The 115,343-nt window shown below is 57.5% G+C and carries 101 protein-coding genes, 1 rRNA gene, 1 pseudogene and 1 riboswitch (1 of these 104 running past the window's edge); of the genes and pseudogenes, 54 read left to right on the forward strand and 49 right to left on the reverse strand.

Annotation, left to right across the window (positions count from 1 at the left end):
* Positions 1-139: 139 nt before the first annotated feature.
* A 5S ribosomal RNA gene (gene rrf / locus CWM61_RS10085) occupies positions 140-255 on the forward strand.
* Positions 256-475: 220 nt separating this feature from the next.
* On the opposite strand, the gene CWM61_RS10090 is transcribed toward rrf, so the two are convergent.
* A complete protein-coding gene (locus CWM61_RS10090; RefSeq protein ID WP_061156145.1) occupies positions 476-937 on the reverse strand; it encodes an acetyltransferase in 462 nt (153 codons plus the stop codon).
* 156 nt (positions 938-1,093) lie between these two features.
* Here CWM61_RS10090 and metA point away from each other — a divergent pair, with 156 nt between their 5' ends.
* The 4 genes from metA to aceK all read left to right on the forward strand — a co-directional run bounded on the left by metA (position 1,094) and on the right by aceK (position 7,096).
* A complete protein-coding gene (metA, locus tag CWM61_RS10095; protein WP_074387372.1) occupies positions 1,094-2,023 on the forward strand; it encodes a homoserine O-acetyltransferase MetA in 930 nt (309 codons plus the stop codon).
* 260 nt (positions 2,024-2,283) lie between these two features.
* Entirely contained in the window at positions 2,284-3,885 is a 1,602-nt protein-coding gene (aceB, locus tag CWM61_RS10100) for a malate synthase A (protein ID WP_074387371.1), read from the forward strand.
* Between the two features lie 79 nt (positions 3,886-3,964).
* A complete protein-coding gene (gene aceA / locus CWM61_RS10105; RefSeq protein WP_032701149.1) occupies positions 3,965-5,269 on the forward strand; it encodes an isocitrate lyase in 1,305 nt (434 codons plus the stop codon).
* A gap of 102 nt (positions 5,270-5,371) precedes the next feature.
* Entirely contained in the window at positions 5,372-7,096 is a 1,725-nt protein-coding gene (gene aceK / locus CWM61_RS10110) for a bifunctional isocitrate dehydrogenase kinase/phosphatase (RefSeq protein ID WP_074387370.1), read from the forward strand.
* An 87-nt stretch (positions 7,097-7,183) separates the two neighbouring features.
* Here aceK and iclR read toward each other — a convergent pair whose 3' ends face one another.
* The gene (iclR, locus tag CWM61_RS10115) at positions 7,184-8,014 is read right to left on the reverse strand and encodes a glyoxylate bypass operon transcriptional repressor IclR (protein ID WP_061156434.1); all 831 of its coding nucleotides are present in this window, start codon (positions 8,012-8,014) and stop codon (positions 7,184-7,186) included.
* A gap of 194 nt (positions 8,015-8,208) precedes the next feature.
* On the opposite strand from iclR, the gene metH reads away from it, so the two are divergent.
* Both metH and CWM61_RS10125 read left to right on the forward strand, forming a co-directional pair.
* Entirely contained in the window at positions 8,209-11,892 is a 3,684-nt protein-coding gene (gene metH, locus CWM61_RS10120; protein ID WP_074387369.1) for a methionine synthase, read from the forward strand.
* A 130-nt stretch (positions 11,893-12,022) separates the two neighbouring features.
* Positions 12,023-13,654 carry a Na/Pi cotransporter family protein gene (locus tag CWM61_RS10125; RefSeq protein WP_061156140.1) on the forward strand — a complete coding sequence of 544 codons (1,632 nt, stop codon included), beginning with the start codon at positions 12,023-12,025 and terminating at the stop codon, positions 13,652-13,654.
* An 87-nt stretch (positions 13,655-13,741) separates the two neighbouring features.
* Here the strand turns inward: CWM61_RS10125 and CWM61_RS10130 are convergent, their stop codons facing one another.
* The 8 genes from CWM61_RS10130 to CWM61_RS10165 all read right to left on the reverse strand — a co-directional run bounded on the left by CWM61_RS10130 (position 13,742) and on the right by CWM61_RS10165 (position 20,283).
* Positions 13,742-14,551, reverse strand: coding sequence for a shikimate 5-dehydrogenase (locus CWM61_RS10130; RefSeq protein WP_074387368.1), 810 nt, complete (start codon positions 14,549-14,551; stop codon positions 13,742-13,744).
* Positions 14,544-15,776, reverse strand: a complete 1,233-nt coding sequence (gene sorE, locus CWM61_RS10135) for an L-sorbose 1-phosphate reductase (RefSeq protein WP_008807323.1) — start codon at positions 15,774-15,776, stop codon at positions 14,544-14,546. Before sorE ends, CWM61_RS10130 begins: the two co-directional genes overlap by 8 nt.
* 72 nt (positions 15,777-15,848) lie before the next feature.
* Complete coding sequence (locus tag CWM61_RS10140; RefSeq protein WP_002884590.1) at positions 15,849-16,673, reverse strand: PTS system mannose/fructose/sorbose family transporter subunit IID; 825 nt, start codon at positions 16,671-16,673, stop codon at positions 15,849-15,851.
* 11 nt (positions 16,674-16,684) lie between these two features.
* Positions 16,685-17,485, reverse strand: a complete 801-nt coding sequence (locus CWM61_RS10145; protein ID WP_002884608.1) for a PTS mannose/fructose/sorbose transporter subunit IIC — start codon at positions 17,483-17,485, stop codon at positions 16,685-16,687.
* Positions 17,486-17,550: 65 nt separating this feature from the next.
* Positions 17,551-18,045 carry a mannose/fructose/sorbose PTS transporter subunit IIB gene (locus CWM61_RS10150; protein ID WP_004151751.1) on the reverse strand — a complete coding sequence of 165 codons (495 nt, stop codon included), beginning with the start codon at positions 18,043-18,045 and terminating at the stop codon, positions 17,551-17,553.
* A complete protein-coding gene (locus CWM61_RS10155) occupies positions 18,045-18,452 on the reverse strand; it encodes a mannose/fructose/sorbose PTS transporter subunit IIA (protein ID WP_016530854.1) in 408 nt (135 codons plus the stop codon). The genes CWM61_RS10150 and CWM61_RS10155 overlap by 1 nt, the downstream gene beginning before the upstream one ends.
* Positions 18,453-18,461: 9 nt before the next feature.
* On the reverse strand, positions 18,462-19,265 hold the full coding sequence (locus tag CWM61_RS10160) for an SDR family oxidoreductase (protein WP_025713358.1): 804 nt from the start codon (positions 19,263-19,265) through the stop codon (positions 18,462-18,464).
* A gap of 70 nt (positions 19,266-19,335) precedes the next feature.
* A complete protein-coding gene (locus tag CWM61_RS10165) occupies positions 19,336-20,283 on the reverse strand; it encodes a sugar-binding transcriptional regulator (protein ID WP_002884616.1) in 948 nt (315 codons plus the stop codon).
* A gap of 349 nt (positions 20,284-20,632) precedes the next feature.
* On the opposite strand from CWM61_RS10165, the gene rluF reads away from it, so the two are divergent.
* Positions 20,633-21,508: a 23S rRNA pseudouridine(2604) synthase RluF gene (rluF, locus tag CWM61_RS10170; RefSeq protein ID WP_074387367.1), complete on the forward strand. Its 876-nt coding sequence runs from the start codon at positions 20,633-20,635 to the stop codon at positions 21,506-21,508.
* Here rluF and CWM61_RS10175 read toward each other — a convergent pair.
* The 3 genes from CWM61_RS10175 to lysC all read right to left on the reverse strand — a co-directional run bounded on the left by CWM61_RS10175 (position 21,505) and on the right by lysC (position 24,312).
* Complete coding sequence (locus CWM61_RS10175) at positions 21,505-21,777, reverse strand: DUF3811 domain-containing protein (protein WP_012969166.1); 273 nt, start codon at positions 21,775-21,777, stop codon at positions 21,505-21,507. The genes rluF and CWM61_RS10175 overlap by 4 nt on opposite strands.
* A 116-nt stretch (positions 21,778-21,893) precedes the next feature.
* On the reverse strand, positions 21,894-22,823 hold the full coding sequence (gene panS, locus CWM61_RS10180) for a ketopantoate/pantoate/pantothenate transporter PanS (protein WP_064152738.1): 930 nt from the start codon (positions 22,821-22,823) through the stop codon (positions 21,894-21,896).
* Positions 22,824-22,962: 139 nt separating this feature from the next.
* Entirely contained in the window at positions 22,963-24,312 is a 1,350-nt protein-coding gene (gene lysC, locus CWM61_RS10185; RefSeq protein ID WP_074387365.1) for a lysine-sensitive aspartokinase 3, read from the reverse strand.
* 179 nt (positions 24,313-24,491) lie between these two features.
* A riboswitch (Lysine riboswitch) is annotated at positions 24,492-24,727 on the reverse strand.
* Between the two features lie 349 nt (positions 24,728-25,076).
* Here lysC and pgi point away from each other — a divergent pair.
* Positions 25,077-26,726 (forward strand): glucose-6-phosphate isomerase, encoded by a 1,650-nt coding sequence (gene pgi / locus CWM61_RS10200; protein WP_064142939.1) that lies wholly within the window; start codon positions 25,077-25,079, stop codon positions 26,724-26,726.
* 47 nt (positions 26,727-26,773) lie between these two features.
* Here pgi and CWM61_RS10205 read toward each other — a convergent pair whose 3' ends face one another.
* Entirely contained in the window at positions 26,774-27,229 is a 456-nt protein-coding gene (locus CWM61_RS10205; RefSeq protein ID WP_032701144.1) for an acyltransferase, read from the reverse strand.
* An 8-nt stretch (positions 27,230-27,237) separates the two neighbouring features.
* Entirely contained in the window at positions 27,238-27,747 is a 510-nt protein-coding gene (locus tag CWM61_RS10210) for a GNAT family N-acetyltransferase (protein ID WP_100631197.1), read from the reverse strand.
* 144 nt (positions 27,748-27,891) lie between these two features.
* Here CWM61_RS10210 and psiE point away from each other — a divergent pair, with 144 nt between their 5' ends.
* Complete coding sequence (psiE, locus tag CWM61_RS10215; RefSeq protein ID WP_004206282.1) at positions 27,892-28,302, forward strand: phosphate-starvation-inducible protein PsiE; 411 nt, start codon at positions 27,892-27,894, stop codon at positions 28,300-28,302.
* Positions 28,303-28,495: 193 nt separating this feature from the next.
* Here psiE and malG read toward each other — a convergent pair whose 3' ends face one another.
* From malG to malE, 3 genes are all read right to left on the reverse strand, one after another.
* On the reverse strand, positions 28,496-29,386 hold the full coding sequence (gene malG, locus CWM61_RS10220; RefSeq protein ID WP_002884725.1) for a maltose ABC transporter permease MalG: 891 nt from the start codon (positions 29,384-29,386) through the stop codon (positions 28,496-28,498).
* A 14-nt stretch (positions 29,387-29,400) separates the two neighbouring features.
* The gene (gene malF, locus CWM61_RS10225; RefSeq protein WP_100631198.1) at positions 29,401-30,945 is read right to left on the reverse strand and encodes a maltose ABC transporter permease MalF; all 1,545 of its coding nucleotides are present in this window, start codon (positions 30,943-30,945) and stop codon (positions 29,401-29,403) included.
* Positions 30,946-31,062: 117 nt separating this feature from the next.
* Positions 31,063-32,253 carry a maltose/maltodextrin ABC transporter substrate-binding protein MalE gene (malE, locus tag CWM61_RS10230; protein WP_061156128.1) on the reverse strand — a complete coding sequence of 397 codons (1,191 nt, stop codon included), beginning with the start codon at positions 32,251-32,253 and terminating at the stop codon, positions 31,063-31,065.
* Positions 32,254-32,623: 370 nt separating this feature from the next.
* Between malE and malK the strand changes: the two genes are divergently transcribed.
* The 5 genes from malK to ubiA all read left to right on the forward strand — a co-directional run bounded on the left by malK (position 32,624) and on the right by ubiA (position 37,716).
* A complete protein-coding gene (gene malK, locus CWM61_RS10240) occupies positions 32,624-33,733 on the forward strand; it encodes a maltose/maltodextrin ABC transporter ATP-binding protein MalK (protein WP_100631199.1) in 1,110 nt (369 codons plus the stop codon).
* 85 nt (positions 33,734-33,818) lie between these two features.
* A complete protein-coding gene (locus CWM61_RS10245; RefSeq protein ID WP_074387359.1) occupies positions 33,819-35,108 on the forward strand; it encodes a maltoporin in 1,290 nt (429 codons plus the stop codon).
* A 114-nt stretch (positions 35,109-35,222) separates the two neighbouring features.
* Positions 35,223-36,152, forward strand: coding sequence for a maltose operon protein MalM (gene malM / locus CWM61_RS10250; protein ID WP_008807310.1), 930 nt, complete (start codon positions 35,223-35,225; stop codon positions 36,150-36,152).
* Positions 36,153-36,339: 187 nt separating this feature from the next.
* The gene (ubiC, locus tag CWM61_RS10255) at positions 36,340-36,837 is read left to right on the forward strand and encodes a chorismate lyase (protein WP_008807309.1); all 498 of its coding nucleotides are present in this window, start codon (positions 36,340-36,342) and stop codon (positions 36,835-36,837) included.
* Between the two features lie 12 nt (positions 36,838-36,849).
* A complete protein-coding gene (ubiA, locus tag CWM61_RS10260) occupies positions 36,850-37,716 on the forward strand; it encodes a 4-hydroxybenzoate octaprenyltransferase (RefSeq protein WP_023287012.1) in 867 nt (288 codons plus the stop codon).
* A gap of 56 nt (positions 37,717-37,772) precedes the next feature.
* Here ubiA and plsB read toward each other — a convergent pair whose 3' ends face one another.
* Entirely contained in the window at positions 37,773-40,196 is a 2,424-nt protein-coding gene (plsB, locus tag CWM61_RS10265; RefSeq protein ID WP_074387358.1) for a glycerol-3-phosphate 1-O-acyltransferase PlsB, read from the reverse strand.
* A gap of 128 nt (positions 40,197-40,324) precedes the next feature.
* Between plsB and CWM61_RS10270 the strand changes: the two genes are divergently transcribed.
* From CWM61_RS10270 to CWM61_RS10285, 4 genes are all read left to right on the forward strand, one after another.
* Positions 40,325-40,693: a diacylglycerol kinase gene (locus tag CWM61_RS10270; protein WP_004206290.1), complete on the forward strand. Its 369-nt coding sequence runs from the start codon at positions 40,325-40,327 to the stop codon at positions 40,691-40,693.
* Positions 40,694-40,815: 122 nt separating this feature from the next.
* Entirely contained in the window at positions 40,816-41,424 is a 609-nt protein-coding gene (lexA, locus tag CWM61_RS10275) for a transcriptional repressor LexA (protein WP_016160103.1), read from the forward strand.
* Between the two features lie 69 nt (positions 41,425-41,493).
* Positions 41,494-42,810 (forward strand): MATE family efflux transporter DinF, encoded by a 1,317-nt coding sequence (gene dinF, locus CWM61_RS10280; RefSeq protein WP_100631200.1) that lies wholly within the window; start codon positions 41,494-41,496, stop codon positions 42,808-42,810.
* A 235-nt stretch (positions 42,811-43,045) separates the two neighbouring features.
* Entirely contained in the window at positions 43,046-43,255 is a 210-nt protein-coding gene (locus CWM61_RS10285) for a CsbD family protein (RefSeq protein ID WP_004206293.1), read from the forward strand.
* Between the two features lie 95 nt (positions 43,256-43,350).
* Here the strand turns inward: CWM61_RS10285 and zur are convergent, their stop codons facing one another.
* Positions 43,351-43,866: a zinc uptake transcriptional repressor Zur gene (gene zur / locus CWM61_RS10290; protein WP_061156124.1), complete on the reverse strand. Its 516-nt coding sequence runs from the start codon at positions 43,864-43,866 to the stop codon at positions 43,351-43,353.
* Positions 43,867-44,115: 249 nt separating this feature from the next.
* On the opposite strand from zur, the gene CWM61_RS10295 reads away from it, so the two are divergent.
* The 3 genes from CWM61_RS10295 (at position 44,116) to pspG (ending at position 46,084) form a co-directional block, all read left to right on the forward strand.
* On the forward strand, positions 44,116-44,604 hold the full coding sequence (locus CWM61_RS10295; protein ID WP_061156123.1) for a cupin domain-containing protein: 489 nt from the start codon (positions 44,116-44,118) through the stop codon (positions 44,602-44,604).
* A gap of 99 nt (positions 44,605-44,703) precedes the next feature.
* Positions 44,704-45,702, forward strand: coding sequence for a tRNA dihydrouridine(20/20a) synthase DusA (gene dusA, locus CWM61_RS10300; RefSeq protein ID WP_074387356.1), 999 nt, complete (start codon positions 44,704-44,706; stop codon positions 45,700-45,702).
* A 139-nt stretch (positions 45,703-45,841) separates the two neighbouring features.
* The gene (gene pspG, locus CWM61_RS10305; protein ID WP_074387355.1) at positions 45,842-46,084 is read left to right on the forward strand and encodes an envelope stress response protein PspG; all 243 of its coding nucleotides are present in this window, start codon (positions 45,842-45,844) and stop codon (positions 46,082-46,084) included.
* 181 nt (positions 46,085-46,265) lie between these two features.
* Here pspG and CWM61_RS10310 read toward each other — a convergent pair whose 3' ends face one another.
* Entirely contained in the window at positions 46,266-47,249 is a 984-nt protein-coding gene (locus CWM61_RS10310; RefSeq protein WP_074387354.1) for a quinone oxidoreductase, read from the reverse strand.
* Between the two features lie 169 nt (positions 47,250-47,418).
* Here CWM61_RS10310 and dnaB point away from each other — a divergent pair, with 169 nt between their 5' ends.
* The 6 genes from dnaB (at position 47,419) to CWM61_RS10340 (ending at position 53,130) form a co-directional block, all read left to right on the forward strand.
* A complete protein-coding gene (gene dnaB, locus CWM61_RS10315; protein ID WP_008807299.1) occupies positions 47,419-48,834 on the forward strand; it encodes a replicative DNA helicase in 1,416 nt (471 codons plus the stop codon).
* 31 nt (positions 48,835-48,865) lie between these two features.
* Positions 48,866-49,945 (forward strand): alanine racemase, encoded by a 1,080-nt coding sequence (alr, locus tag CWM61_RS10320; RefSeq protein WP_074387353.1) that lies wholly within the window; start codon positions 48,866-48,868, stop codon positions 49,943-49,945.
* Between the two features lie 177 nt (positions 49,946-50,122).
* Positions 50,123-51,316, forward strand: a complete 1,194-nt coding sequence (tyrB, locus tag CWM61_RS10325; RefSeq protein ID WP_061156120.1) for an aromatic amino acid transaminase — start codon at positions 50,123-50,125, stop codon at positions 51,314-51,316.
* A gap of 193 nt (positions 51,317-51,509) precedes the next feature.
* Complete coding sequence (gene aphA, locus CWM61_RS10330; protein WP_008807296.1) at positions 51,510-52,223, forward strand: acid phosphatase AphA; 714 nt, start codon at positions 51,510-51,512, stop codon at positions 52,221-52,223.
* A gap of 130 nt (positions 52,224-52,353) precedes the next feature.
* Positions 52,354-52,770 carry a secondary thiamine-phosphate synthase enzyme YjbQ gene (locus CWM61_RS10335; RefSeq protein ID WP_008807295.1) on the forward strand — a complete coding sequence of 139 codons (417 nt, stop codon included), beginning with the start codon at positions 52,354-52,356 and terminating at the stop codon, positions 52,768-52,770.
* 3 nt (positions 52,771-52,773) lie between these two features.
* On the forward strand, positions 52,774-53,130 hold the full coding sequence (locus CWM61_RS10340) for an MmcQ/YjbR family DNA-binding protein (protein ID WP_061156119.1): 357 nt from the start codon (positions 52,774-52,776) through the stop codon (positions 53,128-53,130).
* Here the strand turns inward: CWM61_RS10340 and uvrA are convergent, their stop codons facing one another.
* Entirely contained in the window at positions 53,131-55,956 is a 2,826-nt protein-coding gene (gene uvrA, locus CWM61_RS10345; RefSeq protein ID WP_061156118.1) for an excinuclease ABC subunit UvrA, read from the reverse strand.
* Positions 55,957-56,207: 251 nt separating this feature from the next.
* On the opposite strand from uvrA, the gene ssb1 reads away from it, so the two are divergent.
* Positions 56,208-56,735 carry a single-stranded DNA-binding protein SSB1 gene (gene ssb1, locus CWM61_RS10355; RefSeq protein ID WP_008807292.1) on the forward strand — a complete coding sequence of 176 codons (528 nt, stop codon included), beginning with the start codon at positions 56,208-56,210 and terminating at the stop codon, positions 56,733-56,735.
* 151 nt (positions 56,736-56,886) lie between these two features.
* On the opposite strand, the gene CWM61_RS10360 is transcribed toward ssb1, so the two are convergent.
* Positions 56,887-58,467, reverse strand: coding sequence for a lytic transglycosylase F (locus CWM61_RS10360; protein ID WP_074387352.1), 1,581 nt, complete (start codon positions 58,465-58,467; stop codon positions 56,887-56,889).
* Between the two features lie 588 nt (positions 58,468-59,055).
* Here CWM61_RS10360 and CWM61_RS10365 point away from each other — a divergent pair.
* Entirely contained in the window at positions 59,056-61,314 is a 2,259-nt protein-coding gene (locus CWM61_RS10365; RefSeq protein ID WP_100631201.1) for a TonB-dependent siderophore receptor, read from the forward strand.
* Between the two features lie 263 nt (positions 61,315-61,577).
* Here CWM61_RS10365 and CWM61_RS10370 read toward each other — a convergent pair whose 3' ends face one another.
* The 3 genes from CWM61_RS10370 to CWM61_RS10380 all read right to left on the reverse strand — a co-directional run bounded on the left by CWM61_RS10370 (position 61,578) and on the right by CWM61_RS10380 (position 64,343).
* Complete coding sequence (locus CWM61_RS10370) at positions 61,578-61,946, reverse strand: helix-turn-helix transcriptional regulator (RefSeq protein WP_025713528.1); 369 nt, start codon at positions 61,944-61,946, stop codon at positions 61,578-61,580.
* Between the two features lie 33 nt (positions 61,947-61,979).
* Positions 61,980-63,740: a tannase/feruloyl esterase family alpha/beta hydrolase gene (locus tag CWM61_RS10375; RefSeq protein ID WP_074387350.1), complete on the reverse strand. Its 1,761-nt coding sequence runs from the start codon at positions 63,738-63,740 to the stop codon at positions 61,980-61,982.
* 372 nt (positions 63,741-64,112) lie between these two features.
* Positions 64,113-64,343, reverse strand: a complete 231-nt coding sequence (locus tag CWM61_RS10380) for a potassium:proton antiporter (RefSeq protein WP_100631202.1) — start codon at positions 64,341-64,343, stop codon at positions 64,113-64,115.
* A gap of 21 nt (positions 64,344-64,364) precedes the next feature.
* On the opposite strand from CWM61_RS10380, the gene bamA reads away from it, so the two are divergent.
* Positions 64,365-66,788, forward strand: a complete 2,424-nt coding sequence (gene bamA, locus CWM61_RS10385) for an outer membrane protein assembly factor BamA (RefSeq protein ID WP_074387348.1) — start codon at positions 64,365-64,367, stop codon at positions 66,786-66,788.
* A 39-nt stretch (positions 66,789-66,827) separates the two neighbouring features.
* Here the strand turns inward: bamA and CWM61_RS10390 are convergent, their stop codons facing one another.
* A complete protein-coding gene (locus tag CWM61_RS10390) occupies positions 66,828-67,994 on the reverse strand; it encodes an SMP-30/gluconolactonase/LRE family protein (RefSeq protein WP_100631203.1) in 1,167 nt (388 codons plus the stop codon).
* Positions 67,995-68,120: 126 nt separating this feature from the next.
* Between CWM61_RS10390 and CWM61_RS10395 the strand changes: the two genes are divergently transcribed.
* The gene (locus CWM61_RS10395) at positions 68,121-69,068 is read left to right on the forward strand and encodes a LysR family transcriptional regulator (protein ID WP_100631204.1); all 948 of its coding nucleotides are present in this window, start codon (positions 68,121-68,123) and stop codon (positions 69,066-69,068) included.
* 270 nt (positions 69,069-69,338) lie between these two features.
* On the forward strand, positions 69,339-69,692 hold the full coding sequence (locus CWM61_RS10400) for an anti-adapter protein IraM (protein ID WP_008807283.1): 354 nt from the start codon (positions 69,339-69,341) through the stop codon (positions 69,690-69,692).
* 38 nt (positions 69,693-69,730) lie between these two features.
* Here the strand turns inward: CWM61_RS10400 and CWM61_RS10405 are convergent, their stop codons facing one another.
* The 3 genes from CWM61_RS10405 to CWM61_RS10415 are packed head-to-tail and all read right to left on the reverse strand — an operon-like array spanning position 69,731 to position 72,283.
* Positions 69,731-70,492, reverse strand: coding sequence for an inositol monophosphatase family protein (locus CWM61_RS10405; RefSeq protein WP_023296898.1), 762 nt, complete (start codon positions 70,490-70,492; stop codon positions 69,731-69,733).
* 10 nt (positions 70,493-70,502) lie between these two features.
* Positions 70,503-71,516 carry a LacI family DNA-binding transcriptional regulator gene (locus CWM61_RS10410; RefSeq protein ID WP_100631205.1) on the reverse strand — a complete coding sequence of 338 codons (1,014 nt, stop codon included), beginning with the start codon at positions 71,514-71,516 and terminating at the stop codon, positions 70,503-70,505.
* Complete coding sequence (locus CWM61_RS10415; protein WP_074387343.1) at positions 71,513-72,283, reverse strand: MBL fold metallo-hydrolase; 771 nt, start codon at positions 72,281-72,283, stop codon at positions 71,513-71,515. Before CWM61_RS10415 ends, CWM61_RS10410 begins: the two co-directional genes overlap by 4 nt.
* A 163-nt stretch (positions 72,284-72,446) precedes the next feature.
* On the opposite strand from CWM61_RS10415, the gene CWM61_RS10420 reads away from it, so the two are divergent.
* Genes CWM61_RS10420 through CWM61_RS10435 form a run of 4 tightly spaced genes read left to right on the forward strand, consistent with a single transcriptional unit; the run spans position 72,447 to position 76,395 of the window.
* Positions 72,447-73,478, forward strand: coding sequence for an ABC transporter ATP-binding protein (locus CWM61_RS10420; RefSeq protein WP_100631268.1), 1,032 nt, complete (start codon positions 72,447-72,449; stop codon positions 73,476-73,478).
* Positions 73,479-73,507: 29 nt separating this feature from the next.
* Positions 73,508-74,647 (forward strand): extracellular solute-binding protein, encoded by a 1,140-nt coding sequence (locus CWM61_RS10425; protein WP_100631206.1) that lies wholly within the window; start codon positions 73,508-73,510, stop codon positions 74,645-74,647.
* Between the two features lie 60 nt (positions 74,648-74,707).
* A complete protein-coding gene (locus CWM61_RS10430) occupies positions 74,708-75,541 on the forward strand; it encodes an ABC transporter permease (protein ID WP_008807277.1) in 834 nt (277 codons plus the stop codon).
* A complete protein-coding gene (locus CWM61_RS10435; protein ID WP_100631207.1) occupies positions 75,538-76,395 on the forward strand; it encodes an ABC transporter permease in 858 nt (285 codons plus the stop codon). The genes CWM61_RS10430 and CWM61_RS10435 overlap by 4 nt, the downstream gene beginning before the upstream one ends.
* Positions 76,396-76,441: 46 nt before the next feature.
* Here the strand turns inward: CWM61_RS10435 and CWM61_RS10440 are convergent, their stop codons facing one another.
* Positions 76,442-76,720 (reverse strand): YjcB family protein, encoded by a 279-nt coding sequence (locus CWM61_RS10440; protein WP_061156107.1) that lies wholly within the window; start codon positions 76,718-76,720, stop codon positions 76,442-76,444.
* A 507-nt stretch (positions 76,721-77,227) separates the two neighbouring features.
* On the opposite strand from CWM61_RS10440, the gene CWM61_RS10445 reads away from it, so the two are divergent.
* Positions 77,228-78,832, forward strand: coding sequence for an EAL domain-containing protein (locus tag CWM61_RS10445; RefSeq protein WP_074387339.1), 1,605 nt, complete (start codon positions 77,228-77,230; stop codon positions 78,830-78,832).
* Here the strand turns inward: CWM61_RS10445 and soxS are convergent.
* Positions 78,817-79,146, reverse strand: a complete 330-nt coding sequence (gene soxS, locus CWM61_RS10450; protein ID WP_004151738.1) for a superoxide response transcriptional regulator SoxS — start codon at positions 79,144-79,146, stop codon at positions 78,817-78,819. The genes CWM61_RS10445 and soxS overlap by 16 nt on opposite strands.
* 84 nt (positions 79,147-79,230) lie before the next feature.
* On the opposite strand from soxS, the gene soxR reads away from it, so the two are divergent.
* From soxR to CWM61_RS10475, 4 genes are all read left to right on the forward strand, one after another.
* Positions 79,231-79,689, forward strand: a complete 459-nt coding sequence (gene soxR, locus CWM61_RS10455; RefSeq protein ID WP_004206331.1) for a redox-sensitive transcriptional activator SoxR — start codon at positions 79,231-79,233, stop codon at positions 79,687-79,689.
* A gap of 259 nt (positions 79,690-79,948) precedes the next feature.
* Positions 79,949-80,617, forward strand: a complete 669-nt coding sequence (locus CWM61_RS10465; protein ID WP_074387338.1) for a glutathione S-transferase family protein — start codon at positions 79,949-79,951, stop codon at positions 80,615-80,617.
* A gap of 390 nt (positions 80,618-81,007) precedes the next feature.
* Positions 81,008-82,357, forward strand: a complete 1,350-nt coding sequence (locus CWM61_RS10470; RefSeq protein ID WP_100631208.1) for an NCS2 family permease — start codon at positions 81,008-81,010, stop codon at positions 82,355-82,357.
* 147 nt (positions 82,358-82,504) lie between these two features.
* Positions 82,505-84,151 (forward strand): Na+/H+ antiporter, encoded by a 1,647-nt coding sequence (locus CWM61_RS10475; RefSeq protein WP_012543172.1) that lies wholly within the window; start codon positions 82,505-82,507, stop codon positions 84,149-84,151.
* A 162-nt stretch (positions 84,152-84,313) separates the two neighbouring features.
* Here CWM61_RS10475 and CWM61_RS10480 read toward each other — a convergent pair whose 3' ends face one another.
* Complete coding sequence (locus CWM61_RS10480; protein WP_100631209.1) at positions 84,314-85,195, reverse strand: LysR family transcriptional regulator; 882 nt, start codon at positions 85,193-85,195, stop codon at positions 84,314-84,316.
* A 104-nt stretch (positions 85,196-85,299) separates the two neighbouring features.
* Between CWM61_RS10480 and CWM61_RS10485 the strand changes: the two genes are divergently transcribed.
* The 7 genes from CWM61_RS10485 (at position 85,300) to CWM61_RS10515 (ending at position 92,449) form a co-directional block, all read left to right on the forward strand.
* A complete protein-coding gene (locus CWM61_RS10485) occupies positions 85,300-85,707 on the forward strand; it encodes a CidA/LrgA family protein (protein WP_074387336.1) in 408 nt (135 codons plus the stop codon).
* A complete protein-coding gene (locus tag CWM61_RS10490) occupies positions 85,704-86,393 on the forward strand; it encodes an LrgB family protein (protein WP_061156101.1) in 690 nt (229 codons plus the stop codon). The genes CWM61_RS10485 and CWM61_RS10490 overlap by 4 nt, the downstream gene beginning before the upstream one ends.
* Positions 86,394-86,903: 510 nt before the next feature.
* Positions 86,904-87,461, forward strand: coding sequence for a fimbrial protein (locus tag CWM61_RS10495; protein WP_165785140.1), 558 nt, complete (start codon positions 86,904-86,906; stop codon positions 87,459-87,461).
* A 60-nt stretch (positions 87,462-87,521) separates the two neighbouring features.
* Positions 87,522-88,211, forward strand: a complete 690-nt coding sequence (locus tag CWM61_RS10500; RefSeq protein WP_074387334.1) for a fimbrial assembly chaperone — start codon at positions 87,522-87,524, stop codon at positions 88,209-88,211.
* On the forward strand, positions 88,165-90,744 hold the full coding sequence (locus CWM61_RS10505) for a fimbria/pilus outer membrane usher protein (protein WP_100631211.1): 2,580 nt from the start codon (positions 88,165-88,167) through the stop codon (positions 90,742-90,744). Before CWM61_RS10500 ends, CWM61_RS10505 begins: the two co-directional genes overlap by 47 nt.
* A gap of 36 nt (positions 90,745-90,780) precedes the next feature.
* Positions 90,781-91,332, forward strand: a complete 552-nt coding sequence (locus tag CWM61_RS10510; protein WP_100631212.1) for a fimbrial protein — start codon at positions 90,781-90,783, stop codon at positions 91,330-91,332.
* 19 nt (positions 91,333-91,351) lie between these two features.
* Positions 91,352-92,449 (forward strand): type 1 fimbrial protein, encoded by a 1,098-nt coding sequence (locus tag CWM61_RS10515; RefSeq protein WP_100631213.1) that lies wholly within the window; start codon positions 91,352-91,354, stop codon positions 92,447-92,449.
* 55 nt (positions 92,450-92,504) lie between these two features.
* On the opposite strand, the gene actP is transcribed toward CWM61_RS10515, so the two are convergent.
* The 3 genes from actP to acs form a co-directional block, all read right to left on the reverse strand.
* Positions 92,505-94,160, reverse strand: a complete 1,656-nt coding sequence (actP, locus tag CWM61_RS10520; RefSeq protein ID WP_100631214.1) for a cation/acetate symporter ActP — start codon at positions 94,158-94,160, stop codon at positions 92,505-92,507.
* Positions 94,157-94,468 (reverse strand): DUF485 domain-containing protein, encoded by a 312-nt coding sequence (locus CWM61_RS10525; RefSeq protein ID WP_061156094.1) that lies wholly within the window; start codon positions 94,466-94,468, stop codon positions 94,157-94,159. Before CWM61_RS10525 ends, actP begins: the two co-directional genes overlap by 4 nt.
* A gap of 183 nt (positions 94,469-94,651) precedes the next feature.
* Positions 94,652-96,610 (reverse strand): acetate--CoA ligase, encoded by a 1,959-nt coding sequence (gene acs / locus CWM61_RS10535; protein WP_100631215.1) that lies wholly within the window; start codon positions 96,608-96,610, stop codon positions 94,652-94,654.
* Positions 96,611-96,710: 100 nt separating this feature from the next.
* On the opposite strand from acs, the pseudogene CWM61_RS10540 reads away from it, so the two are divergent.
* Both CWM61_RS10540 and gltP read left to right on the forward strand, forming a co-directional pair.
* Positions 96,711-96,911: pseudogene (locus tag CWM61_RS10540) on the forward strand (hypothetical protein).
* A gap of 111 nt (positions 96,912-97,022) precedes the next feature.
* Positions 97,023-98,336 (forward strand): glutamate/aspartate:proton symporter GltP, encoded by a 1,314-nt coding sequence (gltP, locus tag CWM61_RS10545; RefSeq protein WP_061156091.1) that lies wholly within the window; start codon positions 97,023-97,025, stop codon positions 98,334-98,336.
* A 34-nt stretch (positions 98,337-98,370) separates the two neighbouring features.
* On the opposite strand, the gene CWM61_RS10550 is transcribed toward gltP, so the two are convergent.
* On the reverse strand, positions 98,371-99,057 hold the full coding sequence (locus CWM61_RS10550; RefSeq protein WP_100631216.1) for a tetratricopeptide repeat protein: 687 nt from the start codon (positions 99,055-99,057) through the stop codon (positions 98,371-98,373).
* A gap of 265 nt (positions 99,058-99,322) precedes the next feature.
* Positions 99,323-101,470, reverse strand: a complete 2,148-nt coding sequence (gene fdhF, locus CWM61_RS10555) for a formate dehydrogenase subunit alpha (protein ID WP_077625462.1) — start codon at positions 101,468-101,470, stop codon at positions 99,323-99,325.
* Positions 101,471-101,742: 272 nt separating this feature from the next.
* On the opposite strand from fdhF, the gene CWM61_RS10560 reads away from it, so the two are divergent.
* Entirely contained in the window at positions 101,743-102,471 is a 729-nt protein-coding gene (locus tag CWM61_RS10560; protein WP_074387328.1) for a response regulator transcription factor, read from the forward strand.
* A 42-nt stretch (positions 102,472-102,513) separates the two neighbouring features.
* Here CWM61_RS10560 and CWM61_RS10565 read toward each other — a convergent pair whose 3' ends face one another.
* The 4 genes from CWM61_RS10565 to CWM61_RS10580 form a co-directional block, all read right to left on the reverse strand.
* Positions 102,514-103,521, reverse strand: coding sequence for a carbohydrate kinase family protein (locus CWM61_RS10565; RefSeq protein ID WP_074387327.1), 1,008 nt, complete (start codon positions 103,519-103,521; stop codon positions 102,514-102,516).
* Positions 103,522-103,595: 74 nt separating this feature from the next.
* Entirely contained in the window at positions 103,596-104,537 is a 942-nt protein-coding gene (locus tag CWM61_RS10570; RefSeq protein ID WP_074387326.1) for an ABC transporter substrate-binding protein, read from the reverse strand.
* A gap of 30 nt (positions 104,538-104,567) precedes the next feature.
* Complete coding sequence (locus CWM61_RS10575) at positions 104,568-105,566, reverse strand: ABC transporter permease subunit (RefSeq protein ID WP_074387325.1); 999 nt, start codon at positions 105,564-105,566, stop codon at positions 104,568-104,570.
* Positions 105,563-107,083: a sugar ABC transporter ATP-binding protein gene (locus CWM61_RS10580; protein WP_061156085.1), complete on the reverse strand. Its 1,521-nt coding sequence runs from the start codon at positions 107,081-107,083 to the stop codon at positions 105,563-105,565. Before CWM61_RS10580 ends, CWM61_RS10575 begins: the two co-directional genes overlap by 4 nt.
* 179 nt (positions 107,084-107,262) lie before the next feature.
* Between CWM61_RS10580 and CWM61_RS10585 the strand changes: the two genes are divergently transcribed.
* Together CWM61_RS10585 and yjdP are read left to right on the forward strand one after the other, a co-directional pair.
* Positions 107,263-109,548 carry an ATP-binding protein gene (locus CWM61_RS10585; protein WP_074387324.1) on the forward strand — a complete coding sequence of 762 codons (2,286 nt, stop codon included), beginning with the start codon at positions 107,263-107,265 and terminating at the stop codon, positions 109,546-109,548.
* Between the two features lie 70 nt (positions 109,549-109,618).
* Complete coding sequence (gene yjdP, locus CWM61_RS10590; RefSeq protein ID WP_061156083.1) at positions 109,619-109,957, forward strand: DDRRRQL repeat protein YjdP; 339 nt, start codon at positions 109,619-109,621, stop codon at positions 109,955-109,957.
* A 22-nt stretch (positions 109,958-109,979) separates the two neighbouring features.
* Here the strand turns inward: yjdP and phnP are convergent, their stop codons facing one another.
* From phnP to CWM61_RS10625, 7 genes are all read right to left on the reverse strand, one after another.
* Entirely contained in the window at positions 109,980-110,738 is a 759-nt protein-coding gene (gene phnP, locus CWM61_RS10595; protein WP_100631217.1) for a phosphonate metabolism protein PhnP, read from the reverse strand.
* A gap of 15 nt (positions 110,739-110,753) precedes the next feature.
* Positions 110,754-111,317, reverse strand: coding sequence for a ribose 1,5-bisphosphokinase (phnN, locus tag CWM61_RS10600; protein WP_100631218.1), 564 nt, complete (start codon positions 111,315-111,317; stop codon positions 110,754-110,756).
* Complete coding sequence (gene phnM, locus CWM61_RS10605; protein WP_074387321.1) at positions 111,317-112,453, reverse strand: alpha-D-ribose 1-methylphosphonate 5-triphosphate diphosphatase; 1,137 nt, start codon at positions 112,451-112,453, stop codon at positions 111,317-111,319. Before phnM ends, phnN begins: the two co-directional genes overlap by 1 nt.
* Positions 112,450-113,130: a phosphonate C-P lyase system protein PhnL gene (gene phnL / locus CWM61_RS10610; protein WP_074387320.1), complete on the reverse strand. Its 681-nt coding sequence runs from the start codon at positions 113,128-113,130 to the stop codon at positions 112,450-112,452. The genes phnM and phnL overlap by 4 nt, the downstream gene beginning before the upstream one ends.
* A 107-nt stretch (positions 113,131-113,237) precedes the next feature.
* Positions 113,238-113,996, reverse strand: coding sequence for a phosphonate C-P lyase system protein PhnK (gene phnK / locus CWM61_RS10615; RefSeq protein ID WP_100631219.1), 759 nt, complete (start codon positions 113,994-113,996; stop codon positions 113,238-113,240).
* Complete coding sequence (locus CWM61_RS10620) at positions 113,993-114,841, reverse strand: alpha-D-ribose 1-methylphosphonate 5-phosphate C-P-lyase PhnJ (protein ID WP_002885202.1); 849 nt, start codon at positions 114,839-114,841, stop codon at positions 113,993-113,995. The genes phnK and CWM61_RS10620 overlap by 4 nt, the downstream gene beginning before the upstream one ends.
* Positions 114,834-115,343, reverse strand: partial view of a carbon-phosphorus lyase complex subunit PhnI gene (locus CWM61_RS10625; RefSeq protein WP_100631220.1) — the 3' portion only. The gene runs 555 nt beyond the window's last position; 510 of the gene's 1,065 nt are visible here — the last part of the coding sequence; the start codon falls outside the window, past its right edge — the gene reads right to left on this strand; it ends in the stop codon at positions 114,834-114,836. The genes CWM61_RS10620 and CWM61_RS10625 overlap by 8 nt, the downstream gene beginning before the upstream one ends.

The following is a 115,343-nucleotide window of genomic DNA, read 5'->3' on the forward strand; positions in this document are numbered from 1 at the left end:
GCGTTGAGCTAACCGGTACTAATGAACCGTGAGGCTTAACCTTACAACGCCGAAGATGTTTTGGCGATTTGAGAGAATTTTCAGCTCTGATACAGATTAATCGATGCGTCCGGGTGACGTGTTGATAAAACAGAATTTGCCTGGCGGCACTAGCGCGGTGGTCCCACCTGACCCCATGCCGAACTCAGAAGTGAAACGCCGTAGCGCCGATGGTAGTGTGGGGTCTCCCCATGTGAGAGTAGGGAACTGCCAGGCATCAAATAAAGCAGAAAGCTCAGTCGAAAGACTGAGCTTTCTGTTTTGCGTTAAAAAAGAACCCCGTGCCGAAAGGTGCGGGGTTTTTTGCTGTGTGGGTATATCTCTCCGGTGGCGCTGCGCTGACCGGGGCTACAAACCGGGGCCGACTGGTAGCCCGGATAAGGTGCGCAGCACCGCCTCCGGGGAAGCCCCTGTCTAAGAGTCAGCAGTTGCGACGTCAATCTTCGTCTGCTTCAGCCTGCGGCTCATGTATCAAATTCAATAATGGATACGGTTGCCCCAGATCGTCCGTCTCAGAACGTCCTGTCACGTTAAAACCCATCCTCTGATAAAACCCGACCGCTTGTTCATTCTGCTCATTCACATTCGTCGTCAACTTCGGCGTTAACGACAGCGCATGCTCAATCAGCAATTTCCCCACGCCACAGCCGCGGACATCCGGATCGACGAACAGCGCGTCCATATGCTCTCCGGTAAGCAGCATAAAGGCGATCGGCTCGTCCTGGGCGTTAACCGCTACCCACAGCGGAGCCTCCGGTAAAAATGCGCGTACCATCTCCTCCAGCTCCTTTCGATACGCTTTTGACAGAAAATCGTGCGTGGCGTCGACCGACCGACACCATATCGCAATCAGTTTATCCCCTTCATCAGGCCGGGAACGGCGGATGCTAATAACCATATTTTCTCCTTTTCTTCATTCTTATATTCTAACTCAACGCGCGCCGTGAAATTTTCTCACCGTGAACATGCAGACTCGACATTCACCCGATTCCTGGTTATCTTCAGCTATCTGGATGTCTAAACGTTTATACGTATGCTATGAGGTAATACAGTTATGCCAATTCGGGTGCAGGACGAGCTACCAGCCGTCAATTTCTTGCGCAATGAAAACGTCTTTGTGATGACGGCAACGCGTGCAACGACTCAGGAAATTCGCCCCCTGAAGGTGTTAATCCTCAACCTGATGCCGAAGAAAATCGAGACGGAAAATCAGTTCCTGCGTCTGCTGTCGAACTCTCCGCTGCAGGTGGACATCCAGTTGTTGCGTATTGATGCGCGTGAGTCGCGTAATACGCCGACGGAGCATCTGAATAACTTTTACTGCAATTTCGATGAGATCTGCGATCAGAACTTTGATGGCCTGATTGTCACCGGAGCCCCCTTAGGCCTGGTTGAGTTTAACGATGTTGCTTACTGGCCACAGATCAAACAGGTGCTGGAGTGGGCGAAGGATCACGTCACCTCCACGCTGTTCGTCTGTTGGGCGGTTCAGGCCGCGCTGAATATTCTGTACGGCATTCCCAAGCAGACCCGCGCCGAAAAGATTTCCGGCGTCTATGAACACCATATTCTGCATCCACACGCCTTACTGACCCGCGGCTTCGACGACTCTTTCCTGGCCCCGCACTCACGCTATGCTGATTTTCCGGCGGGGCTTATCCGCGACTACACCGATCTCGAGATCCTCGCGGAGACGGAAGAGGGCGATGCGTATTTGTTTGCCAGCAAAGATAAGCGTATAGCCTTTGTCACCGGCCATCCGGAGTACGATGCCAATACCCTGGCAAGCGAATATTTCCGCGACGTGGAAGCCGGTTTGGATCCAGAGGTGCCTTACAACTATTTTCCGCAAAACGACCCGCAGAACAAACCGCGCGCCACCTGGCGGAGCCACGGCAATCTGCTGTTCGCTAACTGGCTTAACTATTATGTCTACCAGATTACACCATACGATCTGCGACATATGAATCCTACGTTAGAGTAATACTCTACACGAAACGATCCTAAAGCGTTTCAGCACTTTGCCTCTGGCACCTTCGGGTGCCTTTTTTATTTCCGAAATTCACTTCACGGCTAATGATAACTTTAATTCTATTGTTATCAACATGTTAATTGTATTTTAAAATTAAAATGGAAATTGTTTTTGATTTTGAAAATTAATTGAGTAGTCTTAATTGTGCTGAGCGAAAACTACACAACGATCTTTCGCTCGCTTCCAGCGGATCAACCAAGAGGAACAGCACAATGACGCAGCAGGCGACAATCACCGATGAACTGGCCTTTAGTCAGCCCTATGGCGAGCAGGAGAAGCAGATCTTAACGCCTGAGGCGGTAGAATTTCTGACGGAACTGGTGAGCCGCTTTGCGCCGGCGCGTAATAAGCTGCTGGCCGCGCGTCAGCAGCAGCAGCAGGCCATTGATGAAGGTGTACTTCCGGATTTCATTTCGGAAACCGCTTCCATTAGAAATGGAAGCTGGACTATTCGCGGTATCCCTGCGGATTTGCAGGATCGCCGCGTTGAAATCACCGGCCCCGTCGAACGCAAAATGGTCATTAACGCGATGAATGCCAACGTCAAAGTCTTTATGGCGGACTTTGAGGATTCGCTGGCGCCTGACTGGCGTAAAGTCATTGATGGCCAAATTAACCTGCGTGATGCCGTGAACGGGACCATCAGCTACACCAACGAGGCCGGCAAAATCTACCAGCTGCAGCCCAATCCCGCCGTGCTGGTATGCCGTGTGCGCGGCCTGCACCTGCCGGAAAAACACGTCACCTGGCGTAATGAGGCTATCCCCGGCAGTCTGTTCGATTTTGCGCTCTATTTCTTTCATAACTACCAGGCGCTGCTGGCGAAGGGGAGCGGTCCCTACTTCTATCTGCCAAAAACCCAGGCCTGGCAGGAGGCGGCATGGTGGAACGATGTCTTCAGCTTTACGGAAGATCGCTTTGACCTGCCGCGCGGCACCATCAAGGCCACGCTGCTGATTGAGACGCTGCCAGCGGTGTTCCAGATGGATGAGATCCTGCATGCGCTGCGTGACCATATTGTTGGCCTGAACTGCGGCCGTTGGGACTACATCTTCAGCTATATCAAAACGCTGAAAAACCATCCGGACCGCGTGTTGCCTGACCGTCAGGTGGTGACGATGGATAAACCCTTCCTCAGCGCCTACTCACGTTTGTTGATTAAGACTTGCCACAAACGTGGTGCGTTTGCGATGGGCGGCATGGCGGCGTTTATCCCAAGCAAAGATGCCGAACGTAACCGCCAGGTGCTGAATAAAGTCACCGCCGATAAAGAGCTGGAGGCGAACAACGGTCACGATGGGACCTGGATCGCTCATCCGGGGCTGGCGGATACCGCCATGGCGGTGTTTAACCGCGTGCTGGGCGATAAGCCGAATCAGCTCTCGGTGACCCGTAATGAGGATGCGCCAATTACCGCCGAACAGCTGCTGGCCCCCTGCGAGGGCGAGCGTACGGAAGCCGGGATGCGCGCCAACATTCGCGTGGCGGTGCAGTACATCGAAGCCTGGATCTCTGGCAACGGTTGCGTCCCGATTTATGGCCTGATGGAAGACGCCGCGACGGCCGAGATCTCGCGCACCTCTATCTGGCAGTGGATCCATCATCAGAAAACCCTGAACGATGGTACCCCGGTTACTAAGGCGCTGTTCCGCCAGTGGCTGGCGGAAGAGCTGATGGTGATTCAGGAGGAGCTGGGAGAGCACCGCTTCAGCCACGGCCGCTTTGACGATGCGGCGCGACTGATGGAGCAGATCACCACCTCCGACGAGCTAATTGATTTTCTGACATTACCGGGCTACCGCCTGTTGGCCTAACCGCCAGAAGGTGTTGTTCGCCATTTAGTCCTTCACCAATGAGCCTGGGGAGCCAGGAAATTATATGGAGCATCTGCACATGAAAACCCGTACCCAACAAATCGAAGAATTAAACAAAGAGTGGACGAACCCGCGCTGGGAAGGTATTACCCGCCCGTACAGCGCGGAAGAGGTGGTGAAGTTACGCGGCTCGGTGAATCCGGAATGCACGCTGGCGCAGCTTGGCGCGGCGAAAATGTGGCGTCTGCTGCACGGTGAGGCGAAAAAAGGGTACGTCAACAGTCTCGGCGCGCTGACCGGCGGCCAGGCCTTGCAGCAGGCAAAGGCCGGCATCGAAGCCATTTATCTCTCAGGTTGGCAGGTGGCGGCGGATGCTAACCTGGCGTCCAGCATGTACCCGGATCAATCTCTGTATCCGGCCAACTCGGTACCGGCGGTGGTGGATCGGATCAACAACACTTTCCGCCGCGCCGATCAGATCCAGTGGTCGGTCGGGATTGAACCGAACGATCCGCGTTATATCGACTACTTCCTGCCGATCGTGGCGGATGCGGAGGCCGGTTTTGGCGGCGTCCTTAACGCCTTTGAGCTGATGAAATCGATGATTGAAGCCGGTGCAGCGGCTGTTCACTTCGAAGATCAGCTGGCATCAGTGAAGAAGTGCGGTCATATGGGCGGTAAAGTGCTGGTCCCGACTCAGGAGGCGATTCAGAAGCTGGTTGCGGCACGTCTGGCAGCCGACGTGATGGGGGTCCCGACGCTGGTGATTGCCCGTACCGATGCCGACGCTGCGGATTTAATTACCTCAGACTGCGATCCGTACGATCGTGAGTTTATTACCGGGGATCGCACCAGCGAAGGGTTCTTCCGCACCCACGCCGGGATCGAGCAGGCGATCAGTCGCGGGCTGGCTTATGCGCCGTATGCGGATCTGGTGTGGTGCGAAACGTCGAAACCGGATCTTGAGCAGGCGCGCCGCTTTGCCGAGGCTATTCATGCACGTTTCCCAGGCAAACTGCTGGCCTATAACTGCTCGCCGTCATTTAACTGGAAGAAAAATCTCGACGATAAAACCATCGCCAGCTTCCAGCAGCAGCTGTCGGACATGGGATACAAATACCAGTTTATTACCCTCGCCGGGATCCACAGCATGTGGTTCAACATGTTCGACCTCGCCCATGCCTACGCTCAGGGTGAGGGGATGCGCCACTATGTTGAGAAAGTGCAGCAGCCGGAATTCGCTGCCGCGCCGGAAGGCTATAGCTTCGTCTCGCACCAGCAGGAGGTGGGCACTGGCTACTTCGACAAAGTCACCACCATTATCCAGGGCGGCGCCTCATCGGTGACGGCGCTGACCGGCTCGACCGAAGAAGATCAGTTTTGAGCCATGCCCGGCGGCGCGACGCTGACCGGGCCTGGGAAGGGATGCAGGCCGGATAAGCGAGCGCGCCATCCGGCCTGACGTGGTGCCGGATGGGAGAAAGCGATGACGCGTGGCCTGGAACTACTGATTGCCCAAACCATTTTACAGGGATTCGACGCCCAGTACGGGCGTTTCCTGGAGGTGACCTCCGGCGCGCAGCAGCGCTTTGAACAGGCTGACTGGCACGCCGTGCAGCAGGCGATGAAGCAGCGTATCCATCTCTACGATCACCACGTTGGCCTGGTGGTAGAGCAGCTGCGCTGCATTACCGAAGGGAAAAGTACCGACGTCGATTTTCTTTTGCGGGTGAAACAGCAGTACACCCAACTTTTGCCGGATTACCCTCGCTTTGAAATTGCCGAGAGCTTTTTCAATTCGGTCTACTGCCGACTGTTTGACCACCGCTCGCTGACCCCCGAGCGGCTCTTTATTTTCAGTTCGCAGCCCGAGCGCCCCTTTCGCACCCTCCCGCGACCGCTGGCGAAAGATTTTTTTCCGGAACGCGGCTGGTCGCACCTGCTGGGCAAAGTACTGTCCGATTTGCCGCTGCGGTTGCCGTGGCAGAACAAAGCGCGGGATATCGGCTATATCATTGCCAGTCTGCAGGAGGCGCTGGGGGAGGAACTGCTCGCCACCTGTCATCTGCAGGTCGCCAACGAGCTGTTCTATCGAAATAAAGCCGCCTGGCTGGTGGGCAAACTGGTGATGCCGATGGCGACGCTGCCTTTTTTGCTACCGATCCACCGCAGCGATGAGGGCGAGCTGTTTGTCGATACCTGCCTGACCACCCATGCCGAAGCGAGCATCGTTTTTGGCTTTGCGCGTTCCTATTTCATGGTTTATGCGCCGTTGCCCGGCGCTCTGGTGGAATGGCTGCGTGAGATCCTGCCAGGTAAAACGACGGCCGAGCTGTACATGGCGATTGGCTGTCAGAAGCACGCCAAAACCGAAAGCTATCGCGAATATCTGCACTACATTACTCGCTGCGATGAGCAGTTTATTGAAGCGCCGGGCATTCGCGGGATGGTGATGCTGGTGTTTACCTTGCCGGGGTTTGACCGGGTGTTTAAGGTGATCAAAGACCGCTTCGCGCCGCAGAAAGAGATGACCGCCGCCCACGTGCGCGCCTGCTATCAGTTGGTAAAGGAGCATGACCGCGTCGGGCGGATGGCGGATACCCAGGAGTTTGAAAATTTCGTGCTGGATAAACGGCAAATCGCGCCGGCGCTGCTGGCGCTGTTGCAGACGGAAGCGGGGAACAAACTCACCGATCTCGGTGACCGCATCGTCATCAGCCATCTCTATATTGAGCGGCGAATGGTGCCGCTCAACCTGTGGCTGGAGCAGGTTAATGGCCAGGCATTGCGTGATGCGGTAGAAGAGTATGGCAATGCTATCCGCCAGCTGGCTGCCGCCAACATCTTTCCCGGCGATATGCTGTTTAAAAACTTCGGCGTCACCCGCCACGGCCGGGTGGTATTCTACGACTATGATGAAATCTGCTATATGACGGAGGTGAATTTCCGCCAGATCCCGCCGCCGCGCTATCCGGAGGATGAGCTGGCCAGCGAGCCGTGGTATAGCGTCTCGCCGGGGGATGTGTTTCCGGAGGAGTTCCGCCACTGGCTGTGCGCCGACCCGCGCATTGGGCCGCTGTTTGAGGAGATGCATGCCGACCTGCTGCGCGCGGACTACTGGCGCGAACTGCAGACGCGGATTAAAAACGGCCATGTGGAAGATGTCTACGCCTACCGGCGTAAGCAGCGTTTTAGCGTGCGCTATGGCTGATGTAGCCCGGCCGAGCGAAGCGACGCCGGGGTTTTGTGCCGTGCTTCCCCGGCGTCGCTTCGCTCGGCCGGGCTACTTAATCTTTCTTTATTTAACCCCGCCGTATGCCAGCGTGACCTCTTTCGCGGCCTTAATGACCAGCGCGCCAAGCTCGGTCACCCGATCATCGGTCATACGCGAGATGGGTCCGGAGATGGAGATCGCCGCGAACGGTTCGCGATGTTCATCGTAAATGCAGGCGGCGACGCAGCGCAGACCGAGCGCATGCTCCTCGTCATCGAAAGAGTAACCCCGCTTGCGGATCTGGGCTAAATCTTCCTTCAGATGTAGCGGGGAGACCAGCGTGGCATGCGTATAGGCATGCAGCCCTTTACGGTGCAGCAGGCTGGTGACCTGCTCTTCGCTCAATTGCGAGAGAAACGCCTTCCCGGCGCCAGAGGCGTGCATCGGCAACTTACCGCCGATCGGCGCCGACATACGCATCAGCTGGGTGCACTGCACCTGATCGATAATGATCGCCTGGTGGTCGCTCTGATCGAGCACCGCCAGGTTCACCGTTTCACCGGAATCTTCCATCAGCTGGCGCAGGATCGGGTGGACAATGGCCAGCAGATTGCGGCTTTGCAGAAAGCTGCTGCCGACCACGAAGGCATGCGCCCCGACCGCCCAGTGTCCCAGCTCACCGACCTGGCGGACGAAGCCCAGCTGCTGCATGGTGGTCAGCAGACGGTGTGTGGTGGAGTTGGGTAGACCCGCCTGTTGCGCCAGCTCGGTCAGCGCGACGCTGCTGTGGGACTCAGCAATCCATTCGAGTAATTTCAGGCCGCGGGTCAGCGACTGAACCTGACCGCCAGCCTGCTGGGCGGTGGCAGCCGCGGGTTTTCTGCCGCGTTTCGCGGGAACGGGGGTAGTGGCCATCGCGGACTCCTTTTTCTGTATCGTGGAAATGATTTTCGTTTTATTTGGCGATAATGCAATCACAACCGGACTCATCGGAGGAGTGAAGCTGAACATGTCTCATATTGCCTGTTGTTGTCTTTTCCGCTCCGGTGGTTTATGCCAGTATGGTTTGTTGGCTATTTGGCCTGAGTTGAGCGTTGTCGGGAGCAAGTGTGAGCAGCAAAGTTGAGCAACTGCATCAGCAGTTAAAAGAACGTATTCTGGTTCTGGATGGGGGCATGGGCACCATGATCCAGGGCTATCGTCTGAGTGAGCAGGACTTTCGCGGTGAGCGCTTTGCTGACTGGCCGTGCGACCTGAAAGGCAACAACGACCTGCTGGTGCTCAGCAAGCCCGAGGTGATCCGCGAGATCCACGACGCCTACTTCGAGGCTGGCGCGGATATCATTGAGACCAACACCTTTAACTCGACGACCATCGCGATGGCGGATTACCAGATGGAATCCCTGTCGGCAGAGATCAACTTTGCCGCGGCGAAGCTGGCTCGCGCCAGCGCCGACGCCTGGACGGCCCGTACGCCGGAAAAACCGCGCTACGTCGCGGGCGTGCTTGGCCCGACCAACCGTACCGCCTCTATTTCGCCTGATGTGAACGATCCGGCGTTCCGTAATATTACCTTTGACCAGCTGGTGGCCGCTTATCGCGAATCCACCCGGGCGCTGGTGGAAGGTGGTGTGGATCTGATCCTGATTGAAACGGTATTTGATACTCTGAACGCCAAAGCGGCCATCTATGCGGTGAAAGAGGAGCTGGAGGCGTTGGGTGTTGACCTGCCGCTGATGATTTCCGGCACCATCACCGATGCTTCCGGCCGCACGCTTTCCGGGCAGACCACCGAAGCCTTTTATAACTCGCTGCGCCACGCCGAAGCCTTATCGTTTGGTCTGAACTGCGCCCTCGGGCCGGACGAACTGCGGCAGTATGTCCAGGAGTTGTCGCGCATCGCCGAATGCTACGTCACGGCGCACCCGAACGCCGGTCTGCCCAACGCCTTCGGTGAATACGATCTGGATGCCGACACCATGGCGACGCAGATTCGCGAATGGGCGGAAGCCGGTTTCCTCAATATCGTCGGCGGTTGCTGTGGTACGACTCCGGAGCATATTGCCGCCATGAGCCGGGCGGTGGCCGGTTTACCGCCGCGCCAGTTGCCGGAACTGCCGGTGGCCTGCCGCCTCGCCGGTCTGGAGCCGCTGAACATCGGCGATGACAGCCTGTTTGTTAACGTCGGCGAACGTACCAACGTCACCGGCTCGGCGAAGTTTAAGCGCTTGATCAAAGAAGAGAAGTACAGCGAAGCGCTGGACGTTGCCCGTCAGCAGGTGGAAAGCGGCGCGCAGATTATCGATATCAACATGGATGAGGGGATGCTCGACGCGGAAGCGGCGATGGTGCGCTTCCTCAACCTGATTGCCGGCGAGCCGGACATTGCCCGCGTGCCGATCATGATCGACTCCTCCAAGTGGGAAGTCATTGAAAAGGGTCTGAAATGCATTCAGGGCAAAGGCATTGTTAACTCGATTTCGATGAAAGAGGGTGTCGAACCCTTTATCCACCATGCGAAGCTGGTTCGCCGCTATGGCGCCGCGGTAGTGGTGATGGCCTTTGACGAAGTCGGCCAGGCCGACACTCGCGAGCGAAAAATTGAGATTTGTCGTCGCGCTTACAAAATCCTCACCGAAGAGGTCGGCTTCCCACCAGAAGATATCATTTTTGACCCCAATATCTTCGCCGTTGCGACCGGTATCGAAGAGCACAACAACTATGCGCAGGACTTTATCGGCGCCTGTGAAGACATTAAGCGCGAGCTGCCGCATGCGCTGATCTCCGGCGGCGTCTCCAACGTGTCGTTCTCCTTCCGCGGTAATGACCCGGTACGTGAGGCGATCCACGCCGTATTCCTCTACTACGCGATCCGTAACGGTATGGATATGGGGATCGTTAACGCCGGCCAGCTGGCGATTTACGACGATCTGCCGGGCGAGCTGCGCGACGCGGTCGAAGACGTGATCCTCAACCGCCGCGATGACAGCACCGAAAGACTGCTTGAACTGGCGGAAAAATATCGCGGCAGCAAAGCGGACGATGGCGCGAATGCCCAGCAGGCGGAATGGCGCAGCTGGGACGTGAAAAAGCGTCTCGAATACTCGCTGGTAAAAGGGATCACCGAGTTTATCGAGCAGGATACTGAAGAGGCGCGCCAGCTGGCCGCCCGCCCAATCGAGGTGATTGAAGGGCCGCTGATGGACGGCATGAACGTGGTCGGCGACCTGTTCGGCGAAGGTAAAATGTTCCTGCCGCAGGTGGTGAAATCCGCACGCGTGATGAAACAAGCTGTGGCCTACCTCGAACCTTATATCGAAGCCAGCAAAGAAAAAGGCTCCAGCAACGGTAAGATGGTGATCGCCACCGTGAAGGGCGATGTGCACGACATCGGCAAAAACATCGTCGGCGTGGTGCTGCAGTGCAACAACTATGAAATTATCGATCTGGGCGTGATGGTACCAGCGGACAAAATCCTTAAAACCGCCAAAGAGGTGAATGCGGATCTGATCGGCCTTTCCGGGCTGATTACCCCATCGCTGGACGAGATGGTTAACGTGGCGAAAGAGATGGAGCGCCAGGGCTTCACCATCCCGCTGCTGATCGGGGGGGCGACCACCTCGAAAGCGCACACGGCGGTGAAAATCGAGCAGAACTACAGCGGCCCGACGGTCTACGTGCAGAACGCTTCGCGCACCGTCGGCGTGGTGGCCTCGCTACTCTCCGATACGCAGCGCGATGATTTTGTCGCCCGCACGCGCAAAGAGTATGAAACCGTGCGTATCCAGCACGGGCGTAAAAAACCGCGTACGCCGCCAGTGACCCTGGCCGCCGCGCGGGAGAACGATCTGGCCTTTGACTGGGAGAGCTATAGCCCGCCGGTGGCCCATCGGCTGGGCGTCCACGAGGTCGAAGCGAGCATCGAGACGCTGCGCAACTACATCGACTGGACGCCGTTCTTCATGACCTGGTCGCTGGCAGGCAAATACCCGCGGATTCTGGAAGATGAAGTGGTGGGGGAAGAGGCGCAGCGCCTGTTCAAAGACGCCAACGAGCTACTGGATAAACTCAGCGCGGAGAAAACCCTGAACCCGCGCGGCGTGGTGGGGCTGTTCCCGGCCAACCGCGTCGGCGACGACGTGGAAATCTATCGCGATGAAACTCGCACCCACGTGCTGACGGTGAGTCATCATCTGCGTCAGCAGACGGAAAAAGTCGGTTTCGCCAACTACTGTCTCGCCGACTTTGTTGCGCCGAAGCTGAGCGGCAAGGCGGACTACATCGGCGCCTTTGCCGTGACCGGCGGCCTGGAAGAGGATGCGCTGGCGGATGCCTATGAAGCGCAGCATGACGACTACAACAAGATCATGATCAAGGCCATCGCCGATCGTCTGGCGGAAGCCTTCGCCGAGTATCTGCACGAGAAAGTGCGCAAGGTGTACTGGGGGTATGCAGCCAATGAGAACCTCAGCAATGAGGAACTTATTCGCGAGAATTACCAGGGGATCCGTCCGGCGCCGGGGTATCCGGCCTGTCCGGAGCATACCGAAAAAGGCACCATCTGGCAGCTGCTGGACGTGGAAGCCCATACCGGCATGAAGCTGACCGAATCGTTCGCCATGTGGCCGGGCGCCTCGGTTTCCGGCTGGTATTTCAGCCATCCGGACAGCAAGTACTTCGCCGTGGCGCAGATCCAGCGCGACCAGGTCGAAGACTACGCGCTGCGTAAAGGGATGACGCCGGCGGAAGTCGAACGCTGGTTAGCGCCTAATCTGGGCTATGATGCCGACTAAGCCGTCACCTTTCCTTACAACAAACAAGGCGCTCTGTGAGCGCCTTGTCTCTTTATTGAGGTTAACCCCTTATACTGAGAGAGGTTCCAGAACGTCGGAAAACCTATAACGATAAGGAGAAGCTGATTCCGTGTTAACTCTGCTACACCTGTTGTCCGCGGTTGCTCTGCTGGTGTGGGGCACGCATATTGTGCGTACCGGGGTGATGCGCGTCTATGGCGCTCGCCTGCGTACCGTTCTCAGTAGCAGCGTAGAGAAAAAGCCGCTCGCCTTCTGCGCGGGTCTTGGCGTCACTGCGCTGGTACAAAGCAGCAATGCCACCACCATGCTGGTGACCTCGTTTGTCGCCCAGGATTTGGTGGGCCTGACGCCAGCGCTGGTGATGGTGCTGGGGGCCGATGTCGGGACGGCGCTGATGGCGAGGGTGCTGACCTTCGACCTGTCGTGGCTGTCGCCGCTACTCATTTTTATCGGGGTGATCTTCTTCCTTGGCCGCAAGCAAACCCGCGCCGGGCAGCTGGGGCGGGTGGGGATTGGTCTGGGGCTGATCCTGCTGGCCCTGGAGCTGATTGTGCAGGCCGTGAACCCCATCACCCAGGCCAACGGCGTGCAGGTGATTTTCGCCTCGCTGACCGGCGATATCATGCTGGATGCCTTAATTGGCGCGGTATTCGCGATCATCAGCTACTCCAGTCTGGCGGCGGTGCTGCTGACGGCGACGCTGACCGCGGCGGGAGCGATCTCCTTCCCGGTGGCGCTGTGCCTGGTGATTGGCGCCAACCTGGGCTCCGGGCTGTTGGCGATGCTTAACAACAGCGCGGCAAACGCGGCGGCGCGCCGGGTGGCGCTGGGTAGCCTGCTGTTTAAGCTGGTGGGTAGCCTGATTATTCTGCCCTTCGTCCATCCGCTGGCTGCGGCGATGCACAAGCTGCCATTGGCGGAGTCCGAGCTGGTTATCTACTTTCACGTCTTTTACAACCTGCTGCGCTGCATCGCGATGGTCCCCTTTGCCGGACCGATGGCAAAGCTGTGCCAGCGTATGATCCGCGATGAGCCCGAGCTGGATAACCAGCTGAAACCCAAGCATCTCGACCCGTCGGCGCTGGATACGCCGGCGCTGGCGCTGGCCAATGCTGCGCGCGAGACCCTGCGCATTGGTGATGCGATGGAGCAGATGCTGGAGAGCCTGCGCAAGGTAATGCATGGCGAACCGCGTCAGGAAAAAGAGCTACGTCGTATGGCGGACGATATCAACGTGCTGTACACCGCCATTAAGCTCTATCTGGCGCGAATGCCAAAGGATGAGCTGGCGGAGGAGGAGTCCCGGCGTTGGGCGGAAATTATTGAGATGTCGCTAAACCTCGAGCAGGCGTCCGATATCGTCGAGCGGATGGGCAGCGAGATCGCCGATAAATCGCTGGCGGCGCGGCGCGCCTTCTCGGTGGAAGGGTTAAAGGAGCTGGATGCGCTGTACGATCTGCTGCTCAGCAATCTGCAGCTGGCGATGTCGGTCTTCTTCTCCAGCGATGTCCCCAGCGCCCGCCGTCTGCGGCGCAGCAAACACCGGTTCCGCATTCTTAACCGCCGTTACTCGCATGCGCACGTTGACCGTCTGCATCAGCAGAACGTACAGAGTATCGAAACCAGTACGTTGCATCTGGCGCTGCTGGGGGATATGAAGCGCCTGAACAGCCTGTTCTGCTCGGTGGCCTACAGCGTGATGGAGCAGCCGGATGAAGACGACGAACGGGATGACTACTGAGACGGATTATTTTCCGTTTATGTCGCCTCTTTTCTGGCGAGATAGCCCTCCCGGGACGTGGCTGACGCCTTTCCCGGGAGGGGCATCCTAGCTTCTGGCAAACGCCGAGGCCTCTGCCACCAGCGCGCTATCCGGCCGTACGCCGGTATAAAGGACGAACTGCTCGACGGCTTGCAGGGCAATGACTTCCGCGCCGCTGATGGTTTGCTTACCCCGTTGTTGCGCCAGGCGGATCAGCGGGGTTTCCGCCGGCAACGCGACCACGTCAAACACGACGCTGGCCTGGGCCACCATGGCCTCGCTGAACGCCAGCGTGTTGCTTTCCGCTCCCCCCGCCATGCCCAGCGGTGTGACATTGACCAGAATCTCGGTTGCGATCCCTTCCGGCAGGGGCTGCCACTGAAAGCCATACTGTTTTGCCAGCGCCAGGCCGCGCTGGCGATTGCGGGCCGCAATGATCACGTCGCGGAAACCGGCATCACGGAAGGCGGCAATGACGGCTTTCCCCATGCCGCCGCTACCCTGAATCATCACTCTGGCGTTGGTATCGAGCCGATGGCTGGCGATCAGGCTTTTGACCGCGATGTAATCGGTGTTTAGCCCGGTTAACTTCCCGTCGTCATTGACGATGGTGTTGACGGAATCGATGACTTTTGCTGACGGATCGATAGCGTCAAGAAACGGTATGCAGCTCTCTTTAAACGGCATGGAGACCGCACAGCCGCGGATACCCAATGCGCGAACCCCTTTTACCGCCGCCTCAATATCCTTAGTCGTAAAGGCTTTGTAGAGGTAGTTCAATCCCAGCTTGTCATACAGATAGTTATGAAAGCGGGTGCCGAAGTTGCCGGGGCGACCCGCCAGGGAGATGCACAACAGCGTATCGCGGTTAATCATGCGTAATATCCTCCGCGTGGGCCAGCAGATACGCTTCAGCTTCCTGGGACCAGATCCCATGGTGACGCGCCACAATCGCTGCCAGTTCGGGATCGGCGATCTCGCCCAGCGGCGTGAGCGGGAAGGCTTTTCCGGTATACACCAGCTTTTTTCCCCCGCCGACGGCAGGCAGATCGAGGGTGGTTTCGCCCGCGGCGTTCAGGCCGAGAATATGGGTGACCACTTTCGCCGTCTGGACCTTTTTCGCCTGCATCAGCGCCACCGCGGCGCGCATATCGTCAGTATTACCGCCGGAGGTGCCGACGTAGTGGGTAAAGGCGTAGTGCACGTCGTAGAAGTTGATCGGGGCGCTGAATTGCTTATCCTGGGGGCCAGCAAAGAAATTCAGGCAGCCGTCCGGGGCCAGCAGCGAGGAGGCCAGGGTGATCAGCTGTTCGTTTGGCACAAACACGAAGATATCGTCGAAGCCATGGCCGCCGCTGAGCGCCAGCAGCGTATCGCGACTGGCCTCATGGCCGTCGAGGTAGTGGATCAGCGTCTGCGGTTCAGAGGGGTAATGACGGCGGGCGTAGCTGAGCTTCGGCTTATTGGTATCGGTCACTACCAGTAGTGAAGGATTGATGGGGCCGTGCAGCGCATAGTCGATGGCCAGCAGCCCCATCGGCCCCGTCCCGCCCAGGATCAGGGTGCGTCCCTGAGGACGGATCCCCATCACGTGGTTGTAACTCCCCTCCTGCAGATGATAGTTGGCGTTGAAGGCGCCAATGACGCAGGAGAGCGGCTCCACCAGCGATCCTTCAAACCAGGTATCCCCCTCCCAGGTGAGCAGGCAATCCTGCGCCATCACCTCATTGGGGATCACCACATGGGTGGCTTCGCCACCGATCCATGGGAATGAGTAGCCGGGGCAGTCGGGTCGGTCGGGCAACTGCAGGTTGGCCTGGATCACGTAGCGCTGCCCCGGCTGAAACTTATGCTGCCACTTTTTACCGACGGCGAGGATTTCGCCGCAGAATTCATGACCGATAATAATGGGCCTGGTGGCCACATCATCTGGTACCTTTTTATGATCGGCACCCTGATTGGCCTCTTTCCATGAGGAAAGACACAGGCTGTCAGTGACCACCCGGGCGAGGATCTCATCGTCCTGCATCGCCGGGAGGGTAAAGGTTTCCAGGCGCAGGTCTCGTTTGCCATACAGGCGCAGGGCCGTTGTTGTTTGCATAAACCACCTCATCCCCTTCATCTTTCGGGGCTATGTTGTTGACGTCACCCCGGCATCGCCGGGGCGGAATAATCAGGACAGAAAGCCGAGGGCGTTGCCGATAATGCCTAAGCCGAAAAGGGCGAAAATCAGCCAGACCGGATTCACTTTCTTGTTCAGCAGACGCACCATCAGTAGCGTCAGGCCCAGCGCCAGCAGGCCGGGGCAGAGCTGATCGAGGATGTTCTGGACGGTCATCGTGACGGTGGCGCCGTCTGCACCGGGCGTTTGGGACACCACCAGCGGCACATTGATGGTGGTCCATTTGGTCACCAGCACCCCCATGACAAACAGGCCGAGAATGGAGGCGCCTTCGGTCAGCTTCTGCAACAGGTTACCGCCCATATCGCTGACGATATTGACCCCTTTACGGAAGCCCAGTTGCAGGCCGTACCACTTCATTGCCAGCCGCACTGCATTGAAAATAAAGAAAAATAACAAAGGTCCCAGAATGTTGCCGGAGAGGGCCAGCGAGGCGCCAAGGGCCGCGGTAATCGGCCGCAGCGTGCCCCAGACCAGCGGGTCGCCGACGCCAGCCAGCGGGCCCATCAGACCCACTTTGATGCCGTTGATAGCGCCATCGTCAATGGCCGCGCCGTTAGCCCGGGCCTCCTCCATGGCGGCGGTGACGCCGATCACCGGGCCACACACCGCCGGCGTGGTATTAAAGAACACCAGATGACGCTTCAGCGCCGCGACCTGATCGGCTTTGAGCGGATACAGGCGTTTGATCGCCGGGATCATGTCGTAGCAAAATCCCAGGCCATGAATACGTTCGAAGTTAAAGGAGGCCTGCTGGAGGTTGGAGCGAAGAAACATGCTCACCAGGTCGCCTTGCGTGATTTTTTTCTGTTCCATTTTCGGCTCCGTTAGTCGTCAAGCTGGTCAAGGGCGGGTGCAGAGGGGGCGGTGGAGGCGGCGGGTTCAGCCTTACGCCACTGCGGATTGAGCTGGATGTAGATCAGCGCAATAATGACGCCCACGCCGCCGAAGGCCAGCAGGCTGAAGTCGAGATAACCCCCGGCGAGAAAACCGAGGAAAAAGAAGGGCATCAGGTACTTCACGCCCATCATTCGCAGCACCATCGCGTAGCCCACGACGACAATGAAACCACCGGCAATCTGCAGACCGCGGGTGACGAATTCCGGGATCGCGCTGAGCATACTGCTGACCATGTCCGCACTAACGAACAGTGAGACCACCAGCGCCGGGATTGCCACGCGCAGTGCCTGCACCCCCAGCGCGGAGACATGCAGCAGGTCGATGGTGCGAAAGCGCGCCTCCTCGGCCGCTTTGTCCGCGGCGTGCTGGAACACCACGGTAATGGTACGGGCGAAAACGGTCAGCACCTGCCCGGCGGCGGCCACCGGCAGGGCAATGGCAATGCCGGTGGCAATGCTCTGGTGGCCCACAATCACCAGAATGGCGGAGATAATGCTGGCCAGCGCCGAATCGGGCGACTGCGCTGCCCCCACGTTCATCCAGCCGAGGGCGATCAGCTCCAGCGTACCGCCGAGCATAACCCCGGTTTTTAAATCGCCCAGGATGAGGCCAATCACGGTACAGGCGATAAGGGGCCGATGGGTCTGAAATTCATCCAGCACACTGCCCATTCCGGCAATACAGGAAAAAATAAATATGGCTATTATCTGTAGGGTACTAATTTCCATAATTTATGACCTTTAAGGTGTGAGTCATCCTGCCTGCTACGGCATATCACAACAGGCGCTATTTTTTATTCGCAGAAAGCTGTTTCGTTAATTTTGTCGAGAATATTGACTGACGGATCTGATGCGACCACGCGTAAATCGAGTTTTACTCCCAGTTTATCGAGTTCACGGAATGCCTGAATATCCTGCGGATCCAAAGAAACGGCTTTGGTTAGCTGTTTTTTTCCGGGGCGCCAGGCCATGCCACCAATATTTAACGTGGCGATCTGCACACCCTGGCGCACCATCGTTAAAACATCGTGTGGATTGGTAAATAAATAAAAGACGGTCTCATCCTGATATTGCGGGTTATGATAGACCGCAACCGCTTTTTCCAGACTGACAACGTTTACCTTCATGCCTGGCGGGGCCGCCTGGCGCAACAGGGTCCGGCGAACCTCATCGTTAAATACATCGTCATTGCAGATAATTATCCGCTGGGCGTTGGCGACTTTTGACCACACGGTGGTGACCTGGCCATGAATCAGTCGGTCATCAATACGGGCGAGGGTAATTTGCATCAGAACTCCTCCTCAACGGTTTCTGGCTGCTGCCAGACCACACAGCACTGACTGGCGATGGCCTGCAGATGCTGGCATAAGTCATCGGCGCTCAGGGTATGCTGGTTATCCACCAGCTCGAGCGCCAGCGGCAACGACAGGCCGCTAATCACCCGGATCTGCGGGTGACGCATTGCCAGCCCGGCGGCGGCATTCCATGGGCTTCCGCACTGCAAATCTACCGCAATTACCCACTCCTCATCAGTGTGGGCGCTTACTAACTTTTCCAGGTTAATGGCGATATCCGCCGCGTTTTCACCGGGAACAAACGCGACGGCGCTGACGTTAACCTCGCCGTAGACCATGCGTACCGAATCAAGCATGGCCCCGGCCAGCTGGCCGTGGGCGCAGAAGATAGCGTGAACCATACTTCCTCCTTAACCGCGCGTTTTTCCGCCGGCAATGTTAGTGGTGACTCCGGTGATGTAGCTGGCGCGTGATGACAAGAGATAGCAAACAAAATCAGCGACTTCTGAGAGCTTTCCTGCCCGCCCGATAGGAATGGCGTTTTTGGTATATCCCTCGCGAAGTTGCTCGACGGTGATATTGCGCGTCCAGGCCAGCGCCTCTTCATATTCCGGCGTCCGCAGGCCGGTTTTTTCGAGGATCCCCGGCGCAACGCCGACTACGCGGATCCCATATTTACCCAATTCTTTGGACCAGGAGCGGGTAAAGCTGTTGAGCGCGGCCTTGGTCGCGGCGTAGCAGCTTTGACCTTCAGAGCCTTCCAGGCCGCTCTCCGAAGAGACATTGACAATCACACCGGCGCGCTGTTTGACCATTTGACGCGCCACCGCCTGCGACATGAAAAACACCCCTTTCTGGTTGATATTGACCATTTTTTCAAAAGCGGCTTCGTTTAATTCATAGCGGCCGGCCGGTGCTTTTTCATCGACTAATAAACGCGGGAAATTCACACCAGCGTTATTGACCAAACCATCAATACGCGACCAGCGCTGAATAATGGCATCGATAGTCTGTTGCACCTCTGTCGCGCTGGAAATATCCGTCGGCCAGAAGTGATAATTATCGCCATTGTGATGACGATCGCCGCCATGAATATCAATCATCTGGACATGAGCACCTTGTGATAATAATTCATCGACAATGGCCAGCCCAATTCCCGAGGCGCCGCCGGTCACGATAATGACGTTATCTTTTAAATTTAACCATGTATTCATTATTCACTCCTATTTCTTTAGATAAAGGGATCCCCCGCAGCGCGTGCTGCGTGAAATCATATCCTGTGTGTTATTTAAGTAATAATTCAGCCGTTTCTCTGTTTGTCACCAGACAATTAATATAGCGTCCGTGCAATGCGCCAAGAATGCCAGAGTATTTCTCTTCCCCCATGGCGATGCCGATGGAATAGCGAGCCTGGCGCAGCTTCGCCATTTCGATCGACAGGGTTTTTTCGCTCATATTGGTATCGACTAACCCGCCGTTAATATCGTAGAAACGCGAACAGATATCCCCGGCGACGTGGCGGGCGTTCAGATCGTCGCTCTCTTCGCTGCCGTAGAAGGCGTGCCAGTTTGCGCCGTCGCGAATGGCCGGTGAACCAATACCCACCAGCGCCACATCCAGGCTGTCCCAGTAGGATGAGATGGTTTTAAAGTGCTGGGACTGCATGATGCCGTTGCGGATCAGCGGGTTATCCAGCAGGGCTGGAAAATCGGCAAGGTGGGATTCCGCTTTCAGTCTGGCTGCCGCGCCGTAGGTTAACGTGTTCACATGGTAGCGGCTCTCCAGTTTACCGGAAGGTCCGCCGATGATGGGGACGCAGATCACCTGGCGTGACTGGCTGGCCTGCGGCAGGTTCTCCACCAGCGAACGCACGGCGCGGCCCCATGAAAAACCGATGATATCGCCGGGCTCCAGCAACCGGTCGACAAGCAGGGCGCCATGCTGGCCCATCGCACTCAGCTGTTCTTCTTCCAGCAGCCCATCGCTGCTGGCAACCACCGCCTCTTTCAGACCAAATTTTTGCTTGAGCTGTTGCTCGAGCCACAGGTTCTCGTTGTAGTCATAGTTGATGGCGATGGTGACAATGCCCTGCTCGCGGCCACGCTTCAGCAGGCGGCTGATGGTGGTGCGATAGATCCCCAGCTCACGAGCGATTTGCGCCTGAGTCATATCCTGCTCGTAATAGAGCTGGGCGATTTTGACAATCAGCCGGATATCGTCACTGTTTTCCATGGTCATCTGCAGGCTCCTGCACATTTGTGCAAATCGCGGGTTTGTGCTGTTGATCTGATATAACCCTATTAGAGCCACCGTTTAAAGCGATTTTCTTTTATTTCATCACCCTAATCTGGCGAATAATCTTGCACATTTGCGTTATCAATAGCGGGTTGTTGGCACCTTTGTGCATTGCACGCTAAATCGCTGATTCTGTGATATTTCATCATGCAAAGTTGCCAGGCGTTGAGCGGGACACTTTTGTGAAAAAAGGCGTAGTCGATCACACCTTGCGCCGGAGGGCGCAAAGGCACATCTTTTTTCTCGCCCACAAGGTAGGGTATATTTCGCTTTTACAGGAGAATCTATGCTGCCCGACTCATCAACCCGATTAAATAAATACATCAGCGAAAGCGGCATCTGCTCGCGTCGCGAAGCGGACCGCTTTATTGAACAAGGCAACGTCTTTATCAATGGCAAGCGCGCCACCATTGGCGATCAGGTGAAGCCTGGCGATTTAGTCAAAGTTAACGGACAGTTGATTGAGCCGCGTGAAGCGGATGATCTGGTGCTGATTGCGCTGAATAAGCCGGTCGGCATTGTGAGCACCACGGAAGACGGCGAGCGCGACAACATTGTCGATTTCGTCAACCACAGCAAGCGAATCTTCCCTATCGGCCGTCTGGATAAAGACTCTCAGGGGTTGATCTTCCTCACCAACCATGGCGATCTGGTGAACAAGATCCTGCGCGCCGGCAACGACCATGAAAAAGAGTATCTGGTGACGGTCGATAAGCCGGTGACCGATGAGTTCATTCGCGGCATGGGCGCGGGTGTGCCGATTCTCGGGACCGTGACGAAAAAATGTAAGGTGAAGAAAGAAGCGCCGTTCGTTTTCCGCATCACTCTGGTGCAGGGGCTGAATCGCCAGATCCGTCGTATGTGTGAGCACTTTGGCTATGAAGTGACGAAGCTAGAGCGTACGCGGATTATGAACGTGAGCCTGACGGGGATCCCCTTGGGTGAATGGCGTGATCTAACCGATGACGAGTTGATCGACCTGTTCAAGCTGATTGAAAACTCCTCTTCAGAAGCGAAGCCAAAAGCCAGGCCGAAGGCCAAAGCGGCGACCCCCGGGATCAAGCGCCCGGTGGTGAAGATGGAAAATAGCAACGATAAAGGCCGCCCGGCTGCTAACGGGAAACGTTTCACCCAGCCGGGACGTAAAAAGAAAGGTCGTTAACGCCTGCCGCGGGTCGGCGTATTCGCCGACCAGGAAAAGGTCGCTTCTTTATCCGTTTTATAAGCCTGCTGTTTTTTCACCTGGCGGGCTTTCTTCGCATCCGCTTCACGCTGTGCCATCAGCTTATCGATATATTCCTTTTTCACGCTGTTCGTTTCCGCATTGCTCAGCGGGCGGCCATGCGCAATGCGCGCGCGGTCAAGCAGCGTTTTCAATTCGCGCTGTTCGCGCTCGGTCATCTCTTTTTGTGTAATACGGGGGAGTGCCATGGTGGTGCCCTCAGTCAGACCAGAGCACCCAGTGTACGGCAATGAATATTTTACTGATAGCCTGTATGGCAACTAAAGCAGGCACACGCCCGGGCCTGCGCCCGGACGTATCACGCTCAGCGCTTGTCGGCTTTTTTGGCGATGGGCTTTCCTGACCAGTACCCGGCCAGCAGCGAACCGGACAGGTTATGCCAGACGGAGAACAGCGCGCCTGGCAGCGCCGCCAGCGGGCCGAAGTAAATTTTACCCAGCGCGGCCGCCAGGCCGGAGTTCTGCATCCCCACTTCGATCGCCAGCGTACGGCAGGTGGATTCATCAAAACCAAACAGACGTCCGCCCCAGTACCCGCCAAGCAGGCCAATAGTGTTATGCAGGATCACCGCGATAATCACCACCAGGCCGACGGAGGCGATATGGGCGGCGGAACCCGCCACCACCGCGCTGATGATCGCCAGAATGCACACCATCGAGAAGGCAGGTAAGAACGGCTCTACCGCTTTCACCACCTTCGGCAGCAGATGATGGACAATCAGTCCCAGCGCGATGGGAATGACCACAATCTGCAGAATGCTGAGCAACATCCCCATGATGTCGACCTGAATGTGCGCGTCGACGTACAGACGGGTGAGCAGCGGTGTCGCCACGACGCCGACGAGGGTGGAGACCGAGGAGATGGTTACCGACAGTGCAACATCCCCCTTGGCGAGAAAGATCATCACGTTGGAGGCGGTTCCGCTGGCGACGCTACCGACCAGTACCATCCCGGCGGAGAGCTCGGGTGGCATATGAAACAGCAGCGCCAGCAGCCAGGCGGCGAGCGGCATCACCAGATAATGGAGAAAGATCCCCGCGGCGACCGGCGCCGGGCGCGACAGGACGCGCTTAAAATCTTCCAGCTTCAGATGCACGCCCATACCGAACATGATCAGCATCAGCAGAGTGGTGACCCACGGGCCAATCGGGGTGAAGGTGGTGGGAGTGTAATAGGCCAGAACGGAGAGCAGCAGTGCCCATAACGGGAACAGCCGCGTCAGAGTTGCGAGCATGTTGTGTTCCTTGGGATACGCGAACCGGGCCGCGCCATCCCGATGGGGCGGCGAGCAGGTCAGCTGGTTGTGTTGATGTTGTTATAAAAAAGCCGGGTTCGAGCCCGGCTATAGGTATTGTTTATCGTGCTAAGGAGTTTTATTCAAACAAATTATGATGCAGCTTCTGCACTACCTTCTCCGCATCGGGGCCAGGCACCAGGAAGCAGAGGTTATGGCTGGAGGCGCCATAGCAAATCATGCGGATGTTAAACGGCTCGAGGACGCCAAAGACCTCTTTGCCGACGCCGCAGGCTTTCGACAGCTCATTGCCAATCAGGGCCACCAGCGCCAGGTCTTCCTCCACTTCCACGCGGCACAGCGAGGAGAGTTCAGTCAGCAGCGCCTGGGTCAGCAGGGTATCGCCCGCAGAGGTTGAGCCGGTGGTATCCATGGTCAGGGCCACACTCACTTCGGAGGTGGTGATCAAATCGACGGAGATGTTATGGCGCGCCAGAATGCCGAACACTTCGGCGAGGAAGCCGCGGGAGTGCAGCATATTCAGGCTATGCAGTGTCAGCAGCGTCTGACGGCGACGCAGGGCCAGGGCGCGGAACAGCGGTGGGTTCTCGGTGGTTTTACACACCAGCGTACCGCCCGCTTTAGGCTCTTTACTCGAGCCGACAAACACCGGAATATCGCTGCGCACGGCAGGCAGCAGGGTCGCCGGGTGCAGCACTTTGGCGCCAAAGGTGGCCATTTCCGCCGCCTCTTCAAAGGCGATGACGTCGATGCGTTTCGCCGCCGGCGCCACACGAGGATCGGTAGTATAAATCCCCGGGACATCGGTCCAGATATCGACGCGGGTGGCATTCAGCGCTTCGCCGAGCAGAGCGGCGGTATAATCGCTGCCGCCGCGGCCGAGGGTGGTGGTGCGGCCTTTCGCTTCGCTGCCGATAAAGCCCTGGGTCACCACCAGGCCTTCCGCCAGACGCGGCGCCAGCTGCTGCTGGGTCAGTTCGGCGACAGCGGCGATGTCCGGTTCGGCGCGGCCAAAGCGATCGTTAGTGCGCAGCACTTTACGGGCGTCAAACCACTGCGCCTGAATGCCGCGCTCACGCAGGATTTCCACAAACAGCAGGGTGGACATCAGTTCGCCATGGCTGACCAGTTCGTCGGTCAGGGCGGTCGAGGAGGCGAGCGCGGCGGCTTCCGCGAGCGTCGTGATGTTTTCCAGCAGGCGCTCAATCTCTTCGCGGATCACATTGGGATAGCGCAAACGCTCCAGAATATTGGACTGGATCTGGCGCAGAGCGTCCAACTGGGTAAAACGTTCGGTGGGTTCCAGCCCTCCCGCTAAGGCCACCAGAATGTTGGTCACGCCAGCAGAGGCGGAGAGCACAACAATACGGGTGTTAGCATCGAGCAACGCCACATCGATGCTGCGGTTCATGGCGTCAAAATCGGCAACGCTGGTGCCGCCAAATTTGGCGACGACTAGATCTGTCATAACAACCTCGTGTCAGGGGGCCTGACTTATTAAAACGATTCCTGAACACCGATCGTGGCAGGGGCTGGACGCCGCCGGATCGCAACAAAATGTCTTAATAAGCCAGGCCAAATTATTCAGCCATGGCACAAGGGAAGAGCGATAAACAGGGTGGCGCAGAGTGATAAACAACTACGATGTCACCCAGAAGTGCTCCACCTTGTAGACCCGACTCACCGCTCTGGGCGCTGAGGTGTTCGGGTATGAAACGCCCGACTGCGAACGTTTCTGGTGACAACCCAGGGGATTCAGCCCCTGTGGCCGGTGAGGAGCGTGACCAGACGCTCTTTCACCTCGGCGTTGCTCCCCCTCACGTATTTTCCCCGGACTGGTTCCTCCAATACGGTTACCTGGGCAACGCACCTCTTCTGGCAATTACCGACGTCTTTCACCAGGCCGGGGGATTTGAGACATTATATCCCCCGCGAATACCCTTTCGCTGTAGCGTGAAATGCGCGAGCAATAGATACCTACCAATACGTAAGCACTGCGGATATATAAAGGCTTAACACCAGCTATGTCAACGCTGCGGTTATGCGGATTTTTCATGCCCCTGCGGCTAACAGAAAAAAGCCTTATGATAGCTATACTAATGGGGCTTTTTACTTCGTTTTGACCCGATTCCTGACCGGCGTCAGGGACAAGTCACAAAAATCATCACAATTTTCCGTCACCGGCGCTACAATCGACCGAAGTCACAATCTCAAATCAGAAGAGTATTGCTAATGAAAAACATCAACCCAACGCAGACCTCTGCCTGGCAGGCATTACAGAAACACTTCGACGAAATGAAAGATGTCACTATCAGCGAGCTGTTCGCCAAAGATAGCGACCGTTTTTCTAAGTTTTCCGCGACGTTCGACGATCTGATGCTGGTGGACTTCTCCAAAAACCGCATCACCGAAGAGACGCTGGCTAAACTGCAGGATCTGGCGAAAGAGACCGATCTGGCAGGCGCCATTAAGTCGATGTTCTCCGGCGAAAAGATCAACCGTACCGAAGACCGCGCGGTTCTGCACGTCGCGCTGCGCAACCGCAGCAATACGCCGATTGTGGTTGATGGCAAAGATGTGATGCCGGAAGTGAACGCCGTGCTGGAGAAGATGAAAACCTTCTCCGAAGCGATTATCTCCGGTAGCTGGAAAGGCTATACCGGCAAACCGATCACCGACGTGGTGAATATCGGTATCGGCGGCTCCGACCTCGGTCCATTCATGGTGACCGAAGCGCTGCGTCCGTACAAAAACCACCTCAACATGCACTTTGTCTCCAACGTCGATGGCACCCACATCGCTGAAGTGCTGAAGAACGTCAATCCGGAAACGACCCTGTTCCTGGTGGCGTCCAAGACCTTCACCACTCAGGAAACCATGACCAACGCCCATAGCGCGCGCGACTGGTTCCTGGCGACCGCGGGCGACGACAAGCACGTGGCCAAACACTTCGCCGCGCTCTCTACCAATGGTAAAGCGGTTGGCGAATTTGGTATCGACACCGCCAACATGTTCGAATTCTGGGATTGGGTTGGCGGCCGTTACTCTCTGTGGTCAGCGATTGGCCTGTCCATCATTCTCTCCGTGGGCTTCGACAACTTCGTTGAACTGCTGTCCGGCGCGCATGCGATGGATAAACACTTCTCCACCACCCCGGCGGAGAAAAACCTGCCGGTGCTGCTGGCGCTGATCGGTATCTGGTACAACAACTTCTTCGGAGCAGAAACCGAAGCGATTCTGCCGTACGACCAGTACATGCACCGCTTTGCCGCCTACTTCCAGCAGGGCAACATGGAGTCCAACGGTAAGTATGTTGACCGTAACGGCCACGCGGTAGACTACCAGACTGGCCCGATCATCTGGGGTGAGCCGGGCACTAACGGTCAGCATGCGTTCTACCAGCTGATCCACCAGGGCACCAAAATGGTACCGTGCGATTTCATCGCCCCGGCTATCACTCACAACCCGCTGTCTGACCATCATCCGAAGCTGCTGTCCAACTTCTTCGCCCAGACCGAGGCCCTGGCCTTCGGTAAATCCCGTGAAGTGGTCGAGCAGGAATATCGCGATCAGGGTAAAGATCCGGCAACTCTGGAGCACGTGGTGCCGTTCAAAGTGTTTGAAGGCAACCGCCCGACGAACTCCATCCTGCTGCGTGAAATCACCCCGTTCAGCCTGGGGGCGCTGATTGCCCTGTACGAGCACAAAATCTTCACCCAGGGCGCGATCCTCAACATCTTCACCTTCGACCAGTGGGGCGTTGAACTGGGCAAACAGCTGGCTAACCGCATCCTGCCGGAGCTGAAAGACGGCAGCGAAGTTAGCAGCCACGACAGCTCAACTAACGGCCTGATTAACCGTTATAAAGCCTGGCGCGCATAATCTTGCGCAGCTAAGACGCAATGCCGACCTTTAGGTCGGCATTTTTTTTACAGCCGCCGCAGCAGGCGGGCTGGATTTCCCGCCCACACCCCTTTCTCGGTAATGGACTTCGTCACCACGCTGCCCGCGCCAATCACCACGCCGTCGCAGATGCTGACGGCCAGAATTGTGGCGCCGCTGCCGATCGACACGTCATCGCCAATCTCAATCCGCCCCCAGCTGGCGCGGTCGGCATTCGGTTTGCCGTCGCGAAACAGGTCGTTGGCAAACATCACGCCGTGACCGATAAAGCAGCGCTGGCCAATGGTGACGTACTCGCAGATAAAAGTATGGGACTGAATTTTACTGTTCGCGCCAATGCGGGTATTGCCCTGGATCTCAACGAACGGCCCGACGAAGACGTTATCGCCAAGGACACAGTCGTACAGGTTGGCGGGCTGGTATATCACCACGTTCTCACCGCTGGTGACGTTGCGGATCGCCGTTTCCCGAAGGGTATGCATAGTGCCTCTCAGATCGGTTTGGCCAGAATATGTAAGGTGCTTTGCTGGCTGGCGGAATGAAATGCGACATCTTTCACGTGCTGCATCCCCTGACGTTCGTAAAAACGGCGCGCAGCGGGGTTATCGGCGAGCACTTCCAGCCACAGCCAGCTTTCACTGGCCGCTTTTGCTCTCGCCTCGACGGCGCGAAATATCTGCTCACCGTAGCGGCGGCCCGTTGTGTCAGGCAGCAGATAGAGCTTATGCAACAGCGTACCGGACGGACCTTCAGGACTTATCGCCTGACGACAGGCGTATTTCGCAAAGCCGACAGGGTGGGGGGCTTCAGCAATCAACCAACAGCACTGGGAATCGGTCAGGCTGCGTTGCAGCGAGGCCAGGGAATACTCTTGTTGCAGGTAGCACGCCAGCTCGTCGGCGTTATGCCAGAGGTGAGCAAAGTGATGGCGATAGCTGGCATTGCCCATTTCATTGAGTAAAGCCGCATCCTCTGCGCGTGCGGTACGAATCTTCAGCATGGTTGTTTCCTTTTTAACCCGTCCGTCTGGGCTGTGATTGTTACATCTTCGCCGGTGGTGGCAAAAAGTTAGCGAATAATGTCGATCTGGATCACATTTTTGCGTTATACAGGTCTCAAAGAAGCATAATGATGAGGGGTATTTATGTCGTCGGTTTATCGTCCGCTGGTGAATTTTATCGCCACCGCGATGCAAACGGTTTTGAATCTTGGGCTGCTGTGCCTGGGGATTATTTTGATCGTCTTCCTCGGGAAAGAGACGCTGCATCTGGCCGATGTCCTCTTTACCCCGGAGCCGACCAGTAAGTACCGGCTGGTGGAAGGTCTGGTGGTCTACTTCCTCTACTTCGAGTTTATCGCGCTGATCGTCAAGTATTTTCAGTCGGGGTTCCACTTCCCGCTGCGCTATTTCGTCTATATCGGCATCACCGCGATTGTACGCCTGATTATCATCGACCATGAGTCGCCGATGGCGGTGCTGATTTACTCCGCCGCGATCCTGATCCTGGTGATTACGCTCTGGCTGTGTAACTCCAATCGCCTGAAACGCGAATAAAAAAAAGCGGCCTCCAGGGCCGCTGACCAACAGTCACAAATAGAATTTATGTAGGGTCCAGTTGAGGATAGCAGTGGCATTGGCCTTACTTTTTCAGCTGAGGGCGACGGCGACAATACCCGGTTGGGGTCGTGTATTGCGGCTAGACCGTCGGCCCTCATCTGAAATTTGGGGCCGGTGTTACAAAAAAAACTTAACCTTTCACCCCACCCGCCGTCAGGCCGTTAACCAGCCAGCGCTGCGCCAGCAGGAAGACGACCGTGATCGGGATGGCGGAGAGCACCGCCGCGGCGGCGAAGTCGCCCCACAGATAGTTCTGCGGGTTGAGATACTGTTGCATACCTACCGCCAGGGTATAGCTGTTCACATCACGCAGCAGCAGCGAGGCGACGGGCACTTCGGTGATGGCCGCGATGAACGACAGAATAAACACCACCGCCAGAATCGGCACCGACAGCGGCAGCAGCACGAGGCGGAAAGCCTGCCATGGGGTCGCGCCATCCAGCGCCGCCGCTTCTTCCAGCGAGCCATCGATGGTTTCGAAGTAGCCTTTAATCGTCCAGACGTGCAGCGCGATACCGCCCATATAAGCGAAGATCACGCCGCCGTGGGTGTTGAGGCCGACGAACGGGATGTACTGGCCCAGGCGGTCAAACAATGCATACAGGGCCACCAGCGACAGCACCGCCGGGAACATCTGGAAAATCAGCATCCCTTTCAGCAGCGTCGCTTTCCCCGGGAAGCGCATACGGGCAAAAGCGTAGGCGCAGGTGGTGGAGAGGGCGACGATACCGATCGCGGTAATGCCGGCGACCTTAATCGAATTCCACAGCCACAGCAGTACCGGGAATGGCGGCGGCGTGACGCGGCCATCCGCGTGCTCAACGCTGAAGCCTAATGCCAGGCGCCAGTGTTCCCAGGAGATGGTATCCGGGATCAGGCTGCCGGTGGCGAAGTTGCCTTCGCGCAGCGAGATAGCGATAACCATCAGCAGCGGAAACATAATCGCGGCGATAAAAATCAGCAGTAACAGGTGTGTCGTAAAGAGACGCAGTTTCTGAGATTTGGGTTGGACCATAGCCATTATCGTTATCTCCCTTAATCAAACTTCATGCGTGTGGCTTTCAGATTCACAATCGCTAACGCGCCAACCAGCAGGAAGATAAGCGTTGCGATAGCCGCCGCCAGGCCGAAGTCCTGACCGCCGCCGCCTTCAAAGGCGATGCGATAGGTGTAGCTCACCAGCAGGTCGGTATAACCGGCCGGGGTGGTGGTGCCGAGACGGTCCGGACCACCGTTGGTCAACAGCTGAATCAGCACGAAGTTGTTAAAGTTAAAGGCGAAGCTGGCGATCATCAGCGGTGTCAGCGGTTTGATCAGCAGCGGCAGCGTAATTTTAAAGAAGTTCTGGAACGGACCGGCGCCATCCATCGCCGACGCTTCGTACAGATCGTCCGGAATCGCCTTCAGCAACCCCATGCACAGGATCATCATGTACGGGTAGCCCAGCCAGGTGTTGACGATGATGATCATGGTGCGCGCGGTGGTCGGGTCGCTAAACCAGGCCGGCTTAATGCCGAACAGCGCGCTGAGCATCATATTGATTTCACCAAAGCTCTGGTTGAACAGCCCTTTGAAAATCAGAATCGAAATAAACGACGGTACGGCATACGGCAGAATCAACAGGACGCGGTAAATTGCTTTGCCTTTCAGTGCTTCCCACTGCACCAGACAAGCCAGCACCATTCCCACGGCCACGGTCAAAATCACCGTCAGCACCGAGAACACCACGGTCCAGACGAAAATAGCGAAGAACGGTTTCTGGATCCCTTCGTCCTGGAAGACGCGGGTGAAGTTATCCCAGCCGATCGTCACGGTGTAGCCCGGGCTCAGCTTTTCAGTGCCCCAGCTGCCGTCGGCGTTAATCGCCTGGTAGAAGCCTACGTCATTGTTCGGGCGGTATTTGACGTGGGTCTGATTGTTGGTCAGCACCCCATCTTCGCTAAGCGTATACAGCGGTTGAGTGCCGGAGAACTGACGCAGCGAGCTCATGATCACTTTGCTGTCATCCGGCAGCACGGCGGTCAGTTGGTTCAGCGCGGTGCGGTTCTGGGTAATGACGCGCAGGCTGACGCGCTCGCCTTCCGGCAGGGCGTCGGTTTCTTTTAACGCCAGCTTCTGCTCACCGCCGAATTTAAAAGCGTCGGAAAGGTAGTTTTTACCGCTCTCGCCGTCGGTCAGGGCCAGTTTCCACTCGTCCCCCGCCGGGATCAGCGTGAAGTTATAGGCTTTGCCAGCCTGGAAAGAGCGATCCATCAGCACCTGCTGCGCACGTTCAAAGGTCAGCTGGTTGGTGCTGCTGTAGTTCGTGAAGGCGATGGCAATGGTACAGACCAGCGGAAACAGGACGAACAGGCCCATGCCGGCGAGGCCGGGATAGACATAGCGCCAGGCATAAGCCTTGCGATTAGCGAAAATATACAGGCCAACTGAGCTTAAAATCAGCGTCATGATGGCGAACAGGTACTCCCCCTGGGCGTACATCAAAACAACAAGGTAACCCACCAGCAGGCACAGTAAGCCAATCACAGACCATGTGAGTTGCGGACTTTGCCACCAGTGTTTCTTTTTAACGGCATCCATGGGGATCATCCTCTACAGCGGTGAAAACTTATTTGTCAGGTGGCGCTTCGCTTACCTAACCTACGGTCCGAGCCGCAGTGGTAGGGCGGGTAAGCGCAAGCGCTACCCGCCGTTTTCTTACTTAGTGATACGACTCTGTGCATCCTTCAGTGCAGCATCGACAGTCTGGCGACCGCTGGCGGCGTTGATAACCGCGGTACGAACGGCATACCAGAAGGCAGACATCTGCGGGATGTTAGGCATGATTTCGCCATTCTGGGCGTTCGCCATGGTGGCGGCGATGCGCGGATCTTTTTCCAGTTTCTCCTGGAAGGATTTCAGCGCGACAGCACCCAGCGGTTTGTCGTTGTTAACCGATTCCAGACCCTGATCGGTCATCAGGTAGTTTTCGAGGAACTCTTTCGCCAGCTCTTTGTTCGGGCTGGCGGCGTTGATACCCGCGCTCAGTACGCCAACGAACGGTTTCGATGGTTTGCCTTTAAAGGTCGGCAGCAGGGTGACGCCGTAGTTAACCTTGCTCTTATCAATGTTAGACCACGCCCACGGACCGTTGATGGTCATGGCGGTTTCGCCTTTGTTGAAGGCGGCTTCCGCGATGGAGTAATCCGTGTCGGCATTCATGTGCTTGTTCTTGATCAGGTCAACCAGGAAGGTGAGACCCGCTTTCGCGCCTGCGCTGTCTACGCCGACGTTTTTCACGTCATATTTGCCGTTTTCAAACTTGAAGGCGTACCCGCCGTCGGCAGCGATCAGCGGCCAGGTGAAGTACGGTTCCTGCAGGTTGAACATCAGCGCGCTCTTACCTTTCGCTTTCAGTGCTTTATCCAGCGCCGGGATCTCTTCCCAGGTTTTCGGCGGGTTCGGTACCAGGTCCTTGTTATAAATCAGGGACAGGGCTTCAACCGCCACCGGATAGGCGATCAGTTTGCCGTTAAAGCGCACGGCATCCCAGGTGAATGGGTAGAGTTTGTCCTGGAACGCTTTGTCCGGGGTGATTTCAGCCAGCAGGCCGGACTGTGCGTAGCCGCCGAAACGGTCATGCGCCCAGAAGATGATGTCCGGGCCGTCGCCAGTCGCCGCAACCTGCGGGAACTTCTCTTCCAGCTTGTCCGGATGTTCTACGGAAACTTTAATGCCGGTGTCTTTTTCAAACTTTTTACCCACTTCAGCGAGGCCGTTATAGCCTTTGTCGCCATTAATCCAGATAACCAGCTTACCTTCTTCAATTTTCGCGAGGGCAGAGGCGGAAAACATCATCGTGGTCAGTGCTGACAGCGCGAGGATGCGAGCGCCAGTTTTGATTTTCATATACCCGTCCTATTTGGTGATGTACTCGTGGATACACTTCGGTGGCTTAACGATGATGAGTTTCCTTTTTTAACAACCCCTTTCCATCCTCCCCTGGTCTACGCCCCACCCGCTGGTTGTGTGATCTCCATTGCAAAAACGGCCGTATTGCGTCCTGGAGCACAGAAAAAAGTGCCCAATTTTGTCGTCCCCATCACGAAATCACGCTTCGTCCGCCATCCCCCGCGGCGAGAGGCAATCTCTCATCCTCCCATCTCCTCCCCCATAAAAAAGCCGGGGGGTGGAGGATTTGCCAGCTTAAGGAATGCCGCATAGTCGACCCATCTTGAATGTGTCTTTAAGTGACAGGTTGTAACGAAGGGAGAAGGGCATGGCGAGCGTACAGCTACGAAATGTAACGAAAGCCTGGGGCGACGTGGTGGTATCTAAAGATATCAATCTCGATATCCAGGATGGGGAGTTCGTCGTGTTTGTTGGACCGTCGGGCTGCGGCAAATCCACTCTGCTGCGTATGATTGCCGGACTGGAAACAGTCACCAGCGGCGATCTGTTCATTGGCGATACCCGGATGAACGACGTGCCGCCCGCTGAGCGCGGCATCGGCATGGTATTCCAGTCATATGCGCTTTATCCCCATCTTTCCGTTGCCGAAAATATGTCTTTCGGCCTGAAACTGGCCGGCGCGAAAAAAGAGGTCATTAACCAGCGAGTGACTCAGGTGGCTGAGGTCTTACAGCTGGCGCATCTTCTGGAGCGTAAACCGAAAGCGCTTTCCGGTGGTCAGCGCCAGCGTGTAGCGATCGGCCGTACGCTGGTGGCAGAGCCAAGCGTCTTCCTGCTGGATGAACCGCTCTCTAACCTGGATGCCGCCCTGCGTGTCCAGATGCGTATCGAGATCTCCCGTCTGCATAAGCGGCTGGCCCGCACCATGATTTATGTTACCCACGATCAGGTGGAAGCGATGACCCTCGCGGACAAGATTGTGGTTCTGGACGCCGGCCGTGTGGCACAGGTCGGGAAACCGCTGGAGCTCTATCACTATCCGGCTGACCGCTTCGTTGCCGGCTTTATCGGTTCACCGAAGATGAACTTCCTGCCGGTGAAAGTCACCGCGACGGCTATCGATCAGGTGCAAGTAGAACTGCCGAACCGCCAGCAAATCTGGCTGCCGGTAGACAGCGCCAACGTTCAGGTTGGCGCCAACATGTCATTAGGTATCCGCCCCGAGCATTTACTGCCCAGCGATATCGCCGATGTGACCCTCGAAGGTGAGGTTCAGGTCGTCGAACAGCTCGGTCACGAGACGCAAATTCATATCCAGATCCCCGCCATCCGTCAGAACCTGGTTTACCGCCAGAATGACGTGGTGTTGGTAGAAGAGGGAGCCACATTCGCCATCGGTTTGCCGCCAGAACGTTGCCACTTATTCCGTGAGGATGGCACCGCTTGTCGTCGGCTGCATAAAGAGCCGGGCGTGTAAGGCTTCCCATTAAAAAAAAGCGCGAACCCGGCTGGCGGTACACCGGCGAAGCGTTCAAAGAAAAGCAATGATCTCAGGAGATAGAATGATGATTACTCTGCGCAAACTTCCTCTGGCGGTCGCCGTCGCAGCAGGCGTTATGTCTGCTCAGGCGCTGGCTGTCGATTTCCATGGTTACGCGCGTTCCGGCATTGGCTGGACCGGCAGCGGCGGCCAGCAAGAGTGTTTCAAAGCGACAGGCGCACAAAGTAAGTACCGTCTTGGTAACGAATGTGAAACCTATGCGGAACTGAAGCTGGGCCAGGAACTGTGGAAAGAAGGGGATAAGAGTTTTTATTTCGATACTAACGTTGCCTATTCCGTGAATCAGGAAGATGACTGGGAAAGCACCTCTCCGGCGTTCCGTGAAGCCAACATCCAGGGTAAAAACCTGATCGACTGGCTGCCGGGCTCCACGCTGTGGGCAGGTAAACGCTTCTATCAGCGTCATGACGTTCACATGATCGACTTCTACTACTGGGATATCTCCGGCCCGGGTGCAGGTCTGGAAAACGTTGACCTTGGCTTCGGCAAGCTCTCTCTGGCCGCTACCCGCAACTCAGAAAGCGGCGGCTCTTACACTTTCTCCAGCGATGACACCAAAAAATACGCAGCGAAAACCGCAAACGACGTCTTTGACGTCCGTCTGGCGGGCCTGGAAACTAACCCGGGCGGCGTGCTGGAGTTAGGTGTCGATTACGGTCGTGCGAACCCGCAGGATGATTATCGTCTGGAAGACGGCGCGTCGAAAGACGGCTGGTTGTGGACTGGTGAACATACCCAGTCTATCTGGGGCGGCTTCAACAAGTTCGTAGTTCAGTACGCGACTGACGCGATGACCTCCTGGAACAGCGGCCACTCTCAAGGGACCAGCATCGATAACAACGGCAGCATGATCCGCGTTCTGGATCACGGTGCGATGGACTTCAACGATGATTGGGGCCTGATGTACGTGGCGATGTACCAGGACGTGGACCTGGACAGCAAAAACGGTTCTACCTGGTACACCGTGGGTGTCCGTCCGATGTACAAATGGACGCCGATCATGAGCACCCAGCTGGAAATCGGTTACGACAACGTGAAATCCCAGCGTACCAGCGAAAACAACAACCAGTACAAAATTACTCTGGCTCAACAGTGGCAGGCAGGCAACAGCGTCTGGTCTCGTCCGGCTATCCGTATCTTCGCAACCTACGCGAAGTGGGATGAAAACTGGGGTTACAGCAACGCCTCTGGTCTGCAGACCAAAGACAGCAGCGGAAGCGGCATGTACACCTCCAGCCGCGGTGACGACAGCGAAGTTACCTTCGGTGCCCAGATGGAAGTGTGGTGGTAATACCGCCTGTAAGACGGTTGTAACCTGGGAGGGGCATCGGCCCCTCCTGACTATTCAAGGTTAGCGCGCTATTGCCTGGCTACCGCTAAACCGATGCTATCCAAGGTGAGAAGAATGAAAATGAAGAAAACTCTCGTCGCTCTGTGTTTATCCGCAGGGATGTTGGCATGCGTGCCGGGGATGAGCCTTGCCGATGTTAACTTTGTACCGCAGAACACCAGCGCCGCGCCGTCTATTCCAGCCAGCGCGCTGCAACAGCTGATCTGGACGCCTGCCGATCAATCAAAGACGCAGAGCGTTGATTTAACCACCGGCGGTCAACGCCTGGATGTCCCGGGGATCGTCGGACCGGTCGCCGCCTGGAGCGTACCGGCCAATATCGGCGAGCTGACCCTGACGCTCGACAGCGAACTGAACAAACATAAGCAGATTTTTGCGCCGAACGTGCTGATTCTGGATCAGAATATGACGCCAGCGGCGTTCTTCCCCAGCAACTACTTTACCTATCAGCAGCCGGGCGTGATGACCGCCGATCGCCTGGGCGGCGTGATGCGCCTGACTCCGGCGTTGGGCCAGCAGAAGCTCTATGTGCTGGTATTTACCACTGAAAAAGATCTTCAGCAGACCACGACCCTGCTGGATCCGGCGAAAGCCTATGCCAAAGGCGCCGGAAATGCGGCCCCGGATATCCCGGATCCGATCGCTAAACATACCACCGATGGCGTGCTGAAGCTGAAAGTGAAAACCAATAGCACCTCCAGCGTGCTGGTGGGCCCGCTGTTCGGCTCTTCCGGCCCGGGACCGGTGACCGTCGGCAATACCGCCGCGCCGGTAGCCGCGCCAGCCGCCGCAGCCGCTGCGGCGCCGGCAGCCAAAAGCGAACCGATGCTCAGCGATACCGAAACCTACTTCAACAACGGTATTAAGCAGGCGGTGAAACAAGGTGACATCGACAAAGCCCTGAAATTGATGAACGAAGCTGAGCGCCTCGGCTCGAAATCCGCTCGTTCCACCTTTATCAGCAGTGTAAAAGGCAAGGGGTAATCGTCTCCCCACAATGCTGATGTTTAGGCACAGCCTTTAGGTGCATCCTCCGGGATGCACCTTTTTTTGCACGCGCGGCAGCCTGTTGCATGGCTGTTGCGTGAATGATCGTATATTGACGTTTGCCCGCCACCAACCGCCTATTCTGCGATACAATGCTCTCACGTTATGTACCGGAGAATCAGGCATGTCCCATCCTGCGCTTACGCGACTGCGTGCGCTGCGCTATTTTGCCGTTATGCCATCCCTGGCGCCGCCCCTGAGTGACTGGCTGCTGCTGGAGGACTCAATGACCCAGCGCTTTGAGCAACAAGGAAAGCAGGTCACCGTGACCCTGATTAACGAAGGGTATATTGAGCGTGAGGCGCTGACTGACGAAGCGGCGCTGCTACCTGACGAGCCGCGCTACTGGCTGCGGGAGATTATACTCAACGCCGATGGCGAGCCCTGGCTGGCCGGGCGCACGGTGGTGCCGGAGTCGACGCTGTGTGGTCCGGAGCTGGCGCTACAGCAGCTCGGGCAGATCCCGCTGGGCCGATACCTGTTCACGTCGTCGACATTAACCCGCGATTTTATTGAAATTGGTCGCGATGCAGCGCTGTGGGGGCGTCGTTCCCGTCTGCGGCTGAGCGGCAAACCCTTGCTGCTGACCGAGCTGTTTTTGCCTGCGTCGCCGTTGTACTAAGAGGAAGAAAAAATGGAGTGGAGTCTGTCGCAGAATAAGCTGTTGGCGTTTCATCGCCTGATGCGCACTGACAAACCGATCGGCGCCTTGCTGCTGCTGTGGCCGACGTTGTGGGCGCTGTGGGTAGCCTCGCCGGGCGTACCACCGCTGTGGATCCTGGCGGTATTCGTCGCCGGCGTCTGGCTGATGCGCGCCGCCGGCTGCGTGGTGAATGACTATGCCGATCGAAAATTTGATGGTCACGTTAAGCGTACCGCCCGTCGTCCGCTACCGAGCGGCGATGTCACCGAGAAAGAGGCGCGAACGCTGTTTATCGTTCTGGTGCTGCTCTCCTTCCTGCTGGTGCTCACCCTCAACACCATGACCATTCTGCTGTCGGTCGCGGCGCTGGCCCTGGCATGGGTCTATCCGTTTATGAAGCGCTACACTCATCTGCCGCAGGTGGTGCTGGGGGCGGCCTTTGGCTGGTCAATCCCGATGGCCTTCTCGGCCGTCAGTGAATCGCTGCCGCTGAGCTGCTGGCTGATGTTCCTCGCCAACATTCTGTGGGCCGTAGCCTACGATACGCAGTATGCGATGGTGGATCGTGATGACGACGTTAAGATCGGCATCAAGTCGACGGCGATCCTGTTCGGCGAAAACGATCGTCTGATTATCGGTATTCTGCAGGTGGCCGTACTGGTGCTGATGGGCGCGGTGGGCTGGCTGAATGGGCTGGGCTGGGAATACTACTGGTCGTTATTTGTCGCGGCGGGTCTGTTTGGCTGGCAGCAGAAGCTTATCTTCAATCGCGACCGCGATAACTGCTTCAAAGCGTTTATGAACAATAACTACGTCGGGCTGGTGCTGTTCCTGGGCCTGGCGATGAGCTACCTGTAACCCCTGTCCGCTTCCCCCCGGCATACCGGGGGGAAGTGAGGGCAGAAAACACCGCGTTACGCGTCGTCCTGCGTGACGCTTTCAATCGTCAGCCGCACATCCGACGTAATCAATTCCGCCAGCATCCGATAAACCTTCAGCGTCTCTTCCGGCTCGGCATCGCCGGTATCGCTAATGTAGCCTTCGTCGCGCAGGGTCAGCACCAGGGTACTGAACACCGCTTTGTCGAAGAACTCCGGCGCGTTAATGCCATGCAGCACCGACAGACGCTGGGCCACGGTACGACTCTCTTTTTCCAGCGAACTGCGGTTGATCGACGGGTTGGCGCTCAGCAGCCAGAAGGTAATGGCATAGCGCTGCAGCGTCTCGCGCGCGCCAGCGGCCAGCAGTTGCAGGGAGCGAGAGTGCGACGGATTGAGGCTCATCACATCGCCATCAACGACGATCAGCTCCTGACGCAGCATCTCGGCAATCAACGCATCCACCACCCCGGCCAGCTCTGCTTTCTCCCAGCGCAGGAACAGCTCGGCCTTGAGGAACGGATACAGCGTTTCGACATGGCGCAGCACTTCGGTGCGGCTGAGTTGACGATGCTGAGTCACCAGGGCGGCTAACAGCGACGGAATCACCAGCATATGGGCGATGTTGTTGCGATAGTAGGTCATCAGCACCGCCTGCTCGCGCGGCAGGATGATGATATCGCCGATGGTGTCCTTCTCTACTTCGAACTTGTTCATCTGCAGCGCGTGGTCGATAAGCTCGCTGGCCGAAGCGGAGGGGGCGGTCGCATCTGGCGAATAGGGCACATTGCGCAGCAGCGCGAGGTAGCACTCCAGCTGTTGGGTCAGCTGCTCACGGGTGAGCGAACGCTGGCGCGAGGCCAGCAGCGCCGTGCAGCACAGGTTCATGGCGTTGGCCGCGCCGGCGTTGTTGATGCGCACCATCAGGTCTGCGGCGATGTTATTCACCGTTGGCGTCAGCCAGGAAGGGCGGATGGCTTCGATTGGGTCGATGGCTTCCCGCCACTCTGGCACATGGTGGTTAAGGTAGGTCATCAGCGGCAATGGTTCGCCGAAGTTGACATAGCCCTGGCCAAGGTTGCGCAGCTTACTCAAGCCGCGCACCATCTGCGGCAGGCTCTCTTTCTCTTTGGTGGCGCCGCGCAGCTCTTTGGCGTAGGTTCCTACTTCCATCACGTGCTCATAGCCGATGTAGATAGGCACCAGAGTGATAGGCCGGGTACCGCCACGCAGCATCGCCTGGATGGTCATCGACAGCGTACCGGTCTTCGGATCGAGCAGACGGCCGGTACGGGAGCGGCCGCCTTCGACGAAATACTCGACGGAATAGCCGCGGCTGAACAGTTCGCCAAGATATTCGCGGAACACCGTGGAATAGAGCTTGTTGCCCTTAAAGGTGCGGCGAATAAAGAACGCGCCCAGGCGGCGGAAGATTGGCCCGGCTGGCCAGAAGTTGAGGTTGATGCCCGCCGCGATATGCGGTGGCACCAGGCCCTGATGATACAGAACGTAGGAGAGCAGCAGATAGTCCATGTGGCTGCGGTGGCAGGGGACATAGACAATCTCATGGCCGTCGTGAGCCAGCTGACGCACGCGCTCGGCGTTATGCACGTTGATCCCCTGGTACAGGCGGTTCCAGGTGAAGCCGAGAATGCGGTCGGTCAGGCGGATCATCTCGTACGAGAAGTTCGCGGCAATCTCTTCCATCAGCGCGATAGCGTTCTGCTGAGCCTTCTCGTGAGAAATTTTCTTGCTGCGCGCTTCGTCTTCCACCGCGCGGGCAATCGCTTTCGAGGCCAGCAGTTTATTAAACAGATCCTGACGGGCCGGCAGACGCGGGCCGACGGCGGCCAGGCGCTGGCGGGCAAAGTGCATCCGGGCGACGCGAGCCAGCTTCTGCGCGATGATCTTATCGGTGCCGTGTTCATCCGCCATGCGGCGCAGCGACACGGAAGGCGAAAAGCGCACAAAGCTGTCGCGGCCGAGCCAGGAGACGGCGAAAAATTTCTGGATACCGTTAAGCATCCGCAGCGGTGGATTGACTTCCCCTTTCTCACGGCCCGGCGAGCGGCCGAACATCACCGAGACCGGCACCATTTGCACATCGAGATCCGGATGGTTGCGGTGCAGATCGAGGTAGTCGTGGAACAGCTTGATGGACTCTTCTTTTGGCGTGTAATAGGTAAATACGCGCGGCCCACCGTGGATGAATACGTAACGCGGCAGCAGCGCGCCGTCGATCTCCAGCGGTTCAAGCGGATCGGGTAAATCATGCGCCAGGCATTGGGCGCGCAGCGTCAGCAGGTCCGCCTTGGAGTTATAGGGCAGGACGTACATGACCGGACGCGAGGTATCGAGTCCTAATTCCTGAGCAGGCTCTGCCGGAATAGACTTGCTTTTTACCAGCACCCGTAATGGTAAATTCAGTAATTTATAGTAAATTCGTTGCCAGCCGGACATAAACGATGTGAAGCCTCTGGTTAATCATGCAAATGCGCGGCAAGAATAACAGAAAGTGGGCAAAATTTCCGTTACCACGCGGCAAACGCGTACACTCATCGACGTCATTTACGTAAAAAGGTTTTGTGATGGCCAATAATACCACCGGGTTAACCCGAATCATTAAGGCGGCAGGTTACTCCTGGAAAGGATTTCGCGCGGCGTGGATCAACGAGGCCGCGTTTCGTCAGGAAGGCGTCGCCGCCATCGTGGCCGTCGCGATAGCCTGCTGGCTGGACGTCGACGCCATCACCCGCGTATTGCTGATCGGGTCGGTCCTGCTAGTGATGATAGTCGAAATTCTCAACAGCGCGATTGAGGCGGTCGTGGACCGTATAGGCTCGGATTATCATGAGCTTTCAGGGCGCGCCAAAGACATGGGGTCGGCAGCGGTCCTGCTGGCGATTATCATCGCGCTGATCACCTGGGGAACGCTGCTGTGGAGCCATTATCACTAACGTTCTTCGCTAAGCCTCGCAAAATATAAACAATCTACCGATTTTTGTGTGCCATGTGGTTCCAAAATCACCGTTAGCTGTATATACTCACAGCATAACTGTATATACACCCAGGGGGCGGAATGAAAGCGTTAACGACCAGGCAGCAAGAGGTGTTTGATCTCATTCGGGATCATATCAGCCAGACGGGCATGCCGCCGACGCGTGCGGAAATTGCTCAGCGCTTGGGGTTCCGTTCCCCAAACGCGGCGGAAGAACACCTGAAAGCGCTGGCGCGTAAAGGCGCGATCGAGATCGTCTCCGGCGCATCTCGCGGTATCCGCCTGCTGACGGAAGAAGAACACGGCCTGCCGCTGATCGGCCGCGTCGCCGCTGGCGAGCCGCTGCTGGCGCAGCAGCACATTGAGGGCCACTATCAGGTCGACCCGTCGATGTTTAAACCCAACGCGGATTTCCTGCTGCGCGTCAGCGGCATGTCGATGAAAGACATCGGTATCCTTGATGGCGATCTGCTGGCGGTACACAAAACCCAGGACGTGCGTAACGGCCAGGTGGTCGTGGCGCGCATTGACGACGAAGTGACGGTGAAGCGCCTGAAAAAGCAGGGCAACGTCGTCGAGCTGTTGCCGGAAAACAGCGAGTTTTCCCCTATCGTTGTCGATCTGCGCCAGCAGAGTTTTACCATTGAGGGTCTGGCCGTTGGCGTGATCCGTAACGGAGAATGGCTGTAGCGCCTGCCCCTGCGCAGCGTCATCGGATGCATGACGCTGCGACGTTTTTCCTCAATCAGGTCCCCCATCATGCTGCTCAACGCTGCCGATAAAGCGCTGTGGCGCCTTGCTATCCCGATGATCTTCTCCAACATCACCGTCCCGCTGCTGGGGCTGGTAGATACGGCGGTGATCGGCCACCTTGACAGCCCGGTATACCTCGGCGGCGTCGCGGTCGGGGCGACGGCCACCAGTTTTCTTTTCATGTTGCTGCTGTTTTTGCGCATGAGCACCACCGGGCTCACCGCTCAGGCCTGGGGTGCCAAAGATCCGCTGCGTCTTGCGCGCGCGCTGGTGCAGCCGCTGGCCCTGGCGCTGGGCGCCGGGGTTCTCATCATCCTGTTTCGCCTGCCGCTGATTAATCTCGCTCTGCATATTGTCGGCGGCAGTGAGGCGGTGCTTGAGCAGGCACGGCGGTTCCTTGAAATTCGCTGGCTCAGCGCTCCCGCTTCGCTGGCCAACCTGGTGCTGCTCGGCTGGTTGCTGGGGGTTCAGTACGCCCGGGCGCCGGTGATTCTGCTGGTGGTCGGCAATCTGCTCAATATTGTGCTCGACCTGTGGCTGGTGATGGGCCTGCGGATGAACGTCCAGGGGGCGGCGCTGGCCACGGTTACCGCGGAGTACGCAACCTTGATTATCGGCCTGATGATGGCGAAGCGGGTGCTGACGCTGCGCGGCGTGTCGCTGAGCATGTTGAAAAACGCCTGGCGCGGGGATCTGCGCCGTCTGCTGGCGTTGAATCGGGACATCATGCTGCGTTCCCTGCTGCTGCAGCTGTGCTTTGGCGCGCTGACCGTGTACGGCGCGCGTCTGGGCAGCGACATTGTGGCGGTCAATGCGGTACTGATGACTATGCTGACCTTTACCGCCTACGCGCTGGATGGCTTTGCCTATGCCGTGGAGGCCCACTCCGGCCAGGCCTACGGCGCGCGCGACGGCAGCCAGCTTCTTGAAATCTGGCGGGCGGCCTGCCGCCAGTCTGGCATGGTGGCGCTGGCATTTGCCCTGATTTACAGCCTGGCGGGGGAGTACATCATCGCGTTGTTAACCTCGCTACCTTCCCTGCAGCAGCTGGCCGATCGCTATCTGATCTGGCAGACCATCCTGCCGGTGGTGGGCGTCTGGTGCTACCTGCTGGACGGCATGTTCATCGGCGCGACGCGCGGCGCGGAGATGCGTAACAGCATGGCGGTCGCCGCGGCGGGGTTTGCCGTGACGCTGCTTTCGGTCCCGGTGCTCGGCAACCACGGACTGTGGCTGGCGCTGGCGGTGTTCCTCGCCCTGCGCGGCCTGTCGCTGGCGCTGATCTGGCGTCGCCACTGGCGACACGGCACCTGGTTTAGCTAGTCATTGCCGTTCATCACGGCCATCCATGAATTCCCACGGTTGCGCACCGCTTACCGGGGCAGCTCAGTAGCCCGGCTCAGCGCAGCGCAAGCCGGGAAAATCGCCTCAGCCTTACCCATCGGTATGATGGTTAAAAATTCCGAATAACGAATCGGTGCCAGCATTCTCATCTATAGTTAATACCATGTCCGGTACAAAACGGGCTGTAAACCCACCGAATGATGAGGACGTTATCATGAATAAAGACGAAATCGGCGGTAACTGGAAACAGTTGAAAGGTAAAGCCAAGGAACAGTGGGGCAAACTTACCGATGATGATATGACCGTGATCGAAGGTAAGCGCGATCAGCTGGTCGGTAAAATTCAGGAACGGTACGGCTATGCGAAGGATCAGGCTGAGAAAGAAGTCTCAGACTGGGAGCATAAGAACGACTACCGCTGGTAGCGTTCCGTGGCTCAAAGAATAAAACATTTGTGTTAGTGCCTGTCTGAATGGCGTAAGGACGCGCCGTTAACCCTGTTTCCCGCTGCGGCTGACGCTCAGCGGGCTTTCTTTTTCAGCTGAATCGTATGGTCGTGCTGGCAGTGTCCCGGTGTGCTGCAGGCTTCGACTTCAACGCAGTCTGCACAAAGGCCGTGGGCTTCAATCACGTTATGGCGCAGGGCAAAGCCCATTCTGGCCGCTAACGTATGCATGATATCTTCCACCCCTTCCGCCGCTTCTTCCTTCACCACGCCACAGCGGTCACAGATAAACATGGCTGAGCTATGGGTCGGCTGGTCAAAGAGATGGCACAGCACATAGCTGTTGGTTGACTCCACCTTGTGAACAAAACCCTGCTCGAGTAAAAACTCCAGCGCACGGTAAACCGTCGGTGGTTTAGCCTGCGGCTCTTTGTCACGCAGGAGATCCAGCAGGTCGTAGGCGCTGATCGCCCCTTGTTGCAGGCTCATCAGGCGCAACACCTCCAGACGCTGTGGGGTCAGGCGTACGCCGCGCTGCGCACATAGCTTTTCAGCATGCGCTAACATCTCTTGCGAAGGGGTCTTATCCATGAGCATCCTCGGGTTGCGTGAATTTGAATCTGTTACTTTATCACGTTCCTCAGAAAACACCGAGAGCCGGCGGGTGATACGGGTCATACTTCAGATTGTCGGCACCTGCGCCAGCTCCGGGTGCTGGCCGCTGACTTTCGTACAGACCACGCCTTAGTCGATCGCTAAAACCGTCCTGCCCGATTTAATCGCAACACGCCTGACCCAGGGTATGCTATATCTGAAGTGTCTCATTTTCGGGAGAAAACGATGAAACGACCTGATTGCATTCGCCACTGGCGCGAACTGGAAGGGCCCGACGATGCCACTTATCCCGACAGCCCGGAGCGTTTTTCGATTGGCGCGCCGCTGGGGCGCGGTTTACGGCTCAACCGGCTGGGGATCCATCACGAGCGACTGCCTCCGGGACGACGCACCTCGTACCCGCACGCCGAGAGCGATGAGGAAGAGTTCATCTATGTGCTGGAGGGCTATCCGGAGGTATGGATAAACGGCTATCTCTGGAAGCTGGAGCCGGGCGACAGCGTGGGTTTTCCCGCGGGTACCGGCATCTGCCACACTTTTCTCAATAACACCGAGCAGGAGGTTCGTCTGCTGGTGGTGGGTGAGTCCAACAAAAAATACAACCGCATCTATTACCCGCTTAATCCCGGCTATGCCGCGACGCGCCAGGATCGCTGGGTTGACCATCCGCCGCAGTTCTTTGGTCCACACGACGGCAAACCGCGGAAAAAGTAATCGACCTGGGGGAGGGTGACGCTCGCCGCACTATGCGCCAGTGGTTTATCTTTATGCTATAGTAGCGCCCCTTTTTACCCGGATGCTTATTTATTCGCCATGATGCCTGAATCAACGTCACCTGTTTTCCCTGCTCACCGCTTCTCCATCGCGCCGATGCTCGACTGGACTGACCGACACTGCCGCTATTTCCTGCGGCTGCTGTCGCGGCATACGCTGCTGTATACCGAAATGGTGACCACCGGGGCGATTATTCACGGCAAAGGTGACTATCTGGCCTATAGCGAAGAAGAGCACCCGGTTGCTCTGCAGCTTGGCGGCAGCGATCCGCAGGCCCTGGCGCAGTGCGCGAAGCTGGCTGAAGCGCGCGGCTACGATGAGATCAATCTCAACGTCGGTTGCCCCTCCGATCGCGTGCAGAACGGGATGTTTGGCGCCTGCCTGATGGGCAATGCGCCACTGGTGGCCGACTGTATCAAGGCGATGCGCGATGTGGTGTCGATTCCGGTCACGGTGAAAACCCGTATCGGGATTGACGATCAGGATAGCTATGAGTTTCTGTGCGATTTCATTGAGACGGTCTCCGGCAAGGGCGAGTGTGAGATGTTTATTATTCACGCCCGCAAAGCCTGGCTCTCCGGCCTGAGCCCAAAAGAGAACCGCGAGATCCCGCCGCTGGATTACCCCCGCGTCTGGCAGCTGAAGCGCGACTTCCCCCATCTGACGATGGCGATCAACGGCGGGATCAAATCGCTGGACGAAGCCAGACTGCAGCTTGAACATATGGATGGGGTAATGGTCGGGCGTGAGGCCTACCAGAACCCGGGCATTCTGGCCTCGGTCGACCGCGAAATTTTCGGCATCGCAGGCGCGGATGCCGATCCGGTGGCGGTGGTGCGAGCCATGTACCCGTATATTGAGCGCGAGCTCAGCAATGGCACCTATCTGGGCCATATCACCCGCCATATGCTGGGGCTATTTCAGGGGATCCCCGGCGCTCGCCAGTGGCGTCGCTATCTGAGCGAGAACGCGCATAAAGCCGGCGCCGATATTGCGGTGCTGGAGCATGCTCTGCAGCTGGTGGCCGATAAACGTTAATTTCTGACGAAAACTTGGTGAAATTGACCACGCCTCGCGCACTGACGCGGGGCGTTTTCTTTTAAAGTCAAATGCTTATGTTTGGCATGCTTTTTGTAATACCTGCAGAGTGAAGTATTCATTCGTTGGGGAGAGAACCATGCTGGAACTGCTATTTGTCATTGGATTTTTTGTCATGCTGTTGGTGACCGGCGTATCGCTGCTGGGGATTATCGCGGCTATCGTGGTCACTACCGCGCTGATGTTCGTCGGCGGGTTGTTTGCCTTGATGATCAAATTACTGCCGTGGTTGCTGCTGGCCGTGGTGGTGGTGTGGATTATTCGGGCGCTGAAATCCCCGAACGGAAACGCTTTTCGCGACAATAACCGTTGGCGTTACTAAGGTATTGAGGGGTCTGTCACAACCTGAACAATTTTGCAGACAACCGCGTAGGCATTACTGAGCAAATCTGTCACTATTAGCGCGTTAACGAATTCATCGCGCTGTACCCTACATACAGCCGAACTAAAAAAAAGTAAGGGCTTCCCAGGTGGAAGCCCTAAACTTTTGTCCCTTTGTCCGCTTACGGCAGCAGCAGACTCGACCCCTGAGTTACCCGGCTTTCCAGAACTTCATGCGCCCGACGGGCCTCGGCCAGCGGATAGGTCTGACCCTCAGGCACGTCCACTTTAATTACCCCACTGGCGATCAGCGAAAACAGTTCACTGCAGGCTTCCTCCAGCTCTTCCCGGTTGGTGATATAGCCCTGCAGAGATGGTCGGGTGACATACAGAGAACCTTTCTGATTCAGGATCCCCAGATTGACGCCGGTCACCGGGCCGGAGGAGTTGCCAAAGCTGACCATCAGACCGCGTCGCTGCAGGCAGTCCAGAGAGGCTTCCCAGGTATCTTTCCCCACCGAGTCGTAGACCACGGCCACTTTCTTACCGTCGGTAAGCGCCTTGAGTCGCTCCACGATTTGCTCTTCGCGATAGTTAATCACCTGCCAGGCACCAGCCTCTTTGGCACGCTGCGCTTTCTGCGCGCTGCCGACGGTGCCGATAAGTTTCGCGCCCAGCGCTTTCGCCCACTGACAGGCAATCAGCCCCACGCCGCCGGCGGCCGCGTGAAACAGGAACACTTCATTAGGCTTAATTTCATAGGTTTTGCGCAGCAGATACCAGACCGTCAATCCTTTCAGGAACGATGCCGCGGCCTGTTCGAAAGAGATGGCGTCCGGCAGAACCGCGGCTTTGTCGGCCAGCACATTGTGTACCGTGCTGTAGGCGCCGAGCGCCGACTGGGCGTACACCACCCGATCGCCTACCTTAATGTGCGTCACCCCGTGGCCGACTTTACTGACGATGCCGGCTGCCTCGGTGCCCAGACCGCTCGGCAGCGACGGCGGCGGATAGAGGCCGCTACGAACATAGGTGTCGATATAGTTGATACCGATGGCTTTATTTTCGACCTGAATTTCATGCTCTGCGGGATCGCAGGGCGTGAACTCAACCGCCTGAAGCACCTCCGGCCCGCCGTGTTTTGAAAATTCGATGCGTGTTGCCATGTTCGCTCCTGTGTTGTTCTGAGATTATCCAGTAAGCTTAACAGCCTGCGGCGGCGGTGACGGATTTTCTTATCCGCCTCAGGCCTGCCACGCTTAATGGGTTCTTTAGCGGCAATGGCTTTCTCGCTATACTGTCACGCTCTTTTCCGTATCGGTGAAATGTTAGGCTATGGCAGGAAATAAACCCTTCAACAAACCACAGACAGAAACCCGCGAACGCGATCCGCAGCTCGCCGGGCTGAAAGTCCCGCCGCACTCGATTGAAGCGGAGCAGTCGGTGTTGGGCGGTTTAATGCTGGATAACGAGCGCTGGGACGACGTCGCCGAACGCGTGGTGTCGGAAGATTTCTATACTCGTCCGCATCGTCATATCTTTACCGAGATGGCGCGTCTGCAGGAGTCAGGTAGCCCGATTGACCTGATTACCCTTGCGGAGTCGCTGGAGCGTCAGGGGCAGCTGGACAGCGTGGGCGGCTTCGCCTATCTGGCCGAGCTGTCCAAAAACACGCCCAGCGCGGCGAACATCAGCGCCTATGCCGACATCGTGCGCGAACGCGCGGTCGTGCGCGAGATGATTTCGGTGGCCAACGAGATCGCCGAAGCCGGCTTCGACCCGCAGGGGCGAACCAGCGAAGATTTGCTCGATCTCGCCGAGTCCCGGGTTTTCAAAATCGCCGAAAGCCGGGCCAATAAAGACGAAGGGCCGAAAAACATCGCCGATGTGCTCGATGCCACCGTCGCCCGTATCGAACAGCTGTTCCAGCAGCCGCATGACGGCGTCACCGGGGTGAATACCGGCTACGACGACCTCAACAAAAAGACCGCTGGCCTGCAGCCGTCGGATCTGATTATTGTCGCCGCCCGTCCGTCGATGGGTAAAACGACCTTCGCGATGAACCTCGTGGAAAACGCGGCAATGCTGCAGGATAAGCCGGTATTAATCTTCAGTCTCGAGATGCCCTCGGAACAGATCATGATGCGTTCTCTGGCCTCGCTGTCGCGCGTCGATCAGACCCGCATTCGTACAGGTCAGCTGGACGATGAAGACTGGGCGCGGATCTCCGGCACCATGGGCATCCTGCTGGAAAAACGTAACATCTACATCGATGACTCCTCCGGCCTGACGCCGACGGAAGTGCGCTCCCGCGCGCGGCGTATCGCCCGCGAGCACGGCGGCATCGGGCTTATCATGATCGACTACCTGCAGCTGATGCGCGTGCCGTCGCTCTCCGACAATCGTACGCTTGAGATCGCCGAAATCTCCCGCTCGCTGAAGGCGCTGGCGAAAGAGTTGCAGGTGCCGGTGGTGGCGCTGTCGCAGTTGAACCGCTCCCTGGAACAGCGCGCCGATAAACGCCCGGTCAACTCCGACCTGCGTGAGTCCGGCTCTATCGAACAGGATGCCGACTTAATCATGTTCATTTACCGTGATGAGGTTTATCACGAGAACAGCGATCTTAAAGGCATCGCGGAAATTATCATTGGTAAACAACGTAACGGCCCGATCGGCACCGTGCGACTGACCTTTAACGGCCAGTGGTCGCGTTTCGATAATTATGCCGGCCCTCAGTATGACGATGAGTAAACCTCCGTCAGTCTTTTTTTAAGGAATTCAAATGCAAGCGGCAACTGTAGTCATCAACCGCCGCGCTCTGCGACACAACCTGCAACGTCTACGTGACCTGGCGCCTGCCAGCAAACTGGTTGCGGTGGTGAAAGCGAACGCCTACGGACACGGTCTTCTCGAGACCGCGCGAACGCTGACCGACGCCGACGCCTTTGGCGTCGCCCGCCTGGAAGAGGCGCTGCGCCTGCGAGCAGGAGGCATCGCCCAGCCGATCCTCCTGCTGGAAGGCTTTTTTGCTGCGGAAGACCTGGCGGTGATCGCCGCCCAGCGCCTGCATACGGCGGTGCATAGCCCCGAACAGCTGGCGGCGCTGGAGCAAGCCGATCTCCCCGAGCCGGTAACCGTGTGGATGAAGCTGGACACCGGCATGCATCGCTTAGGGGTGCGCCCGGAGGAAGCCGAGGCGTTTTATCAGCGTCTGAGCCAGTGTAAAAACGTCCGCCAGCCGGTGAACGTGGTGAGCCATTTCGCCCGCGCCGATGAGCCGACCTGCGGCGCCACCGAACGCCAGCTGGACATCTTTACCACCTTTACCGAAGGCAAGCCGGGGCTGCGCTCTATCGCCGCCTCGGGCGGCATTCTGCTGTGGCCGCAATCGCATTACGACTGGGTGCGTCCCGGGATTATCCTGTATGGCGTTTCGCCGCTGGACGATCGCTCCACCGGGAAAGATTTTGGCTGCCAGCCGGTGATGACCCTGACGTCCAGCCTGATTGCGGTGCGCGAGCATAAAGCAGGGGAGCCCGTCGGCTACGGCGGCACCTGGGTCAGCGAACGCGATACCCGTCTCGGCGTGGTGGCGATGGGCTATGGCGACGGTTATCCGCGCGCCGCGCCGTCGGGCACGCCGGTGCTGGTCAATGGCCGCGAAGTGCCGATTGTCGGCCGGGTGGCGATGGATATGATCTGCGTTGACCTCGGACCGCAGGCCCAGGATAAAGCCGGCGACGCGGTGGTGCTATGGGGAGAGGGGCTCCCGGTAGAGCGCATCGCCGAGATAACGAAAGTGAGTGCTTACGAACTTATTACGCGACTGACCTCCCGCGTCGCCATGAAATACCTCGACTAAGCACCAGCCGTACCGGGTAAACCCGACGTTTATCCGGTACGCCATCGGCACAGCCGCGAGCGAAAAAGCGGTTTATGCCACCTCGCGGTCATTTTCCCCTCAACATCCTCTCGACCTGCCGTCATATCCGGTTTATTGTGTAAGAACCTGCCCTATGTAAACCTGGAGATACATCGCGTGTTTCAAAAAGTTGACGCCTACGCCGGCGACCCTATTCTTTCTCTGATGGAACGCTTCAAAGAAGATCCGCGAAGCGACAAAGTCAACCTGAGTATCGGGCTGTACTACAACGATGACGGTATCATTCCGCAGCTGCAGGCGGTGGCGGAAGCGGAAGCGCGCCTGAACGCCGAGCCGCATGGCGCCTCGCTGTATCTGCCGATGGAAGGGTTGAGCGGCTACCGTCAGGCGATTGCGCCGCTGCTGTTTGGCGCAGAGCATACCGCGCTTAAGCAAAACCGCATTGCCTCCATTCAGACGGTCGGCGGTTCGGGCGCGCTGAAGGTCGGGGCCGACTTCCTCAAACGCTACTTTCCGGAGTCTCATGTCTGGGTCAGCGATCCGACCTGGGAAAACCACATCGCCATTTTTGAAGGGGCTGGCTTCGAAGTAAGTACTTACCCCTGGTTTGACAAAGCCACCAACGGCGTGCGCTTTGAGGACCTGCTGGCGACGCTGCAAACGCTGCCGGCGCGCGATATTGTGCTGCTGCACCCTTGCTGCCACAACCCGACCGGCGCCGACCTGACGCCAGCCCAGTGGGACCGCGTGGTTGAGGTATTACAAGCGCGTCAGCTGATCCCCTTCCTCGACATCGCCTACCAGGGCTTTGGCGGGGGGCTGGAAGAGGATGCTTACGCCATTCGCGCCATCGCCAGCGCCGGGATGCCGATGCTGGTCAGCAACTCGTTCTCCAAGATTTTCTCCCTGTACGGGGAGCGCGTCGGCGGCCTGTCAGTGGTCTGTGACGACAGCGAAACTGCAGGCCGCGTGCTGGGTCAACTGAAGGCCACCGTGCGCCGCAACTACTCCAGCCCGCCAAGCTTTGGCGCGCAGGTGGTGGCGACGGTGCTGAACGATGCAGCTCTGAAAGCCACCTGGCAGGCGGAAGTGGACGCCATGCGCGCGCACATCCTGACCATGCGTCAGGCGCTGGTCGACGCGCTGCAGCAGGTTGCCCCGGGCAGCAAGGTGGATTACCTGCTTAAGCAGCGCGGGATGTTCAGCTACACCGGCTTCAGCGCGGCGCAGGTCGATCGTCTGCGCGACGAGTTTGGCGTCTACCTGATTGCCAGCGGTCGTATGTGCGTGGCAGGGTTAAACTCACGTAATGTTCAGCAGGTGGCGAAAGCCTTTGCTGCGGTGATGTAAGCCGCTCCCCAGTGGGTTGCCGCTGCCGGTCAACGGGCAGCGGCAACCTCCTCTCTGATTGTGATCATCCTCTTTTTCTATGACATCTACGCGAAAAAGGCTTTTCATCCACGCGATCGGCGGGTAAGGTCGGGGCGTTGCTAAGCATGCACATTATTAAAAATAATAATGATTGATAGATTTAGGGATAAATATGCGCAAACTTACTCTCGCCTTTGCGGCGGCTTCTCTCTTGTTCACGCTGAACAGCGCCGTTGTGGCGCGCGCCTCCACGCCACAGCCGCTGTGGGTGGGCACCAATGTGGCCCAGCTGGCCGAGCAGGCGCCGATCCACTGGGTTTCGGTGGCGCAAATCGAGAACAGCCTGCTGGGGCGGCCGCCGATGGCCGTCGGCTTTGATATCGATGACACCGTCCTCTTCTCCAGTCCGGGCTTCTGGCGCGGGCAAAAAACCTTCTCTCCCGGTAGTGAGGATTACCTGAAAAACCCGCAGTTCTGGGAAAAAATGAACAACGGCTGGGATGAATTCAGTATGCCGAAAGAGGTGGCGCGCCAGCTGATCGCGATGCATGTGAAGCGTGGGGACAGCATCTGGTTCGTCACCGGCCGCAGCCAGACCAAAACAGAAACCGTTTCTAAAACCCTGCAGGATGATTTTCTCATTCCGGCCGCCAATATGAATCCGGTGATTTTCGCCGGTGATAAGCCTGGCCAGAACACCAAGACCCAGTGGCTGCAGGCGAAGCAGATAAAGGTTTTCTACGGCGATTCGGATAACGATATCACCGCCGCTCGTGAAGCCGGCGCCCGTGGGATCCGCGTGCTGCGGGCCGCCAACTCCTCCTATAAGCCGCTGCCGATGGCCGGGGCGCTGGGCGAAGAAGTGATCGTCAATTCCGAATACTGATGATCGCCTGAACGCGATAAACGGCAGCGGTAGTGCTGCCGTTTTTTTATGCAAAATCAGGGGTGGAAGGTTTTACCTTTTCACGTATTGCTGCACACTTAGAAGGATTCATTCGCAAAAGGAGTCGATGATGTGGTATCAGCAAACCCTGACGCTTGGGCCAAAATCCCGCGGTTTTCATCTGGTCACCGATGAGGTCCTCGGCCAGATCCGCGGGCTGTCCGGGGTGAAGGTTGGCCTGCTGCACCTCCTGCTCCAGCATACTTCCGCTTCCCTGACGCTCAACGAAAACTGCGATCCCACCGTCCGCTATGACATGGAGCAGTATTTTCTCAACGCCGTGCCGGACAATGCGCCGTACGAACATGATTATGAAGGTCCTGACGATATGCCTTCGCACATCAAATCATCGATGCTTGGCGTGTCGCTGATGCTGCCGGTCGAGGACGGGCGCGTCAGGCTGGGAACCTGGCAGGGCATCTGGCTGGGGGAGCATCGGATACACGGCGGTTCGCGGCACATCGTTGCGACGCTCATGGGGGAATAAAAGATGACAATTTCGGAGTTATTGCAGTACTGCATGGCGAAACCGGGAGCGGAGCAGAGCGTCCATAGCGACTGGAAAGCCACGCAGATCAAGGTCTCGGACGTGCTGTTTGCCATGGTGAAGGAAGTTGAGGACCAGCGGCCAGCGGTCGCGCTGAAAGCGAGCCCGGAACTGGCGGAGCTGCTGCGAGAGCAGCATCGCGATGTCCGGCCCAGCAAGCATCTCAATAAAGCGCACTGGAGCACCGTCTTTCTGGATGGTTCGCTGCCGGATTCGCAAATCTACTACCTGGTCGATGCATCTTACCAGCAGGCGGTGAAAATGCTGCCGGAGCCAGTCCGGCAGCAGCTATCCCGCTAATTATTTCAGCATCGGTTTCAGGAAGCGCGCGGTGTGCGAGGCTTCGCACTCGGCGACGGTCTCAGGCGTACCGGAGACCAGTATTTCGCCGCCGCCGCTGCCGCCTTCCGGACCCAGATCGACAATCCAGTCGGCAGTTTTAATCACATCGAGGTTATGCTCAATCACCACGATGGTATTGCCCTGATCGCGCAGCTGATGCAGCACTTCCAGCAACTGCTGAATATCGGCGAAGTGCAGACCCGTGGTCGGCTCATCGAGAATATACAGCGTCTGGCCGGTACCGCGTTTGGAGAGTTCGCGCGCCAGCTTCACGCGCTGCGCCTCGCCGCCGGACAGCGTTGTCGCCGACTGGCCGAGACGGATATAGGTCAGGCCGACGTCCATCAGGGTTTGCAACTTACGCGCCAGCGCCGGTACGGCATCAAAGAATTCACGCGCCTCTTCAATGGTCATATCCAGCACTTCGTGGATGGTCTTACCCTTGTACTTAATCTCCAGCGTTTCACGGTTATAGCGTTTGCCTTTGCACTGGTCGCACGGTACGTAGATATCCGGCAGGAAGTGCATTTCGACCTTGATCACCCCGTCGCCCTGGCAGGCTTCACAACGACCGCCGCGGACGTTAAAACTAAAGCGCCCCGGCGTATAGCCACGTGAACGTGATTCCGGCACCCCGGCGAACAGCTCGCGCACCGGCGTAAACACCCCGGTATAGGTCGCCGGGTTGGAGCGCGGCGTGCGGCCGATTGGGCTCTGGTCGATATCAATCACTTTATCGAAGTGCTCCAGCCCCTGGATATCGCGATACGGCGCCGGTTCGGCGATGGTCGCGCCGTTAAGCTGGCGCTGAGCAATCGGGAACAGGGTGTCGTTAATCAGCGTCGATTTACCCGAGCCGGAAACGCCAGTAATGCAGGTAAACAGACCGACCGGCAGGGTCAGCGTTACATCCTTCAGATTGTTGCCGCGCGCGCCGGTCAGCTTCAGCACTTTTTCCGGATTGGCGGGCACGCGCTGTTTCGGCACTTCGATTTTGCGCTTACCACTCATGAACTGCCCGGTGAGGGATTCTGGTACCGCCATAATGGCGTCCAGTGGCCCTTCGGCCACCACCTGGCCGCCGTGAACCCCGGCGCCAGGACCGATATCGATCACATGGTCGGCGGCGCGAATCGCGTCTTCGTCATGCTCAACGACGATCACCGTGTTGCCTAAATTACGCAGATGGATCAGGGTACCCAGCAGGCGTTCGTTATCGCGCTGGTGCAGGCCGATGGAGGGCTCATCCAGCACGTACATCACGCCAACCAGCCCGGCGCCAATCTGGCTCGCCAGACGGATACGCTGGGCTTCACCGCCGGAGAGGGTTTCTGCCGAGCGGGAAAGCGTGAGGTAGTTCAGGCCGACGTTGACGAGGAACTTCAGGCGATCGCCGATCTCTTTCAGCACTTTCTCAGCGATTTGTGCCCGCTGGCCGGAGAGCTTCAGGTTGTTGAAGAAGTCCATCGCGTGGCCGATGCTCATATCGGAAATGGTCGGTAGCGGCGTGTTCTCTACAAACACATGGCGCGCTTCGCGGCGCAGACGCGTACCGTCGCAGCTGGCGCATGGACGGTTGCTGATGAATTTCGCCAGCTCTTCGCGTACGGCGCTGGATTCGGTCTCTTTATAACGACGCTCCATGTTGTGCAGCACGCCTTCGAACGGATGGCGGCGCACTGAAGTATCGCCGCGATCGTTCATGTATTTGAATTCAATGTTCTCTTTGCCGGAACCGTACAGCACGACTTTCTGCACATTAGCACTGAGGGTGCCCCATGGCGCTTCGACATCAAACTTATAGTGCTCCGCCAGCGACTTCAGCATCTGGAAGTAGTAGAAGTTGCGGCGATCCCAGCCGCGGATAGCACCGCCCGCCAGCGATAGCTCCGGATTCTGCACCACGCGGTCGGGATCGAAATATTGCTGAACGCCGAGACCGTCGCAGGTCGGGCAGGCGCCCGCCGGGTTGTTGAAGGAGAACAGGCGCGGCTCCAGCTCGCGCATGCTATAGCCGCAGATCGGGCAGGCGAAGTTAGCGGAAAACAGCAGTTCTTCCGCTTTTTCATCATCCATATTGGCCACGACGGCGGTACCGCCGGAGAGCTCCAGCGCGGTTTCGAATGACTCAGCCAGGCGCTGCGCCAGATCGTCGCGTACCTTAAAGCGGTCGATGACCACCTCGATAGTGTGCTTCTTCTGTAGCTCCAGCTTCGGCGGATCCGAGAGATCGCAGACTTCGCCATCGATCCGTGCGCGGATGTAGCCCTGGCTGGCGAGGTTTTCCAGGGTTTTGGTGTGCTCGCCTTTGCGCTCTTTAATAATGGGCGCCAGCAGCATCAGGCGCAGGCCTTCCGGCTGGGCGAGGACGTTATCGACCATCTGGCTGACGGTTTGCGCCGCCAGCGGCACATCATGATCCGGACAGCGCGGTTCACCGACGCGGGCGTACAGCAGACGCAGGTAGTCGTGAATTTCGGTAATGGTACCCACCGTCGAGCGGGGGTTGTGAGAGGTTGATTTCTGTTCGATGGAAATCGCCGGCGACAGCCCTTCGATATGGTCGACGTCCGGCTTCTCCATCAGCGACAGGAACTGTCGCGCATAGGCGGAGAGCGATTCGACGTAGCGACGCTGGCCTTCGGCATACAGGGTGTCGAAAGCGAGTGAAGATTTGCCAGACCCGGAAAGCCCGGTGACGACAATGAGTTTGTCGCGCGGGATAACGAGGTTGATGTTTTTGAGATTATGGGTGCGGGCGCCCCGAACTTCGATCTTATCCATTCACCTTTCCCGGTAGGTAGATACACGGATTGCCTGGTTTGCTTGAAGGACAAACGGCAGAAACGGCTAATTATGACACAATTTAACCTGAATGAATATACAGTATCGGAATGCAAATTCAGGGGGAGTGTGCAACAATGTCTTGTACGAGTGCTATCTCTGGAATCAGCCTCGCAGCTATCAAAATGCTACGTGGAAATGGTACACTCGCGCGTTTACACTATTAAGAAACGTATTCAGGAGACACGAACATGGCCAGCAGAGGCGTAAACAAGGTGATTCTCGTCGGTAATCTGGGGCAGGACCCGGAAGTACGCTACATGCCAAGTGGCGGCGCTGTCGCCAACTTCACGCTGGCAACTTCCGAATCCTGGCGTGACAAGCAGACCGGCGAAATGAAAGAGCAGACCGAGTGGCACCGCGTTGTGCTGTTCGGCAAGCTGGCGGAAGTCGCTGGCGAGTATCTGCGCAAAGGTTCGCAGGTGTATATCGAAGGCCAGCTGCGTACCCGCAAGTGGACCGATCAATCCGGTCAGGAGAAATACACCACCGAAGTCGTGGTTAACGTTGGCGGCACCATGCAGATGCTGGGCGGCCGTCAGGGCGGCGGCGCACCGGCAGGCGGCGGCCAGCAGCAGGGTGGTTGGGGTCAGCCTCAGCAGCCGCAGGGCGGCAACCAGTTCAGCGGCGGCGCACAGTCCCGTCCGCAGCAGCAGGCTCCGGCAGCGCCTTCTTCTAACGAACCGCCGATGGACTTCGACGACGACATCCCGTTCTAAGGCTTGCCTTAAACGCGTTGCCTGCGCAGTAAAAAAACAGAAAGCCCCGGTTTCGCCGGGGCTTTTTCTTTATCCTTTCAGCCTCATCCTTTCAGCATCATTTCTGCACCACCGTCTCAGAACCGCTTTTTAACCTGTGGCGACGAGCGTTTCAGGCAGAGGGCGCCTGAGCGGTCTCCGGCGTCGCCACGCTGGGCTGCGGTTTGGTTGGCTCTGCCGCTGGCTCCTGTCGCGGCGCGGCCGTCGCTTTCTGTTTGCGGGCCATGTCATCGACGATCAGCCGATAGGCAATGTAATACTTATAGATATTACTGACGTAGGTGACCGTCTCGGCGCCAATTTTTTCTGCCGCCAGATTTTCGACGTTACCGAACCAGACGTTCGGGTCAAACCCGCGCTGTTTGGTCATGGTGCGCAGGCGGGCGATACGCGCCGGACCCGCGTTATAGGAGGCAAAGGCAAACAGCGCCTTATCGAGCCGGGTCATGGGCTCATCAGCATAGTAGCGATCTATCATCCAGCGCATGTATTTCACGCCAGCATGGATGTTGGGATCCAGCTGTTTAATATCGCCCACTTTCAGCTCTTTTCCGGTGCTGGGCATCACCTGCATCACCCCGACGGCGCCGACGTGGCTTCGCACCGACTGGTTCAGTCGCGATTCCTGGTACCCCTGGGCCGCCATCAGCAGCCAGTCGACATCGTAGCGATCGCCATATTTGCGGAAGACTTCCACCATGGCGAGGAACTTGCGCCGTTCCTTACTCGCGGCGGCATTTTTGACATATTTGGCATTTTTCAGGTAACGCAGCAGGAGGGTATTACCCAGCGTGGTGCCCTGACGATTCTTTTTGACGAAGTTGTTCAGCACCGCCAGCAGTTGCGGGCTGTCTTTGCGTACCGCCCACGCAATGTTGCCGCCGTCACGCAGCACCACGTTGTCATGGACCTGAATTTTCGGAAACACTTGTTTCCAGAAAACGGCTTTGTGTTGATCGACGACGATAAGCGGAATCAGCCCGGCGTTGAGCATTTCCAGCAGATCTTCATCCTCCAGCGCCTCCGGCGCTGCCTCCAGGGTAACCGGCGGCCGCGACTCACTGGCAAATCGGGCATTCAGCGCCTGCAGACTCTCGTAATAGCTGGAGGAGCGGCGAACAAAGACGGTTTGACCAGAGAGCTGCTCCAGGCTGTCGACCTTCGGCGATGCCGGCCCGGAGATCAGTAATTCTTTCACGTTGCTGTAGAGCGGTTGGGCGAAATCGACCTGGGCTTCCCGCGAGGGCGTGATGGTCAGATTGGCAGCCGCAATATCGCCTTTACCTTCATTAAGCGCGGTGAAGAGATTATCCCGACTGACCGGCACAAAAACGATATGCAGCTTCAGGTGGCGCTGTTTGAGCTTTTTATCCTTCGCCAGCTGTTTATTCAGATCGTTTTCCAGCGCCATAAAGATATCGTGCGTTGCGCCACGCTGGGTGCCTTTATCAATAAAAAAGAAGGTTTTGCTGTAGGTGGTTAATACCCGAATGGTGCGCCGGTCGGTCATGCCGGGCAGATCGCCTTTCCACGGCTGCAGCATATCGTCGATGTGGATCGACAGCGTATTGTCTTCGCTTGCGACTGGCGGCGCTTTTTCCGCCTCCGCCGCAAGCAGGAAAGGGGCGAATAACAGCGTCGCGAGGCAGGAGAGCCAGGCGATAAACAGGCGTGATAGCAAGTTGGCGTTCATGGAGGAACACTCCGCAGGGGGATGTGATTATTTTAGCAGAACGGCTGTCGTTAGCCGGGCACGACAAGGGCGTAAAAAACATAACGATGCCGACAAATAGTCTTCTCCCATTTTATCGCTTGCTATTAATGTGCTTTTATCTTTACTTTAACTATGGAGATAATATGGCGGAAATGTGTGTTTTTAATGATAAATAGAAAATGATGATGATATTTTTATTTTATTCTTCTCCATTTGTTTTGTTGTAACCTTTTGATTATTTGTATTTATTTTATTTTTATCCGATATTGATTATTATCATCTTGATAATGAATCTCATTTTTATTACCGTAGCACAGCACATTACTCTTATTATTCGCTGTCTGGATTACGCTATCAAAGAATAGCGCGCAGCGCTTTTTCTCTAATGATGAAACAGGGCACTTAATTTTATTATGCCTCATGCTGTTTTCTTATTCCCATGACTATCGGGAAGGGGCTGACCTACGCCAAAATCTGGTGAGGCGCAGAGGCGAGTATTTTATCCCATTGTTTTTTCAATTGGGGAAGGCGTTATGCCCGACAGCAACAGAAAACAGGGCATATTCTATGAAATACACGTCTCACTTCCCGCTGGGGATCGTCATTCCTTTGCTCGCCTGTAGCGTGCCGCTGCAGGCGGCGGAGAACGTGACCGAACAATCGACGCCTGAAGAGAGCGCCGGCACTGCCGAAAACCACGAGGAGACGATGGTCATAACCGCCGCCAGGCAGAATCTGCAGGCGCCGGGCGTGTCGACCATTACCGCAGAGGAGATTCGCAAACATCCCCCCGCCCGCGATGTATCGGAGTTAATTCGTACGCAACCTGGGGTAAACCTGACCGGCAACTCCACCAGTGGTCAACGCGGCAACAACCGGCAAATTGATATCCGTGGTATGGGGCCTGAGAATACGCTGGTGCTGGTCGATGGTAAACCGGTGACCAGCCGTAACTCGGTGCGGTATGGCTGGCGCGGCGATCGTGACTCCCGCGGCGATACCAGTTGGGTACCAGCGGAGATGATCGATCATATCGATGTGATCCGCGGCCCGGCGGCGGCGCGCTATGGTAATGGCGCGATGGGCGGGGTCGTCAACATCGTGACCAAACCGACCACGCCTGAATGGCACGGGTCGTGGAATACCTATATGAATGCTCCGCAGCACCGTAAAGAAGGGTCGACGAAGCGTACCAACTTTAGCCTCAATGGTCCGCTGTCGGACAGTGTCAGCTTCAATCTCTGGGGTAATCTGAGTAAAACCCAGGCCGATGCTCAGGACATTAACGCCGGGCATGAAGCTGAACGTACCGGTTCCTACGCCGGTTCTTATCCCGCCGGACGTGAAGGGGTGGTGAACAAAGATATTCACAGTAAGCTGCGCTGGGAGTTCGCCCCGATGCAGGCCCTGGAGTTTGAGGCCGGCTACAGCCGCCAGGGCAACCTCTATGCCGGCGACACGCAAAACACCAATACCAGTACGCTGGTGAAGAGTATGTACGGGAAAGAGACCAACCGTCTCTACCGGCAAACTTATGGCGTGACATGGACCGGCGGCTGGGATAATGGCGTGACCAGCAACAGCTATGCCCAGTACGAACACACCCGTAACTCGCGAATGAATGAAGGGCTGGCGGGCGGTACGGAAGGGATCTTCTCCAGTAGCGAGTTTTCAGATATCGATCTGGCCGATGTCCTGCTACATAGCGAAGTGAATATTCCGTTTACGCTGGGGGTCGATCAGAATCTGACGCTGGGCACCGAATGGAATCAGCAGCGGATGAAAGATGGCGTATCGACAACCCAGGCGCTCTCATACGGGACTATCGACGGTGTGTCGGCTACCGGTCGTAGCCCGTACTCCAGCGCCGAGATCTTCTCGCTGTTTACCGAAGATAACATGGCGCTAACGGACAGTACCATGCTGACACCCGCTCTGCGCTTCGATCACCACAGCATCGTCGGCAATAACTGGAGCCCCTCACTGAACCTCTCCCAGGCGTTGACGGATGACTGGACGCTGAAGCTGGGCATTGCCCGCGCTTACAAGGCACCTAACCTCTACCAGTTGAACCCGAACTATATTCTCTACAGCAACGGCCAGGGCTGTTACGCCAGTAGTTCCGCCTGCTATCTGATGGGGAATAGCGACCTGAAAGCGGAGACCAGCGTTAATAAAGAGATTGGTCTTGAGTACAAGCATGATGGCTATCAGGCGGGAATCACCTGGTTCCGTAACGACTATCACAACAAGATTGAGTCAGGGTACGCGGCGGTGGGCACCGCCAGCAACGGCACCACCAATATCTATCAGTGGGAAAACGTACCAAAGGCGTTAGTGGAAGGCCTGGAAGGAACGCTGAATCTGCCGGTGGGGGAGACGGTTAACTGGAGCAATAACCTGACATGGATGCTGCAGAGCAAGAATAAGACGACAGGCGACCGGCTGTCAGTGATCCCGCAGTTTACCCTGAACTCGACTTTGAGCTGGCAGGTCCGTGAAGATCTCTCTCTGCAGAGCACCTTTACCTGGTATGGCCGACAGAAACCAAAACGCTTTAATTATAAGGGCGAGGCGGTCAGCGGCAGCGAATTAAACGAAGTCAGCCCATACAGTATTGTCGGTCTCAGTGCGACCTGGGATGTGAACAAAAACCTGAGCTTCACCAGCGGGATAGATAACCTGTTTGATATCCGTCAATACCGGGCAGGGAATGCGCAAACGACCGGCAACGCGACGACGGGGGCTTATCTGTATGGCGCGGGTGCGGAGACCTATAACGAGTCGGGGCGGACCTTCTTTATGAGCGTTAATACTCATTTCTGATGATCCTGATGAGGAGTAAACCGGGTGCAGCGCGACCCGGTTTTTTTATTTCAGATGAGAGCTGAGGAGGCGGTTATAAATCGTGACAAAATCTTCACGCCCTCTACATTATTAGCTCAAAATATCCTTTTATACTGATTTCCGTCGCGCAAGGTCGTTGATCCCGACCGGGTTCGATAATAGCATCCTGCTATTTCCCTTCTGTAATATCCCCTGTCCCCCTTCCATTCCCAACCGCAGCGATGCGGAGGAGGGGGACCTCCTTATTTTTGCCGCGTGACCTGATAGCGATACTGAGTGGGTGTGAGCGCATGATATTTTTTGAAGGTACGATTAAACGCACTGAGATCGTCATAACCGACCATCATACAAATATCGACGATTCGGTAACCTGGCGTCGTCAGCAATAAACGGCAACACAGCGACATGCGCTGCTGGCGGATATATTCCATTGGCGAACGATCAAAATAATGGCGGAAGAGTCGAAATAAATGCCAGGGGGAATAACCAGAGATATCGCTCAGGTCGTCGACGGTCAGTTTCTTATCCAGATTATTATCGATCCACAGGAGCAGGTCGTTTAATACCGATTGCTGGAGCGTTTTGCTACGCATGATTGCGGCTAATCCCATAACGAATGGCTCCTCAGCGAGGAGCCTTGGGGTTTATTGAACAGTGAGTTCGCCGTGGCGAACCTGATAATTTTTTTGATTATCAGGGCCAATATAGTCGCTGGCGGGTTTTGCCAGCTGCAGATGATCAAACGCGGTTGATTGCTCTGCATGATAATTTTCGCCGTCATTCACGTCGCCGTGCCCGTTATAACGGGCAATGGCCGGAAAGGGGTACGCCGGGCGAGTCGCGATAACGGCTGGGGCGGCGTCAGCGTAAGGCTGACTGACTTTCTGCACGCCATGAAACTGCGTTTGGGCATCTGGTTTTTCTGTCATCGGCGGCAGGCTGGTGGCGGCTGGCGCCCGTTTTCCGGCCATGATCTCTTGCGGCGCGATGCCTTCCTCGGTCCAGCGCATCAGCGGGGTAAGGAGATCAATTTGATCGTAACCTTCGCCATTACCGCAATGGGCTACCCCAGGCAGCAGGAATAACCGCAGGAAGGTATCCGTTGCGGCATGGCCCATCTCTGCTTCTACGCCGCGGTAATAGGCGATAGAAAAGGCTGGGCTGACGGAGTCATCGGCCAGACCGTGCCACAGGATAAGCTTGCCGCCGCGCTGTTGATAGGCATGAAGATTGGTATTTGCCGCGTTATAGAGCGGTGCCAGTTGAGCGACGGCGTCAAAATTCTGCTGGTTCAGTGGGAAATCCCGCATCGATTGGATCTTCTGTTTTCCTCCCGGCAGGAGTACGGATTGCAGAGCCGGCAGTACCATCATTTCCGACATTGAGTGGCCGGTCGGGGTCTCGGGCACCGGCCAGCGTAGCTCGGAGCCCAGCGGCAGACCGCCAGCGACAAACTGGGCGTCATGACTGTCGTAAGCGCCGCGGTAAAGCTGTTTCACTACCTCGATCTCTTCCCGCGTCAGGCAGGTAGATCGGTCCTGAGCATCGGCAGGACAGCGGGGGAGCCATGACTCAGAGAACTGACAGGCATACGGATTTTGCAGGATACCATCCTGCACGCCGGAAAGCGTCGGGCAGTGAGCCAGCACGACCTGGTGAATCAAAGGTAAGCGATCTTTCAACAAGATAGCGGTACCGTCCGGACGCTGATTGGCGGCCACATTCCAGCCGTGGAAGAAGGAATTCTGAAACTGGAAAAAGGCCGCAGGCGCGCCAGCGCTGATACCGTCAAAATCTTGCGGAAAGCGCTGTGCTTCCATCAATGCCTCGCGACCGCCGTCCGAGCAGCCCATAAAGTACGCGTACTTTGGTTGCTGGCGGTAAAGCGTCTGAATCACCGCTTTGGTCAGCACGGCGGTCAGGTGGTTGGCGCGCCAGGCAAAATCGATGCGCTTTTGCGGATCCTCGGCCCATGAAGCATCCATCATACTGCCATGGTGCCCCATATCGGTTGCTGCCACCACAAACTCGCCGTTCATTGCCGGCAGGCAGCCGCTGGCATTCGACAGACTCAGGTTAATACTCCCGCACAGTCCGCCGCAGCCGACCTGCAAGAAACGTTGACTCCAGCGTTGGGTCGGCAGGGCAATCTGCACGCCAATCTGGGGGGCGATAGTGGCGCTCACCTTGCACCAGCTTCCCTGCGCGGAGGTCTGCATTTCAGTGTGGTTGATAGTGACCTTTGCGCCAACGGCGGCGCTGAAGTCGATCGCGCTCAGCGCATCGCATGTTAGCGCGGGGAGAACCATCGGCAGACTGGCGGCAGCCTGCGTGGGTGAAGCGAACGATAACCCAAAGAGGGTGCAGAGGATGACGGGTAAGATCGTCTTGAGTAAGCGTGTCATACGCAGTTCCCTGTTGCTAATGATGGGAGGCGGCAGGATGGCGAAGCCTATGCCTCACCTTCCCTGGCGAGGCGCCACTGCTTGGCTATTGTAGATAACGATAGACTTTCCTTGATGCCTTGATAAGGCGACCCTACTGTATTCTGCTATTTTGAGGAAAATATGGAGATGTTCGTTAACGGCATCTGGCGGTGTATACGGGGTAGAATGTTGTGATATCAGTTGCATAATTTATTCAATTTCTCTTCATTATATCTGCTGGGTTTCAGGATATTTTCCTCCCTGTTCCTGGTGATCCCAGAGAGCATCATTCCTAACGAGAATTTTCCCCCTTTCCATTAACAAGAAAGGGGGCTTTTTTAATAAAAACGTTCAGGTAAATCTAAATATAGCTCTGGTGTTGGCCATTAGAACCACGGCGTTCAGGAAAAGTTCCATCATTAAATATATTTTTAAAGATGATTTAACATCCTTTTTTTCTCCATTTTGTCGCCATAATTGCATGTAATTCTGCGCCTCGCTCAGGTTATTTTCTGTCGCATATTTTAGAGATGCATCCTGAACAAATAAGCTCAACGCCAGCAGAACACTGCTATTGCTCATTATCTCGTAGACGACACATTCATGTTAAAAAAGACTCATATCATCAGCGGATTATTGATCGCCCCTTTAACGTTATATGCCGCAACATCATATCAAGTTGATGATATCCGTTTTGAAGGGCTGCAGCGCGTGACCGTCGGGGCGGCGCTATTAAGTATGCCGTTGCACGCAGGAGATGCGGTGACGCCAGAAGATGTCAGCGAGGCAGTGCGGGCACTGTATGCGAGCGGCAACTTCGAGAATGTGCAGATCCTGCGCGATGGGAAAACGCTGGTGGTGCAGGTTAAGGAACGGCCCACTATTGCCAGCGTCAGTTTTTCCGGCAATAAGTCAGTGAAGGATGATGCGCTAAAGGAAAATCTCACCGCGTCCGGTATTTCTGCAGGTAGCGCACTGGACAGAAATTCGCTTAGCGAAATAGAAAAAGGGTTGCAGGATTTCTATTACAGTGCGGGGAAATACAGTGCGCAGGTTCACGCGGTGGTGACCCCGTTACCGCGTAATCGCGTTGACTTAACGTTCGTCTTTCAGGAAGGCATCTCGGCGAAAATCGCACAAATAAACATTATCGGTAATCAGGCGTTTCGGGAAGAGATGCTCCTGGACCAGCTTCAGCTACGCGATAATGTGCCGTGGTGGAACGTGGTAGCCGATAAAAAATACCAGAAGCAGAAGCTGGAAGCCGATCTGGAAACGCTGCGCAGTTTTTATCTCGATCGCGGCTATGCGCGCTTTGCTATCGAGTCCACGCAGGTCAGTATGACGCCAGATAAAAAATCCCTGTATATCACTATCGCCCTCAATGAAGGCGAACGTTATCGGGTCGACCGAACTCAGGTGACAGGCGACCTGGCGCAGCATGGACCGGAGATCGAGGCCCTTGCCCAGCCGCTGGCGGGAGTATGGTACAGCGGGGCGCAAGTCACCACGGTTGAAAATGAGATCAAAAAGCGTTTCGGTAAGTATGGTTATGCCTGGCCGCAGGTGACGACCACGCCGGAAATCGATGATGCGCATCACCGCGTGACGCTGCATATTCAGGTCAACGCAGGCCGCCGCTACTCGGTACGCCAGATCCGCTTTTCCGGTAACGACACCTCCCGGGACGCGGTGCTGCGTCGTGAAATGCGCCAAATGGAAGGGGCGTGGCTCAACAACGAAAAAGTCGAACAAGGGAAAGTACGTCTTGACCGAACGGGTTTTTTTGAGAACGTTGAACAGCAGATCGTTCCGGTCAGTGGGACGGCAGATCAGGTCGATGTGGTCTACAAGGTGAAGGAGCGCAACACCGGCTCATTTAACGTGGGCCTGGGATTTGGTACGGACAGCGGCGTGAGCTATCAGCTTGGCGTGACTCAGGATAACTGGCTGGGAACGGGTAATAGCGTTAGCTTCAACGGGACGCGCAACAGCTACCAGTCTTATCTTGAACTGGGGGCGACGAACCCGTGGTTTACCGTCGATGGCATCAGCCTGGGCGGAAAGATTTTTTATAACAGCTATGATGCTTCCGATGCGGATGCCGGGAGCTATAACCAGCAGAGCTATGGCTTAGGCAGTACGCTGGGGTTTCCTATTAGCGAAAATAACTCCCTGAACCTGGGACTGGATTATGTTCATAATCGCCTGACCAATATGGATCCGGAGCTGACGACCTGGCGCTACCTCAGCTCCCGGGGAATCGAGCCCAGCGTGGTGACGAAAGATGGCGACAGCGGCGCGAAATATAGCGCCAACGATTATTTTGTGAGTCTTGGATGGGGATACAACGATCTCGACCGTGGCTTCTTCCCGCGTGCGGGAAACAAGAGCAGTCTTAGCGGTAAAGTGACCCTCCCCGGTTCGGATAATAGCTACTACAAGCTCTCATTTGACACCGCCCAGTATCTGCCGCTGAGCGAGAATAAGCGCTGGGTCTGGATGGAACGTTTGCGTGCAGGCTATGCCGGTGGGTTAGACGGCAAAAGTGTACCGTTCTACGATAACTTTTACGCCGGCGGCTCGTCGTCAGTGCGCGGATTCTCTTCTAACACCATTGGGCCTAAAGCGGCCTATTACCGTTGTAACGGTAGCGAAAGCAGCTATAGCGCCTGCCCGCTGGACGCCTCGTCTGATGCGGTCGGCGGGAATGCCATGGCGGTGCTGAACAGCGAATTTATCATTCCAACCCCCTTTGTGAATGATAAGTACGCCGATAGTTTGCGAACCTCGCTGTTTGTTGATGCCGGGACGGTCTGGAGCACATCCTGGCAGAACACCGCGCAGACGCTGGCGGCAGGGATCCCTGATTACGGCGATCCGGGTCATATTCGTCTCTCCGCGGGGATTGCCGTGCAGTGGATGTCTCCCCTCGGTCCACTGGTCTTCTCCTGGGCAGAGCCGTTTAAAAAGTATGATGGCGATAAAGCAGAACAGTTTCAGTTTAATATTGGCAAAACCTGGTAGAAACTCAGGCAGGCCCTACGGGCCTGCCTGCCGTGTGGATCAGGGCTGCACCACTTTCCAGATGGTATATTTCTCTTCTCCCGGCTTTACCGCCTGAGCGAAGTGCTGGTTTAAATGGCTGGCGGTGAACATTACCGCGCCATCCGGGCCGATAGTCGGCGTATCGGGCCAGAACACGCGGTCGTCAGCGGCCAGCAGGGTGAACCGCCCGTTCTGCGGGCGATAACGGACAATACCGTTATGGGTCACATCGGTGATATAGAGTTCACCATGCTTATCGACCACGATCCCATCGCTATTCCCGCCGACCTCACCCGCGGTACGGATGGCCGCGGCAAGTTGGTGTTCGTTCATCGCGGGATCGCGCAGCGCGGCGGTGGCGATGGTCCGCGCCGTGGTACCGGTGGTGACCGTCCAGTAGAGGGTTTCCTGGTCCGGTGACAGCGCAATACCATTGATACCAAGCATAATGGGGTTGCCCGGCCAGACCGTTTCCCCATGTGAAACCACCTGCAGGCTGGCAACCGGCATCAGCGCCGGGTGCTGGTTCAGTACCCGGCGGACCGTCCCGCGGTTAGCATCCACGACGATCAGTCCGGCCTGATTGTCCGGCGCGCTGCGCAGGCCGCTGTCGGCGATATATGCCACCCGGCGCGCCTCATCGACCACAATATCGTTGAGGAAGCTTCCTTCCCGGTCGGCGACGCTGTCGAGCGGAATGCGCTGCACCAGATGACCGTCGCTGAGCGCATAGATCATGATTTTTTGCGCCCCCGGCGGCGCCGTCTTTTCGCCTGCGATAAAGCCCTGATCTAACGCCCATAGCCAGCCGTTGCGGTTATCGACGTAAAAGCCCAGCACATTGCGCAGGTGCGTGCGGGGATCGGCGCTGATGCTGTTGGCCGCGGTGGACGGAAAGGCAGTGAGTCGTGCCGGGCCGCTCAGGGACTCGGTATCGAGTAGACTGAGCGTGGCGGGCGCCTGGGTCGAAATCAGACGTGGGGTGCTGACAAACGCCCGACCGGCGGCGTCAAAGTGCAATCCTGCGATGGGCGCATTGACGGAATGCGCATCGACGCGCTGCTGCCAGGTGACCCCGGTATAGCTGCGCCATAGCGCCAGATGGGCAGGGGCGTCAGGCCCGGCCGCCAGTGCGGTCTGCCCCAGGGACAGCAGGCCGAGAACGAAGAGTGAAAAACGATGCATCATAGTCTCCAGAAAGCCGAAAAAAGGGGCAGATGGCACGGTTAAGCCTCGGTAAATGATTTTATTAAATCCCTTCGGGAAGATAAGATGCCTGGAATGACAATCATTTGTTCTCTGGAGAACCAAATGGCCCGGCGGTTTGATTATCTTGCGGATGTGGAAGTCTTTCTGGCGGTGGCCGAGCGCGGGTCGTTTACCGCCGGCGCGGTGGCGCTGTCGTCGACGCCGTCGGTGTTGAGCCGGGCTGTCACCCGTCTTGAAACGCGCCTGGGGTGCCAGCTGCTGCGCCGCTCCACCCGGCGGATCAGCCTGACCGAGGCCGGAAGCGCCTATCTGAGTCAGGTCCGCCAGGCGTTTGAGGTGCTGGATAATGCCGAACGGGAGACGCAGGGGCAAAAAGGGGCGTTATCCGGGCGCGTTAAATTGAGCGCCCCCACCACCTGGGGACACTATCGTTTGCCCGCCCGGCTGGCGTTGTACCGTCAGCTGCACCCCGACGTACAGATTGAGTTGAATATTACCAACCGCAATGTCGATATTATCGCTGAGGGCTTCGATCTGGTGGTGCGCCAGGGACATTTACCCGACAGCGGCCTGGTGGCAAAAAAGCTGGAGGATGCGGCGCTATGTCTGGTGGCCTCGCCAGCCTATTTACGCTCGACAGCGAGACCGCTGAGTAAAATAGCCGATTTGCGCCACCATTCATGCCTGACATTTATTATGCCGGCAACGGGAAAAGTCGCCGAATGGGTATTTCGTGAGGATGGCCAGGATATCAGCTGGCTGCCGCCGTCATCTCTGCATGTCTCCGATGATGTGCTCGGGGTGGTCTCGCTGGCCCTGCAGGGGGTGGGGATCTGTCAGAGCTATGCGTTTATTGTGCAGGAGGCGATCGCGCGCGGGGAGCTGGTTCCTGTTCTTCCGGCGTTCGCCGGACGTTCACGGCCTTTCTCGGTGCTTTACCCGCCGCATAAAAGCCAGTCAGCCGCTGCCCGGGCATTAATTACCCTGCTGACCATGCCAGCCGAGGCGCTGGCGACGCTGTGCGCGACATTACCTGATACCCATGGCTGAGGGCTCATCCACAAGGACTAAGACGTTTTGTCAATTATGTTTATATTATCTTATTTTTTATTATATTTTCTTTTCTGTGGTTAATTTATTTCTTTTTTTATAGAGGTTAACCATTAATCTCTTGATGAAAAATTAAGGTTACCGATAATGGGTTATGTTGTTAGGAATTGTCTTAAGTCACATAATTGTCAGGTGTGCTTGCAGTTTATAATGATGGATGCTATCACTATATAAGGTAATAATTTGTAGCATCTGTTATAAGGAAGGAATATGAAATGGACTATTCTTAATACTCTCATCTGCCCGCAATCCGGCATCGCCTTTTCGGCAATATCCAGCCTGCGTTTCTTAAAGTTTATTATGTGGTACGAGGCCGATGTGATACTGCTGCCCGGCGAGTCGATGAAGCTCTATTCCTCGAGAGTTTTAATTAATGACCAGTATCATTCATTAAAAATCTACAATATTACGGTGTACGACGAGGCGCAGTGGGAGAAATTACGCGAACGGCCATCTTGCCCGTATCAGGCTGGCGGCAAGCAGTCTGACTCCTGTTTTTTCCAGTCCTTTTGCGCGATTAAGCGCTGCCCGAATAATATTCCGCGCGGTGAACCCTGGCGTTAGCCCGAGAAAGCCGCCGGTCGGCTACCGGCGGCGCGATGTTATTTGACCAGCAGGGCGGCCATTCGTGGCTGGACGCTTGCGCAGCCGGCGAGGACGAGGTTGCCTTGCCGCAGCCCTTCATTGGCGAGAAATGCATTGCACGTTCCGCCCGCCTCCTCAATCAACAGCATACCCGCCAGCGCGTCCCAGCTGTTCATATGCGCTTCAAAATAGCCATGGATCTGACCGGCAGCGACATGCGCCAGCATCAGAGCGCCCGCGCCAAAACGGCGATACTCCAGGCCGGCGTCGAGCAGCGTGTCGATGGCCCGGGCATAGTCGCTGGCCGGGGCGCGGCTGGAGCGCCCCATGCCGATCACCACCGCGTCGGGATCCGGTTCACGCAGCGTCAGGCGACGACCGTTGAGAAACGCCCCTTCGCCGCGGCCGGCGAAGAAAAACTCATCGCGATCGGGGGCGTAGATGATGCCGAGCGAGAGTTCGCCCTGGCACACTCTCGCCAGTGAGATGCACCAGTAATCCATGCCAAGGATAAAGTTGGTGGTGCCATCCACGGGGTCAAGCACCCAGACGGTGTGCTCATCGCCTTCGAAACCGCTCTCTTCACCGAGGAAACCCTCCTGCGGAAAGTGCGCCTTCAGCCATCCTTTAATCTCCCGTTCTACCGCGAGATCTGCTTGCGACACAAAGTCCTGGCGCGATTTTTTATCGACCTGCAATCCCGCATCGCGCAGCGCCTGGGCGTGGGCGCCTGCCTGGCGAATCAAGGCGCATAATGACTCTCGTTGTGCTTCCGTCATGGTCTTGCTCTCAGATAATAAAGGGCGACGTGCGCCGGTGAATTAATGTCACCTCCACCCAGGTGGTGCGTGAAGGTTGTAAAGGGTCGACGGTGCGCTCCTGCAGCCGGGCGAGGGTCTGGCGGGAGATCGCCGCCACATCCTGATGTAGCGTGGTGAGCTGGTAGCTATATTGCGCGGTCGGCGGCGTGTTATCAAAACCAATCAACTGATAATCCTCAGGCGCCTGTTTGCCGCGCTGGCGCATTCCATCGAGAAAGCCGCAGGCAATCTGGGCGTTAGCGCAGAAGATCCCCTCCAGCGCCTCGTCGGCGAGCGCCGCGGCCTGAAACCCGCCCGTATAGCCCTCTTCCGGGCAGGCGAGGATCGCCAGATTGCGTTCGACGTCCACTCCGCGCGCCTGCAGTGCCCGGCTGAATGCTTCCCCACGCATGCGCCCGGCCCAGGTCGAAGGAGAGTGGTTGAGCCAGCCAAACCGCCGGCAGCCGCTGCGCAGCAGCTGGTCGGCCGCCAGTTCGGCTCCCGCGACGTTGTCAGAGCAGACGTAATCCACCCCGGGGATCGTCGGCTGGCGGTTAATGCCCACGACCGGGATATGCTGCTGGACGCACTCGTTCACCAACGCCTCCGGCGGCTGGCCGGAGGTGACGATAACGCCGGAGACGCGAAACTGTGTGAAACGGCGCAGGGTGTGTGCCAGGTCCTGCTCGCTGTGGATCTCGCTCACCAGCGCCTGAAAGCCCTGGCGCTGGATCTCGTTGAGCAGCGCATCAAGCAGAGTGCTGCGAAAAGGATCGCTGATGCGCGAGACGATCACGCCGATTAAGTGGCTGCGCTGGCGATTGAGCCCCTGGGCAAGGAAGTTAACCTGGTACCCCAGCTCTTCGGCGGCGCGCAGCACCCGCGCCCGGGCGTCGGGAGAGATGCTGCCGTTGCGGCTCAGCGCGCGTGACACCACCGCCCGGGAGACGCCGGCCAGTCTGGCCACATCCTGGGCGGTGACGCTGGGTTTACGTGGGCTCATAGGGCATGCGCCTCATCGGCGAATGCGGGACGCGGCAGCGTAAAGTGGTCCCCATCCTGCGACACGAATAATCCCTGCCACGGCTGACAGGCTTGCTTCAGCGCCGGCAGGGCGGCGTCCTCGCAGTGATAGAGCCCCAGCGCCGGGAGCTGCAGCGTTCTGAACAACATCAGGCAGGAGGGGAAATCGCCATGAGAGGCATCGTCGTCAAGGGCCGCCACCGAGGCACACTCCTGAAACGCCAGCCCGGCGCCGGCCATCAGGGCTATCGAGTCGGCGGTCGGTCGGCCATCGCCGCTGTAAAACAGTGTCTGTCCGGCAATGGTGATGCGGATGGCGCGATTACTCAGCTCATGCTGGGTGGCAGCGGTGCGGATCTGCCAGTCCTGCCACGTCCAGGCTTCACGGCATTCCTGCCAGTCGATGGTGAAACCAGGGTCCGCCTGAGGCCAGTTCGCCAGCGCGGCCAGCTGCATGAGCACCGGCTGCTGCGCTGGCTGGCAGTAGATAATCAGCGGCTTCTGGCGGGCGTTACTTTTCCAGTAATTCAGCAGCGCCGTCAGACCGGTGCAGTGATCCGGATGGACGTGGGTGAAGTAGATCGCGTCAATATCATTGACCCCGCCGCCGCGCTGCCAGAGTGCGCGGGGAACGGTGGGGCCGCAGTCGATTAACCACTGTTTGTTGTCCGCATCGATCACCCGCAGCGCGGAGGTATTTTGCGTGCAGGAAAAGGCGCTCCCGCAGCCAAGCACATCTATTTTCATTGACCCTCGCCAAAATTTTTTGCCGCTTAATTAAATTGTCATAAATACCCGACAAAGTAGGCTCACATCATGTCGAGTTAACGTTGCATTTTTTTTACAGCCAAATGAACACGTGTTCACCTTGCTAAAAAAAATGCCGCAGCAGCGCTTTCAGGTAGCGAATATGAGTTATTTACAGATCACCGGCCTTAAAATTAGTTATGGCGATAACGTGGTTTTACATAATATCGATCTGGCGGTCGAGCAAGGGGAAATGATTGCCCTGCTGGGCCCATCGGGATGCGGAAAAACCACGCTGCTGAACGCGCTCTGCGGCTTTATTCCGGTGCAAAGCGGCGAGATGACTATTGCCAGTCGAACGATCACCCATCTTGCGCCGGAGCAGCGCAATATCACCATGGTGTTTCAAAGCTACGCCCTGTGGCCGCACCTGACGGTAGCGCGCAATATCGGCTATGGCCTGAAGCTGCGCAAGTGGCGCGGGGCGGATATCGCGCGGCGGGTGGCAGAGCTGCTGCGAATAGTCAATCTCGAAGGGCTTGGCGAGGTGAAAGTGACCGAACTGTCGGGCGGCCAGCGGCAGCGGGTGGCGCTGGCGAGAGCCCTGGCCATAGAGCCCCAGGTGCTGGTGCTGGATGAGCCGTTATCTAATCTGGATGCCAAAGTGCGCCTGAATGTGCGCCATGAAATTAAATCTCTGCAAAAGAGACTGGGTTTCACGTCATTAATTGTCACCCACGATCAGCAGGAAGCTTTAGTGATGGCGGACCGCATTGCGGTATTAAATCAGGGGCGTATTGAACAAACTGGCACCCCGGAACAAATATATCAACATCCCGCGACGCCCTTCGTCGCTGATTTTATGGGCGCCGATAATAAAATAACCTCCGGTGAATTATCCGCTGCCGCAATATCCGGTTTATCCGCCGCTCAGCAGGGTGAAAAAGTTATTTATTTTCGCAGCGCCGATGCCACGCTCGGTGAATTAACGCAGCCTGCGCCGCAGGAGGGACTTGCTCTGGAGGGCGTGGTGGAGCAAAGCGCGTTTCTGGGCAATCTGTATCGCCACAGCGTGCGCTGCCATGACCGCCTGCTACTGGCCGATGCCGCGCAATGCTGGCCGACGAGAAGCCGCGTTCGGCTCCATGTGCCAACGCCGGCCCTGCATATTTTTCCTTTACCACTATCACAGTGATATCAGCGTGTTCATTCTGGGGACAATCCATGTTGACTAAGACGAAAGCAGCGATCGTAACGACCCTCTTCCTGAGCGTTGGCGTACAGGCCGACACCATTCTTAACGTCGCCACCGCGGGCGATCAGAATATGGTGGATTATGTAAAAACCTGGCTGGGGCCAAAATTTGAAGCCGCTCATCCCGGCGTCAAGGTGCGGGTGATCGGTACCGGCCCCGGCGACGCCGGGTCGAATAAAATCAGCGAGAAGCTGACGGCCCAGCAGGAGAGCGGCGCGCAGCAGTGGGATATCGACGTCGCGGTGGTGCACCAGAAGGCGGGCGGTGAGCAGGTGGAAAAGGGATTACTGCAAAAATACCGTCAGGATATTCAGACCGGCGGCATGGTGAGTTCGCCGAGCGCCACTCAGGCGCTGGGCGTTAACGTCGACGGATACGTCATGCCGATGTTCTTAAGCCAGACCGCTATCGCCTGGAACAGCGATCTGCTCAGTACCCCACCGGCGTCGTATGACGAGCTGGTGGCCTGGACGCAGAAACATCCGCAGGCTTTTGGCTATAACGGCATCAAAAACGGCATGTCCGGCGTCAGCTTTGTGGTGGGCTGGATCTACGCCTACGGGACCGACGCCCAGCGTCTCTCCGCCGGGCCCTATGATAAAAGCGTCGAAAAAGGCTGGCAGCAGGCCTATGAGAAGCTGAAGGCGTTCAATAAAAACGTGACTTTCACTCCGGGCAACGCCGGGACGCTCGACATGCTGAGCCGGGGGGAAATCGCCATGGGCCCGGTGTGGGTCGATATGTTCTATAGCTGGAAAGATCAGGGCAAGCTGCCGCCCTCGATCAAGCTTGCTTTACTGGCGCCGGGTATGCCGGGTCAGCCGATGTATTACGTCATCCCGGCGAAGGCGGCGAATCCGCAGCTGGCGCGCGACTTTATCGCGCTGGCCACCAGTCCGGAAGTGCAGGCGCAGGGGATCGTTAAGCAGTTTAACTGGTATCCGGGCATCGACGCCGGGCAGGTGAAGCCGAAGCTGGATACGGCGACCTGGCAAAAGCTGTTTGCCGAAATCTCGCCGGAAGCGCTGGCAAAGTATGGCAAAAGCTTCCCGATCGCTCCCTATTTTGACGACATCAAAGAGGGTTACGAAAGCCAGGTGGCCAACTAACGCCTTCTCCCGCCCGGGTTGTCGGCCCGGGCGCTTTCTTGTGCTGACGTCAGGTGCATTATGTCCAGTTCATTAAAATATCTGCTGCTGGTTGCTCCGGCGGCGCTGATGATCGCGATCCTGTTTTTGTATCCGCTGGGGTTTTCGCTGGTCTCGGCGTTTACCGCGCCGGGACAGCCGTTCACACTCGATCACTTCCGCAAGGTCTATGCGCTTTACGCCAGTGATGTGCTCTTTTCGCTGATTATCGTACTGGTCTCAGTGGCGCTGTTAGCGCTGATCGCCATTACCCTGTCGGCAGTGATTGCGCTGTCACCGTGCCGACCCGTTGTTCGTCTGCTGGGTTTTTTGTATCGCTTACCGTTGTTTATTCCGTTTATTGTCGTCGCCCAGATGATGCGCACTTTTCTCGCCAAAAATGGCCTGATGAACAATGCGCTGGTGGCGGCCGACCTGGTCACGCCGCTGGAGACGCTCTCCTGGCTAGGATGGAAAGGGATAGTGATCACCTTTGTCTGGAAGCAACTGGCCTTTGCCACACTGCTGATCTGCGGGGCGATGGCGGCGCTGGAGTCGTCGCAGATCCTTGCTGCACGTAACCTTGGCGCCTCCCGGCCGCGGATCCTGTTCGATATCATGCTGCCGCAGGTCCTGCCGACCATCGGCGTGGCGCTGGTGCTGTCGACGGTGACCATGATGTCGGTGCTGTCGGTACCGTTGATGATCGGCGTAGGGACGCCGACGATGCTGACGGTGGATATGGCGTTTCGCGTGAATTCCTATGGCGATTACGCGGTGGCGAATGCGCTTGGCGTGGTGTCGCTGGCGATCTGCGGCGCGCTGTCGTGGTTTTACCTGCGCCACAGCCTGCAGCAAAAAGGAGGGGAATCATGAAAGCGCTGACCCTCGCCTCATCCCCGTCATGGTGGATGAAAGGGCGCCGTAAAGTGCGCGCCAGCCTGGCGCTGCAGACCCTGCTGCTGCTGTTTATGCTGCTGGCGATGTTTGGCCCGCTGCTGAACCTGTTGATCTGGACCGTAGCGGAAAGCTGGTATTTTCCCCATTCGCTGCCCAGTCAGTGGGGGCTGAAGTACTGGTATCAGGTTTTCAACCCATACAGCGATGTGTCCGGTTCGCTGTTAACCAGCGTGTTGATCGCCCTGTTGTCGGTGGGGGTCTGTTTGCTGATTTCCGTACCCGCCGGCTATGCGCTTTCCCGGCGGAAGATGCCGCTGCGGGTGCTATTTATGCTGCTGTTTCTCATCCCGCAGGCTTTTCCCAACCTGACGGTATACATGAATGTTGCCCGATTGTTTTATCAGTGGGGATTGAACGGCAGTATCGCGGGGGTGGTGCTGGTGCATAGCGTCCACGGCCTGATGTATTCGGTGTGGATCTGTGTGGCAGCCTTCTCATCCATCGACCCGCTGCTGGCGCGGGCGTCGCGTAACCTTGGCGCCGGACCGGTGTATACCTTCTGGCACATTGTGCTGCCGCAGGCGGCGCCGGGGATCGTTGCCGCCAGCATCTTCGTTTTTCTGGAATCGCTGGATGAATTTACCGGCACCTTCTTTGTCGGCGCGCCGGATATCACCACGCTGCCGCTACTGCTCTATAACGCCAGCATGTCGGGTAACTATCAGGTCTCGTCGATTACGGCGCTGATTTTGCTGGTGCCATCGCTGCTCTTTATGGTGGTGATCCATAAATTTATGCGTCCGGAGATGATGGCGAAACTGGGGAAATAAGGACGGTAGAAAACAAAAAAGCTTCCCGGTGGGAAGCTTTTTAACATCAGGTCATCATCATTGGCCATTCTGGCGGGGTCTGACTCATGACCTCAATCATCACATCTTTGATGTTGCCCCAGATTTTGGCGATATCGATCAGGGTGATGCCCAGCAAACCGGTGGCGAACCAGCAGGCGGCGACAAGGCCGAGGCAGCTGCAGATCACCGCCAGACCGGCATAATCACTTTTCCGTAGCTGGATATTCAACGAGCTGGCGAGAAACATCAGTACCGCGCTCACCAGGGGCCAGCGCAACAAAACGACACTGGTAGTAATGGCCATTAACCTATCCTCAAAGAAAGTCGGGGAGCCATAGATGACCTGGCGCGACTGACGATGGCATAGCGCTCTGGTCTCGACTGGCAAACTAGAGAGTGATGAAACGTCATTTCTGTTTCATCAACTTGTGTGAACTATATCACATTTGGCGCTTTATTCACCAGTCAAAAAATGAGCTTTCGCTGCGCTTAATAAGCCTGATATTTATGTGGATATAGGTGAGCGATGGTCATTAGTTATTTTCATTCTGCGGCTAATGATTATTATTCTGCGGGTTTTATTACCTGTTCTTGTTTATTACACGGAGAAACCGAGTCAGATGCACGTCTATTCTTAATCTGACGAGAATATCTTTCGAATACCTGATAAATAAGTATTATTCAACACTACCCGCTGGAATGATGGCGCCTGTGAAGGGCCTGCCACTTACTGCGGGTGTCTATCGCAGTCGCGATTGCTAACGTGTTCGGGCTACCTTAATTAAGGCATATCGCATGGATGAAAGCGTAAATGGGTGACAGTGCGCCGCATAAGGCGCTCAGACTCGTCGGGATCGGTGTCGTTATTTTATTGCCGGTGTTGTTGGCATTGTGGTTTGCCCAGCTGCGGGCCAAAGCCGAAACTATTGATCAATTACACTCATTTTCGCAGCTGGCGCTGCAAAAAACGGAAATGGTTATCCGCGAAGCGGAACAGGCTCGGGCGAAAGCTAGCCAGTATCGCGGGGAACTGTGCTCAGCGGAGCACCAGCGTTATTTACTGCATATTGTTCGCGGTCTGCTGTATGTGGAAGATATGATCTACGCTCAGGGCCAGCGCTTTATCTGTTCAACGTCTGTCCATCCCGCGACCGGCTGGCGGATGCCGGCGGCGAATTATACTAAAAAGCCGGATGTGGCGATTTACTACTACCGGGATACGCCGTTTTACCCGGGCTTTGCCATGAATTATATGCAGAAGGGACCCTATGTGGTGGTGGTCAACCCCTACTCGTTCAGCTCGGTGATTGCCAGCGATCGCGATTTAGCCTATGGCGTTTTCGATACCAAAACTCACCTCTTTTTCTCGCTGAGTGATAATGTCGAACCCGCGGAACTCCAGGCGTTAATTCGCGAAGGCGATGCTTTTTTTAATCAGAATGGCCGGGTATATACGATAGCCCGCTCCGCTATCCGCCCGATCGCCGTGATCATGTCGACCTCGCGGGCCAGCTACTACCACAACTTCTGTAACCAGGCCAGCCTGACCCTGCCGCTGGGGCTGATTTGCAGTATTTTACTGATGCTGGTGTGGACACGAACCCGTCGGCAGTATCATTCGCCGCGCAATATGCTGCAACGAGCCCTCAGCTGCCGCCAGCTGCGGCTGCACTACCAGCCGATTATTGATATTAAAAATAACCGCTGCGTTGGGGCGGAAGCGCTACTGCGCTGGCCGGGATTTGACGGCCCGGTGATGAATCCGGCGGAGTTTATTCCGCTGGCGGAAAATGAAGGCATGATTGCCCAGATCACGGACTACGTGGTGGACGAGCTGTTTTATGAAATGGGTGAGTTTCTTGCCAGCCATCCACAGCTGTATGTGGCGATCAATCTCTCTGCGTCCGATTTCCACTCGGCGCGGCTTATTTCCCAGATCAGCGAGAAAGCGCACAGCTATGCGGTCTGCATCGGGCAGATCAAAATCGAAGTGACCGAACGCGGGTTTATCGACGTGGCGAAAACGACGCCGGTGATCCAGGCGTTCCGCGAAGCAGGCTATGAGATTGCGATCGATGATTTCGGTACCGGCTACTCGAATCTGCATAATCTGCACGCGCTGAACGTCGATATCCTCAAAATCGATAAAACCTTCGTTGATACGCTAACCACCAACAACACCAGCCATCTGATCGCTGAGCACATCATCGAGATGGCGCGCGGGCTGCGTTTAAAAACTATCGCGGAAGGGGTGGAGACCCCGGAGCAGGTCAGCTGGCTCTACAAGCGCGGCGTGCAATTTTGTCAGGGTTGGCTGTTTGCGAAAGCCATGCCGGCGCGGGAGTTTATGCAGTGGTTAGCGAATGCTCCCACGCCGATAAGCAGGCCTCAGCCGCCGCGTCACGCGGAGATCTGATGGCGGTAGTCGCTGGGAGTGCGGTCGAACTCGCGGCGGAACACCCGGGAGAAGGTTTGCTGCGAGACGTAGCCCAGATCCATCGCGATATCAAAGATAGGTCGCTGAGTGGTTCGCAACGCTTCCGCCGCCAGCAGCAGGCGGCGCTGACGAATATAATCACCCAGCGTCTGATGCATTACGGTACGGAACATCCGCTGCAGATACCATTTCGAGTATCCTGACTTTCTGGCGACTATATCAATGTTAAGTGGTTGATCGATATGTTCATCAATCCATTCAATCAGTGTTTGAATAATATCCTGATGGGACATAAAGCGGCCTCTCTCAATTCTCGATTCGTCGTTTTGTCTGCGGGCGAGTATAATTCCTCAAGTTAACTTGAGGTAAAGCGCTTTATGGAAAAGAAATCACCCCGCATCAAAATGCTGCTGACGCCCGGGGAAGTGGCAAAACGAACCGGCGTGGCGGTCTCGGCCCTTCATTTTTATGAGAGTAAGGGTTTGATCCACAGCCAGCGGAATGCCGGCAACCAGCGGCGTTACCGGCGTGATGTCCTGCGCGCGGTGGCGATAATCAAAATTGCGCAACGCATCGGCATCCCGCTGGCGACCATCGGCGACGCGTTTGGCGTACTGCCGGAAGGGCACAATCTCAGCGCAAAAGAGTGGAAGATGCTGTCATCGCAGTGGCGTGAGGAGCTGGACCGGCGTATTCATACCCTGACGGCGTTGCGCGACCAGCTCGACGGCTGCATCGGTTGCGGCTGTTTATCACGGCGCGACTGCCCGCTGCGCAACCCAGGCGATAAGCTGGGGGAAGAGGGGACTGGCGCCCGGCTGCTGGAAGAGGAGTAATAAAACTAAAGCGCCACAACTGGGCGCTTTAGTTGTTTTCCGGTCTTTGTCTTTCGCATTATCTCGCTGGTTCACGAGAGGGTTTCCCCCGACATCGACGTCCCTCAGTATTGCGCAATCTGTTGATGGAGGTTCCGGTTTGCGTCGACACTTTAACTATGGCATCTGCCGCCATTTTTTCCTCACTATTTTGCCGAAATTTTCCCGGCAATGAGCGCCAGTTCCTATAGTTAATTCGAACAAACCACGGGAGAGGCCCATGCTGACAGTACACCATCTTAATCAATCACGATCGCAACGCGTACTGTGGGCACTGGAAGAGCTGCAGCTGCCTTATCAGATAGTCCGCTATCAGCGGGAAAAGTCGATGCTGGCGCCAGCGGCGCTGAAGAAAGTCCATCCGTTGGGGAAATCGCCGGTGCTGGAAGACAACGGCTATGTGTTGGCGGAGTCCGGGGCCATTCTCGAGTATTTGCAGGAGACCTGGGACAGCGGCGGGCTGCTGAAGCCGCAGGCGATAGAGGACAAACTGCAATACCGCTTCTGGCTGCACTATGCCGAAGGCTCGCTGATGCCGCTGCTGTTAATGAAGCTGGTGTTCGCCAGCCTGGGTAAACCCCCTGTGCCCTTTGGCGTCCGCTCGCTGGGCGCCCTGCTGGGCAAGGGCATTCAAAAAGCGTGGCTGGATCCCCAGCTGGCCACCCATGCGCGGTTTATTGACGACCATCTTGCCACGCGGCCATGGTTTGCCGGCGAGCGACTGAGTATGGCCGATATCCAGATGAGCTTCCCGGTGATGGCGCTATTGGCGCGCGGTGGCGTGCATGACCTTGTCCATATCGAGGCCTGGCGACATCGGGTGGAGCAGCGTCCGGCCTGGCAGCGGGCCATCGAGCGCGGCGGTCCCTTTACCTTACCCGGCGCCTGAGGTATCAGCGGATCCGATGACGCTGATAAATGAAAGCAACTCACTAAAAATTTGTTAGCGGATTGCGCATAGACGATAACGTTTGCGCATCGTCTGGTTATTTTCTGCTCGTCATAAGCGAAATTTAGCGAAATACGATAAACATCGGTTGAAAAGGGTTATCTAAAGGCCGGATAATCGTTTGCCTTTCTGTTTTGCTCCCTCTTTTTTCTGCTATCCAGGGGGAGGAGATAAGGTTGACACACCGTAGTGTATGCGCGGAGTTAAACGTTTGCTTTTTTGCAGCCCCCCTGGCGCTGCGATTCGGTACAAGGAGATCGCGTTTAACTGGCAGTGGAGGGTCCACCACGCATATCAACGAACAATAAAAATTTTCAGGGGAAGTTTTCTATGTCTACGCCTTCAGCGCGTACCGGCGGTTCATTAGACGCCTGGTTTAAAATTTCGGCGCGCGGTAGCACCGTGCGTCAGGAGATTGTTGCAGGTCTTACTACCTTTCTGGCGATGGTGTACTCCGTCATCGTGGTGCCGGGCATGCTCGGTAAAGCGGGCTTCCCGCCGGCCGCGGTGTTTGTCTCGACCTGTCTGGTGGCGGGCGTTGGCTCGCTGGTGATGGGGTTATGGGCAAATCTGCCGATGGCGATCGGTTGCGCCATCTCGCTGACCGCCTTCACCGCCTTCAGCCTGGTGCTGGGGCAGCAGATCAGTATTCCGGTGGCCCTCGGCGCGGTATTCCTGATGGGTGTCCTGTTTACGGTGATTTCCGCGACCGGCATCCGCAGCTGGATTTTGCGCAACCTGCCGCAGGGCGTGGCGCACGGTACCGGGATCGGGATTGGCCTGTTTCTGCTGCTGATTGCCGCCAACGGCGTTGGCCTGGTGATCAAAAACCCGCTGGACGGTCTGCCGGTGGCGCTGGGCAAATTTGCCAGCTTCCCGGTAGTGATGTCGCTGATTGGCCTTGCGGTGATCATTGGTCTGGAAAAAATGAAGGTGCCGGGCGGCATTCTGCTGACCATTATTGGCGTGTCGATTGTGGGGCTTATTTTCGATCCGAACGTCCATTTCTCCGGTATTTTCGCCATGCCATCCCTGAGTGATGATAAAGGCAACTCGCTGATTGGCAGCCTCGACATCGTCGGCGCGCTGAACCCGGTCGTGCTGCCCAGCGTGCTGGCGCTGGTGATGACGGCGGTGTTTGACGCCACCGGTACTATCCGCGCGGTGGCCGGCCAGGCGAACCTGCTGGACAAAGACGGGCAGATCATCAACGGCGGTAAAGCGTTGACCACCGACTCCCTGAGCAGCGTCTTCTCCGGTTTAGTCGGGGCGGCGCCGGCGGCGGTGTATATTGAATCGGCGGCGGGTACCGCGGCCGGCGGTAAAACCGGTCTGACCGCGGTGACGGTCGGTGTCCTGTTCCTGCTGATCCTGTTCCTCTCTCCGCTCTCTTATCTGGTTCCGGCCTACGCGACCGCGCCGGCGCTGATGTACGTCGGCCTGCTGATGCTGAGCAACGTGGCGAAAATCGATTTCAACGACTTCGTTGACGCGATGGCTGGCCTGATCACCGCGGTGTTTATCGTGCTGACCTGTAACATCGTGACCGGCATCATGATCGGTTTCGCTACCCTGGTGATTGGCCGTCTGGTCTCTGGCGAGTGGCGCAAGCTGAACATCGGTACGGTGATTATCGCCGTGGCGCTGGTGGCGTTCTACGCGGGCGGTTGGGCGATTTAAACCCTTCGTGCTCCTCACGGGCGGCTCAGGCCGCCCGTTTTATTTTTAAGCCACATACTGTTTCCATTTGCGTTAATCTGGGTGGCGTATGATTCACAGGCACGACGCCTCACAGGTATAAAAGAAAACGCAGCAAACAGGGAACACATGGAAATATTCTTTACCATCCTCATCATGACCCTCGTGGTCTCACTGTCCGGGGTAGTGACACGTGTACTGCCCTTTCAGGTTCCACTCCCACTGATGCAAATCGCCATTGGCGCGCTTCTGGCATGGCCGACCTTCGGTTTGCACGTTGAATTTGATCCAGAGCTGTTTCTGGTCCTGTTTATCCCGCCGCTGCTGTTCGCCGACGGCTGGAAAACGCCGACCCGTGAATTTATTGAACACGGGCGGGAGATCCTTGGCCTGGCGCTGGCGCTGGTGGTCGTGACGGTAGTCGGCATTGGCTTTCTGATCTACTGGATTGTGCCTGGCATTCCGCTGATCCCGGCGTTCGCGCTGGCGGCCGTGCTCTCGCCGACCGATGCCGTGGCGCTCTCCGGCATCGTCGGGGAAGGGCGGATACCGAAAAAAATCATGGGCATTCTGCAGGGCGAGGCGTTAATGAACGATGCCTCTGGCCTGGTCTCACTCAAGTTTGCCGTCGCGGTGGCGATGGGCACCATGGTCTTTACCGTTGGCGGCGCGACCGTAGAGTTTCTGAAGGTGGCGATCGGCGGCGTGCTGGCCGGGTTTGTGGTGAGCTGGTCGTATGGCCGTTCGATGCGTTTCCTCAGCCGCTGGGGCGGGGATGAACCCGCCACGCAGATTGTCCTGCTGTTCCTGCTGCCGTTTGCCTCCTATCTGATTGCCGAACATATCGGTGTCTCCGGCATCCTGGCGGCGGTGGCGGCGGGGATGACCATCACCCGTTCCGGCGTGATGCGTACCGCGCCGTTGGCCATGCGCCTGCGCGCCAACAGCACCTGGGCGATGCTGGAGTTTGTCTTTAACGGCATGGTCTTCCTGCTGTTGGGCCTGCAGCTGCCGGATATCCTCTCCAGCTCGCTGGTGGCGGCGGAAGCGGACCCCAACGTCGAGACCTGGATGCTGTTTACCGACATTATCCTGATCTATGCCGCGCTGATGCTGGTGCGTTTTGGCTGGCTGTGGTCGATGCGTAAGCTTAGCCAGCGCTTCCTGAAGAAGAAACCGATGGAGTTTGGCTCCTGGACCACCCGCGAGCTGCTGATCTCCTCTGTGGCCGGGGTGCGTGGGGCGATTACCCTCGCCGGTGTGCTCTCGATCCCGCTGCTGCTGCCGGACGGGAATGTTTTCCCGGCGCGCTATGAGCTGATTTTCCTCGCCGCCGGGGTGATCCTGTTCTCGCTGTTCGTCGGGGTGATTGCGCTGCCGATCCTGCTGCGCCACATTGAATCGAGTGACAACGTGCAGCAGCGGAAAGAGGAACGACTGGCGCGCGCAGCGACGGCAGACGTGGCGATTGTGGCGATCCAGAAGATGGAAGAGCGGCTGGCGGCAGATACCAAAGAGAATATCGATAACCAGCTGTTGACCGAAGTCAGTTCGAGGGTGATCGGTAACCTGCGCCGCCGCGTCGATGGTCGTAACGACGTGGAGACCTCTATGCTGGAGGAGAGCCTGGAGCGACGCTTCCGCCTGGCGGCGCTGCGCTCTGAGCGCGGAGAGCTGTATCATCTGCGCGCCACCCGGCAGATCAGTAACGAGACGCTGCAGAAGCTGCTGCACGATCTCGACCTGCTGGAAGCGCTGTTAATCGAAGATCAATAATCTGTAATCCGGATAGCGCGACGCTTATTCGGGCTACTGGCGAGACTGCAGTAAATGTGTCGCCCCGGTAAGCGTTAGCGCGACCGGGGGAAACCCGGGCAGCGGCGCAAGCGCCTGACCCGGGCTACCCATTCCTCTGCGAAACGCGTTGTCACCAGGGAATTATTCCAGCCAGAACGCTTTACTGCACGCCAGCCAGGCCTCAGCGCTGCGCGACATATACACGCCCTCCCGCCAAATCATCCCCAGCTCCCAGCGCAGCTCGCTTTGCAATGGGATCCAGTAAAAGTTCTGCGGGTCGAGACGCTGGCAAATCGGCTCGGGCAGGATCGCCACGCCAATGCCGGCCTGCACCATCGCGGCGAGAAAATCCCACTGGCCGCTGCGCACCGCGATACGCGGCTTCACGTCATGTTCGGTAAACAGGCGCATCAGTTGCTGGCTGAGGGCAAATTCTTCGTTGTAGATGACCAGCGGATATGCCGCCAGCTCTGCCGGCGAGAGGGCGGTTACGCCCTCCCACGGCGCGGTTCTTGGCGTCAGGACGCACAGCGGGTGGTTGAACAACGGCAGCGTGGTGAGATGGCTACCCTCTTCGATGGGCAGGGCGGTCATTGCCATATCGAGCTCGCCGTTGCTGACCGCCTGCTGGACCGTCAGGCCGCCAAACTCGGCGATTTTCAGCTCGACGCCCGGGTAGCGCTCGCGGAAGCGGCTGATCGGCTCCGCCATCAGCATTCCGACCATCGGTGGAATGCCAAGCCGCAGCACCCCTTTATGCAGGTGGTTGATATCGCTCAGTTCTGACTCCAGCTGGCTGAACTCGCCAAGGATCGCCTGGCCGCGTTCAAAAACGACGCGCCCGGTATCGGTGAGCAGCAGTTTACGACCATCGCGGATCAACAGCGTGCAGTTCAGTTCATCTTCGAGATTTTTGAGCATCTTGCTGATGGTGGGCTGTGTGACGAACAGCTTTTCCGCCGCGCGAGTAAAACTCTGCTGACGAACCACTTCAACGAAATAGCGCAGCGTTCGGATATCCATAATTATTCCCTGAGACTATACCTGCGATGATTTTAATTCATTTCTGTCCGCTTCGGCGGCTCTCTATACTGCTTGCCTGACTTCTTTTTTCAGGAATCTCGCTCATGGCCTTCGCGCCAGCTCGCGTTGCCCCCGCCGTGGCGCAGCGACTTCAGATCCCGGCGCAGGTGCTCCTCTATGTCGGGTTATTTATTTTTGCGCAATATCTGGTGAATACGTGGCAGGTGCCGTTGCCGGCTAATTTGGTCGGTATGGTGATGCTCCTGCTGCTGATCGTCTGCCGGGTGATCCCCCTGAACTGGGTTCGCGCCGGCGCCCGCTGGTTGCTGGCGGAGATGCTGCTGTTTTTCGTCCCGGCGGTGGTCGCGGTGGTCAACTATGCGCAGCTGCTGATGGTTGATGGCTGGCGGATTTTCCTGGTGATTGCCTTAAGCACGCTGATGGTGCTGGGCGCCACGGCCTGGGTCGTCGACAGGGTTTACCGTTACGAAGTGAGCCGGCTAAAAAAATGAATGATGTCATGCTGAGCATTCTGTGCCTGGTGGCGACGCTGGGTCTCTATTACGCCAATAAAAGGCTGTATCGCCGTTTTCATAAACTGCCGCTGATGCCGCTGGTGTTCACGCCGATCCTGCTGGTGCTGATCCTGGTGCTGGGCCATATCTCTTATCAGAGCTATATGGGAGAGACCCACTGGCTGCTGTGGCTGCTGGGCCCGGCGACTATCGCCTTTGCCGTCCCGGTTTATGAAAATGTCGCGGTGATCAAACGCCACTGGATGTCGCTCAGCGCCGGGGTGGTGACGGCGGTGGTGGTGGCGGTGACCAGCTCCGTATGGCTGGCGCGCGGATTGATGTTGTCTGATGAAATCCAGCGCAGCCTGGCGGTGCGCTCGGTGACCACGCCCTTTGCGCTGGCGGCGGCGAAACCGCTCGGTGGTCAGCCCGATCTGGTGGCACTGTTTGTGGTGATCACCGGCGTCTTTGGCATGGCGGTAGGGGATATGCTGTTTTTACGCCTGGCTATCCGGGAAGGGATGGCTAAAGGGGCCGGGTTTGGCGCGGCGTCCCACGGGGCGGGGACCGCGCGATCCTATGAGCTGGGCCAGCAGGAGGGCGTGGTGGCCAGCCTGGTGATGATGCTGTCTGGCGTAGTGGTGGTGCTGGCGGCGCCGTTAGTGCGCTGGCTGCTGTTTTAACGTTATCCCGTAGCCTGATGTTATGAAATATTGAGGGGCGGAATAGTTATGAACTATTTTCGCCCCTGATTGTTTATGCCGGTTATTGGTCATCAGAAAAGATTAAGTCAATTCTTATTACCATCCTCTCTTTGTAACTAAATATTACAAAGCCAATGGTAATCTAATTACATCACGAATGATGTATAGATTTTTTATTATCTCCGCGAATTTTATAAGTTTGTATCCTTATGATTTTAAAGGTGGTTTATTTTATTTCTCTAATTCTTTAAGGTGATTTGTTAAAAAATCAATTTTTACATTAATAATTGAGCTTTTACCCTCTGTTCGTTATTCTTTTTACGCGGGCTTGTATTATTGAATGGATTCAAATGCTGGTCGTTTATTTATGTATAATATTAATTATCATAAATCATATGTCACATAAATGTGTATGTGACGCCGCGCGGATGCAAATTCATTCTCTAATATATCTGCATAAAACAATTGACGGACTGATTGTCTTTTATAATGGATATGGGAATAAATATGAAGATGAGTAAAAAATTTCTGGCGGGTGCTCTGATTTTCTCTGCCTGCAGCGCGCTGTCTACTGTTGCCCAGGCCGATAACACCATTACTTTTAATGGGATCGTTTCAGATACCACCTGTACGGCGACCATTGATGGCGGTGTGACTACCATTGATATGGGCACCACCTCAGTAGCGGATCTGAAAGCGTATGAATTCGGTGCAGCCAAGAACTTCTCCTTTAGCTTAGCCGATTGCCCGACCACGGAAAACGGTGGCAACAGCATCGCCCGCGTCACTTTTGGTGGCGTTTCGGATACCGCGAATAGCGATTACTTTAAAAACCAGGCGACAATTGACGCGGCAACGGGGGTTGCTGTGGCGCTTTATGACGAAGCTGGCAGCCTGATGAAGAATAACGAAGAAGGTTCGGATGTCGATATTTCTTCCGGTGCCGCAACTATCCCGTTCACCGTTAAAATGGTAAAAGCGGGTTCTGAAGACCCGACGAAAGGTACCGTTCAGACAACTGTGACTTATAACGTGACCTATTATTAATTCGGCGTTTTGTTGAATGGAGAAAGGGGAATCGTCTGTTATTCCCCTTTAATTAAACGTATGAGATATCCTTTTTTTGTGGTCGGTTTATTGCTGTCCTCCTCTATTGCGCAAGCCAGCGTGGTCGTGGGCGGCACGCGTCTGGTATTTGATGGTGCGAAAAACAACGCCGTCATCACGGTTGAGAATAAAGATCAGAGCAGCAATATCGTACAGTCCTGGCTCTCGGTGGTGGATGCCGCTTCGCCAGCCAAAGACGCGTTTATTATTACGCCGCCGCTGTTCCGTCTAAAAGCCGGGGAGAAAGGATTTGTACGTGTCGTTCGATCAGGAAAGAAATTACCCGACGATCGCGAATCGATGTTTTGGCTCAATATCAAAGGGATCCCGGCAACGGAATATGTCCCGGATAAAAATGTGGTGCAGTTTGCCATCAACTCGAAAATAAAATTGATTTATCGACCTGCCGCGTTAAAAGGCAATACACCGGAATCGTATGCCGAAAAATTACAGTGGAGAAAAGAGGGGGCGTCGGTGACGGTTAAAAACAACTCACCGCTGTATATGAATTTTTCCCAGGTTAGCCTTAACGGAAAAAATATTTCTGGCGCATGGTTTGCTGCCCCCTTTTCTACCTTAAAAATACCCGTGCAGAGTAACCTGTCCGCGACAGGGAAAAAAGAGATCACATGGAGCGTGATTAATGATTATGGTATGTCAGGGAAGAAATATACCGCTATCATTCAGTAGCGTTGAGCTGCTATTTTCAGCCAAAAGTATCTGCGTCGTTATTGTTTTGTGCCTGAGTACCTTGCCTTCTCGCGCTGAGGCCGGCGAATATTTCAACCCGAATTTACTTGAAGTCGCCGAAAATCCTGCGGCTTCGGTTGATCTGTCCTATTTTTCACAAGATGGCGTACCGCCGGGCACCTATCACCTGGATGTGTACATCAATGATAAGTACGTCAGTTCAGAATCGCTGACCTTTCAGGTAGTTGGCCATGATGCAGGCGCGACCGCTTCCCCCTGTCTTTCCGCGGAGTATCTGAATTCGTGGTTGATTAATACCACCGCCTATCCGCAGCTATTTGAGGCAGGGGAAACCTGCGCCCGGCTGTCGGCGATCCCCGGGATGACGTTCTCGGTGTCTCTTGCCCAGCAGCGAATCGATTTTACCGTTCCGCAGGCCGCGATGCTGAACCGCCCAAGAGACTATATACCGGAGAGCCAGTGGCAGCAGGGGATTAACGCCGGTCTTCTCAACTATAGTGTCACCGGGCAGCGCAATGCCCCGCGGCATAATGGCGCTACCGTAGACAGCCAGTTTGTTAGCCTGCAGCCTGGGGTGAATCTGGGGCCATGGCGTCTGCGCAACTACAGCACCTATAGCCACAGCGACAACAACAGCCGCTGGGAGTCGGTTTACTTGTACCTTGCTCGCGATATCCATACCCTGCGCAGCCAGATGGTGGTGGGTAGTACTTATACGTCGTCCGGCATCTTCGACAGTTTGAGCTTTACCGGTCTGCAGCTCAGTTCGGATAAAGAGATGCTGCCGGATAGCCTGCATGGCTTTGCGCCGACGATTCGAGGGATCGCGCGCACCACCGCGGAGGTCTCGGTTTATCAGAATGGTTACAGCATTTATAAAACCACCGTCGCCCCCGGCGCTTTTGAGATTAACGATCTGTATGCCACCGGTAGCGCTGGCGATCTGTATGTCACCGTTAAAGAGTCTGACGGCAGCGAGCAAAACTTTGTGGTGCCTTTTGCCTCGCTGGCGGTCCTGCAGCGCGAGGGCCAGCTGGATTATGCGCTGAGCAGCGGCAGGACGCGCTCAGGCAGCTCCGACGATAAAGAATACAACTTTATTCAGTCTTCCCTGGCCTATGGCGCCACCAGTAACTTCACCCTCTATACCGGCTTCCAGCAGGCGGAAGATAAATACACCAACCTGCTGTTAGGCGCCGGCTTTAACCTTGGCACCATCGGCGCGCTGTCATTCGATGGCTCTCAGTCGTGGGCCGACGTGAAAACCAGCGATACGGCCTCGTCAACCCGCAAAGAACAGGGGCAATCGTATCGCGTCCGCTTCAGTAAAAGCTTTCTGCAGACGGGCACCAACTTTTCCGTGGCCGGCTATCGCTATTCCACCTCGGGATACTATTCGTTTCAGGATTTTGTCGATAACGCCTCCACGCAGCGCGACTGCTGTACGCAGAGCGGCAGGACAAAAGGCCGGTTTGACGCTTCGCTGTCGCAGACGCTGTTCGGCTATGGTTCGCTCTCGCTTTCGCTGGTCAATGAAACCTATTGGGACAGCTCGCGCATGGAGTCGGTAGGCGTGGGCTATAGCGGGTCGATTGGCAAGGCCTCCTACTTTATTAACTATTCCTATAACCGCAATGTGCAAAGTACCGATGACAGCGGCAATAACCGGCCGGCCAGCGATACCATCGTCTCCCTGACGCTAAGCATCCCGCTTGGCGAGACGCTCTCGGCGAATTACAGCATGAACCATGGCCGCCATAACGACACCACGCACAGCGTGGGGCTCAACGGCTCGGCGTTCGAGGATCGTTCCCTCAACTGGAGCCTCCAGGAGGGTTACAACACCCAGGATAAGAGCACCTCCGGTAACCTCAGCGTCAATTACCAGGGATCAAAAGGCGATGTCGCCGGCGGCTATGGCTACGACCACTATAGCAATCACTACAATTATTCGCTGCGTGGCGGCATGGTCGCCCATGCGGGCGGACTCACGCTGTCACGCTTTCTGGGCGAGAGTTCTGCGCTGGTTGAAACGCCCGGCGTCAGCGATGTGAGGGTTCAGGGCCAGACCAACGTGACAACGGATGGCGCCGGATATGCGGTGGTGCCTTACGTCCGCCCTTACCATCGCAACAGCCTGGCGCTGGATGAACAGCAGGTGGCTGGCGCCGAGGTGGATAACGTCGCCAGAACGGTGGTCCCAACGCGCAACGCGATCGTCAAAGTGCAGTATGACACCCGAATCGGCTACAAGGCGATGCTCACCCTGCGTACCCGCAGCGGTGTGGTGCCTTTCGGCGCGTTGGTGACCCTTGATAATGATCGCGCCAGCGCGGCGCGCAGCAACATTGTCGGCGATGAGGGGCAGGTGTATCTCACAGGGCTGCAGAAAAAAGGCCAGCTATTAGCGCGCTGGGGGGAGAAAAGCAGTGAGCAGTGTACCGTTCATTATGACTTCTCCAGCATGGCTCTTGGCGACGATATCCTGTTTTATCAGGCTGAATGCCGGTAATGGACGCACGTTTTCAACATGGAAGAAGGGGCTGATATGAATATGAGAGACAGCAGCACAGGGGGCATCCTGGTGGCCAGCCTTTTGCTGCTCTCCCTTCCGGCGCTGGCTTATGAAGGCAGCAGCACGGTCAATTTTAACGTCACGGGCACCATCGAAGCGCCTTCCTGCGAGGTGGCCGTGGAACCGTCGAACAGTATCGATTTAGGCACCGTCTCCTCGCAGACGTTCTCCGGAAATGCCGGGTCGAGTGGAGCCAGCGTACCGGTTAATCTGGTCTTTTCCAGCTGTTCCGCCGATGCGTCGGCGGTGACCATCGTATTTAGCGGTACCAGCTTCGATAGCACCCACGCTTCGATCTATAAAAACTTCCAGACAGGCAGCAACGGGGCCAGCGGTGTCGGTTTGCAACTATTGAGTATGGCCGACCAGCAACCCCTGGGCCCAGGCGTCCAGTATCTCTATACCTTTGATGATGATGCAGGTGTTCATACCTTCAACATGGTGGCGCGCATGTATTCACCTTATGGTCAGGTGAGCCCCGGTATCGTCGGCTTCACTGCCACGTTTGATGTGGCTTACAAATAACGTTTCGACAGGGATGGTTATGAAAAAATGGATCTTCTTGTTCATGCTGGTAGTGTGTCCCCTCTATAGCTGGGCGGCCTGCAGTGGAACCAATTATGGCGATGTCTCGATGACCAACCTGCCGGAAAAGATTCTGATCAATGCCGGGAGCTATACCGCAGGGACAGTACTGTATGACTCGGGGAAGATTACCCGCTCGCAAACGGAATTGCTTAACTGTGAGGGGAGCACCTACGCGGTGTTTTCCTGGTCCTCAAACAATGCCGGGGCGCTGATAGGGGATAATATCTATGCCACCTCGGTACAGGGGATCGGTATTCGCGTCAAGGTGTGGCTCAATATCACTGGCGAATATGATGGTGATACCGATGATTTCAGCCCCGACTCGCAGGTGCATTATATTGGTGATGTGAATTATTACCTCGGTAAGCCGACAGGTTTTTTGGACTCTTTCGCGTCGACTTATTATACCCCGGCGTATCAGCTGCAGCTGGTGGCCACCGGCGGCGCCATCGCCAGCAATAGTCAATTATCGTTCAGCGATCCAGTGGCGACGGTATCGGCGAAGGATAAGTGGGGAACGCTCTCTATTTCGCGGCTGCACATCAGCGGCACCACCAGCATCCAGATGATCCCGATGGGGTGTATCGTCAGTAGCAATAGTCTCAGTTTTGCCATGGGTAGCATCAATGCCAGCGAGTTTAACACCGCGACGAAGGTGGGAAGTGCGCAACAGCCCCTGACCCTCTCCTGCGAGCCGGGGACCAATGTTTTAATGCGGGTGGCGGCGACGCAAGCGAGCGGCAATAATCCTGGCAACACGGTGATGGCCTTAACGGCAGAGGAGAATGTTGCCACCGGGGTGGGGGTTCAGTTAAATATGGATGGCAAAGCGATGCCGTTGAATACTGACCTCAGTCTCTATTCCTCGGGCCGCACCACGGTGACCAACAGCGGCGCGGATGCCAGCTACAGCTATTTTACTAATCCCGACAGTCCTGGTGGCGCAGCGGCCATGCAAACGCTCACTTTTACCACCAACTATTACAAAACAGGCAGTGCGGTGACCGCCGGTTCGGCAAACGCCACTGGGGTGATCACATTTACCTATAACTGAGCCGGTCAGGATAACCCCCTTCCCCGGACGGTGCCGGGGAAGGGGGAGGCGACGCTTAGTGCGCCTGACCGCGTTCGATACCGATCCCGGTTTGCGAACGGATAAACTGGGCGCGGAACTGCTCGCGCTCGCGCATCCCTTCCGGTGAGTTATCGGTGGCGGAGAAGACCCAGATACCGATGAACGCGATGGCAATGGAGAACAGCGCCGGATATTCATACGGGAACAGCGCTTTCTCATGGCCGAGGATCTGCACCCAAATGGTCGGACCGAGGATCATCAGAATGACCGCGGTCAGCAGGCCCAGCCAGCCGCCGATCATCGCGCCGCGGGTGGTCAGTTTCGACCAGTACATCGACAGCAAAATAATCGGGAAGTTACAGCTGGCGGCAATGGAGAAGGCCAGACCAACCATAAAGGCGATGTTCTGATTTTCGAACAGAATACCCAGCAGAATCGCCACTACCCCAAGGACCAGCACGGTAATCTTCGACACCTTCAGCTCCTGGCGCTCGGTCGCGCCCTTGCGGAAGACGTTGGCGTACAGGTCGTGCGACACCGCTGAGGCGCCGGCGAGCGTCAGGCCTGCCACCACCGCCAGAATTGTGGCGAAAGCGACGGCGGAGATAAAGCCGAGGAACAGATTCCCCCCCACGGCATCCGCCAGATGCACCGCCGCCATGTTATTGCCGCCGATAAGCTGTCCGGCTGCGTCTTTGAACGCCGGGTTCGCGCCCACCAGCATGATGGCGCCGAAGCCGATGATAAAGGTCAGAATATAGAAATAGCCCATAAAACCGGTGGCGTAGAAGACGCTTTTACGCGCTTCTTTGGCGTCGCTCACGGTGAAGAAGCGCATCAGGATGTGCGGCAGACCGGCGGTGCCGAACATCAGACCCAGACCCAGAGAGAGCGCCGATATCGGATCTTTCACCAGCCCGCCGGGACTCATAATCGCCGCCCCTTTCGGGTGGACGGCCATCGCCTCGGTAAACAGGTTATTGAAGCTGAAGCCGACGTGCTTCATCACCATAAAGGCCATAAAGCTGGCGCCGCACAGCAGCAGAACCGCTTTAATAATCTGCACCCAGGTGGTCGCCAGCATGCCGCCGAACAGGACATAGAGCACCATCAGCACGCCAACCAGCACCACGGCGACATGGTAATTGAGACCGAACAGCAGCTGGATTAACTTGCCGGCGCCCACCATCTGGGCAATCAGATACAGGGCCACCACCACCAGCGAACCGCAGGCGGAGAGAGTGCGAATCGGCCCCTGCTTCAGACGGTACGAGGCGACGTCGGCAAAGGTATAGCGGCCAAGGTTGCGCAGACGTTCGGCGATCAGAAACAGGATAATCGGCCAGCCGACGAGAAAGCCCAGCGAGTAGATCAGTCCGTCGTAGCCGGAGGTATACACCAGCGCGGAGATACCGAGGAAAGAAGCCGCTGACATAAAGTCACCGGCAATCGCCAGCCCGTTCTGGAAGCCGGTGATATTGCCGCCAGCGGTGTAGTAATCGCTGCGCGAACGTACCCGTTTTGACGCCCAATAAGTGATGTATAAGGTGAGGGCGACGAAAATCAGGAACATGATAATCGCCTGCCAGTTGGTCGGCTGGCGCTGTACCGCGCCGGTAATGGCGTCTGCGGCGTGAGCGCTAAGGGGCAGCAGCGTGGCGGCGAGCGCCGTCAGTACTCTCTTGCTCATGCTTTCACCTCGTTCAGAACGCTTTTGGTCAAACGGTCGAATTCACCGTTGGCCCGCCAGACATAAATACCGGTCAGGACAAACGAAATGACGATCACGCCAATGCCCAGCGGGATCCCGCGGGTGACGCTGGTCCCGGCGTGCAGAGGAGTACCGAGCCAGCCGGGCGCGAAGGCGATAAGCAAAATAAAGCCCACATAGATCACTAACATAATCAGTGACAGAATGGCGGCAAACCGTTGCCGTGATGCAACTAACTCCCTGAAATGCGCACTATTTTCTATCCGCTGACAAAGTTGTTCATTCATCTTAGCGTCTCCAGAGGTCTCCCTTTCGTCATCCACTCAGCGGACGCTGGCGACAGCAACCCCTCCGGCGATGGAGCCGGGATACGGTTTACTGACGGCGTTCCTGCGAGTGAAATCCTGGGGGAGGGACTTATTTTTATCCTCTCCCCGGCGGGGGAGAGGGTGTAGGGAATCGGTCCTTGCTTACGATGGCATCGTTATGGCCTGCTTCTCTTCGAGCAGTTTTTCCACAACGCCAGGATCGGCGAGGGTCGAGGTATCGCCGAGGTTGCTGGTGTCGCCTGCGGCAATCTTACGCAGAATGCGGCGCATGATTTTGCCCGAGCGGGTTTTCGGCAGCGAATCGGTCCAGTGCAGCACATCCGGCGTCGCCAGCGGGCCGATCTCTTTGCGCACCCAGTTACGCACTTCCGCATACAGCTCCGGGGTAGGCTCTTCGCCGTGATTGAGCGTCACGTAGGCGTAGATGGCCTGGCCTTTGATGTTGTGCGGGATCCCCACCACCGCCGCTTCGGCGATTTTCGGGTGCGACACCAGCGCCGATTCGATCTCGGCGGTACCCAGACGGTGGCCGGAGACGTTCAGGACGTCATCCACGCGGCCGGTGATCCAGTAGTAACCATCTTCATCACGGCGTGCGCCATCGCCGCTAAAGTACATATTTTTGAAGGTGGAGAAGTAGGTTTGCTCAAAGCGCTCATGGTCGCCGAACAGGGTACGCGCCTGGCCAGGCCAGGAATCGGCGATAGCAAGATTGCCCTCGGTCGCGCCATCCAGCGGCAGGCCTTCGTTATCCACCAGCACCGGCTGGACGCCAAAGAACGGACGGGTGGCGGAGCCGGCCTTCAGCTCGATTGCGCCCGGCAGCGGGGTGATCATAAAGCCGCCGGTTTCGGTCTGCCACCAGGTGTCCATCACCGGGCACTTCTCGTTACCGATCTTCTTCCAGTACCACTCCCAGGCTTCCGGGTTAATTGGTTCGCCGACCGAGCCGAGAATACGCAGCGAGGAACGATCTGTGCCTTCGATCGCTTTGTCGCCTTCCGCCATCAGGGCGCGGATAGCCGTCGGGGCGGTATAGAGGATGCTGACCTTATGCTTATCGACGACCTGGCACATACGCGCCGGGGTTGGCCAGTTCGGTACCCCTTCGAACATCAGGGTAGTGGCGCCGCAGGCCAGCGGGCCGTACAGCAGATAGCTATGGCCGGTGACCCAGCCCACATCGGCGGTGCACCAGTAAATATCGCCCGGATGGTAGTCGAAAACGTATTTGAAGGTGGTGGCCGCGTAGACCAGATAGCCGCCGGTGGTGTGCAGCACCCCTTTCGGTTTACCGGTGGAGCCAGAGGTATAGAGGATAAACAGCGGATCTTCGGCGTTCATCTCGACGGGCCGGTGTTCGGCGCTGGCGTTCGCCATCAGGTCGCTCCACCACAGATCGCGGCCTTCCTGCCAGTCGATTTTACCGCCGGTACGTTTCAGGACGACGACGTGTTCAATGCTTTTGACGTTCGGGTTTTTCAACGCGTCATCGACGTTTTTCTTCAGCGGGATGGCGCGACCGGCGCGCAGCCCTTCGTCAGCGGTGATCACCAGGCGCGAGCTGGAGTCGATAATGCGTCCGGCAACCGCCTCCGGCGAGAAGCCGCCGAAAATCACTGAATGGATGGCGCCGATGCGGGCGCAGGCCAGCATCGCCACCGCGGCTTCCGGCACCATTGGCATATAAATAGCGACCACATCGCCTTTTTTAATCCCAAGGTCGAGCAGCACATTGGCGAAGCGGCACACGTCCGCATGCAGTTCACGGTAGGTGATGTGCTTGCTCTGGCTGGCGTCGTCACCTTCCCAGATGATGGCGGTTTGATCGCCGCGTTCGGCGAGGTGGCGGTCGAGGCAGTTGGCGGCGAGGTTCAGGGTGCCGTCTTCATACCATTTGATGGAAATATTACCCGGCGCGAAAGAGGTGTTCTTCACGCGGGTATAGGGGCGTATCCAGTCAAGGATTTTGCCCTGCTCGCCCCAAAATGTATCAGGGTCGGTTATGGATTGTTGGTACTGCGCCTTGTACTGATCCGGGTTAATCAGGCAACGTTCCGCGATATTAGCGGGAATAGGGTGTTTGTGTATTTGGCTCATGGCTTTTTTTCTCCTTTGAACTTGTTAAATATATGTCAAACAAACGTTAATAGTAGGGGTTTTGACAGCTTTGTTTGTTAATTGGGGGGCAGATCACGCAATGATTCAACTGAATGAAATTTCATCAAATGAAACTTTGAAGTGAAATAGTTACGTAAATGAATTTATAGAAACGGAAGGTGTGAAATATTTTTTATTACAAATACTTATGCATTGTAACTGGGGGAAATTCGTGACTTTATGCAGAAAACCAGAAGAAAGCCCTATTCTTAAAGGCTTGCGCAGCATGCCGTGCAAATGATACTGATATTGCGCGTTAAATAACCCCACAAAGCAACGCAACACAATTCATACCCCCTGCAGTGGGTACCATGACGAAAAGGAATGGTGCCTTTCATTGAGGAAGTCAGTAGTGAAGAAAACGAAAAAAGTCAGTCTGGCCTGGCAAATCTTGCTAGCCCTGGTGCTGGGTATCCTTCTGGGCAGTTATCTGCATTACCACGCCGAAAGTCGCGATTGGTTGATTAGCAATTTGCTGACGCCGGCGGGCGATATCTTTATCCATCTGATTAAAATGATCGTGGTCCCGATTGTCATTTCGACCTTGGTGGTCGGGATTGCCGGCGTGGGCGACGCCAAGCAGTTAGGCCGGATCGGCGCCAAAACCATTATCTATTTCGAAGTGATCACCACGGTGGCGATTGTGCTGGGTATTACCCTGGCCAACGTTTTCCAGCCGGGAACGGGCATTGATATGTCGCAGCTGGCGGCGGTCGATATTTCGAAATATCAGAGCACCACTGCCGAGGTGCAGAGCCATGCGCATGGCCTGATGGGCACTATCCTGTCGCTGGTGCCGACCAACATCGTGGCGTCGATGGCGAAAGGCGATATGCTGCCGATTATCTTCTTCTCGGTGCTGTTTGGTCTGGGGCTCTCCTCGCTGCCGGCGACCCACCGTGAGCCGCTGGTAACGGTCTTCCGCTCCATCTCCGAGACCATGTTTAAAGTCACCCATATGGTAATGCGCTATGCGCCGATCGGGGTATTCGCCCTGATTTCAGTGACTGTCGCCACCTTTGGTTTCGCCTCGCTGTGGCCGCTGGCCAAGCTGGTGCTGCTGGTTTACTTCGCGATCCTGTTCTTTGCGCTGGTGGTGCTGGGGATTGTCGCGCGTCTGTGTGGCCTGAGTATCTGGATCCTGATCCGCATCCTGAAAGATGAGCTGATTCTGGCCTACTCCACCGCCAGCTCCGAAAGCGTGCTGCCGCGCATTATCGAGAAGATGGAAGCCTATGGCGCGCCGGCGTCGATCACCAGCTTCGTGGTGCCGACCGGTTACTCCTTCAACCTCGATGGCTCAACGCTGTATCAGAGCATCGCGGCGATCTTTATCGCCCAGCTGTACGGTATCGACCTCTCTATCTGGCAGGAGATCACCCTGGTGCTGACCTTAATGGTGACCTCGAAAGGGATCGCTGGCGTGCCGGGCGTCTCCTTCGTGGTGCTGCTGGCAACCCTGGGTAGCGTGGGGATCCCGCTGGAAGGCCTTGCCTTTATCGCCGGTGTCGACCGTATTCTCGACATGGCGCGTACCGCGCTGAACGTGGTGGGCAATGCGCTGGCGGTGCTGGTTATTGCCAAATGGGAGCATAAGTTCGACCGCAAAAAAGCGCTGGCGTATGAACGCGAAGTGCTGGGCAAGTTTGATAAAACCGCCCGATAAAACACAAAGCCCGGCGCGAGCGCCGGGCTTTTTCTTATCCTTTACTGATCCGATCAAACTCTTCGCAGCCGGTATCAAACCCCTCCAGGCAGCTGACGTTGAGCCAGTGCAGCGCCTTCTGTTTATTCGGTTCGATAAAACCTTTCTCTCCCAGCTGGAACATCATGCCGGCCCAGTATTCGGCATAGCCGGTCCGTGAGAGCGCCGAGCTGCCTTTAAAGTATTCGCTCGCTTTCACATCATCCTCCGGGCCATCCACGCCGCTGGCGTAGATCAACCCCAGCAGCATCTGGGCGTCCACCGCTGCATCGCTTTCGCTATCCTTAGCGGCATCCTGCAGGAGTTTGATGGCGTGCGGCACGTCGGTGGGGCCGGCCTGACGGTTGACCAGCACCCGCGCCAGAACGATCTCCCCGGATTTACTGCCCGCCTCGACGGCTTTTTCCGCCAGCTGGCGGGCCTGCGGATAGTCCGCCTGTTGGGAGTTGCGAATTTTGAGCTGCGCCAACAATGCCAGCGCGTCGCCATCGCCCTGTGCCGCGGCTTTCTGCGCCCAGTATTCGGCTTTCTCATAATCGCCGGAGCTGACCCAGGTATCGGCAAGGTAATATTGCGCGCGTCGATCGCCGGCTTCCGCCTGCTGTTGATACTGGCTGCCGGGTTCGGTGGCGACCGCTGCGCCGCTGGTGAAAACGAGTAAAAATAAAAAGAGGTATTTCATTTGTATTTATTATCAGTAAGGAACATAGCGCGCAGTATAAAGGGAGGCGAAAAAGAAGAAAATGGCAGGAATTAGCGGTGTGAATACCCGGAGAAGGCGCAATACGCCGCCTCCGGGGAAAATCCCCGGTGGCGCTAACGCTTACCGGGGCTACAGCGTTGTGCGATTTGGTAGCCTGGAGAAGGCGCAACGCACCGCCTCCGGGGAAAATCCCCGGTAGCGCTATCGCTTACCGGGGCTACTCAATGGTACAAAGGTTCGAACCTTAACCCATCGCGCTTTCGCGCAGGCGGGCTTTCAGCTTGTTGTACTCATCGATCACGTACTGTTCCGCCGCGCGCTGATCGGCAATCCGCTCAACGTTGACCGCGCAGTACTTGTACTCCGGCGTTTTGGTTATCGGACTCAGGTTCTCCGACACCAGCTCGTTACAGGCACCGATCCACCACTGGTAGGTCATGTATACCGCGCCTTTATTCGGCCGATCGCTGACCTGCGCGCGGGTGATGATCCGACCCTTACGCGAATTCACCCACACCAGCGCTTCATCTTCGATGCCTAACCGTTCGGCGTCGGCGGTGTTGATTTGCGCATAGCCCGGTTCATCCGCCAGTGCCGCCAGCGCCGCGCAGTTGCCGGTCATCGAACGGCACGAGTAGTGGCCGACTTCGCGCACTGTCGACAGCACCATTGGGTACTCGTCGGTGAGCTTATCGATCGGCGCGACCCAGTCGCAGGTGAAGAACTGTGCCAGCCCGTTCGGGGTATCGAACTTCTCTTTAAACAGATACGACGTCCCCTGGTCGGCGTCGGACTCATCGCGGCATGGCCACATGACATAGCCGAGTTCACCCATTTTCTCATAGGTGGCGCCATAGAAGTCCGGGCACAGATGCCGCAACTCGTCCCAGATCTCCTGGGTGTTGTTGTAGTGCATCTTGTAACCCATCCGGGTGGCGATTTCGCTGATGATCTGCCAGTCGGTTTTCAGGTCCCACTTCGGCTCCACCGCTTTAAAGAAGCGCTGGAAGCCGCGGTCCGCTGCGGTATACACGCCTTCGTGCTCGCCCCACGAGGTGGACGGCAGGATGACGTCGGCCGCGGAGGCGGTTTTGGTCATGAAAATGTCCTGGACGATAACCAGTTCCAGATCGTCGAACGCTTTGCGGACCGCAGAGAGTTCGGCATCGGTCTGCAACGGATCCTCACCCATGATGTACGCCGCCCGCACTTCGCCGTGCGCCGCGCGATGCGGCAGCTCGCTGATGCGATAGCCGGTATGTTCCGGCAGGCTGTCGACGCCCCAGGCTTTGGCGAACTTCTCGCGGTTCTCCGGGAACTTGACGTACTGATAGCCCGGATAGGTATCTGGCAGCGCGCCCATATCGCAGGCCCCCTGGACGTTGTTCTGCCCGCGCACCGGGTTGACGCCGACGCTCGGCTTGCCGAGGTTGCCGGTGAGGATCGCGAGGCTGGTCAGCGACCGTACTGTCTCCACGCCCTGATAGAACTGGGTGACACCCATGCCCCACAGGATGGCGGCAGATTTTGCGCTGGCGTACATCCGGGCGCAGGCGCGGATCTCCTGGGCGCTAACCCCGGTGATCGCTTCCACCGACTCCGGCGTATAACCTTCGACGATCTTGCGATACTCCTCGAAGCCTTCGGAACGGCTGGCGACGAAGGATTTATCGTACAGATCCTCTTCAATAATGACGTGGCCAATGGCGTTGAGCAGCGCGATATTCGAGCCGTTCTTCAGCGCAATGTGCATGTCGGCGATGCGCGCGGTTTCAATTTTGCGCGGGTCGCAGACGATGATTTTCGCCCCGTTGCGTTTGGCGTTAATGACGTGATTCGCCACGATAGGGTGGGAATCCGCCGGGTTGTAACCGAAGATAAACACCAGATCGGTGTTATCAATCTCCGTGATGGCATTACTCATGGCGCCGTTACCGACCGACTGGTGCAGACCTGCAACCGAAGGGCCGTGTCAGACGCGAGCGCAGCAGTCGACGTTATTGGTACCAATAACGGCGCGCGCGAATTTTTGCATCACATAGTTGGTTTCATTACCGGTGCCGCGGGAGGAGCCGGTGGTTTGGATCGCATCCGGGCCATATTTGGCTTTAATGGCGCTGAGGCGAGTGGCGACGTAATCCAGCGCCTCATCCCAGGAGACAGCTTCCAGCTTGCCGCCGCGTTGACGACGGATCATGGGGGTTTTCAGGCGCGGCGTCAGGATCTGGGTATCGTTAATAAAGTCCCAGCCATAATAGCCCTTCAGGCACAGGGTTCCCTGGTTGGTTTTCCCCTGCGCCGCTTCAGCCCGAACGATTTTGCCGTTATCGACCACCAGGTTGATTTTGCAACCTGATGCGCAATACGGGCAAACCGTGACGACTTTTTTCATCGGTCTTGCTCCAGTTATTCAATGGGCGCGTTTGCGCTATCGCGCCGTCACTATGCATCTTCTATGCCATATTTTCATTGTGGATATTCCTTGATGATACGCGGCTTTTTTGGGCGAAATGCTGACGAAAAACAGCCTGTCGACAGATTTGACGTGTCGATACGCTGGAGATGTGACGGCGCTTGAAAAAATGTCACCGGGAGAGGAATTTGTCGGCGCAGGCTTGCAGAATCGATCAGACTGACACTAATTCCCCGCGGGCAGAGGCAAAGATGAAACCAGTCATTTTGGTGGTGGATGACGACATAGCGATGGGCGAACTGCTCAGCGATGTGCTTGGCGCGCACGCGTTTGAAGTATTGGTCTGCCAGACCGGCGGCGACGCGCTGGCGATGGTGGCGCAGCGGGCAGACATCGCGCTGGTTTTGCTGGATATGATCCTGCCGGATACCCATGGTTTGCAGGTGCTTCAGCAGCTGCAGCGCACGCGGCCTGAGTTGCCGGTGGTGATGCTGTCTGGTCTGGGCAGTGAGTCTGATGTGGTGGTGGGCCTGGAGATGGGCGCCGATGATTACATCGCCAAACCTTTCAGCTCGCGGGTGGTGGTCGCCCGAGTGAAAGCGGTACTGCGGCGCAGCGGGGCGCTGGCCGGCGAGACGTCGGGCGTCGGCAGCGGCCTGACGTTTAACGGCTGGCGGCTGGATACCACGCGCTGTGAACTGTATAACCCACAGCAGCAGGCCGTTCCTCTGACTCAGGGAGAATATGGCCTGCTGCTGGCGCTGGCGCAGAACGCGCGCCGGGTATTGAATCGCGAACAACTGCTGGCGCTGACTCATAATGAAAGCACTGAGGTGTTCGACCGGACCATCGACGTGCTGATCATGCGCCTGCGCCGCAAAATCGAGTTAAACCCGCATCAGCCGACGTTGATTAAAACCCTGCGCGGTCTGGGCTATGTCTTTTCCGCCGATGTGACCCACAGCGAGAAGGCGGCGTAGGGCGGGTTTGCTGTCTGACCGGCCCGCCCGGCGCTGGAGGATCTAACCATTCTGCAACTGAATAAACGCCTGCAGCTCAGGGAGCGTTTTGGCGCCGTCGATCGCATTGGCGGCCTGCAGGCTGGCGCGGGCGCAGGCGTGGGCCAGCTGCAGACTGTCGGTTAACGGCCAGCGTTCGTGACTGCCATACAGCAGGCCCGCACAGAAGGCATCCCCCGCGCCGACGCTGCCGATAATCTCCTCCGGCGGCAGCCGCCATGACGGTACCCAGCGCCCGGCTTCCGTGCGGGATACACCCCATGCCCCCTCCGGACAATGGATCACCACCCGCTGGCGCACGCCGGCGTCAAGTAATGCGCTGGCGGCGCGGGCGATATTAGCGACGTGCGGCTCGCCGTTGGGCAGACGGATTTCCAGCCCGCTAAACTCACTGGCCTCCAGCTCATTGATGGTCAGGTAGTCGAGATGCGCCAGCGCCGGCAGGACCCGCGGGCGGTAGTGCGGATCGCCTTTGCGCGACACCAGGTCGAGGGACACTTCATAGCCTCGATCGCGCATCTGCGCCAGCAGTCGCGCGCTGCGGGTGCCGAACGCCTCGTCGGGCCGATCAAGGCTTTCGAGCAGCAGCAGATAGCCGAGATGGAAAATCTTCAGCGGCGCATCCAGCGGCTCAAAGGCCGGGAGGTCAAGCAGTCGGTTGGCGCCGGGAGAGTGAAAGAAGGTGCGCTGGCCGTCGGCGTCGGTCATCACCTGGGTCATCGAGGTGGGGGCGGAGCTGGTGCGCTGCACGAGCTGGCGATTGATATGGTACTGATCGAGCATGGCGGTAATGTAATCGCCGTCGTTATCCTCGCCAATCAGGCCAACCGCCTGCAGCGGCAGTCCGGCATGCATTTTAGCCAGAGTCAGCAGGACATTCAGCGGGGCGCCGCCGGTGGCGCGTTCGCTATGGACAATTTCCACCAGCCAGCCGCGCTCCGGCCACTGCCTGATCTGATGGACATGATCGACCAGCATGTTGCCTGCGGCAATAATCCCTTTACGTTCCATGATCGCTACTCCGCGCCGTCATACTCGTTAAGCGTAGCGCACAATCGGCGGAACGATTGTGCGCCGGGTTGCGCTTATTTCACGGTCCAGCCTTTGTAAGAGCTGACGTTGTTTTTGTCGATCATCGTCACCGGGATTAGCACTGGCGCGGTCGGCGCCGGTTTGCCCTGCAGGATGTCGTAGCCAATCTCCACCGCCTTCGCCGCCATGACCTGCGGATCCTGCGCCGGCGTCGCGACGAACAGCGAGTTCTTACGCTTCAGCGCCTCTTCGCCGTCCGGGCTGCCGTCGACGCCCACGATGAAGAACTCGTTACGCTGCGCCTGTTTCGCCGCCAGATCGGCGCCAATCGCCGTCGGATCGTTGATCGCGAACACGCCGTCAATCTTCGGATTGGCCGCCAGCAGGGAGGTCATCACCTCCAGGCCGCCTTCCCGGCTGCCTTTGGCGTTCTGGTTGGAGGAGAGGATTTTTATATCCGGATGTTTTTTAAACTCCGTTTCGCAGCCTTCGACGCGGTTTTGTACGGCGGAGACCGGCGGCCCGTTGATGATCACCACGTTGCCTTTGTTGTTCAGGCGGTCGCTAATGTATTTACAGGCCAGCTCGCCCGCCTGGGTGTTATCGGAGGTAATGGTGGCGTCGGCGCCTTCGGCGGCGACGTCAACCGCCACCACCACGATCCCGGCCTCTTTGGCTCGCTTCACCGCCGGGCCAATGCCCTTCGAATCGGCGGCGTTGAGGATGATCATATCGACTTTGGCGGCGATAAAGTTATCGATCTGCGCCACCTGCTGGCCCAAATCGTAGCCGCTGGAGACCAGCGTCACTTTGACGTTATCTCCCGCCAGCTTACGGGCCTCCAGCTCCGCCCCTTTGGTGATCTGCACAAAGAACGGGTTGGCAAGGTCGCCCACCGTCACGCCAATCGCTTTCAGCTCTTTGGCCGACGCAAAGGGGGAGGCGGCCAGCAGCGCGCCAGCACACAGCGCGGTCACTATCGGTTTTAAACGCATTCGCTTTTCCTCGCAGGTAAGATGTTGTTGTTATGCACTTTGATGGTGTCGGGTACGGTATTTGTCGATCAGCACCGCAATGATGATCACCGCCCCTTTGATCACCAGTTGCCAGAAGTAGGAGACCCCCATCAGGGTCATGCCGTTATTGAGGGTGGCGATAATCAGCGCCCCCACCAGCGTACCGGTGATGGTGCCGATACCGCCGACGAAGCTGGTGCCGCCGAGGATCACCGCGGCGATGGCATCCAGCTCGTAGCCGACGCCGAGGTTGCCGTTGGCGCTGTACAGCCGCGAGGCGCTCATCACCCCGCCAAGACCGGAGAGCAGGCCGCTCATGCCGTAGACAAACAGCAGCACCAGCCAGACTTTGATGCCGGTCAGCCGCGCCGCCTGCATGTTGCCGCCCACCGCGTAGATATGCACCCCAAGGGTGGTACGGCGCAGGATAAACCAGCACACCGCGATAACCGCCAGGGCGATGACCACCAGCCACGGCACCGGGCCGAGATAGTCATTGCCGATCCACTCAAAGCTGATATCGGAGTTGATCACCGTGGTGCCGTCAGCCAGCAGATAGGCGGCGCCGCGCAGCGCCGTGTAGGTGCCGAGGGTGACGATAAACGGCGGTAGCCCGGCGAAGGCGACCAGCGCGCCGTTGAACAGCCCGAGCAGCAGGCCGAGCATCAGCGCCGCCGGAATCGACAGCAACGCAAACGCCGGGAGCAGTGAGACCACCATTGCCGCCACCGCCGTGGTGCCGAGGATGGAGCCGACGGAGAGGTCAATGCCGCCGGTGAGGATGATGAAGGTCATTCCCGCCGCCAGTACAATGTTGATCGAGGCCTGGCGGGTGATATTCAGCAGATTGCTTTCCGTGAAGAAGTTGGGGGCGATAAAGCCGAACACGGCGACGATCAGGATGAGGATCGGCAGAATGCCGACGGTCTGCATCAGGTCGCCCATCAACATTTTTTTCGCCGAAGCGGATTTCGCGACCGGCGCGGAGGTCTCTTTCGGTATGCTCATAGTTGCCCTGCCTTAAGGTGAGAATCGTTCACGCCGGTGGCCAGCGTCATGATGCTTTCCTGGCTGATATCGCCGGCCTGCAGCTCGCCGGCGATAGTGCCCTCGCGCATCACATAGACCCGGTCGCTCATGCCCACCACTTCGGGCAGCTCGCTGGAGATCATCAGAATGGCGACGCCCTGGCGCGCCATGTCGTTCATGATGCGGTAAATCTCGCTTTTCGCGCCGACGTCGACGCCGCGGGTGGGTTCATCGAGGATCAGAATGCGCGGGCCAATCGCCACCCAGCGTGAAATCAATAATTTCTGCTGGTTGCCGCCGGACAGCCCGCCGGCGCGCACCTGGGCGTGCGGCACGCGGATGTTAAGCAACTGGATGGCGTCATCGGAGATGGTTTGCGCCTTCCGGCGGTTGAGCATCCCCCAGTTCGCGTCGCGTTCCAGCGTCGCCATGGTGATGTTTTCCTGGGCTGCCAGTTCGAGAAACAACCCCTGTTCTTTGCGGTTTTCGGTCAGAAAGCCGATCCCGAGGTCGATGGCTTCGCGCGGCGAGTGGATCACCACCGGCTCGCCGTCGATCTCAATCACCCCACCGGTGGCTTTGCGCACGCCGAAAATCAGCTGCGCCAGTTCGGACCGTCCGGCGCCGACCAGTCCGGCGAGGCCGACGATTTCGCCAGCATGCACTACCAGGCTGCTGGGCTTAACCTTGCCGCCATCGGTCAGATCCTCGACCCGCAGGCGCGGCTGGCCGCGGGGAATATCGCGCGCTTTATTGAACAGATCGCTGAGCGGACGACCGACCATCATGCGCACCAGCTCCGCCGCGTTGAGCTTGTCGCGTACCAGGCTGCCGACATACTGCCCATCGCGCAGGACGCTGACGCGGTCGGAAAGCTCATACACTTCCGCCATGCGATGGCTGATATAGATAATCGCCATCCCCTCATCGCGCAGGCGCAGGATGAGATCGAACAGGCGCTGGGTTTCCCGCGAGGAGAGGGCGGCGGTGGGTTCATCCATCACCAGAATGCGGCTTTGACGGTGCAGCGCGCGGGCGATCTCCACCTGCTGCTGTTCGGCGATGGTCAGGGTCATCACCCGGTCGCTGGCTTTGAACTGAGCGCCGAGGCGGTCGATCACCGCCTGCGCCTGGCTGAGCATCGCTTTACGCTGCACCAGACCACCGCGCGCCAGCTCGCTGCCGAGGAAAATGTTTTCCGCGACGGTGAGGTTCGGCGCCAGCTGCATCTCCTGGTAGATCAGCGTGATCCCAGCGGCCAGCGCGTCCTTGGGGCCGCGGATGGTTTGCGGTTTACCGTCGATCAGGATCTCGCCGCTGGTGGCGGTATAGGCGCCGGCAAGGATCTTCATCAGCGTGCTTTTTCCGGCGCCGTTTTCTCCCATCAGGGCATGGATCTCCCCTGGCCAGACCGTCAGGTCTACGCCTTTCAGCGCGTAGAATTTGCCAAAGACTTTGGCAATATGGCGCATTTCCAGTACCGGGGTGGCGGTCATCGCGGCGCTCCTGTCTGTGAGAACAATAGCTGCAGTCCACCACCGGAAAATAAATGCAGAATGTCAGAATCCATTCATATTTGTCATAGTGATAAATAGTTAACCGCGATCACAGTTACGCGGCGTCATTTTCTGCACCGTCACGCTTATCTGCCGACCGATCCTTCACTGGAGTTGCTATGACCGCTCGCCGACACCCGTTTTTCACCAGCGCCCGTGGCCGCCTGCTCTCCTTTAATCTGCTGATGGGCGTGGTCACCCTGCTGGTCAGCGGCGTGGCGGTGTTTGGCTTTCACCACGCCAGCCAGCTGCAGGAGCAGGTGCAGCGCCAGACTCTCAACGACATGCGCGGCAGTATGGATCTGGCGCGGGACACGGCGAATGTCGCCACGGCGGCGGTGCGCCTGTCGCAGGTGGTGGGGGCGCTGGAGTACAAAAGCGAAGCGGAACGGCTGCTGGCGACGCAGCAGGCGCTGAAGCACTCGCTGGCCCAGCTGGCGGCGGCCCCGCTGGCGCAGCAGGAACAGGCGCGGGTGGCCAATATTATTCGCCGCAGCAACGCGCTGCAGCAGAGTGTGGCGGAGATGCTGGAGCGCGGCCAGCGCCGCCATCTGCAGCGCAATGCGCTGCTGAGTTCGCTTTACCAGAATCAGAGCAACCTGCGCCATCTCGCCGATCTTAACGATCGCGGCGGGGATAAGGCGATCGATCCGCGCCGCCTGGCCGAGATGGACCGGCTGATCGTGGCCGCGATCCATACCGTTACGCCGCGGTCGATCGTCCTGCAGCTCGACCAGCTGCGCGGAGACCTGCCGGCAGGCAGCGCCGATCCCGCGCTGGCGTTTTTTCTTCCCGACGTCACCGGTGAGCTGGCGAAGCTGGCCCCGCTGTCGGCCCAGCTGGAGGAGAGTGACCTGACGATCAGCTGGTACATGTACCACATCAAAGCGCTGGTCGCGTTGCTTAACGAGGATATCAATCAGTACGTGAGCCGGGTGGCGGAAGCCTCAGAGCAGCGGGCGGCGCAGAGCCATCGGGAGCTGCGTTCCATCAGCATGTTTATTCTGCTTTCCGCGCTGCTGGCGCTGGCGATCACCGGCTGCGCCGGGTGGTATATCTACCGTAACCTCGGCTCGAACCTGACCGCCATCTCCCTGGCGATGTCGCGGCTGGCTCAGGGGGAGCCGAACGTCTCGGTGCCGGCCCTGCAGCGGCGTGATGAGCTGGGCGAGCTGGCGCGGGCCTTTAACGTTTTCGCCCGCAATACGGCGTCGCTGGAGCACACCACCCGGCTGCTGAAAGAGAAGACCACCCAGATGGAGATCGATCGGATTAAGCGCCAGGAGCTGGAAGAGGCGCTGCTGCACAGCCAGAAGATGAAGGCCGTCGGCCAGTTGACCGGGGGGCTGGCGCATGACTTTAACAACCTGCTGGCGGTGATCATCGGCAGCCTCGAGCTGGTGGAACCGGACGCACGCGATGCGCCGCGACTCTCCAGGGCGCTGAAGGCGGCGGAGCGTGGGGCGCTTCTGACCCAGCGGCTGCTGGCCTTTTCGCGCAAACAGGCGCTGCATCCCCAGGCGGTGGCGATGGCGCCGCTGCTGGAGAACCTCAGCGAGCTGATGCGTCACTCCCTGCCGGCGACCTTAAGCCTGGAGATTGAGGCGCAGTCGCCGGCGTGGCCGGCATGGATAGACGTTGGCCAGCTGGAAAACGCCCTGATCAATCTGGTGATGAACGCCCGCGACGCCATGGCCGGGCGCGACGGGGTTATCAAAATACGCACCTGGAATCAGCGGGTCACCCGCAGCAGCGGCCAGCGGCAGGATATGGTGGCGCTGGAGGTGATCGATCATGGCAGCGGGATGTCGCAGGCGGTAAAAGCCCGGGTGTTTGAACCGTTCTTCACCACTAAAGCCACCGGCAGCGGCAGCGGTCTGGGGCTGTCGATGGTGTATGGTTTTGTGCGCCAGTCGGGCGGCCGGGTGGCGCTGGAGAGCGCGCCGGGGCAGGGGACGACGGTGCGGCTGCAGCTGCCGCGGGCGATGACCGAGGTTGAGACGACGGTGGCGCCAGCGGAGGACGAGCCGCTGCCGGCGGGAGAACGGCTGGCGCTGGTGCTGGAAGATGAAGAAGATGTGCGCCAGACGCTGTGTGAACAGCTGCATCAGCTGGGCTGGCTGACGCTGGAGACGCCGAGTGGCGAAGAGGCGCTGCAGCTGCTGGAGGCGTCGCCGGATATTGCGCTGTTGATTAGCGATCTGATGCTGCCCGGCGCGCTGAGCGGTGCCGACGTGATCCATACCGCCCGACGCCGCTTTCCGGCGCTGCCGGTGCTGCTGATCAGCGGCCAGGATTTGCGTCCGGCGCAGAACCCGGCCCTGCCGGAAGTGGAGTGGCTGCGTAAGCCGTTTACCCGCGCCCAGCTGGCGCAGGCGCTGAGCGCGGCGTACGCGAGGATTTGAGATTCCTCCGCTACTCGGGTGGCGTTCGCTTAATTAAGGTAGCGGCAGGACTCTGACGAGATTGGCCCCGATGAAACGTTACGCAACCGCACTGCTCTTTTGCACCCTGTCGCTGACCAGCCTGGCCGCTCGCGCCGATATTATCGATGACGCGATCGGCAATATTCAGCAAGCCATTAACGACGCCTATAACCCGGGCAGCAGCCGTTCCAGTGACGACGACGGGCGCTACGATGACGGTAGCTATCAGGGGAGCCGTCAGCAGAGCCGCGACAGCCAGCGTCAGTATGACGATCGACAACGGCAACTGGACGATCGCCGCCGCCAGCTTGATGAACGCCAGCGCCAGCTCGATCAGGATCGTCGCCAGTTAGAAAGCGACCAGCGTCGTCTGGATGATAGCTACTGATCGCCCTGCGGCAGACCCGCGCTTAATCCAGCACGATTTCCATCCCGTCATATCCCGCTTCGAAACCTGTCGGCAGCGGGTTATCCATCATCCAGACATCTAACTGGTGGCTGATATGGGTGAGGATCACTCGCGGACAGCCGATCACCTGGTTAAGGTGGCGGACGGTGTTTAGATCGTTGTGGTTACGCGGGGTCTGCGCGCGCGGCTCATGACTGCAATCGATGATCATCGCCTGCGGGCGGTTGTTGAGTAAAAACTTCAGCGTCTTGTCCGGCAGTCCGGCGGTATCCGAGAGCCAGGCCACCCGGCTGTGGGCCGACTCCAGCAGATAACCGAAGGTGAGCTTCGAGTGGTTGAGCGGCAGGGGCGTCACCCGCAGCCCCTGCAGGTCAAACACCACAAATGGTGTGACAGTATGGCTAAAATCGAGCAGGCCGGGGTGCTTGAGCAGATCGTCGCAGCCGGCGTCGTCCGGCGGGCCATAGACCGGGATCGGCGCGCCGACTCCCCAGCGCAGCGGAAACAGCCCCTGCACATGATCCAGATGATAGTGGGTCAGCAGCACCTGCTGAAAACTACCAGCGGGATGATGTTCCATCAGTTCCGGCCGCCCGGCATCCAGCAACGTCACGGCGTTGTTGAACGTCACCACTCCGCTACAGGGGCGGCGGCGGTGATTTTCCTCGCGGCGGGCGCGGCGGCAGGCCGCGCAGTCGCAACCGAAGACGGGTACCAGCTGGGCGCCGCCGGTGCCGGTTAAGCGGATTGTCAGGCTCATCGTGTCACCTTTCACTCATACCGGTTGATTCTCTACGCGTGCCACGTGGCTGCGCAGCAGGCGGAAGAAATCGTCAACCGATTGTCTGAGACTCCCGTCATTATTCAACGTCAGGCAATTGTCTGGCTTATAGCGCGCGGCGCGATCCAGACGCTGGGCGATTTCTACTGCATTTTCCCGGCCGCGCTGCTCCAGCCGCTGGCGCAGCACCGGCGGCGAGACGGCGAGACAGATCGGCACCAATACCTCACCGTAGCGTTCCCGCGCCAGCGCCAGATGGGCGCGGGAGCCGTTGGCCACCACGTCGAAGCCGGCGTGCAGCCACAGGTCGATCTCCACGCCAATGCCATAGTAAGTATTGTTGGCGTGCCAGCTGAGAGCAAAAAGATGCTGCTCGGCGCGGGTAAAAAATTCATGTTCGCTGAGGGCGATATGATTCTCGCTGCCCGCGTTAAACGGACGGGTAATGTAACGATGGGCCACCAGCAGCTGCGGGTGCTCGCGTTCGCGCAGTGCCGCCAGCAGGCTGTCTTTACCGGAGCCGGAGGGGCCCACCAGCCAAATCAGTTTTCCCGGCATTAAAAGACCCTCGTTCCCTGGCGCCAGACATGGTCGATGTGCACATGATCGCCGCGACGGTGCGCCAGCACCAGGTCGGCGCGTTTCCCCTCGGCGATGACGCCGCGATCGTCGAGGCCCAGCGCCTGCGCCGGATGCTTGCTGACCAGACGGATCGCCTGTGCCAGGGTGAAGGCGTTATCCTCGGCGTCGGCGATGCGGAACGCCGCATCGAGCAGGCTGGCCGGATAGTAGTCAGACGAGAGAATATCCAGCAAACCACTGCTCGCCAGCTGGTGCGCCGCGATGTTGCCGGAGTGCGAACCGCCGCGCACGATATTGGGCGCCCCCATCAGGACGTGGAGGCCGTGCTGGCGGGAGGCCCGGGCGGCGGCCAGCGTAGTGGGAAACTCGGCGATCACGCTCCCCAGCTGATGGGATTCGGCCACGTGCTCCTCGGTGGCGTCGTCGTGGCTGGCAAGGGCGATATGGCGTGAGCGGCACATGGCGGCGATGGTCTGGCGATTCGGCTGCGACCAGGTGGCGGCCAGCGCCATCTGCTCGGCTTCAAAACGGTCCATCTCGTCATGCGTCAGATGATATTTGCCCTGATAATAATCGCGGTACTTGCTGCGATCGGCGTACTGACGCTGGCCTGGCGAGTGGTCCATCAGAGAGACCATGCTCACTGACTCGCGATCAATCAGCTTTTCGAACAGCGGTAGCGTGGTGTGATGCGGCAGCTCGCAGCGCAGGTGCAGGCGGTGCTCGGCGCGGTTGAGGCCGCGCTTTTGCGTCTCTTCCACCGCATTGACCATCTTCTCCAGATTCTCAAGACGATCGCCGCCATCGCGCACGTCGCCAATCGCCACGGCGTCCAGTACGGTGGTAATGCCGCTGGCGACCATCATGGCGTCATGGCTGCTCATCGCCGAGTGGGCTGGCCAGTCCACTTTCGGCCGCGGCGTAAAGAACTTGTCGAGATTATCGGTATGCAGCTCGATAAGGCCCGGCAGCAGCCAGCCGCCTTCTCCATCCAGCGCCTGTGGCAGCCGGCTCTGGCTTTCGGCAAAGGCGAGGATGCGACCGTGCTGGACTTCCAGTGAGCCGTGGACCACGTCGTGGTCGAGAACCAGTTTTACGTTATTGATAATCATGCTGTCATTCCCATGGAGTGCAGTCGGTCGGCGACCTGATGGCGCACTCCTTCGTCATGGAAAATCCCCACGATGGCCGCGCCGCGCGCTTTGGCATCGTGGATCAGGTTGACCACGGCAGCACTGTTTTTGGCATCCAGTGAGGCGGTGGGTTCATCAAGGAGCAGAATCGGATAGTCGACCGCAAAGCCGCGGGCGATGTTGACCCGCTGCTGCTCGCCGCCTGAAAAGGTCGACGGCGCAAGGTGCCACAGGCGTTCCGGAACGTTGAGGCGGGTCAGGAGCTGTGCGGCTTTCGCGGCGCTCGCTTCACGCGGCGTCCCGAGGTCGAGCAGCGGCTGCATCACCACCTCCAGGGCTGAAATGCGCGGGATCACCCGCAGAAACTGGCTGACCCAGCCGATGGTGGTTTTGCGCACTTCCAGTACCTTGCGTGGGGTGGCGGTGACCAGATCCACCCATTCCTCGCCGTGGCGGATGTGGATATGGCCGCTGTCCGGCAGATAATTGGCATATAGCGAACGCAGCAACGTCGATTTGCCGCTGCCGGAGTGACCGTGGAGTACCACGCACTCCCCGGCGTTAACGGTCAGCGAGGCGTCGGCCAGCACCGGCAGGCGCACGCCGTGCTGCTGGTGCAGAACAAAGGTTTTATGGATGTTTTCAACGCGGATCATGTTAGCCCTCGCGGGGTTGGGTTGCCGGGTGGCGCTTCGCTTACCCGGCCTACGAATAACGCACCTGTAGGCCGGGTAAGGCGCAGCCGCCACCCGGCAAAACAGCATCAATTCTGCAACACCGACGACACCAGCAGCTGGGTGTAAGGGTGGTGCGGATCGTCGAGCACCCGGTCGGTTAAGCCACTCTCGACTACCTGGCCCTGCTTCATCACCAGCAGACGGTTAGCCAGCAGGCGGGCGACGCCGAGATCGTGGGTAACAATCACCACCGCCAGATTCAGCTCCACGACCAGGCCGCGCAGCAGATCGAGCAGGCGCGCCTGCACGGACACATCCAGCCCGCCGGTAGGTTCATCCATAAACACCAGCTTCGGCTGCGTCACCAGATTGCGGGCGATTTGCAGACGCTGCTGCATGCCGCCGGAAAAGGTGGTGGGCAGGTCGTCAATGCGCGAAGGCGGGATCTCCACCTCCTGTAACCACTTTTCGGCGGTGGCGCGAATGTTGCCGTAGTGGCGGGCACCAGTGGCCATCAGCCGTTCGCCGATGTTGCCCCCGGCGGAGACCTGGCGACGCAGGCCGTCCATCGGGTGCTGATGCACCACGCCCCATTCGGTACGTAGCAGGCGGCGGCGTTCGGCTTCGCTCATGGCATACAGCGAGCGCTGCTGGTACAGCACCTCGCCCTGCTGGGGCGTCAGGCGGGCAGAGATCGCCTTCAGCAGGGTGGTTTTACCGGAGCCGGATTCCCCGACGATGCCGAGCACTTCTCCCGGCCACAGTTCGAAGGAGACATCGCGAAAACCTTTGTCCGGGGCGTAGAGATGGGTCAGGTTATTCACAGCAAGTAATGGCTGGCTCATTTTTTCTGCCCCTCGCTCTGCTGGCGGCAATAGTCGGTATCGGAGCAGACAAACATCCGCTGGCCGCTGTCATCCAGTACCACTTCGTCGAGGTAGCTGTGGCGCGAGCCGCAGATGGCGCAGGGCTCATCCCACTCCTGCACGGTAAATGGATGGTCGTCGAAATCGAGACTTTCCACCGGGGTATAGGGCGGCACCGCGTAGATCCGCTTTTCGCGCCCGGCGCCGAACAGCTGCAGCGCCGGCATCATGTGCATTTTCGGGTTATCGAATTTCGGGATTGGCGAAGGGTCCATCACGTAGCGGCCATTGACCTTCACCGGGTAGGCGTAGGTGGTGGCGATATGGCCGAAGCGGGCGATATCTTCATACAGTTTCACCTGCATGACGCCGTACTCTTCCAGCGCGTGCATGGTGCGGGTTTCGGTTTCGCGCGGCTCGATAAAGCGCAGCGGCTCCGGGATCGGCACTTGATAGATCAGGATCTGATCCTCCACCAGCGGCGTCTCCGGGATCCGGTGGCGGGTCTGGATCAGGGTGGCGTCTTCGGTACGCTCGGTGGTGGCGACACCGGTGACGCGCTTAAAGAACTGACGAATCGACACCGCGTTGGTGGTGTCATCCGCGCCCTGGTCAATCACCTTCAGCACGTCGTTCTCGCCGATGACGCTGGCGGTCAGCTGGATGCCGCCGGTGCCCCAGCCGTAGGGCATTGGCATTTCGCGACCGCCGAACGGCACCTGGTAGCCGGGAATCGCTACCGCTTTGAGGATCGCCCGGCGGATCATGCGCTTGGTTTGCTCGTCGAGATAAGCAAAGTTATAGCCAGTCAGTGGGTTAGCCACGTTCGTTCTCCCGTTGCAGGCGTTTCAACAGCGCCAGTTCGGCCTGGAAATCGACATAGTGCGGTAGTTTCAGATGCGAGACGAAGCCGGCCGCTTCGACGTTATCGGCATGGGCCAGCACAAACTCTTCATCCTGAGCCGGGCCAGCAATCTCTTCATCGTAGTCCGGCGCCTGCAGGGCGCGGTCGACGAGGGCCATCGCCATTGCTTTGCGCTCGCTCATGCCGAAGGTCAGACCGTAGCCGCGGGTGAAGTGCGGCGGCTCATCCTGTGGGGCGACGAAGCCGTTGACCATCTCACACTCGGTCAGCAGCAGCTCGCCAATATTGACGCTAAAGCCCAGCTCTTCCGGCACGATTTCCACCTGCACGTAACCGCTGCGGATCTCGCCGGCAAACGGATGGTTGCGGCCATAGCCGCGCTGGGTCGAGTAGGCCAGCGCCAGCAGGTAGCCTTCATCGCCGCGCATCAGCTGCTGCAGACGCGAGGAACGCGAACAGGG

This window comes from Klebsiella sp. K-Nf6, from assembly GCF_002806655.1.
Classification (GTDB): domain Bacteria; phylum Pseudomonadota; class Gammaproteobacteria; order Enterobacterales; family Enterobacteriaceae; genus Klebsiella; species Klebsiella variicola.

Coding starts and splice junctions, on each gene's coding strand:
- CWM61_RS10090 (WP_061156145.1), bottom strand. CDS start 937: ATGGTTATTAGCATCCGCCGTTCCCGGCCTGATGAAGGGGATAAACTG.
- metA (WP_074387372.1), top strand. CDS start 1,094: ATGCCAATTCGGGTGCAGGACGAGCTACCAGCCGTCAATTTCTTGCGC.
- aceB (WP_074387371.1), top strand. CDS start 2,284: ATGACGCAGCAGGCGACAATCACCGATGAACTGGCCTTTAGTCAGCCC.
- aceA (WP_032701149.1), top strand. CDS start 3,965: ATGAAAACCCGTACCCAACAAATCGAAGAATTAAACAAAGAGTGGACG.
- aceK (WP_074387370.1), top strand. CDS start 5,372: ATGACGCGTGGCCTGGAACTACTGATTGCCCAAACCATTTTACAGGGA.
- iclR (WP_061156434.1), bottom strand. CDS start 8,014: ATGGCCACTACCCCCGTTCCCGCGAAACGCGGCAGAAAACCCGCGGCT.
- CWM61_RS10130 (WP_074387368.1), bottom strand. CDS start 14,551: ATGATTAACCGCGATACGCTGTTGTGCATCTCCCTGGCGGGTCGCCCC.
- sorE (WP_008807323.1), bottom strand. CDS start 15,776: ATGCAAACAACAACGGCCCTGCGCCTGTATGGCAAACGAGACCTGCGC.
- CWM61_RS10140 (WP_002884590.1), bottom strand. CDS start 16,673: ATGGAACAGAAAAAAATCACGCAAGGCGACCTGGTGAGCATGTTTCTT.
- CWM61_RS10145 (WP_002884608.1), bottom strand. CDS start 17,485: ATGGAAATTAGTACCCTACAGATAATAGCCATATTTATTTTTTCCTGT.
- CWM61_RS10150 (WP_004151751.1), bottom strand. CDS start 18,045: ATGCAAATTACCCTCGCCCGTATTGATGACCGACTGATTCATGGCCAG.
- CWM61_RS10155 (WP_016530854.1), bottom strand. CDS start 18,452: ATGGTTCACGCTATCTTCTGCGCCCACGGCCAGCTGGCCGGGGCCATG.
- CWM61_RS10160 (WP_025713358.1), bottom strand. CDS start 19,265: ATGAATACATGGTTAAATTTAAAAGATAACGTCATTATCGTGACCGGC.
- CWM61_RS10165 (WP_002884616.1), bottom strand. CDS start 20,283: ATGGAAAACAGTGACGATATCCGGCTGATTGTCAAAATCGCCCAGCTC.
- rluF (WP_074387367.1), top strand. CDS start 20,633: ATGCTGCCCGACTCATCAACCCGATTAAATAAATACATCAGCGAAAGC.
- CWM61_RS10175 (WP_012969166.1), bottom strand. CDS start 21,777: ATGGCACTCCCCCGTATTACACAAAAAGAGATGACCGAGCGCGAACAG.
- panS (WP_064152738.1), bottom strand. CDS start 22,823: ATGCTCGCAACTCTGACGCGGCTGTTCCCGTTATGGGCACTGCTGCTC.
- lysC (WP_074387365.1), bottom strand. CDS start 24,312: ATGACAGATCTAGTCGTCGCCAAATTTGGCGGCACCAGCGTTGCCGAT.
- pgi (WP_064142939.1), top strand. CDS start 25,077: ATGAAAAACATCAACCCAACGCAGACCTCTGCCTGGCAGGCATTACAG.
- CWM61_RS10205 (WP_032701144.1), bottom strand. CDS start 27,229: ATGCATACCCTTCGGGAAACGGCGATCCGCAACGTCACCAGCGGTGAG.
- CWM61_RS10210 (WP_100631197.1), bottom strand. CDS start 27,747: ATGCTGAAGATTCGTACCGCACGCGCAGAGGATGCGGCTTTACTCAAT.
- psiE (WP_004206282.1), top strand. CDS start 27,892: ATGTCGTCGGTTTATCGTCCGCTGGTGAATTTTATCGCCACCGCGATG.
- malG (WP_002884725.1), bottom strand. CDS start 29,386: ATGGCTATGGTCCAACCCAAATCTCAGAAACTGCGTCTCTTTACGACA.
- malF (WP_100631198.1), bottom strand. CDS start 30,945: ATGGATGCCGTTAAAAAGAAACACTGGTGGCAAAGTCCGCAACTCACA.
- malE (WP_061156128.1), bottom strand. CDS start 32,253: ATGAAAATCAAAACTGGCGCTCGCATCCTCGCGCTGTCAGCACTGACC.
- malK (WP_100631199.1), top strand. CDS start 32,624: ATGGCGAGCGTACAGCTACGAAATGTAACGAAAGCCTGGGGCGACGTG.
- CWM61_RS10245 (WP_074387359.1), top strand. CDS start 33,819: ATGATGATTACTCTGCGCAAACTTCCTCTGGCGGTCGCCGTCGCAGCA.
- malM (WP_008807310.1), top strand. CDS start 35,223: ATGAAAATGAAGAAAACTCTCGTCGCTCTGTGTTTATCCGCAGGGATG.
- ubiC (WP_008807309.1), top strand. CDS start 36,340: ATGTCCCATCCTGCGCTTACGCGACTGCGTGCGCTGCGCTATTTTGCC.
- ubiA (WP_023287012.1), top strand. CDS start 36,850: ATGGAGTGGAGTCTGTCGCAGAATAAGCTGTTGGCGTTTCATCGCCTG.
- plsB (WP_074387358.1), bottom strand. CDS start 40,196: ATGTCCGGCTGGCAACGAATTTACTATAAATTACTGAATTTACCATTA.
- CWM61_RS10270 (WP_004206290.1), top strand. CDS start 40,325: ATGGCCAATAATACCACCGGGTTAACCCGAATCATTAAGGCGGCAGGT.
- lexA (WP_016160103.1), top strand. CDS start 40,816: ATGAAAGCGTTAACGACCAGGCAGCAAGAGGTGTTTGATCTCATTCGG.
- dinF (WP_100631200.1), top strand. CDS start 41,494: ATGCTGCTCAACGCTGCCGATAAAGCGCTGTGGCGCCTTGCTATCCCG.
- CWM61_RS10285 (WP_004206293.1), top strand. CDS start 43,046: ATGAATAAAGACGAAATCGGCGGTAACTGGAAACAGTTGAAAGGTAAA.
- zur (WP_061156124.1), bottom strand. CDS start 43,866: ATGGATAAGACCCCTTCGCAAGAGATGTTAGCGCATGCTGAAAAGCTA.
- CWM61_RS10295 (WP_061156123.1), top strand. CDS start 44,116: ATGAAACGACCTGATTGCATTCGCCACTGGCGCGAACTGGAAGGGCCC.
- dusA (WP_074387356.1), top strand. CDS start 44,704: ATGATGCCTGAATCAACGTCACCTGTTTTCCCTGCTCACCGCTTCTCC.
- pspG (WP_074387355.1), top strand. CDS start 45,842: ATGCTGGAACTGCTATTTGTCATTGGATTTTTTGTCATGCTGTTGGTG.
- CWM61_RS10310 (WP_074387354.1), bottom strand. CDS start 47,249: ATGGCAACACGCATCGAATTTTCAAAACACGGCGGGCCGGAGGTGCTT.
- dnaB (WP_008807299.1), top strand. CDS start 47,419: ATGGCAGGAAATAAACCCTTCAACAAACCACAGACAGAAACCCGCGAA.
- alr (WP_074387353.1), top strand. CDS start 48,866: ATGCAAGCGGCAACTGTAGTCATCAACCGCCGCGCTCTGCGACACAAC.
- aphA (WP_008807296.1), top strand. CDS start 51,510: ATGCGCAAACTTACTCTCGCCTTTGCGGCGGCTTCTCTCTTGTTCACG.
- CWM61_RS10335 (WP_008807295.1), top strand. CDS start 52,354: ATGTGGTATCAGCAAACCCTGACGCTTGGGCCAAAATCCCGCGGTTTT.
- CWM61_RS10340 (WP_061156119.1), top strand. CDS start 52,774: ATGACAATTTCGGAGTTATTGCAGTACTGCATGGCGAAACCGGGAGCG.
- uvrA (WP_061156118.1), bottom strand. CDS start 55,956: ATGGATAAGATCGAAGTTCGGGGCGCCCGCACCCATAATCTCAAAAAC.
- ssb1 (WP_008807292.1), top strand. CDS start 56,208: ATGGCCAGCAGAGGCGTAAACAAGGTGATTCTCGTCGGTAATCTGGGG.
- CWM61_RS10360 (WP_074387352.1), bottom strand. CDS start 58,467: ATGAACGCCAACTTGCTATCACGCCTGTTTATCGCCTGGCTCTCCTGC.
- CWM61_RS10365 (WP_100631201.1), top strand. CDS start 59,056: ATGAAATACACGTCTCACTTCCCGCTGGGGATCGTCATTCCTTTGCTC.
- CWM61_RS10370 (WP_025713528.1), bottom strand. CDS start 61,946: ATGGGATTAGCCGCAATCATGCGTAGCAAAACGCTCCAGCAATCGGTA.
- CWM61_RS10375 (WP_074387350.1), bottom strand. CDS start 63,740: ATGACACGCTTACTCAAGACGATCTTACCCGTCATCCTCTGCACCCTC.
- CWM61_RS10380 (WP_100631202.1), bottom strand. CDS start 64,343: ATGAGCAATAGCAGTGTTCTGCTGGCGTTGAGCTTATTTGTTCAGGAT.
- bamA (WP_074387348.1), top strand. CDS start 64,365: ATGTTAAAAAAGACTCATATCATCAGCGGATTATTGATCGCCCCTTTA.
- CWM61_RS10390 (WP_100631203.1), bottom strand. CDS start 67,994: ATGCATCGTTTTTCACTCTTCGTTCTCGGCCTGCTGTCCCTGGGGCAG.
- CWM61_RS10395 (WP_100631204.1), top strand. CDS start 68,121: ATGGCCCGGCGGTTTGATTATCTTGCGGATGTGGAAGTCTTTCTGGCG.
- CWM61_RS10400 (WP_008807283.1), top strand. CDS start 69,339: ATGAAATGGACTATTCTTAATACTCTCATCTGCCCGCAATCCGGCATC.
- CWM61_RS10405 (WP_023296898.1), bottom strand. CDS start 70,492: ATGACGGAAGCACAACGAGAGTCATTATGCGCCTTGATTCGCCAGGCA.
- CWM61_RS10410 (WP_100631205.1), bottom strand. CDS start 71,516: ATGAGCCCACGTAAACCCAGCGTCACCGCCCAGGATGTGGCCAGACTG.
- CWM61_RS10415 (WP_074387343.1), bottom strand. CDS start 72,283: ATGAAAATAGATGTGCTTGGCTGCGGGAGCGCCTTTTCCTGCACGCAA.
- CWM61_RS10420 (WP_100631268.1), top strand. CDS start 72,447: ATGAGTTATTTACAGATCACCGGCCTTAAAATTAGTTATGGCGATAAC.
- CWM61_RS10425 (WP_100631206.1), top strand. CDS start 73,508: ATGTTGACTAAGACGAAAGCAGCGATCGTAACGACCCTCTTCCTGAGC.
- CWM61_RS10430 (WP_008807277.1), top strand. CDS start 74,708: ATGTCCAGTTCATTAAAATATCTGCTGCTGGTTGCTCCGGCGGCGCTG.
- CWM61_RS10435 (WP_100631207.1), top strand. CDS start 75,538: ATGAAAGCGCTGACCCTCGCCTCATCCCCGTCATGGTGGATGAAAGGG.
- CWM61_RS10440 (WP_061156107.1), bottom strand. CDS start 76,720: ATGGCCATTACTACCAGTGTCGTTTTGTTGCGCTGGCCCCTGGTGAGC.
- CWM61_RS10445 (WP_074387339.1), top strand. CDS start 77,228: ATGGGTGACAGTGCGCCGCATAAGGCGCTCAGACTCGTCGGGATCGGT.
- soxS (WP_004151738.1), bottom strand. CDS start 79,146: ATGTCCCATCAGGATATTATTCAAACACTGATTGAATGGATTGATGAA.
- soxR (WP_004206331.1), top strand. CDS start 79,231: ATGGAAAAGAAATCACCCCGCATCAAAATGCTGCTGACGCCCGGGGAA.
- CWM61_RS10465 (WP_074387338.1), top strand. CDS start 79,949: ATGCTGACAGTACACCATCTTAATCAATCACGATCGCAACGCGTACTG.
- CWM61_RS10470 (WP_100631208.1), top strand. CDS start 81,008: ATGTCTACGCCTTCAGCGCGTACCGGCGGTTCATTAGACGCCTGGTTT.
- CWM61_RS10475 (WP_012543172.1), top strand. CDS start 82,505: ATGGAAATATTCTTTACCATCCTCATCATGACCCTCGTGGTCTCACTG.
- CWM61_RS10480 (WP_100631209.1), bottom strand. CDS start 85,195: ATGGATATCCGAACGCTGCGCTATTTCGTTGAAGTGGTTCGTCAGCAG.
- CWM61_RS10485 (WP_074387336.1), top strand. CDS start 85,300: ATGGCCTTCGCGCCAGCTCGCGTTGCCCCCGCCGTGGCGCAGCGACTT.
- CWM61_RS10490 (WP_061156101.1), top strand. CDS start 85,704: ATGAATGATGTCATGCTGAGCATTCTGTGCCTGGTGGCGACGCTGGGT.
- CWM61_RS10495 (WP_165785140.1), top strand. CDS start 86,904: ATGGATATGGGAATAAATATGAAGATGAGTAAAAAATTTCTGGCGGGT.
- CWM61_RS10500 (WP_074387334.1), top strand. CDS start 87,522: ATGAGATATCCTTTTTTTGTGGTCGGTTTATTGCTGTCCTCCTCTATT.
- CWM61_RS10505 (WP_100631211.1), top strand. CDS start 88,165: ATGATTATGGTATGTCAGGGAAGAAATATACCGCTATCATTCAGTAGC.
- CWM61_RS10510 (WP_100631212.1), top strand. CDS start 90,781: ATGAATATGAGAGACAGCAGCACAGGGGGCATCCTGGTGGCCAGCCTT.
- CWM61_RS10515 (WP_100631213.1), top strand. CDS start 91,352: ATGAAAAAATGGATCTTCTTGTTCATGCTGGTAGTGTGTCCCCTCTAT.
- actP (WP_100631214.1), bottom strand. CDS start 94,160: ATGAGCAAGAGAGTACTGACGGCGCTCGCCGCCACGCTGCTGCCCCTT.
- CWM61_RS10525 (WP_061156094.1), bottom strand. CDS start 94,468: ATGAATGAACAACTTTGTCAGCGGATAGAAAATAGTGCGCATTTCAGG.
- acs (WP_100631215.1), bottom strand. CDS start 96,610: ATGAGCCAAATACACAAACACCCTATTCCCGCTAATATCGCGGAACGT.
- CWM61_RS10550 (WP_100631216.1), bottom strand. CDS start 99,057: ATGAAATACCTCTTTTTATTTTTACTCGTTTTCACCAGCGGCGCAGCG.
- CWM61_RS10560 (WP_074387328.1), top strand. CDS start 101,743: ATGAAACCAGTCATTTTGGTGGTGGATGACGACATAGCGATGGGCGAA.
- CWM61_RS10565 (WP_074387327.1), bottom strand. CDS start 103,521: ATGGAACGTAAAGGGATTATTGCCGCAGGCAACATGCTGGTCGATCAT.
- CWM61_RS10570 (WP_074387326.1), bottom strand. CDS start 104,537: ATGCGTTTAAAACCGATAGTGACCGCGCTGTGTGCTGGCGCGCTGCTG.
- CWM61_RS10575 (WP_074387325.1), bottom strand. CDS start 105,566: ATGAGCATACCGAAAGAGACCTCCGCGCCGGTCGCGAAATCCGCTTCG.
- CWM61_RS10580 (WP_061156085.1), bottom strand. CDS start 107,083: ATGACCGCCACCCCGGTACTGGAAATGCGCCATATTGCCAAAGTCTTT.
- CWM61_RS10585 (WP_074387324.1), top strand. CDS start 107,263: ATGACCGCTCGCCGACACCCGTTTTTCACCAGCGCCCGTGGCCGCCTG.
- yjdP (WP_061156083.1), top strand. CDS start 109,619: ATGAAACGTTACGCAACCGCACTGCTCTTTTGCACCCTGTCGCTGACC.
- phnP (WP_100631217.1), bottom strand. CDS start 110,738: ATGAGCCTGACAATCCGCTTAACCGGCACCGGCGGCGCCCAGCTGGTA.
- phnN (WP_100631218.1), bottom strand. CDS start 111,317: ATGCCGGGAAAACTGATTTGGCTGGTGGGCCCCTCCGGCTCCGGTAAA.
- phnM (WP_074387321.1), bottom strand. CDS start 112,453: ATGATTATCAATAACGTAAAACTGGTTCTCGACCACGACGTGGTCCAC.
- phnL (WP_074387320.1), bottom strand. CDS start 113,130: ATGATCCGCGTTGAAAACATCCATAAAACCTTTGTTCTGCACCAGCAG.
- phnK (WP_100631219.1), bottom strand. CDS start 113,996: ATGAGCCAGCCATTACTTGCTGTGAATAACCTGACCCATCTCTACGCC.